Genomic DNA, 112,396 nt, shown 5'->3' on the forward strand with positions numbered 1-112,396 from the left:
GGCGCGCCGCCACGAGGCCGAGGGCAAGAACACCGTCGTCACCGCGCCCAGCAAGGCGTACACGGACCCCCGTGACGTACTGCTGAAGCCGGTCGTGTCGGAGAAGAGCTACGCGCTCCTCGACGAGAACAAGTACACGTTCATCGTCGACCCGAACGCCAACAAGACCCAGATCAAGCAGGCCGTCCAGGCGGTCTTCTCGGTCAAGGTCACCGGGGTCAACACGATCAACCGCCAGGGCAAGCGCAAGCGCACCAAGACCGGTTTCGGTCAGCGTGCCGCCACCAAGCGCGCGATCGTGACCCTTGCCGAGGGCGACCGTATCGACATCTTCGGCGGTCCGACCGCCTGAGGGCGGTCCGGATCGTCCGATATCGGACGAGGACTGAGAAATGGGAATCCGCAAGTACAAGCCGACTACGCCGGGCCGTCGTGGCTCCAGCGTCGCCGACTTCGTCGAGGTCACGCGGTCCACGCCGGAGAAGTCGCTGGTCCGTCCCCTGCACAGCAAGGGCGGCCGTAACAATTCCGGTCGTGTGACCGTTCGCCACCAGGGTGGCGGACACAAGCGCGCCTACCGCGTGATCGACTTCCGTCGTCACGACAAGGACGGCGTGCCGGCGAAGGTCGCGCACATCGAGTACGACCCCAACCGCACCGCGCGCATCGCGCTGCTGCACTACGCCGACGGCGAGAAGCGCTACATCCTCGCCCCGCGCAACCTGCAGCAGGGTGACCGCGTCGAGAACGGTCCCGGGGCCGACATCAAGCCGGGCAACAACCTGGCCCTCCGCAACATCCCGGTCGGTACCACGATCCACGCGATCGAGCTCCGTCCCGGTGGCGGTGCCAAGTTCGCCCGCTCCGCCGGTGCCTCCGTGCAGCTGCTCGCGAAGGAGGGCTCGATGGCCCACCTCCGCATGCCGTCCGGTGAGATCCGCCTGGTCGACCAGCGCTGCCGCGCCACGGTCGGCGAGGTCGGCAACGCCGAGCAGAGCAACATCAACTGGGGCAAGGCCGGCCGCAAGCGCTGGCTGGGCGTCCGCCCGACCGTTCGCGGTGTGGCGATGAACCCGGTCGACCACCCGCACGGTGGTGGTGAGGGCAAGACCTCCGGTGGTCGCCACCCGGTCTCCCCGTGGGGTCAGAAGGAGGGTCGTACTCGTTCGCCGAAGAAGGCTTCGAACAAGTACATCGTCCGCCGCCGCAAGACGAACAAGAAGCGCTAGGAGCGGGTTTAGATGCCGCGCAGTCTCAAGAAGGGGCCCTTCGTCGACGACCACCTGATCAAGAAGGTGGACGCCCAGAACGAAGCCGGTTCCAAGAACGTCATCAAGACCTGGTCCCGTCGCTCGATGATCATTCCCAGCATGCTGGGTCACACGATCGCGGTGCACAACGGCAAGACCCACATTCCGGTGTTTGTCACCGAGTCGATGGTCGGCCACAAGCTCGGCGAGTTCTCGCCGACGCGCACCTTCCGGGGTCACGTCAAGGACGACCGGAAGTCGAAGCGCCGCTAACAGCGGGGTGGAATGACCATGACAGACACTGGAAGGACAACCATGGAAGCCAGGGCCCAGGCGCGGTACATCCGCGTCACGCCCATGAAGGCCCGCCGCGTGGTGGACCTTATCCGTGGCATGGACGCCACGGAGGCTCAGGCGGTCCTGCGTTTCGCCCCGCAGGCCGCGAGCGTGCCGGTCGGCAAGGTGCTGGACAGCGCCATCGCCAACGCCGCGCACAACTACGACCACACTGACGCCGACAGCCTCTACATCTCCGAGGCGTACGTCGACGAGGGTCCGACCCTGAAGCGGTTCCGGCCGCGCGCCCAGGGCCGTGCCTACCGGATCCGCAAGCGGACCAGCCACATCACCGTGGTCGTCAGCAGCAAGGAAGGAACCCGGTAATGGGCCAGAAGGTTAACCCGCATGGGTTCCGGCTCGGTGTCACGACCGACTTCAAGTCGCGTTGGTACGCCGACAAGCTGTACAAGGACTACGTCAAGGAAGACGTCGCCATCCGTCGGATGATGACGTCCGGCATGGAGCGCGCCGGCATCTCGAAGGTGGAGATCGAGCGCACCCGTGACCGCGTGCGGGTGGACATCCACACCGCCCGTCCGGGCATCGTCATCGGCCGCCGCGGCGCCGAGGCCGACCGCATCCGCGGCGACCTCGAGAAGCTCACGGGCAAGCAGGTCCAGCTGAACATCCTCGAGGTCAAGAACCCCGAGGTCGACGCCCAGCTGGTGGCCCAGGCCGTCGCCGAGCAGCTCTCCTCCCGCGTCTCCTTCCGCCGCGCCATGCGTAAGAGCATGCAGTCGGCGATGAAGGCCGGCGCCAAGGGCATCAAGATCCAGTGCGGTGGCCGCCTCGGCGGCGCCGAGATGTCCCGCTCGGAGTTCTACCGCGAGGGCCGCGTGCCCCTGCACACGCTCCGCGCGAACGTGGACTACGGCTTCTTCGAGGCCAAGACGACCTTCGGCCGCATCGGTGTGAAGGTCTGGATCTACAAGGGCGACGTCAAGAACATCGCCGAGGTCCGCGCCGAGAACGCTGCCGCCCGTGCGGGTAACCGCCCGGCCCGCGGTGGCGCCGACCGCCCGGCCCGTGGTGGCCGTGGTGGCGAGCGGCGCGGTCGTAAGCCGCAGCAGCAGGCTCCCGCCGCCGAGGCCCCCCAGGCCGAGGCTGCCGCCGCCGCTCCGGCTGAGAGCACCGGAACGGAGGCCTGACCGACATGCTGATCCCCCGTAGGGTCAAGCACCGCAAGCAGCACCACCCGAAGCGCCGTGGTCAGGCCAAGGGCGGTACGACGGTCGCGTTCGGCGAGTACGGCATTCAGGCCCTCACGCCGGCGTACGTGACCAACCGCCAGATCGAGGCGGCCCGTATCGCGATGACCCGCCACATCAAGCGTGGTGGCAAGGTCTGGATCAACATCTACCCGGACCGCCCGCTGACGAAGAAGCCTGCCGAGACCCGCATGGGTTCCGGTAAGGGTTCTCCGGAGTGGTGGATCGCGAACGTGCACCCGGGCCGGGTCATGTTCGAGCTGTCCTACCCCAACGAGAAGATCGCCCGTGAGGCCCTGACTCGCGCAGCCCACAAGCTGCCGATGAAGTGCCGGATCGTCAAGCGCGAGGCAGGTGAAGCGTGATGTCGGCCGGTACCAAGGCGTCCGAGCTGCGCGAGCTGGGCAACGAGGAGCTGCTGAACAAGCTCCGCGAGGCCAAGGAAGAGCTGTTCAACCTCCGCTTCCAGGCGGCGACGGGTCAGCTCGAGAACCACGGTCGGCTGAAGGCCGTCCGTAAGGACATCGCGCGGATCTACACCCTGATGCGTGAGCGCGAGCTGGGCATCGAGACGGTGGAGAGCGCCTGATGAGTGAGAGCAACGTGACTGAGCAGACTGCAGAGGCCCGCGGCTTCCGCAAGACCCGTGAGGGTCTCGTCGTCAGCGACAAGATGGACAAGACCGTCGTCGTCGCCGTCGAGGACCGCGTCAAGCACGCGCTGTACGGCAAGGTCATCCGCCGTACGAACAAGCTCAAGGCGCACGACGAGCAGAACGCCGCGGGTGTCGGCGACCGTGTCCTCCTCGCGGAGACCCGGCCGCTGTCCGCGACGAAGCGCTGGCGCGTCGTCGAGATCCTCGAGAAGGCCAAGTAAGCAATTCTCCTGCGGGGCATCCCTCGCAGGACAGTTCCGCCAGGCTCCGGGAGCCGCTCCGCTGAGCGGCTCCCGGGGAACCGGCAGACAAACAGGAGATAGACGTGATCCAGCAGGAGTCGCGACTGCGTGTCGCCGACAACACTGGTGCGAAGGAAATCCTTTGCATCCGTGTGCTCGGTGGCTCCGGTCGCCGCTACGCGGGCATCGGTGACGTCATCGTCGCCACCGTCAAGGACGCGATCCCCGGTGGCAACGTGAAGAAGGGTGACGTCGTCAAGGCGGTCATCGTTCGCACCGTCAAGGAGCGCCGCCGTCCGGACGGCTCGTACATCCGCTTCGACGAGAACGCCGCCGTCATTCTGAAGAACGACGGCGACCCTCGCGGCACCCGCATCTTCGGCCCGGTCGGCCGTGAGCTGCGCGAGAAGAAGTTCATGAAGATCATCTCGCTCGCGCCGGAGGTGCTGTAAGCATGAAGATCAAGAAGGGCGACCTGGTCCAGGTCATCACCGGTAAGGACAAGGGCAAGCAGGGCAAGGTCATCGCGGCCTTCCCCCGCGAGGACCGTGTCCTGGTCGAGGGTGTCAACCGGGTCAAGAAGCACACCAAGGCCGGCCCCACCGCCAAGGGTTCCCAGGCCGGTGGCATCGTGACGACCGAGGCCCCCATCCACGTGAGCAACGTTCAGCTCGTCGTGGAGAAGGACGGCAACAAGGTCGTCACTCGTGTCGGTTACCGCTTCGACGACGAAGGCAACAAGATCCGCGTTGCCAAGCGGACGGGTGAGGACATCTGATGGCTACCACCACGACCCCGCGTCTGAAGCAGAAGTACCGCGAGGAGATCGCGGGCAAGCTGCGTGACGAGTTCAAGTACGAGAACGTCATGCAGATCCCCGGCCTCGTCAAGATCGTGGTCAACATGGGTGTGGGCGACGCCGCCCGCGACTCCAAGCTGATCGAGGGCGCCATCCGCGACCTCACCACGATCACCGGTCAGAAGCCGGCCGTCACCAAGGCCCGCAAGTCCATCGCGCAGTTCAAGCTGCGTGAGGGCCAGCCGATCGGTGCCCACGTCACGCTCCGTGGCGACCGCATGTGGGAGTTCCTGGACCGCACCCTGTCGCTCGCGCTGCCGCGCATCCGCGACTTCCGCGGCCTGTCCCCCAAGCAGTTCGACGGCCGTGGCAACTACACCTTCGGTCTCACGGAGCAGGTCATGTTCCACGAGATCGACCAGGACAAGATCGACCGCGTCCGGGGTATGGACATCACCGTGGTCACCACGGCGACCAACGACGCAGAGGGCCGCGCGCTCCTTCGTCACCTCGGCTTCCCCTTCAAGGAGGCGTGAGCGAGATGGCGAAGAAGGCTCTGATCGCGAAGGCTGCTCGCAAGCCCAAGTTCGGCGTGCGTGGCTACACGCGCTGCCAGCGCTGCGGCCGTCCCCACTCCGTGTACCGCAAGTTCGGCCTCTGCCGCGTGTGCCTTCGTGAGATGGCTCACCGTGGCGAGCTGCCGGGCGTGACCAAGAGCTCCTGGTAATCCCCGTATTTAGGGATTCACCGGGCTCTCGGTAAGCATCTGGGTCGGCAGGGGCCCACCTCCGCATGCCTTAGGCTTGTGGGGTTGGGCGTCTGCCGCCCGTACGACTTACTACGCCGTAGGTCCACCGCGCCGCACCCGTCCCGTCTCGGATCGGGGAGAGGGATGGCGCACCAGGAAACCCCGGCGAGAGAGGCCACAGGCCAATTCATGACCATGACTGATCCGATCGCAGACATGCTTACGCGTCTGCGGAACGCGAACTCGGCGTACCACGACTCCGTGACGATGCCGGCGTCGAAGATCAAGTCTCACATCGCGGAGATCCTCCAGCAGGAGGGCTTCATCACGGGCTGGAAGGTCGAGGACGCCGAGGTCGGCAAGAACCTCGTCCTCGAGCTGAAGTTCGGCCCGAACCGTGAGCGCTCCATCGCGGGCATCAAGCGGATTTCGAAGCCCGGCCTCCGGGTGTACGCGAAGTCCACCAACCTGCCGAAGGTGCTCGGCGGCCTGGGCGTGGCGATCATCTCCACGTCGCACGGGCTCCTCACCGACAAGCAGGCCGGCAAGAAGGGCGTGGGTGGGGAAGTCCTCGCCTACGTCTGGTAGCGGAAGGGAACGGAGGAAACAGCTATGTCGCGCATTGGCAAGCTCCCCATCACGGTTCCCGCCGGCGTGGACGTCACCATCGACGGCCAGACGGTCTCGGTCAAGGGTCCCAAGGGCTCGCTGACCCACACCGTCGTCGCGCCGATCGAGATCGCCAAGGGTGAGGACGGCGTTCTGAACGTCACCCGCCCCAACGACGAGCGTCAGAGCAAGGCCCTGCACGGCCTGTCCCGCACGCTGGTGGCGAACATGATCACCGGCGTGACCCAGGGTTACGTGAAGAAGCTCGAGATCAGCGGTGTCGGTTACCGCGTGACGGCCAAGGGTTCGAACCTGGAGTTCGCTCTCGGTTACAGCCACCCGATCACCGTCGAGGCCCCCGAGGGCATCACCTTCAAGGTGGAGACCCCGACCCGCTTCCAGGTCGAGGGCATCGACAAGCAGAAGGTCGGCGAGGTTGCGGCCAACATCCGCAAGCTGCGCAAGCCCGACCCGTACAAGGCCAAGGGCGTCAAGTACGAGGGCGAAGTCATCCGCCGCAAGGTCGGAAAGGCGGGTAAGTAACCCATGGCATACGGGCAGAAGATCCTGAAGGGCGACGCCTACAAGCGCGCCGCGATCAAGCGCCGTCACATCCGGATCCGCAAGCGGATCAACGGTACGGCGGAGCGTCCCCGTCTCGTCGTGACCCGCTCGAACCGCCACATCGTGGCGCAGGTGATCGACGACCTGAAGGGCCACACCGTGGCGTCGGCGTCCACCCTGGACGTGTCGATCCGCGGTGGCGAGGGCGACAAGTCCGCGCAGGCCAAGCAGGTCGGCGCCCTGGTCGCCGAGCGTGCCAAGGCCGCCGGTGTCGAGGCCGTCGTGTTCGACCGTGGTGGTAACCAGTACGCCGGGCGCATCGCCGCCCTGGCGGACGCCGCCCGCGAGGCCGGACTCAAGTTCTGAGTCCTGGTTCCGTAGCTAGCGGAGACAGAGAGAGGTAATTCCAATGGCTGGACCCCAGCGCCGCGGTGGCGGTGCCGGTGGCGGCGAGCGGCGGGACCGGAAGGGCCGTGACGGCGGCGCAGCTGCCGCCGAGAAGACCGCGTACGTTGAGCGCGTCGTCGCGATCAACCGCGTCGCCAAGGTTGTGAAGGGTGGTCGTCGCTTCAGCTTCACCGCGCTGGTCGTGGTGGGCGACGGTGACGGCACCGTGGGTGTCGGTTACGGCAAGGCCAAGGAGGTGCCGGCCGCCATCGCCAAGGGCGTTGAGGAGGCCAAGAAGCACTTCTTCAAGGTCCCCCGCATCCAGGGCACCATCCCGCACCCCATCCAGGGTGAGAAGGCTGCCGGCGTCGTGCTGCTCAAGCCCGCGTCCCCCGGTACCGGCGTTATCGCCGGTGGCCCGGTGCGCGCCGTGCTCGAGTGCGCCGGTATCCACGACGTGCTGTCGAAGTCGCTCGGCTCCGACAACGCGATCAACATCGTGCACGCGACCGTGGAGGCCCTGAAGGGTCTGCAGCGTCCCGAGGAGATCGCGGCCCGCCGCGGTCTGCCGCTCGAGGACGTCGCCCCCGCGGCTCTGCTTCGTGCGCGTGCCGGGGTGGGTGCGTAATCATGGCGCAGCTCAAGATCACGCAGAAGAAGTCCTACATCGGCAGCAAGCAGAACCACCGCGACACCCTGCGTTCCCTGGGCCTCAAGCGCCTGGGTGACGTGGTCGTCAAGGAGGACCGCCCCGAGTTCCGCGGCATGGTGCACACCGTCCGCCACCTCGTGACGGTCGAGGAGGTCGACTGATCATGGCGGAGAACAACCCGCTCAAGATCCACAACCTCCGTCCCGCCCCGGGCGCCAAGACCGCCAAGACCCGTGTCGGTCGTGGTGAGGCGTCGAAGGGTAAGACGGCCGGTCGTGGTACCAAGGGCACGAAGGCCCGCTACCAGGTTCCGGAGCGCTTCGAGGGTGGGCAGATGCCCCTCCACATGCGCCTCCCGAAGCTGAAGGGCTTCAAGAACCCGTTCAAGACCGAGTTCCAGGTCGTGAACCTCGACAAGCTGGCGGCGCTGTACCCGGAGGGTGGCGAGGTCACCGTCGAGGGTCTCGTCGCCAAGGGTGCCGTTCGCAAGAACAGCCTCGTCAAGGTTCTCGGCCAGGGCGAGATCTCCGTGGCGCTCCAGGTGACGGTCGACGCCGTCTCCGGCTCCGCCAAGGAGAAGATCACCGCCGCCGGCGGTACCGTCACCGAGCTCGTCTGAGTGCATCAGGCGTCTCGATGACTTGAGCGATCCCGACCGGGGATACCCCACATATGGGGTATCCCCGGTTGGTCGTTCCTAGGGTGGCCGTGTCGCCGGTAAGGTGACCTGCACTGCCCACTTTCACAAGATGCTTCCCATGGGGCACCTTGAGCGGCAGTGGACCGTTACACCTGTCGTTGTTCTTATTCCTCAAGACCGTCACCCTTGACGCAGATGCGCGGGGGTCGCAGGAGGCACCGTGCTCACCGCGTTCGCCCGGGCGTTCAGGACGCCCGACCTGCGCAAGAAGCTGCTCTTCACGCTCGGCATCATCGTGGTCTACCGGGTCGGCACCCACATCCCGATCCCGGGTGTCGACTACAAGAGTGTCCAGACCTGTGTGGACGAGGCCTCCGGCAACCAGGGCCTCTTCGGTCTGGTCAACATGTTCAGCGGCGGCGCGCTGCTGCAGATCACGGTCTTCGCGCTGGGCATCATGCCGTACATCACGGCGAGCATCATCCTTCAGCTGCTGACCGTGGTCATTCCGCGCCTCGAGGCCCTGAAGAAGGAGGGCCAGGCCGGCACGGCGAAGATCACGCAGTACACCCGTTACCTGACGGTGGCGCTCGCCATCCTCCAGGGCACCGGCCTGGTGGCCACCGCCCGCAGCGGCGCGCTCTTCTCCGGCTGCACCGTCGCGTCGAGCATCGTCCCGGACCGCGCGATCTTCACCACCATCACCATGGTCATCTGCATGACCGCCGGTACGGCCGTCGTGATGTGGCTCGGTGAGCTCATCACCGACCGCGGCATCGGCAACGGCATGTCGATCCTGATGTTCATCTCGATCGCCGCCACCTTCCCCTCCGCGCTGTGGGCCATCAAGAAGCAGGGCACCCTGGCGGACGGCTGGATCGAGTTCGGCACGGTCATCCTGGTCGGCCTGGTCATGGTCGCCCTGGTCGTCTTCGTCGAGCAGGCCCAGCGCCGCATCCCGGTGCAGTACGCCAAGCGGATGATCGGCCGCCGCTCGTACGGTGGGACCTCGACGTACATCCCTCTCAAGGTGAACCAGGCGGGTGTGATCCCGGTCATCTTCGCCTCGTCGCTGCTGTACATCCCGGCGCTGATCGCCCAGTTCTCCAGCGGGGACTCCGGGTGGAAGACGTGGATCGAGGCGCACCTGGTCAGGGGCGACCACCCGATCTACATCAGCTTGTACTTCTTGCTCATCGTTTTCTTCGCGTTCTTCTACGTGGCGATCTCCTTCAACCCCGAGGAAGTCGCCGACAACATGAAGAAGTATGGTGGCTTCATCCCGGGCATCCGGGCTGGCCGACCGACCGCTGAGTACCTGTCCTACGTGCTCAACCGGATCACCTGGCCGGGTTCGCTGTATCTGGGTCTGATCGCTCTCGTACCGACGATGGCGTTGGTTGGCTTCGGGGCAAGCCAGAACTTCCCGTTCGGTGGCACCAGCATCCTGATCATCGTGGGTGTGGGTCTCGAGACGGTGAAGCAGATCGAGAGCCAGCTCCAGCAGCGCAATTACGAAGGGTTCCTCCGCTGATGCGAATCGTCCTCGTCGGGCCGCCGGGCGCCGGAAAGGGAACGCAGGCCACTCGCCTGGCCGAGAAGCTGCGTGTCCCGCACATCTCCACGGGTGACCTGTTCCGCGCCAACATCAGCCAGCAGACGGAGCTCGGGAAACTCGCGAAGTCCTACATGGACAAGGGCGAACTGGTACCTGACGAGGTCACCATCGCCATGGCCAAGGACCGCATGCACCAGGAGGACGCCGTGAACGGCTTCCTGCTGGACGGCTTCCCCCGCAACGTCTCGCAGGCCGAGGCGCTGGACGAGCTCCTCCAGGGCGAGGGCATCAAGCTGGACGCGGTACTGGACCTGGAGGCCCCCGAGGAGGAGGTCGTCAAGCGGATCGCCGGCCGGCGCATCTGCCGCAACGACTCCGCGCACGTCTTCCACGTCACGTACAGCCCGCCGAAGCAGGAGGGTGTCTGCGACGTCTGCGGCGGCGAGCTGTACCAGCGCGACGACGACTCCGAGGACACGGTCCGCACGCGGCTGGAGGTCTACCACACGCAGACCGAGCCGATCATCGACTACTACAAGGCCCAGGGCCTGGTGGTGACCATCGAGGCCATGGGCCCGGTGGACAAGGTCACGCAGCGCGCCCTGGCGGCGCTGAAGCGCGAGGGCGACGACCAGTAGTCGTGCACGTCCGCGCAGCCGCGGTTCCCTTCGGGGGGCCGCGGCTGCTGTGTGGGGGTGGTGCGTCCCCCCGTATCGTTGAAGCGTTCGTTTCCGTCGTGTCGCCGGTCCAAGAAAGGCCGTAGTCCCCATGGTGCAGATCAAGAGCCCCGAGCAGATCGCCAAGATGCGTGCGGCGGGGCTGGTCGTCGCCGCCATCCACGCCGCGACCCGGGAAGCGGCCGTGCCGGGGGCGACGACGAAGGACCTGGACGCGGTCGCCCGCAAGGTGCTCGCCGAGCACGGGGCGAAGTCGAACTTCCTCGGCTACGGCGGTTTCCCCGCGACGATCTGCACCTCCGTGAACGAGGTCGTCGTCCACGGCATCCCCTCCGACGAGGTCGTCCTCAAGGACGGGGACATCATCTCCATCGACTGCGGCGCGATCGTCGACGGCTGGCACGGCGACGCGGCCTACACGGCCTTCGTGGGCTCCGGTCACTCCCCGGAGCTGATCGAGCTCTCCCGGGTCACCGAGGAGTCCATGTGGGCGGGCATCGCGGCGATGAAGCAGGGCAACCGGCTCGTCGACGTCTCCCGCGCCATCGAGACGTACATCCGCCGCCAGCCGAAGCCCGGCGGCGGCCGCTACGGCATCGTCGAGGACTACGGCGGCCACGGCATCGGCACCGAGATGCACATGGACCCGCACCTGCTGAACTACGTCGACCGCCGCAGGGGCAAGGGGCCGAAGCTCGTTCCCGGGTTCTGCCTCGCGATCGAGCCGATGGTGTCGCTCGGCACCCCGAAGACCCAGGTGCTCTCCGACGACTGGACGGTCGTCAGTACGGACGGCACGTGGTCGTCGCACTGGGAGCACTCCGTCGCCCTGACGGAGGAGGGTCCGCTGGTGCTGACGGCTCCCGACGGGGGGCGCGCGAAGCTGGCGGAGCACGGGGTCGAGGCCGCGCCGGATCCGTTGGCTTGAGGTCCCCGGCGGGGGGCCGGCCTCGGTCGGTGTCGCCCCCGCCGCCCCTTCCCTTCCCGTCGCCGGGGGCTGTGCCCCCGGACCCCGCTTTCGGCCTGGACGGCCTCGTCCTCAAAGGCCGGACGGGCTATTGGCGCCGCCCCGAATTCGTCGCATAAGGATCTCCCGCATGGGGCAGGCTTTCCCGATTCGTCTTTCCGGGTGCGCTGACGTAGACTGACTCGTCGGCTCTGGTGCACCCGCATGTCTGCATGCGCCCGCAAGGGACAGCGCAAGAGTCGATCAAGGTAGTCGATTCGAAGGGCGAAGCGTGGCCAAGAAGCAAGGTGCCATCGAGATCGAGGGCACTGTCGTCGAGTCTCTTCCGAACGCCATGTTCAAGGTCGAGCTCCAGAACGGCCACCAGGTCCTGGCACACATCAGCGGCAAGATGCGTATGCACTACATCCGCATCCTCCCTGACGACCGGGTCGTGGTGGAGCTGTCTCCGTACGACCTGACCCGTGGCCGGATCGTCTACCGGTACAAGTAGATCTTGCCCATGCCCCGCGCGTGAGCGCGGGGTGGCCGGCAACTGACCCGGAGAACCTCACATCCCATGAAGGTCAAGCCGAGCGTCAAGAAGATCTGCGACAAGTGCAGGGTGATCCGCCGTCACGGCCGGGTCATGATCATTTGCGACAACCCGCGCCACAAGCAGCGCCAGGGCTGATCGCAACCGATCTCACCCCTCTGCATCACGCAGAATCTTCGCGCGACGCGAGCTGAATATGTTCATACGCAGGGCCCAGGCGGGGGTTTTTCTTGCCTGACACCCCCGGCTCGGAGGCCGGGGACCCAGTTCGTACCTCGTACGGCGGCTGGGAGCCGGTTCTGCGGAAGACCTCCGACAATCACCAGGAGCCATTGAATGGCACGCGTTTCCGGTGTTGACATCCCGCGCGACAAGCGCGTGGAGGTCGCCCTCACCTACGTGTTCGGCATCGGCCGGACCCTCTCGCAGGAGACGCTGGCTGCGACCGGCGTCGACCCGAACACCCGAGTTCGCGACCTCTCCGAGGAGCAGCTCGTCGCGATCCGCGAGTACGTGGACGCCAACATCCGGACCGAGGGTGACCTCCGTCGCGAGATCCAGGCCGACATCCGCCGCAAGGTCGAGATCGGCTGCTACCAGGGTCTGCGTCACCGTCGCGGTCTGCCTGTCCGCGGTCAGCGCACCAGCACGAACGCCCGCACCCGCAAGGGCCCGCGTCGCGCCATCGCCGGCAAGAAGAAGCCGGGCAAGAAGTAGTCCGCAGCGGACTCGCCGTCCAGCGGTCTTCGCTGTAGGACCGACCACCTCCCGTAGGAGTAATAGATGCCCCCCAAGGGTCGTCAGGGCGCTGCCAAGAAGGTGCGCCGCAAGGAAAAGAAGAACGTCGCGCACGGCCAGGCGCACATCAAGAGCACGTTCAACAACACGATCGTGTCCATCACGGACCCGGCCGGCAACGTGATCTCCTGGGCCTCCGCCGGCCACGTCGGCTTCAAGGGCTCCCGCAAGTCCACGCCGTTCGCCGCGCAGATGGCCGCCGAGTCGGCTGCCCGCCGCGCCCAGGAGCACGGCATGCGCAAGGTCGACGTGTTCGTCAAGGGCCCGGGCGCCGGTCGTGAGACCGCCATCCGCTCCCTGCAGGCCACGGGCCTCGAGGTCGGCTCCATCCAGGACGTCACCCCGACCCCGCACAACGGTTGCCGTCCGCCGAAGCGCCGCCGCGTCTGAGGCACGGGCTCATGGCGGCTCGGCGTCCGGCTGGGGGTGTGGGGGTCGTCCCCCACATGTCGCAGTACGGTTGCCGTCCGCCGAAGCGCCGCCGCGTCTGAGGCACGGGCTCATGGCGGCTCGGCGTCCGGCTGGGGGTGTGGGGGTCGTCCCCCACATGTCGCAGTACGGCTGCCGCCCGCCGAAGCGCCGCCGCGTCTGAGGCACCCCCGCTTCGAGGATCCGGGCGGTACGGCACCCTGAAAGGGCCGTGCCGCCCGTACCCTTGCAGTACCCGCACCCCACAGGGTGCGGTCTCCGTCGGGCGTCAAATAGCGGGCGTCCACGAATGAAGGATCTGATCCACACATGCTGATCGCTCAGCGTCCCTCGTTGACCGAAGAGGTCGTCGACGAGTTCCGCTCCCGGTTCGTGATCGAGCCGCTGGAGCCGGGCTTCGGCTACACCCTCGGCAACTCCCTGCGCCGGACCCTCCTCTCCTCGATCCCGGGTGCGGCGGTCACGTCCATCCGCATCGACGGTGTCCTGCACGAGTTCACCACCGTGCCGGGCGTCAAGGAGGACGTCACCGACCTGATCCTCAACATCAAGCAGCTGGTCGTCTCCTCGGAGCACGACGAGCCGGTCGTGATGTACCTGCGCAAGCAGGGCCCGGGTCTGGTCACCGCCGCCGACATCGCGCCCCCGGCCGGTGTCGAGGTGCACAACCCCGACCTCGTCCTCGCCACGCTCAACGGCAAGGGCAAGCTCGAGATGGAGCTGACCGTCGAGCGCGGTCGCGGCTACGTCTCCGCCGTGCAGAACAAGCAGGTCGGTCAGGAGATCGGGCGCATCCCGGTCGACTCGATCTACTCGCCGGTTCTCAAGGTCACGTACAAGGTCGAGGCCACCCGTGTCGAGCAGCGTACCGACTTCGACAAGCTGATCGTCGACGTCGAGACCAAGCAGGCGATGCGTCCGCGTGACGCCATGGCCTCCGCCGGTAAGACGCTGGTCGAGCTGTTCGGGCTCGCCCGCGAGCTCAACATCGACGCCGAGGGCATCGACATGGGCCCGTCCCCCACGGACGCCGCCCTCGCCGCCGACCTGGCGCTGCCGATCGAGGAGCTGGAGCTCACCGTTCGGTCGTACAACTGCCTCAAGCGCGAGGGCATCCACTCCGTGGGTGAGCTCGTGGCCCGCTCCGAGGCCGACCTGCTCGACATCCGCAACTTCGGTGCGAAGTCGATCGACGAGGTCAAGGCGAAGCTGGCCGGCATGGGCCTGGCCCTGAAGGACAGCCCGCCCGGATTCGACCCGACCGCCGCGGCCGACGCCTTCGGCGCGGACGACGACGCGGACGCGGGCTTCGTCGAGACCGAGCAGTACTGATCGCCTCCGGCGGGGCGGCCGCCTTCGGGTGGAGGCCCCGCTGGGTTCGATCGCGGCTGCCGGCCGGCTGTGGCTGGTCGCGCAGTTCCCCGCGCCCCTGGGGCGGCGGACCCTCCGGCGCTGGAGAAGTGCCGGATCTCCGACAGGCGACCGCCTGCTCGGATACTGACCTCGGTACCTGATACGGCCGGGGCAGACACACAGGAGAAGAACCATGCCGAAGCCCACCAAGGGTGCCCGTCTGGGCGGCAGTGCCGCGCACGAGAAGCTGCTCCTCGCGAACCTCGCGAAGGCGCTGTTCGAGCACGGCCGTATCACCACCACCGAGGCGAAGGCGCGCAAGCTGCGCCCCTACGCCGAGCGTCTGGTCACCAAGGCGAAGAAGGGCGACCTTCACAACCGCCGTCAGGTGCTCCAGGTGATCACGGACAAGAGCATCGTGCACACGCTCTTCACCGAGATCGGCCCGCGCTACGAGAACCGTCCGGGTGGCTACACCCGCATCACCAAGATCGGTAACCGCCGTGGCGACAACGCGCCCATGGCCGTCATCGAGCTGGTCGAGGCGCTGACGGTGGCGCAGCAGGCGACCGGTGAGGCCGAGGCCGCCACCAAGCGCGCCGTCAAGGAGGCCGACGAGGCCAAGGCTGCCGAGGAGACCAAGGCCGAGGACGCGGCTCCGGCCGCCGACGAGGCCGCCGAGGCTCCGGCCGAGGAGTCCAAGGACGCCTGAGGCACTGCCTTGTGCTGAGCGGGTCCGCCCTTCGGGGGCGGGCCCGCTCTCGCGTTGCTGAGAGGATCTAGGGGTGAGTGACGAAGTACAGCCCGGGTGCGTACGGGTGCGGCTGGACCTTTCCTACGACGGCACCGAGTTCTCCGGCTGGGCCAAGCAGGCCGGAGGACGGCGGACCGTGCAGGGGGAGATCGAGGACGCCCTGCGGACCGTCACCCGGTCCCGGGAGACGTACGAGCTGACCGTGGCCGGGCGGACCGACGCCGGGGTGCACGCCCGTGGGCAGGTCGCCCATGTGGATCTGCCCCGCGAGGTGTGGGGGGAGCACCACGAGAAGCTGCTGAAGCGGCTCGCCGGGCGGCTGCCGAAGGACGTGCGGGTGTGGGCGCTGCGCGAGGCGCCGAGCGGGTTCAACGCCCGGTTCTCGGCGGTCTGGCGGCGCTACGCGTACCGGGTCACGGACAACCCCGGGGGTGTGGACCCGCTGCTGCGCAACCACGTCCTGTGGCACGACTGGCCGCTGGACGTCGACGCCATGAACGAGGCCGCGCGGCGGCTGCTCGGCGAGCACGACTTCGCCGCCTACTGCAAGAAGCGGGAGGGTGCGACCACGATCCGCACCCTCCAGGAGCTGAGCCTGGAGAAGGGGGCCGACGGGATCGTCACGGCCACCGTCCGGGCCGACGCCTTCTGCCACAACATGGTGCGCTCGCTCATCGGGGCGCTGCTGTTCGTGGGGGACGGGCACCGGGGACCGGAGTGGCCGGGCAAGGTCCTCGCCGCCGGCGTCCGGGACTCGGCCGTGCACGTCGTACGGCCGCACGGGCTGACGCTGGAGGAGGTCGGCTACCCGGCCGACGAGCTGCTCGCCGCCCGCAGCAAGGAGGCGCGGAACAGGCGGACGCTGCCCGGTCCGGCCGCCGGCTGCTGCTGACGACGGGAGCCGGCCGGCCCGGGGGTCATTCGTTCGCCGCGGCCGTCGCCTGGGTCTCGCCGCGGCGGTGGATCTGCTGGAACGTGAACTCGGCGAGGTCGTCACCGGTGGTGAAGACCGCTGTGTCCTTCGTCGTCACGTCCGTGCCGTCGGTGAAGCCGGCGATGGTGAAGTAGGCGTAGCGGCCGTAGGAGTTGGTCGTCGAGCGGCAGACGGCGCCGTTGCAGAACGACTTCACGTCGCCGCCGGTGAGGGCCTTGACGAAGCTCTTGTTGTCGGCCTGCTCCTTGGCCGCGAGGGCCTGGGCCTCGGTGTCGAACACGGCCACGCCGACCGTCACCGCGACGCCGTCCTTGACGTAGGTGACGCGCAGCAGACGGGTGCAGTCGTTGGCGGTGAGGACCTTGGGCAGGGTGCCCTGGACACCGGTGGTGCAGTCGGTGGTGTCCGCCTTGGTCGCCTTCTGGTAGACGTTCGAGCCCATCGTCAGCTGCCGGCCCGGGAAGAGCAGGTCGGGGCCGAGGGGCGCGGTGTCCTTGGCCTTGCTGGAGATGAAGTCCTTCGGGTCCAGCGGTGGGGGCGCGCTGGTCGGGGCGAAGGACACGGTGGAGGACGCGCTCGGCAGATCGGCGGTCGCGGGCAGGGAGGACGTGGGCCGGTTCGCCTCGTCCTCCCCGTTGGCCGACACCACGGCCATGGCCACGGCGGTGCCGATCGCGAGTGTCGCGAGCGCGCCCCCGCCTATGAAGAGCAGCCGTCGGCGCTTGTTGCGGGACTCGGACGCCTCGGCGAGCGCGGCCCAGTCAGGGCTCGCGTCGGCGGCGCCGCTGCTCCACGGCTGCTGGGAGTTCGGTTTCCACGGATCCCACTGGGACTGAGGTCCCCCCTGCCCATAGCTCATGCGCCGCATCTTAGACGCGGCCGGAGGGGTGCTGTTCCGCCTCAACGGAGGCCGGAGCGCCTAGCGTTCCGGGAATGAGTACGGGCAAACACGACATCTCCGGGTGGTTGGTGCGGCGTTCTCCCTGGCCGCTGTGGTGGGGGCTCGCGGCGGTCCTGGGCGCGACGGTCGCGCATGTGGCGCGGACCACCCCCGACGGCGGCATGGACAACGCGATCGTCGTCCGGGCGGCACGGGCCTGGCTGGCGGGCCGGTCCCCGTACGACGATCCGCACTTCCTCTATCTGCCGGGCGCGGTGCTCGCCGCCGTCCCGCAGGCGCTGCTGCCGCAGGCCGTGCTGCGGGTGCTGGTGCCGCCGGCGGTGGCCGTGTGCCTGACGGCCGGCTGGGCGTGTGCGCTGCGGCTGCACCGGGTGCCGTGGGACAGCCGGCTCGCGGTCCTGGGCCTGACCGGGCTGGCGGCCGGGTTCGCGCCGTTCGGGCACCTGGTCCGGCTGGGCAACTGGACGGTGACGGCGGTCCTGGCGCTGCCGGTGGCGTTGCTGCTGGTGAGCCGGGGGAGGTGGACGGCGGCGGGCGCGGTGCTCGGCGCGGCCCTGGCGCTGAAGCCGCTGCTGGCCCCGCTGGCGCTGCTGTTCGTCTTCGCCCGCCGCTGGCGGGCCCTGGCCGTCCTGGCCGGGGTGCCGGCGCTGGTGTCCGCCGCGTCCGCCCTGCTCCTGCCCGACCCGGCGGGCTTCGTCACCCGCACCCTGCCCTTCCTGCTGCGCGGCCAGGACGCCTTCGTACGGCTCTACGAGGCCTCACCGGCCGCGGTGCTGCCCCGGCTGGGGGTGCCGCAGTCCGTCGCCCGGACGCTGGCGCTGGCGGCCTGCGCCGCCGGAGTGGTCTGCGCCCACCGCCGCTGGCGCCGCGCGGACCCCGGCCCGCTGCGGCTCGCCGAGACGGCCGCCGGGCTGATGCTCTCGGCGTTCCTGGTCTCCCGGCCGTCGTACGACCACTACCTGCTGGTCGTGGTGCCGCTGCTGCTGGCCGGACTGCCCCACCCGGGCTCGGTGGCCCGCGGCCCCTGGTTCTGGCTGGCCCTGGTCCCCCAGATCCCCGGCCTGACCTGGCCGTATCTGGAGTCGGTACGGCGGCGGGCGTTCAAGGACGCGGTGACGTTGTGCACCTTGGTGTTCGCGGTGAGCCGTCAGGCCGTCCGGCGATCGAGGACGAGGCCGTCCAGGCCGATGGCGGGGGTCCGGGGGCGACGGCCCCCGGTGACGGTGGCACCTACACTGGGTGCGGAGGACAGCAGGGCCCGGCGCCGGCCGACGTCGTTTTGACCCGGCCACCGCGCCGCAGGTATCCTGCATCTTCGTTGTGTATTGGCTTGCTCATTCTCACGGGACGGGCCCTTACACCGGTCCACCGGGCCGATGACCAGCGACCCCCACGCGGTATGCGTCACCGCAGTGGGGTCAGGGCTGTCGTGATCGCTTCGGTGACCTTGTCAGGACCACTCACTCGAAGCGAAGGCTACGAACCGTGCGTACGTACAGCCCCAAGCCCGGCGATGTGACGCGCCAGTGGCACGTCATCGACGCTCAGGACGTTGTCCTGGGCCGTCTCGCCACCACCGCCGCCACCCTGCTGCGCGGCAAGCACAAGCCGATCTACGCGCCGCACGTCGACGCTGGTGACTTCGTCATCATCATCAACGCCGACAAGGTGCACCTGTCCGGCAACAAGCGGACCCAGAAGATGGCCTACCGCCACTCCGGCTACCCGGGTGGTCTGCGCTCCGTCCGCTACGACGAGCTGCTGGACAAGAACCCGGAGAAGGCCATCGAGAAGGCCGTCAAGGGCATGCTCCCCAAGAACTCGCTGGGCCGTCAGATGCTCTCGAAGCTGAAGGTCTACAAGGGTGACCAGCACCCGCACGGCGCGCAGCAGCCGCAGCCGTTCGAGATCACCCAGGTCGCGCAGTAAGTCCGGCCACACCACCCCAAGCTGAAGAGAATCTGAGGTATCACCGTGGCTGAGACCACTGCCGAGCAGCCGCTCGAAGAGCTTGACATCGACAGCTACACCACCGAGTCCGAGGTCCCCGTCGAGGGCGAGTACACCTCGGAGTCGCTGGCCTCCCGCTTCGGCGAGCCGCAGCCGGCCGCCGGCCTGGGCCGCCGCAAGAACGCCATCGCCCGCGTCCGGATCGTCCCGGGCACCGGCAAGTGGAAGATCAACGGTCGCACCCTCGAGGACTACTTCCCGAACAAGGTGCACCAGCAGGAAGTCAACGAGCCGTTCAAGGTCCTGGAGCTCGAGGGCCGTTACGACGTCGTCGCCCGCATCGCCGGTGGCGGTGTCTCCGGTCAGGCCGGTGCGCTCCGTCTCGGTGTCGCCCGCGCGCTGAACGAGGCGGACGTCGACAACAACCGCGGCCCGCTGAAGAAGGCCGGCTTCCTCAAGCGCGACGACCGTGCGGTCGAGCGCAAGAAGGCCGGTCTCAAGAAGGCCCGCAAGGCTCCGCAGTACAGCAAGCGTTAAGCTTCGCTGCCTGCTCGTACGTATCACGGGCCGGTTCGGCCCGCTCCTACGTACCCCGAACGCCCCGGCGGCACGCCACAGTGCCGTCGGGGCGTTCGTTTTCTCGCAGCTGTGGGCGTATAACGGCACAAGGTGCTCAAAGGCTTGTGTGATCGGATGTTCAGGGCATGCAATGCCTGGGTGCGGGGGCCGCGCCGATCAGCCGGACACCCGCACGGCTACCGAAACTGACGCTTCCTCAGGAGGACAAGTGGGACGACTCTTCGGCACGGACGGCGTGCGCGGTGTGGCCAACGCGGATCTCACGGCCGAGATGGCGCTCGGTCTGTCCGTCGCCGCGGCGCATGTGCTGGCCGAGGCGGGCACCTTCGAGGGCCACCGCCCGGTGGCGGTGGTCGGACGGGACCCGCGTGCGTCCGGGGAGTTCCTGGAGGCGGCCGTGGTGGCCGGCCTGGCCAGTGCCGGTGTGGACGTGCTGCGGGTCGGGGTGCTGCCCACCCCGGCCGTCGCGTACCTGACGGGCGCGCTCGGCGCCGACCTCGGCGTGATGCTCTCCGCGAGCCACAACGCCATGCCCGACAACGGCATCAAGTTCTTCGCCCGCGGTGGCCACAAACTCGCCGACGAACTCGAGGGCCGGATCGAGTCCGTCTACGAGGAGCACCGGCGCGGTGAGCCGTGGGAGCGGCCGACGGGCTCGGGTGTCGGCCGCGTCCGGGAGTACGACGAGGGGTTCGACCGGTACGTCGCCCACCTCATCGCCGTTCTGCCGAACCGGCTCGACGGGCTGAAGGTCGTCCTCGACGAGGCGCACGGCGCCGCCGCCCGGGTCTCGCCCGAGGCGTTCACCCGGGCCGGGGCGGAGATCGTCACCATCGGCGCGTCGCCGGACGGGCTCAACATCAACGACGGGTGCGGCTCCACGCACCTGGACAAGCTCAAGGCCGCCGTCGTCGAACACGGCGCCCACCTCGGCATCGCCCACGACGGGGACGCCGACCGGTGCCTCGCCGTGGACCACACCGGCGAGGAGGTGGACGGGGACCAGATCCTCTCCGTGCTCGCGCTCGCCATGCGGGAGCGCGGGACGCTGCGCGAGGACACCGTCGTCGCGACCGTGATGTCCAACCTCGGCTTCAAGCTGGCCATGGAGCGCGAGGGCATCCGGCTCGTCCAGGCCGCCGTCGGCGACCGGTACGTGCTGGAGGAGATGAAGCAGCACGGGTACGCGCTCGGCGGCGAGCAGTCCGGGCACGTGATCATCCTCGACCACGCGACGACCGGCGACGGCACGCTGACCGGGCTCATGCTCGCGGCGCGGGTCGCCGAGAGCGGCAGGACGCTGCGGGACCTGGCGTCCGTGATGGAGCGGCTGCCGCAGGTGCTGGTCAACGTTCCCGACGTGGACAAGTCCCGGGTGTCCTCCTCCTCCGAGCTCGCCACCGCGGTCGGGGAGGCCGAGCGGGAGCTGGGCTCCACCGGGCGGGTGCTGCTCCGGCCGTCCGGGACCGAGCCGCTGGTGCGGGTGATGGTCGAGGCGGCCGACATCGACCAGGCACGGTCCGTGGCCGGGCGGCTGGCCGACGCGGTGAAGTCGGCGCTGGGCTGAGCGGCACGGGCGGGGAATCTGCGCGATGAGGGCTGCGCGATGAGGGCTGCGGGCCGCGTCGTGGCCGGTCGCGCAGTTCCCCGCGCCCCTAGGTCCGCTGTCGTGACCAGAACCACTTCTGGGCCAGCAACGTCGAGGTGCCCGCCAGGATGATGCCCAGCAGGTTCAACAGGAGCTGTTCCGAGGAGCGCAGGGTCTGGGTGGCGTCGCCGTAGACCAGGGCCACCGCCGCGTTCGCGGCGGCCGGGACCGTGGTCACCGAGATGGCGACACCCACCAGGGCGCCGGACTTCGCGGACGTGAGCGAGAGGGTGCCGGCGGCGCCGGCCAGGACCGCGACCACGAAGGAGAACCAGTCCGGGGCGTAGATGAAGCCCGTGTTCGGACGGTCGGCCTCCAACTGCTCCCGGGTGAACAGGCCGACCGCGTCCATGAAGAGGCTGAAGCCCGCCGTCACGGCCATCGCCACCGCGAAGCCCACCAGCAGGGCGGTCAGTGAGCGCAGTGCCAGGCGCGGGGCACGCTGCACCGTCGCGGTGCAGATGCCGGCCAGCGGGCCGAACTCCGGTCCCACCGCCATCGCGCCCACGATCAGGACCGCGTTGTCGAGCACCACGCCGCAGGCCGCGATCATCGTGGCGAGCGTGATGAAGGCGAGGTAGGTGACGGAGAGCGTCGACTCCTCGTGGGTCGCGTCGCTCAGGTGCTCCCACAGGACCGCGTCCACGCCCTCGCCCGGGGCTTCCTCCTCGGCCTCGTCGGCCCGCCGGGACAGAGACAGGTCGATGTTCTCCACGGCGATTGAGCCGCTCGCCTCGAGGCCCGACTCCTGGAGTTGCGTGAGGAGTCGGTCGCCCGCCTCGCGCGCCACGTCACACAGGACGACGTCGCCCGGCGGGGTGCGGGCGGCGCCGGGCAGCACCACCAGATGGGTGGTGCCCACGGTGCTCTCGATCAGGCGGACCACGTCCTCGGTCCGTTCGGCCGGTGTGATCAGGCGCAGATGCAGCATGCCGCCCTTTATCCCACAGCCACCGGCCTCTACAGCCGGCCACCGGACGCTGAAGCCGGCCACCGGCTCCTACAGCTTGCGGAGACCGAGCCGCTGCACCTTGTGGTCCGGGCCCTTGCGGACGACGAGGGTGGCGCGGCCGCGGGTGGGGGCGATGTTCTCCACCAGGTTCGGCTTGTTGATGGTGCGCCACATCGTGCGGGCGTAGTCGAGGGCCTCCTCCTCGGAGACCTGCGTGTACTTGCGGAAGTAGGAGGACGGGTTCTGGAAGGCCGTCTCGCGCAGCTTGCGGAAGCGGCTCAGGTACCAGTGCTCGATGTCCTCGGTGCGGGCGTCGACGTACACGCTGAAGTCGAAGTAGTCGGCGAGGCCGACGCGGGTGCGGCCGTCCTGGCCCGGGAGGGCGGGCTGGAGGACGTTCAGGCCCTCCACGATCAGGATGTCCGGGCGGCGGACGGTGAGCTTCTGGTCCGGGACGATGTCGTAGATCAGGTGTGAGTAGACGGGGGCCGTGACCTCGTCCTTGCCGGCCTTGATGTCGGCCACGAAGCGGGTCAGGGCGCGGCGGTCGTAGGACTCGGGGAAACCTTTCCTCGACATCAGGCCGCGGGCCTCCAGCTCCTTGGTGGGCAGCAGGAAGCCGTCGGTGGTGACCAGCTCCACGCGAGGGTGCTCCGGCCAGCGGGAGAGGAGGGCCTGGAGGAGGCGGGCGACCGTCGACTTGCCCACCGCGACCGAGCCGGCGACCCCTATGACGAACGGCGTGCCCGCCTGGGAGCCCTGTTCCCCCAGGAAGGTGTTGAGGGCGCCGCGCAGACCGTCGGTGGCGCCGACGTAGAGGTTGAGGAGACGGGACAGCGGGAGGTAGATGTCCCGCACCTCCTCCAGGTCGATGACGTCGCCGAGGCCGCGCAGTCGCTCGACCTCGTCGGCGGTCAGCGGCAGCGGCGTCTTGTCGCGCAGCGCGCTCCACTCGCAGCGGGTGAGGTCGACGTAGGGAGTCGCCTCCGGCCTGTGCCGGTGGGCGCTCCGGGGCATCGGGGAGACCGGAGAGATCACAGTCCATTGTTAACGGAGTCTGAACGGGATGGCGGGTGGGGTCCGTCACGCCGCCGGGCGGCCACGGGACGCCCAGGGCCGATCGAAGCGGTTCGGGGGGTCGTACGGGCGCGGGAATTTCCGGAATCGGGCACGCGAAGGGCTTTTCCGGACGGGGATCGGCCGTAGGCTGCCGCGCATGTGCGGAATCGTGGGATACGTGGGGTCGCAGTCGGCGCTCGATGTCGTGACCGCCGGGCTGAAACGGCTGGAGTACCGGGGGTACGACTCGGCGGGCGTCGCCGTGCCGGCCGACGGGGGGCTCGCCGCCGCCAAGCGGGCGGGCAAGCTCGTCAACCTGGAGAAGGAGCTCAAGGAGCGGCCGCTGCCGGCCGGGTCGACGGGGATCGGGCACACCCGGTGGGCGACGCACGGCGCGCCGACCGACGCCAACGCCCACCCCCATCTCGACAACGCCGGGCGCGTCGCCGTCGTGCACAACGGGATCATCGAGAACTTCGCGGTGCTGCGGGCCGAACTGGCCGAGCGCGGCCACGAGCTGGTCTCCGAGACCGACACCGAGGTCGTGGCCCATCTGCTCGCCGAGGAGTTCTCCGCCACGGCCGACCTCGCGGAGGCCATGCGGCTGGTGTGCCGGCGGCTCGAAGGGGCGTTCACGCTGGTCGCGGTGCACGCCGACGAGCCGGACGTGGTCGTGGGGGCGCGGCGGAACTCGCCGCTCGTGGTGGGCGTCGGCGAGGGCGAGGCCTTCCTCGCCTCGGACGTCGCCGCGTTCATCGACCACACCCGGTCGGCGATCGAGCTGGGCCAGGACCAGGTCGTGGAGCTGCGCCGGGACGGGGTGACGGTGACCGGCTTCGACGGCCGGCCGGCCGACGTGCGCTCGTACCACATCGACTGGGACGCGTCGGCCGCGGAGAAGGGCGGCTACGACTACTTCATGCTCAAGGAGATCGCCGAGCAGCCCAAGGCGGTCGCCGACACGCTGCTGGGGCGCATCGACGCCTCCGGCGCGCTGACCCTCGACGAGCTGCGCATCTCCGCGGCCGAGCTGCGCCAGGCGGACAAGGTCGTCATCGTCGCGTGCGGTACGGCCTTCCACGCGGGGATGATCGCCAAGTACGCCATCGAGCACTGGACGCGGATCCCGTGCGAGGTGGAGCTGGCCAGCGAGTTCCGCTACCGGGATCCCATCCTGGGCCCCCGGTCGCTGGTCATCGCCATCTCGCAGTCCGGCGAGACCATGGACACGCTGATGGCGCTGCGGCACGCCCGCGAGCAGGGCTCCAAGGTGCTGGCGATCTGCAACACCAACGGGTCGACCATCCCGCGCGAGTCGGACGCGGTGCTGTACACGCACGCCGGGCCGGAGGTGGCGGTCGCCTCGACGAAGGCCTTCCTGACGCAGCTGGTGGCCTGCTACCTCGTGGCGCTGTACCTGGGCCAGGTGCGGGGCACCAAGTGGGCGGACGAGATCCGGGACGTCGTCCGCGACCTCGCGCGGATCCCCGGTGACGTCGAGCGGGTGCTGGAGACCATGGAGCCGGTGCGGGAGCTGGCGCGGTCGCTCGCCGCGAAGAACACCGTGCTCTTCCTCGGGCGGCACGTGGGGTATCCGGTGGCGCTGGAGGGCGCGCTCAAGCTGAAGGAACTGGCGTACATGCACGCCGAGGGCTTCGCGGCGGGCGAGCTGAAGCACGGGCCGATCGCGCTGATCGAGGAGGACCTGCCGGTCGTCGTGGTCGTGCCGTCGCCGCGGGGGCGGTCCGTGCTGCACGACAAGATCGTGTCCAACATCCAGGAGATCCGGGCCCGGGGCGCGCGCACCATCGTGATCGCGGAGGAGGGGGACGAGGCGGTCGTCCCCTACGCCGACCATCTCGTACGGGTCCCGGTGACGCCGACGCTGCTGCAACCGCTGGTGGCGACGGTTCCGTTGCAGGTGTTCGCGTGCGAGCTGGCGACGGCTCGGGGGAACGAGGTGGACCAGCCGCGGAACCTGGCCAAGTCGGTCACCGTGGAGTAGGGGGTGCCTCGGGAGGGGCGGGGCTGGGGGCGGGCTCTGGGGCGGGGCGGGGTCGGGGGCTGGTGGCGGGTGCGGGTGGGGTGTGGCTGGTCGCGCAGTTCCCCGCGCCCCCTGAGCGCCCGAGGAAGCGGGGGTGCGGGTGCTGGTCGGGTGTGGCTGGTCGCGCGCTTCCCCGCGCCCCTGAGCGCCTGCGGCGATCCCGGGGCGGCCTCGGATACCGCGGGCGCCCCGGGCGCGGTCATTTTCTGTGGCTGCGGGCCTTGCGCAGTTTCCATGTGATCAGCAGGAGCAGTGTCTCCTGGATCCACATGACGGTGACCGCGTCCCACTCCGGTGCTGGGGCGGCGGCCTCGTCCGAGGTGATCAGCGCGACCAGCAGACCCCACACGGCGGCGAGCAGGCCGACGGTCCACAGGGCCAGGGTCCAGCCCCAGGTGGGACGGCGGGAGGCGGACGAGCCCGGGGCGGGCGTCCGTTCTCGGGGCCGGGGGATGTTCTCCGGTTCGCGGGCCGGCATGCGGACCACCGACTCCGCCGGTACGGCCGCGTCGATCGCCGCGACCCGTTCCGGGGTGACCGACCGGTAGAGGGTCGGCTCGACGTTGACCGAGAAGCCGTCGTGGCCGGTGAGGGCGCGGGCGCCGTCGGGGCGCGCGGTCATCGCGGCACAGGCGTCGTAGCGGACGGTGACCGGGCCCTTGGGAGTCGTCAGGGTCACGCCCTCGGTGCCGATCACCATGGTGATCCGCTCGTCCTCCAGCGACTGGTGCCGGGTGCCGGTGACGGCGCTCGTGGAGTACTGCGGGGCCAGGGTGGCGCCCGCCCAGTCCACCCCGCGGCCGGGCACCTGGAGCAGGGCGGTGCTCCATGCCTCCTGGGCGACCGCGTGCAGGTCGGCGATGGTCACCGCGTTCAGTTCGGCCCGGTGCTGGTCCGGGGAGAGGACGCGGTGCCCCAGCAGCAGGCTCAGGGCGTACGACGGGAGCGAGGCGGCCCCGAGGTCGGGCGTGTCGTACATCTTGAGCAGCTTGCCGCGCACGGAGTCCAGTTCGGACTGTTCGATGCGGCCCGCCCGCAGCCGGGCGAGGGTGTCGACGAAGCCGCCTGTCACCGCGTCCTGCTTCTGCGGGAGGGAGTCGGCGTACGCGGTGAGAGTGGCGAAGTCGGCGTCGCGCGGGGAGTAGTCGGCCTCCGCCGAGTAGGAGTAGCCGCCCTCCTGGCGCAGGTCCTGGAAGAGGGCCCGGCCGAGGACGTCCGCGAAGACGGAGGCCGCCGTGGAGCGGCGCAGCACCGAGGTGAGGACGACGTGGCCGTCGTCGCCGTGGATGTAGGCGGGGGTGACGGGCAGCGCGCAGGTCGCCTCCGGCGCCGGGAAGCGGCGGCCCTCGGGCAGGGAGAGGTCGAGCCCCTCGGGCACCTGTCCGCTGGTGATCCACAGCACCGCGTTGTCCCGGGTGAAGCGGGTCCGCGCCCAGTCGCGCACCTGGTCGGGGGTGAGGCTCCAGGTGCCGAGCTCGTTGTAGCTGGACAGGCCGTAGCCCCGGGCGCCGTACCGCCACAGCGGGAGCTGGGAGTGGGGGCCGCCGTTGCGTCCGGCGGCCTCGGTGCGCAGGATCTCCTTCTCGGTCTCCAGCCGCTCCATCGGCAGGTCCCGCAGCCCCGCGCACACGCTGTTGAGGTGGGAGACGACCTCCTCCTCGCCGCCGGTGACGTGGAAGAGGGTGTAGACGTTCGCCGTCGCGCCGTTGTGGTGCAGGTCGGACAGGCCCAAGCGGTGCAGGGCGAGGTGTTCGACGAGGTGGGTGATGCCGGCGGTGGCCAGGGTCTCGTCGGCGCGGCCCACCCGGAAGAACAGTCCGGCGGTGATCTCGTTGCCGGAGGAGGGGGCGTGGAGAGTGGGGATGCCCTGGACGACGGTGTGGGAGAGCAGTCCGTCGAGGGCCGCGAGGTCGTCGTGGTCGTGCAGTTCGGTGGTCATGTGCCCGTGCCCCCTCAGGCGTTCGTCGCGGACTTGCGGAACTTCAGGAACGAGGCCCTCGGGTCGTTCGTGTACTGCCACGGGAACTCCGACGCGCGATCGCCGAGGAAGGCGAAGTGCGGGGCCGCGTCCGCGAAGTGACCGCCGATGGAGAAGGCGAACGCGAACGCACTGTGCGCCCCGATCGCGTTCCCGTCGGGACGGTACGACGGGTGCAGGACGGAGACTTGGGCGGCGAAGCGCAGGTCGTCGCGGACCGGCACACCCCGCATGTACGCCCCGCCCTCGGTGCCCTCCAGATCCAGCCAGTGCTCGACGTGGGCGAGCGCGACCAGGGCACCGGCGTTCGTCCCGTCGGGGGCGGCGGCCGCGCACTCCCGGGCGAAGCCGTGCGCCGCGTCCCAGGAGCCACCCCACTTGGGGCAGATCTGCTGGAGCAGCTGCGTCTGCGCGGCGTAGTGGTGCGGGTGGTGGGCGGACAGCCGGTCGTAGCGGCGGCGCGCCTCGGCCTGGCCCAGTTCCAGGCCGCGCGCGGTCATCAGCCGGACCGTCCAGGCGGGGGCGTACGCCGGCTGTTCGGCGCACACCTCGATCAGCAGCTGTTCGGCCCGGCGCAGCCAGGCATGGAACCGCTCGAACTGGCTCCGCGAGACGTGCTGTGCGCGGGCGCTGCCGCGGATGTCCCAGCCGAGGGAGACATATCGGTGGGCGAGCAGCGTGCGGGGCAGCGGGTCGCCGGGGGACTCGGCGACGGCCCGCTCCAGGAGTTTCCTGACGCCGGTGATGTCCGCCAGGACCGAGGCGGCGGAGGAGACCTCGTCGACGGAGCGGAATCGCCTGAAGCAGGCCTGGACGGCGGGCCAGTCGCCGGCCCGCGCGGCGTCGCGCAGGGGGACCAGCTCGGGAGCGTTGTCGTACGGATCGAAGGTCGGCCCCGGTAAGCCCGTGGATCTGCCGCTGGTGCTGCTCATTCCCCGCCCCCTGGCGTCGCCCTCCGCGGCGCGCGGGCTGGCCCCGGGTGCGCGGCGGTTGCTTGTGTCATTGCTGTGATGATCGTGCCGAGATCGCCGCAGGCTAGCAGCCACCACCGACAGCCGTGTGGGCGGCGGGGGCGGGCGGGCCCGGCCGTAGGGTGCTCGGCATGAGCATCATCGGGGTCGGCATCGACGTGGCGGAGATCGAGCGGTTCGCGGCGTCCCTGGAGCGGACGCCCGCGCTGGCGCAACGGCTGTTCATCGAGAGCGAGTTGCTGCTGCCGAGCGGGGAGCGCAGGGGGGTCGCCTCGCTGGCGGCGCGGTTCGCGGCGAAGGAGGCGGTGGCCAAGGCGCTGGGGGCACCGGCGGGACTGCTGTGGACCGACGCGGAGGTGTACGTGGAGGACAGCGGGCAGCCACGGCTGCGTGTGCGGGGGAGCGTCGCGGCGCGCGCCGCGGAGCTGGGAGTACGGTCCTGGCATGTGTCGCTCAGCCATGACGCGGGGATCGCCTCGGCGGTGGTGGTGGCGGAGGGGTAGGCGTGTGCTCTGTGGCAGGTGCGTGGGGAGTGGCAGGTGTGCGGCGAGTGGTAGGGCGGTAGAGGTAGGGCCATGCGTACTGCCTACTGCGTGGACACGGTCAGGACCGTCGAACGGGAGCTGATGGCCCGTCTGCCGGAGGGCGCGCTGATGCAGCGGGCCGCCGCCGGACTCGCCGCCGCCTGTGCGGAGTTGCTGGGGCGGGTGTACGGCAGCCGGGTCGTGCTGCTCGTCGGCAGCGGGGACAACGGCGGCGACGCCCTGTACGCGGGTGCCCGGCTGGCCCGGCGCGGCGCCGGGGTGAGCGCCGTGCTGCTCGCGCCGGAGCGGACCCACCCCGGGGGACTGGCGGCCCTGCTGCGGGCGGGCGGCCGGACGGTCCCGGCGAGCGCCGCCGCGGGCCTGCTGCGCCGTGCCGACCTGGTGGTCGACGGGATCGTCGGGATCGGCGGGCGGGGCGGCCTGCGGGAGGACGCGGCTCCGCTCGCCGCGCTGGCCGCCGGGTCGGGGGCCGTCGTCGTCGCCGTCGACCTGCCGAGCGGGGTGGAGGCGGACACCGGGGAGGTGCGGGGCGCCGCCGTCCGGGCCGACCTCACCGTCACCTTCGGCACGCACAAGCCGGGTCTGCTGATCGATCCGGCGCGGGAGTACGCCGGGTCGGTGCGGCTCGTCGACATCGGACTGGAACTGCCCGCCGAGCCCGAGCTGGAGGCTTTGCAGCACGCGGACGTGGCGGCGCTGCTGCCGGTGCCGGGTGCCGAGAGCGACAAGTACCGGCGGGGTGTGGTCGGTGTCGCCGCCGGATCGGCCCGCTACCCGGGGGCCGCCGTGCTGGCCGTGGCCGGCGCGCTGCGCGGCGGGGCGGGTGCCGTGCGGTACGTCGGGCCGGCCGCGGAGGCCGTCATCGCCCGCTTCCCGGAGACGCTCGTCTCCGACCAGGGGCCCGCGCACGCCGGGCGGGTGCAGGCGTGGGTCGTCGGGCCGGGCGTCGGCGACGACGCGGCGACGGTGGCCGAGGTGCTGGCCGCCGACGTGCCGGTGCTGATCGACGCGGACGCGCTGCGGCTGGCGGAGCCGGAGGCGGTCCGGGGCCGTAGGGCGCCGACGCTGATGACCCCGCACGCGGGGGAGGCGGCCGCGCTGCTCGGCGTGGCGCGGGAGGACGTCGAGGCGGGGCGGCTGGCCGCCGTGCGGGAACTGGCGGGGCGCTACCGGGCGACGGTGCTGCTGAAGGGGTCGACGACGCTGGTCGCGGACCCCGGGCGAGGACCCGTACGGGTGAACCCGACCGGGACGTCGTGGCTGGCCACGGCCGGCAGCGGTGACGTGCTGTCGGGGCTGGCGGGGTCGCTGCTGGCGGCGGGGCTGTCGGCGGCGGACGCGGGGAGCGTGGGCGCGTATCTGCACGGGCTGGCGGGGCGGTTCGCGGCCCGCGGGGCACCGGTGGGCGCACACGACGTGGCCGAGGCCGTGGCGCGGGCCTGGCGGGACGTGACGCGGGGGTGAGGGGCCGGGCCGGAGGGCGTCGGTGACGGGGGGGCGGGGGCGGGGGGTCTCGGGTGTGCTCGGTCGGGGCGCGCTGGAGAGGGCTGCGGGGATCGGCCTGGAGGGACGTGACGTGGGAGTGAGGGGCCGGGCTGGTGGGTCGAGGGCGCGCCGGGGAGGGCCGCGGGGCGTGCCGGAGTGGGGGGCGTGGGGCCGTGTTCGGCGGCGAGCGGAGGGTGCGTACCGGGGGCGTACCGGGGGCGGGGCGGGTTCTGAGACGGGCGGTGGGGGCTCTCAGGGGCGTGCGTGCGGGGGAGGCGGGCCGGCGGGGTGGGCGCCCCCGCGCCAGGGTGCGTACGGGTGGGCCGTGGGCGGTGGGCGCCCCTGGAGGGGCGTCGTAGCGCCAGGGGGCGTGCGTGGGGGCCGTGGGCCCGGCTCTTAGGGGCTTTCCGGGCGCTCTGAGACACTGGGCGCGATGAGTGAGACTGCACAGCCGACCCCCGCCCCGCCGCGCGCCCGCGCCGAGATCGACCTGGCCGCGCTGCGGGCCAACGTGCGGACCCTGCGCGCCAAGGCGCCGGGGGCGGCGTTCATGGCCGTGGTGAAGGCCGACGGGTACGGCCACGGCGCGGTGCCGTGCGCCCGGGCCGCCGTGGAGGCCGGGGCCACCTGGATCGGCACCGCCACTCCCGAGGAGGCGCTCGCGCTGCGCGCGGAGGCCGGACTGCCGGCCGGCGTGCGGATCATGTGCTGGCTGTGGACGCCGGGCGGGCCCTGGCGGGAGGCGATCGAGGCCGGCCTCGACGTGTCCGTGAGCGGCCTGTGGGCGCTGCGCGAGGCCGTCGAGGCGGCCCGGCTCGCCGGGCGGACGGCCCGGGTGCAGCTCAAGGCCGACACGGGGCTGGGCCGCAACGGATGCCAGCCCGCCGACTGGCCCGACCTGGTCGCCGAGGCGCTGCGCGCGGAGGGCGACGGACTCGTCCGGGTCACCGGGCTGTGGTCCCACTTCGCCTGCGCCGACGAACCCGGCCACCCTTCCAACGCGGCCCAGCTCTCGCGCTTCCGCGAGATGGTGGCGTACGCCGAGGGGCAGGGCGTACGGCCCGAGGTGCGGCACATCGCCAACTCCCCGGCCACGCTCACCCTTCCCGCGGCCCACTTCGACCTCGTCCGCCCGGGCGTCGCCATGTACGGCCTCTCGCCCAGCCCCGAGGTCGGCTCGGCCGCCGATCTCGGCCTGCGGCCGGTGATGACCCTCGCGGCCTCCCTGGCCCTGGTGAAGCACGTCCCCGGCGGGCACGGCGTCAGCTACGGCCACCACTACACGACCCCGGGCGAGACCACCCTCGGTCTGGTTCCCCTCGGATACGCCGACGGCGTCCCCCGGCACGCGTCCGGCACCGGCCCGGTGCTCGTCGCCGGCAAGTGGCGTACGGCCGCGGGGCGGATCGCGATGGACCAGTTCGTCGTCGACCTCGGCGGCGACGACCCCGGGCCGGGCGCCGAGGCGGTGCTGTTCGGACCCGGTGACCGCGGCGAGCCCACCGCGGAGGACTGGGCGCAGGCCGCGGGGACCATCGGGTACGAGATCGTCACGCGCATCGGAACGAGGGTTCCCCGCGTCTACGTGAACGGGGACCGGGACGGGTAGTCCCCCCGGCGGGGGGACCTTCGGGGGCGACGTCCGCGGCTGGTTCACTCATGTCCCGCGCATGCGTGCCGTACGCATGCCGTGCGCATGCCGTGCGCATGCGTGCGCTTTGTGGGCAACAGCAGTCACAACAGCAGCAACAGCAGTAGCAACAGCAGTAGTGCGGCAACAGCAGCAACACCTGGCGTCGGCCGAGGAGGAGCGGTACGTGAGCGAGAGCAGTGCGGAGGCGGTGGCGAGCGCCGTCTCGGCGGCCGTCGCCGCCTCCGCCCCGGGGGCGGCCGGGAACTGGCGCCGGGCGACCGGCGTCGCCGGCGCCGCGATAGGCGTGATCGCCGCGGGCGCCGCGGCCGGCGTCGCGCTGGAGCGGATGACCGTGGGCCGGGGCATGCGCGCGAAGGCACGGCTCGCCCTCGACGCGGCGGGACCGTACGGCGCCCTGCGCGGCACCCCCGGCAAGGCCTTCGCCGACGACGGCACCGAGTTGTACTACGAGGTCGACGACGTCGAGCCGCAGGGCGGACCGGCGAACCGGCGGCGCCGGCTCTTCGGCCGCAAGGCCCCCCTCCCCGTCACCGTCGTCTTCAGCCACGGCTACTGCCTCACCCAGGACTCCTGGCACTTCCAGCGCGCCGCGCTGCGGGGCGTCGTCCGGACCGTGCACTGGGACCAGCGCAGCCACGGGCGCTCCGCGCGCGGGGCGGCCCAGCTCCACGACGGGGTGCCGGTCACCATCGACCAGCTGGGACGCGATCTGAAGGCCGTCGTCGACGCGGCCGCGCCGGAGGGGCCGATCGTGCTCGTCGGGCACTCCATGGGCGGCATGACGGTGATGGCGCTGGCCGCGCAGTACCCCGAGCTGATCCGTGAGCGGGTCGTCGCCACCGCCTTCGTCGGTACGTCCTCCGGGCGGCTCGGCGAGGTCAACTTCGGACTGCCGGTCGCGGGGGTCAACGCCGTACGGCGGGTCCTGCCCGGGGTGCTGAAGCTGCTGGGGCAGCGGGCCGAGCTGGTGGAGAAGGGGCGGCGGGCCACCGCGGACCTGTTCGCCGGGGTCGTCAAGCGGTACTCGTTCGCGTCCCGGGACGTCGACCCGGCCGTCGCCCGGTTCGCCGAGCGGATGATCGAGGGCACGCCGATCGACGTGGTCGCCGAGTTCTACCCCGCCTTCACCGACCACGACAAGACCGAGGCGCTCGCCCGCTTCACGGACATGCCGGTGCTGGTGCTGGCCGGCATCGGCGACCTCGTCACACCCAGCGAGCACAGCGAGGCCATCGCCGACCTGCTGCCGGACGCCGAGCTGGTGCTCGTCCCGGACGCCGGGCACCTGGTGATGCTGGAACACCCGGAAGCGGTCACCGACCGCCTCGCCGACCTGCTCACCCGCGCGGGCGCCGTGCCCGCAGGGGCTACCGTGGGTGGCTATGGAAGCACCAGCAGCACCGCACAACCCGGCTGAGACCGAGCTGATCGTCAACTCTCCCGAGCAGATGCGCGAGTTGGGCCGCCGCCTGGCCAAGCTGCTGCGCGCCGGCGACCTCGTGATGCTCAGCGGGGAGCTCGGCGCGGGCAAGACGACCCTGACACGCGGTCTCGGCGAAGGGCTCGGCGTGCGCGGGGCGGTCACCTCCCCGACGTTCGTGATCGCCCGCGTCCACCCGTCCCTCGGGGACGGCCCGCCGCTCGTCCACGTCGACGCGTACCGCCTGGGCGGCGGGCTCGACGAGATGGAGGACCTCGACCTCGACGTGTCCCTGCCCGAGTCGGTGGTGGTCGTGGAGTGGGGCGAGGGCAAGGTCGAGGAACTGACCGACGAGCGGCTCCAGGTACGGATCCACCGGGCCGTCGGCGACACGACGGACGAGGTGCGGCAGGTGACGGTCACCGGGCTGGGGGAGCGGTGGGCCTCGGCGGACCTGAGCGTGCTGGCGGCCTGAGCGCGGCCCGGACGGACGTTCCGGGCGGCTGAGGACCGGTCTCCACGGCGGTCTCCACGGCGGTCGCGGATCGCCGTTCGACAGGGCAGGGGTGAGTCCGTCCCCGACGGGCTCACCCCTGCCCTGTCCTTCTGGCGTTCGTATGAAGATTCCGACAAGACGTCGGCATGATGTTGCGTCCGGCGTCCCGCCCGTGGTCACATGGTATCCAGTCCCTAGTTAGGTGTACCTAACCAGGCCCGCCCCGGCCCCCAGGAGGCGTCCATGCCGGCCATCGAGCCCCAGAGGTCCGACGTCCCGTCGCGCCCCTCCGCCCTCGCCGGGGTCTCCATGCGGGATCTGCTGGCGTCCTGCGCGGCCGCCGAGGCGGTGTCCCGCCCGCCGCGCGCACCCGAGTCCGAGCCCGGGCCCGTCACCGGGCCCGTGCGGTCCGCCGTCGCCGAGGCGCGAGTGCGGCACCACCGGGAAGCGGCGTAACGCGTCACCCGGCGGCTTTTTGGCGCCAGCTCCCAGCCACCGGCGCCGTGCCCTCGCCCTCCGCCGACGGGATCGGATCGGCCGTCTCCCGTCACCCCCGTCACCGGATCACGACGACCTGCTCCCCGATCGTCGCGAACGCCCACATCGCCTCGCCGTCCGCGCGCGCCTCGCGGATCCCGCCCGTGCGCATCGCCGGGTCGGGCGCCCGCAGCGAGCCGTCCACGGCCGCGCTGAAGCCGACGACCACCCCGTCCACGGTGCTGAACCGCACCACGTGCTCGACCGGCGTGCCGTCCGTGCCGGTGATGCCCTTCGAGCGGGAGGTGACCGCGTAGGTCCCCGGCAGTGGGTCCACCGTGCCCGGGGTGACCCGGAACGTCCGCTGGACCGCGCCGTCCTCGCCGACCAGCCACACCCGGTCGTCGTCCACCGAGTACACGACCCGCTCACCCGCACCGGAGCCGGACGGGAGCGCGGTGGGGTTGTTCTTGTCCCGGGGGGCCTTCGGCGCCGCGGCGGCCGGGTCCGGAGAGGACCGGTCGAGGGCGTCGGGCACGTTCGCCGACGCCTGGAGGGCGAGGAACCCGACCGTGCAGACGGCCGCCGCGGTGAGCCCGGCCACGACCGTCGCGCTGCTTCCTGCCACCGGCGACCACCTCTTTTATCGTACTTCGTCCCCCGCGGCGACGTTAGCAGCCGGGACGTCCCGCACCGGGACCACTGGACGTCCGACACGGGCCCGAGGAGCCGTAGGCTGTTTGCGTGCTCTTGCTCGCTCTGGATACAGCCACCCCCGCCGTGACCGTCGCCCTGCACGACGGCACGGCCGTCATCGCCTCGTCGAGCCAGGTGGACGCGCGCCGGCACGGCGAGCTGCTGCTGCCGGCCGTCGACCGTCTGCTCGCCGACGCGGGACGCGCGCTCGACGCCGTCACCGGGATCGTCGTCGGCATCGGCCCCGGCCCGTACACCGGGCTGCGCGTCGGTCTGATGACCGCCGACACCTTCGGCCTCGCGCTCGGCGTCCCCGTGCACGGTCTGTGCACCCTCGACGGCCTCGCCTACGCCGCCGACCTGGACGGCCCCTTCGTCGTGGCCACCGACGCCCGCCGCAAGGAGGTCTACTGGGCGCGCTACGCCGACTCCCGCACCCGGGTCACGGAGCCGGCCGTCGACCGCCCGGCCGACATCGCCGACCGGGTGGCCGGGCTGCCCGCCGTCGGCGCGGGCGCGCTGCTCTACCCCGACACCTTCCCCCAGGCGCACGAGCCGGAGCACGTCTCCGCCGCGGCCCTCGCCGCGCTGGCCGCCGAGCGGCTCGCCGCCGGTGCGGAACTTCCGGCGCCGCGCCCGCTGTACCTGCGCCGCCCGGACGCGCAGGTCCCCAAGAACTACAAGGTGGTCACCCCCAAGTGACCGAGTCCGACGTTCCCGAGCCCGACGCCCCCCGGTCCGGCCCGGCCGGTGAACCGGGCGGCAACGAGCCCGGCGCCCCGCAGTCCGGCGCCCCGCAGCCCGGCGCCGTCCAGCCTGGCGCCGTCCAGCCTGGCGCCGCCGAGCCCGGCGCCGCCGAGCCCGGCACCCTCCGGCCCGGTACCGCCGAGTCCGGCACCCCCCGGCCCGGCGCCCCCGCCCTGCGCGAGATGCGCTGGTGGGACATCGACGCCGTACTGGAACTGGAGAAGGACCTCTTCCCCGAGGACGCCTGGTCGCGCGGCATGTTCTGGTCCGAGCTGGCGCACTCCCGGGGCCCCGAGGCGACCCGCCGCTACGTCGTGGCCGAGGCCGAGGGCCGGATCGTCGGCTACGCGGGCCTGGCCTGCTCCGGCGCCGCCTCCGACGGCGGTTCCGACGGCGGTTCCGGCGGTGACGACGGCGGGGGCGGCGCGGGCGCCGACGTGCAGACGATCGCCGTCGCCCGTGACCGCCAGGGCACCGGCCTCGGCGCCCGGCTCCTCACCGAACTGCTGCGCGCCGCGACCGCCTTCGAGGTCGCCGAGGTCCTGCTGGAGTGCAGGGTCGACAACGTCCGCGCCCAGCGGCTCTACGAGCGCTTCGGCTTCGAACCCATCGGCTTCCGGCGCGGCTACTACCAGCCCGGGAACGTGGACGCCCTGGTCATGCGCCTGGTCACAGCATCCGACAGCGGCTCGGCCGACGAACCGACATCAGTACAAGGAACCGAGATCAATGGCTGACGAACCCCTCGTCCTCGGCATCGAGACGTCCTGCGACGAGACCGGCGTCGGCGTCGTCCGCGGCACCACCCTGCTGGCGGACGCCATCGCGTCCAGCGTCGACGAGCACGCCCGCTTCGGCGGGGTCGTGCCGGAGGTGGCCAGCAGGGCCCACCTGGAGGCGATGGTCCCGACCATCGACCGGGCGCTGAAGGAGGCGGGCGTCTCGGCGAAGGACCTGGACGGCGTCGCGGTGACGGCGGGGCCGGGGCTGGCGGGCGCCCTGCTGGTCGGCGTGTCGGCGGCGAAGGCGTACGCCTACGCGCTCGGCAAGCCGCTGTACGGCGTCAACCACCTCGCCTCCCACATCTGCGTGGACCAGCTGGAGCACGGCCCGCTGCCGGAGCCGACGATGGCACTGCTGGTCTCCGGCGGCCACTCCTCCCTGCTGCTCTCCTCGGACATCACCTCCGACGTCCGCCCGATGGGCGCGACCATCGACGACGCGGCGGGCGAGGCCTTCGACAAGATCGCCCGCGTGCTGAACCTGGGCTTCCCGGGCGGCCCGGTCATCGACCGGTACGCGCGCGAGGGCGACCCGGCGGCGATCGCGTTCCCGCGCGGCCTGACCGGCCCGCGCGACCCGGTCTACGACTTCTCCTTCTCCGGCCTGAAGACGGCGGTCGCCCGCTGGATCGAGGCCCGGCGGGCGGCGGGGGAGGAGGTCCCGGTGCGTGACGTGGCGGCGTCCTTCCAGGAGGCGGTCGTCGACGTCCTGACCCGCAAGGCCGTACGGGCCTGCCGCGACGAGGGCGTCGACCACCTGATGATCGGCGGCGGTGTGGCCGCCAACTCCCGGCTGCGCGCCCTGGCCCAGGAGCGCTGTGAGGCGGCCGGCATCCGGCTGCGCGTGCCGCGCCCCAAGCTGTGCACGGACAACGGCGCGATGGTCGCCGCCCTCGGCGCGGAGATGGTCGCCCGTGGCCGGGCCGCGTCCGCCTGGGACCTGTCGGCGGACTCGTCCCTCCCGGTGACCGACCCGCACGTGCCCGGCCGGAACCACGACCACAGCGCAGGCCACGGCCATGGCGCCGGCCACGGACATGGCGCCGGCCACGGTCACGACCACGTCCACGAGGTCGGCGAGACCAACCTCTACTCGTGAGGATCACGTCATGACGGTCGCGTTGATGTGGGAGGCCCGGGCGGCACAGGGCCGCGGGGCGGAGCTGCTGGCGTGGGTGCGCGGGCAGCGGCTCTCGCCCGCACCCCTGCGCCGCGAGGTCCTCCGCGCCCCGCAGGACCGGGTGCTGGTCATCACGTGGTGGGACGCGGAGTACGACGCCGACGTGCCCGAACTGCCCGAGCCGGACGGGGAGCTGGTGAGCCGGTCGGTGCACCGCTGGCGGTTCGAGGCGGTGGAGGAGTAGGACCTCCGGCCCGGAGCGCCCCTCCATCCCCGAGGCACCCCCCGAGGCCCCCCGAGGCGCCCCCGAAGGCACCCCTTGGAGCGGCCCCCGAGGGGCCCCCGGAGGGCGCGCCCCCGAGGCCCCCGGAGCGCCCCCGAGGCACCCCCCGGAGCGCCCCCGAGGCACCCCCCGGAGCGCCCCCGAGGCACCCCCCGGAGCGCCTCAGGCGCGCTCCGGGGGCGCCTCCGCCGCCTCCGCCTCCACCTGAGTCTCCGCCTCCGTCCCCACTACCGACTCCGCTCCCGCATCCACCTCCACCCCCACCTCGCACCGCAGCCTCCGCCCCGCTCCCGCCTCCCGTACCGGCCCGGTCAGGGTCAGACGGGCCGTGTGGCGCACGTCCGCGCTGGACGCCCCCAGCCGCAGTTCCAGCGCCCCGGGTTCGACCACCCGCCGGCCCGCGCGGTCGGTGAACGCCGACAGGTCGGTGTGGAAGCGGAAGGTCACGCGGGCCGACCCGCCGGGTTCCAGCGCGACCCGCTGGTAGCCGACGAGCCGTACGTCGGGCCGGGTCACGCTCGCCACCGGGTCGTGCAGATAGAGCTGGACGACCTCGGCGCCCGGCCGGTCGCCGGTGTTGCGGACGGTCACGGACAGGTCGTACAAGCCGTCGGTGCCGATCTCCGCGTCCGGGGTCTCGGCGTCCTCCCACGCGAACGTCGTGTACGACCTCCCGTACCCGAACGGGTACAGCGGCGTCGGGTCCAGGCTGCTGACCTCGTCGGCCAGGCCCAGGGGCGGCTGGAGGTACGTCCACGGCTGGCCGCCCACCACGCGGGGCACGCTCACGGGCAGCCGGCCCGAGGGGTTGACGCGGCCCGACAGCACCCCCGCGACCGCCGGGCCCCCCTCCTCGCCGGGGAAGAAGGCCTGGACGACGGCGCCCAGCCGGCCGTGCCAGCGGCCGAGGGCGTAGGGGCGGCCGGTGAGGAGGACCAGGACCACCGGGACGCCCGTCGCCACGAGGGCGTCCAGCAGCTCACCCTGGACGCCCGGCAGGCGCAGGTCGGCCACGTCGCAGCCCTCGCCCGAGGTGCCCCGGCCGAACAGGCCCGCCCGGTCGCCCAGGACGGCCACGCACACGTCCGCCTCGGAGGCCCTCGCCACCGCCTCCTCGAAGCCCGACCGGTCCGGGTCGGAGACCGGGCAGCCCTCCGCGAACGTCACCTTGGCGTCGGGCAGCTCGGTGCGCAGCGACTCCAGCAGAGTCGGGATGTCGATGCCGAGCTCCACCTCGGGGTGGTGGGTGAGGACGTGGGAGGGGAAGGAGTAGCAGCCGAGCATCGCGAGCGCGTCCGCCGCCCGGGGGCCGACGACGGCGACCCGGCTGTCCGGGGACAGCGGCAGCAGGCCGTCCGGGTTGTCCAGAAGCACCACCGACTCCTCCGCCAGCCGGCGGGCCACCGCCCGGTTGGCGGGGGAGTCGAGCCGGGCCGGCACCGGCTCGGCCGGCTCCGGCCGCCAGTCCGCGTCCAGCAGGCCCAGCTCGCACTTCTGGAGCAGGACGCGGCGGGCGGCCCGGTCGACCAGGTCCTGCGGGACCTGCCCGTCCCGTACGGCCGCCACGAGGGCCTCGCCGTAGTACTTCACCGTCGGCAGCTCCACGTCGACGCCGGCCTCCAGGGCCAGCCGGGCCGCCTCCGCGGGGGTGCCCGCCACGCGGTGCAGGGTCTGGAGGAAGCCGATGCCGAAGTAGTCGGCGACCACCGTGCCGGTGAAGCCCCACTCCTCGCGCAGGAGAGCGGTCAGCAGCTCCGGGTCGGCGGAGGCCGGGACGCCGTCGCGTTCCGTGTAGGCGGCCATCACCGAGCGGGCCCCGCCCTCGCGCAGCGCCATCTCGAACGGCGGCAGCGTCACGTCCGCGAACTCGCGGGTGCCCGCCCGGACGGGCGCCAGGTTGCGGGCGCCCGCCGAGGAGGCGTACCCGGCGAAGTGCTTGAGCGTGGCGACGACACCGGCCGACTCCAGGCCGCGCACATAGGCCGCGCCGACCGTGCCCACCAGGTACGGGTCCTCGCCGATCGTCTCCTCGACCCGCCCCCAGCGCGGATCCCGTACGACGTCCAGGACGGGCGCGAGGCCCTGGTGGACGCCGACGGCGCGCAGGTCGCGGCCGATCTGCCGGGCCATCTCCTCCACCAGCGGCGGGTCGAAGGCGGCGCCCCAGGCGAGCGGGACCGGGTAGGCGGTGGCCCGCCAGGCGGTGAAGCCGGCCAGGCACTCCTCGTGCGCGACGGCGGGGATGCCGAAGCGGCCCGCCTCGGTGATCCTGCGCTGGGCCAGGGCCAGGGCGCGGGCACCGACCGCCGGGTCCACGGGGGCCGTGCCGAAGGAGCGGGTGAGCTGGCCGAGCCCGTGGGTGATCAGTTCGGCCCAGTCGTAGTCGGCGGTCATGTCGTGCTGGTGCGGGGCGACTCCGTCGCCGTCCGTCGCGGCGCCGACCCACACGCCGTACAGCTGGGCGGTCTTCTCCTCGAGGGTCATCCGGGAGAGGAGGTCGTCGACACGGGCGGCGGCGGGCAGGGCGGGGTCACGCCAGGGGGCGGTGGTCATGAAACTCCTGTCAGAGGTCGGTGAGCCACCGGTCGGGGACCGATCGTGCGAATGTTTCGATATACACTTCGAATGTTCCGGGAACCTAAGGCCCGGCGAGGGGTTCGTCAAGAGGTCGTGCGGGGATACGATCGCCGCCATGACACCCTCGGAGCCCGCGCAGACGCGGACGGAAGACCGGCCGACACGGCGTTCGGCGGGGCAGACCGCGACCCTCGCGGAGATCGCCCGAGAGGCCGGCGTCTCGGCACCGACTGTTTCGAAGGTCCTCAACGGCCGTGCCGATGTCGCGCCCGCGACCCGCGCCCGCGTGGAGGAGCTGCTGCGCGCCCACGGCTACCGGCGCCGGCGCGCCGAGGCGACCCGCTCGCCGTTGATCGACCTGGTCTTCCACGAGCTGGAGAGCGCCTGGGCGATGGAGGTCATCCGGGGCGTCGAGAACGTCGCGCGGGACGCCGGGCTGAGCGTCGTGCTGAGCGAGAGCGCGGGACGGCTCACGCCGGGGCGGACCTGGGCCGACCAGGTCGCCGCCCGCCGCCCGCACGGCGTGGTGCTCGTGCTGTCCGGGCTCGACGAGTCCCAGCGCGCGCTGCTGACCAGCCGTTCCATCCCGTTCGTGGTGATGGACCCGGCGGGCGACCCGGGGGCGGACGTGCCCTCGATCGGCGCCACCAACTGGCAGGGCGGGCTCGCCGCCACCCGGCACCTGGTCGAGCTGGGACACCGGCGGATCGGGGCGATCAGCGGACCCGCGCAGATGATGTGCAGCCGGGCCCGCGTCGACGGCTACCGCGCGGCCCTGGAGACGGCCGGGCTGCCGGTCGACCCGGGGCTGATCATGACCGGTGACTTCCACCACGAGACCGGCTACCGGCTCGGGCGTGAGCTGCTCGCCCGCCCCGACCGGCCCACCGCCGTCTTCGCCGGCAACGACCTCCAGGCCCTCGGCTGCTACGAGGCCGCCCGTGAGCTGGGCCTGCGCATCCCCGAGGACGTCAGCGTGGTCGGCTTCGACGACCTGCCGGTGGCCCGCTGGGTGGGCCCGCCCCTGACGACCGTGCGGCAGCCGCTGACCGAGATGGCCGAGGCGGCCGCCCGGCTGGTGCTGGAGCTGGGGCGCGCGGAGGAGGCGCCGGCGGCGACCCGGGTGGAGCTGGCGACCAGTCTGGTGGTGCGGACGAGCACGGCGGCGCCGCCGGTGGCCTGAAGGTGACGTATTGACGGGTGGGGAGGACGCCTCCACACTCCTCCGAAGTCAATCGGTTGCACGACCGAAACTTTCGGAGGCCTGTCATGAGATCCTCCGCACCATCCTTACGGCGCCGTCTGGCGGCCCTGTGCGCCGGCGCCGCGGCCGTCGGCGCCCTGCTCACCGCCGGTTCCACGACCGCCCACGCGGCCGACGAACCGCTGCGCGACCTCGCCGCCGCCCAGGGCAAGGTCATGGGCACGGCCGTCACCGGCTCCAAGCTCACCGGCACCTACGGTGACATCGCGGGAGGGGAGTTCAACTGGCTCACCCCCGGAAACGCCATGAAGTGGGGCTCGGTCGAGCCGACCCAGGGGACCTTCAACTGGGCCGAGGCCGACCAGATCGTGGACTTCGCCGAGGCCCACGACCAGGAGGTGCGCGGCCACACCCTCGTCTGGCACAGCCAGAACCCGAGCTGGCTGACCAACGGCAGCTGGACCTCCGCCCAGCTCGCCACCCTGCTCCAGGACCACATCACCACCGAGGTCGACCGCTACGAGGGCCGCGTCGCCGCCTGGGACGTCGTCAACGAGCCCTTCAACGAGGACGGCACCTACCGCTCCACCCTCTGGTACCAGGGCCTCGGCGCCGACTACATCGCCGACGCCCTGACCTGGGCGCGGGCCGCCGACCCGGCCGCGAAGCTCTACATCAACGACTACAACGTCGAGGGCGTGAACGCGAAGTCCACCGCCCTGTACGACCTGGTCAAGTCGCTGAAGGAGCAGGGCGTCCCGATCGACGGCGTCGGCCTCCAGGCCCATCTGATCCTCGGCCAGGTGCCGTCCACCCTCCAGCAGAACATCCAGCGCTTCGCCGACCTCGGCGTCGACGTGGCGATCACCGAGCTGGACATCCGGATGACGTTGCCGTCCGACAGCGCCAAGCTCACCCAGCAGGCCGCCGACTACAAGGCGGTCATGAACGCCTGCCTGGCGGTGACCCGGTGCACCGGCGTCACGGTGTGGGGCTTCACCGACTCCGACTCCTGGATCCCGAGCACCTTCCCGGGGCAGGGCGCGGCGACGCCGTACGACGAGAACTTCGCGCCGAAACCGGCGTACTACGCGATCGTCGAGGCGCTCGGGGGCACCGTGACGCCGCCGACGGGCGCGTGCACGGCGGTGTACAGCGTGACCAGCCAGTGGAACACCGGCTTCACGGGGCAGGTGCGGATCGCCTGCTCGGGGGCGGCGCTGTCGTCGTGGACGGTGAACTGGACGTACGGGGCCGGGCAGCAGATCACGCAGGCCTGGAACGCGAACTGCACCCAGTCGGGGGCGGCGGTCACCTGTTCCAACGCCTCGTACAACGCGACGGTTCCCGACGGCGGTTCGGTGACGTTCGGCTTCAACGCGTCGTGGAGCGGGAGCAATCCGGTGCCGACGGTGACGCTGGGGTGAGGGGGCGCCGGGGACTCGGGCCGCCCGGGCTCCGGGAAGTCTGAGAGACTCCGAATCAATCCCTCACAGTCCGCTCATAATCCAAACTTATGTTCCTCCCGTGACGGGACACGACGCGAACGCACACGCGAACGCACACGCGCACGGACAGCGGGGCCGGCGGTCCAGAACGCTCAGGGCCGTCGGCCTCACCCTCGCCGTCACCCTCGTCCTGGGCGCCGCCGCGGCGGGCTGGGTGTACTGGCACCTCAACGACAACATCACGGGCGTCGACCTCGACAACGCGCTCGGCGACGACCGTCCGGCGCGCGCGGTGACCACCCCGTCCCCGTCCGGTACGGCCTCCGCCGCCCCGCTGCCCACCGGGGCCCTCAACATCCTGGTCCTCGGCTCCGACTCGCGCAGCGGAGCCGAGAACCGGGAGCTCGGCGGCGGCGACAGCACGGGCGCGCGCTCCGACACGGCGATGGTCGTCCACCTCGACGCCGGCCGCACCGGCGCCACCGTCGTCAGCATCCCGCGCGACACCCTCGTCACCCGCCCGTCCTGCCCGCTGCCGTCCGGCGGTTCGACGGCGGAGGCGTACGGCGTGATGTTCAACACCGCCTACGCGGTGGGCGGCCCGGTCTGCGCGGTCAAGACCGTGGAGTCGATGACGAACGTCCGCATGGACCACTTCGTCGAGGTCGACTTCTCGGGGTTCGCGAAGCTCGTGGACGCGCTCGGCGGCGTGACCGTGACCACCGAGGAGGACATCGACGACGAGGACAGCCACCTGCGCCTCGCGGCCGGGACCCACCGTCTCGACGGCACGCAGGCCCTCGCCCTGGCCCGCACCCGGCACGGCATCGGCGACGGCAGCGACCTCGGCCGCATAGGCCTCCAGCAGACCCTGGTGAAGGCCCTGCTGGAGCAGATCTCCGCCACCGACCTGCTCACCAGCCCCACCCGGCTCTACTCCGTCGCCGACGCGGCCACCGGCGGACTCACCACCGACACCGGCCTGGACTCCCTCGCCGAGCTGACGGAACTCGCCCAGAGCCTGAAGGGCCTGTCGTCGGCCCACGTCACGACCGTCACCCTGCCCGTGGTGACCGCACCGACGGACCCCAACCGCGTGGTCCCCCAGGAACCAGCGGCGACCGACCTGTGGACATCACTCACCCAGGGGTGACACCGGCAGACACTGTCACGCCGGTCAGGCGACCGGCGTAAAGGGGCGCGGGGAACTGCGCGACCAGCCACCCACCCGCCGCGGCCCGCAACGCACAGCCCCCCTGCCCGCAATCAGGGGGCTCCCACTGGCCGCCCGGTCAGCTGCCCTGCGTAAAGGGGCGCGGGGAACTGCGCGACCAGCCACCCCGCCGCCGCGGCCCGAAGCGCACGGGACCACGCACCCCGTGCCCGGATCCGGCGTCCCCGGCCCGGGCGGGGGCACGTCACCGCCTTCGGTGACCGACCGGCCGGCGCGGTCAGGAGCCGGAACCGCCCCCGGCGGTACCGGCGCCCCCGACCGGCCCCCCGATCAGCATCGTCGGCGCCCCCGCGACCCGCGTCAGGAACACCGTCGCCGCGTTCGGCCCCTGCGGCTTCACCTTCTTCCGCAGTTCCTCCGGCTCCACCGCCGACCCGCGCTTCTTCACCGTCAGGATCCCCACCTCCCGCTCCCGCAGCAGCGCCTTCAGCTTCTTGACGTTGAAGGGCAGCCGGTCGGTGATCTCGTAGGCGGTGGCGTACGGCGTGGGCCGCGCCTCGTCGGCGGTGACGTAGGCGATGGTCTCGTCGATCAGGCCGCCGTCCACCTCCCGGGCCACCTCGGCCACCAGGTGCGCCCGGATGACGGCGCCGTCGGGCTCGTAGAGGAAGCGGCCGACGGGGCGGACGCCGGGGTCGGGCAGCCCGGTGCCGAGGAGCGTGCGCGGGCCGGGCAGCAGGGTGGCGCGGACGGCGCCCGGTGTGGTCCCGAACCACAGCACCGCCTCCTTCACGTCCCCGCCGTCCGAGATCCACTCGGCCTCCGCCCCGTCGGGCACCGCCTCGTGCGGGATGCCGGGGGCGACCTTCAGCGCGGCGTGCGGGGCCCGCAGGGCGGCCGAGACGGCCCAGGACAGGGGCGGTGAGTACGCCTCGGGGTCGAAGACGCGCCCGCGCCCCCCGCGTCGGGCCGGGTCCACGAACACGGCGTCGTACCCGGCCGTGTCGACGTCCGTGACGTCGGCCTCCCGCACCTCGATCAGATCGCTCAGCCCCAGGGCCGCGGCGTTCTCCCGGGCGACCGCCGCGGTCAGCGGGTCGCGGTCCACGGCGAGGACCCGGATGCCGGCGCGGGCGAGCGCGACGGCGTCGCCGCCGATCCCGCAGCACAGGTCGGCGACGGAGGTGACGCCCAGTTCGCGCAGGCGCCCCGCGCGGTGGGCGGCGACCGAGGCGCGGGTGGACTGCTCGACCCCGTTCGGCGTGAAGAACATCCGCTCGGCGTCCCGCGCCCCGAACTTCGCCACCGCCCGCTGCCGCAGCCGCGCCTGCCCGAGGGCGGCCGAGACGAGTGCGGCGGGGTGGTCGCGGCGCAGCCGGGTGGCGACGGCGAGTTCGTCCGCGGGGGCGGTGTCGCGTACGGCGTCGAGGAGGGCGCGGCCCTCGGGGGTGAGGAGCGGGGCGAGGTCGTTCACCGGCTCATTGTGGGCCAGTCGGTGGACGGTGCGCGTCCGCCCGCGGTGCCGGGCGGGGTGTCGGGCGGGGTTCGCGGGCCGCGACTGCGAGGATCCGGCGCCATGGGATCAGTCGTACAAAACGATAAAAAGGCGGTGCGGCGCATGAGGATCCGGGGCGGCATCGCCGTCCTCGCCCTGACCGCCATCGCCTCGGGCTGCGCTCAGGGCGGCTCGGGCACCGCCGGTAGCCGTCCCGCCGCCGGCCAGGAGGCCGGTCAGGCACCGCCGGAGCGCGCCCTGCACTCCTACGCCGACAAGCTGCGCGCCGACCACGCGGCCCGGACCGCCGCGGCGGAGCGCTGGGGCCTGCGCGAGGTCCCCCTGGCCGCGCCCGCGCCCCCCGCCCGCAAGCCGCACATCACCACCCGCGACGGCTTCGAGGTCAGGGACCACGAGGACCTCGGGCTGCCGCCGGTCTTCACCCGCGTCCCCACCAGGGACAAGGTCGTCTTCCTCACCCTCGACGACGGCGCCGAGAAGGACCCGGCGTTCCTGCGCATGATGGCCGAGCTCCGGATCCCGTACACCGCCTTCCTCAGCGACTACCTGGTCAAGGACGACTACGCCTACTTCGAAAGGATGAAGGCCGCGGGGGTCGGCCTGAACAACCACACCCTCCACCACCGCTACCTGCCGAGCCTGTCGTACCAGCGCCAGAAGCAGGAGATCTGCGGCATGCAGGACGTGATCGAGGAGCACTACGGCGAGCGCCCGGCCCTCTTCCGGCCGCCGTTCGGGAACTACAACCGGGCCACCCTGCGCGCCGCGAAGACCTGCGGCGTGCGGTACGTACCACTCTGGAGCGAGGAGGTCTTCGTCGACCGCTGGGAGTACCGCGAGTGGGACCACGACCTCCACCCCGGCGACATCGTCCTGAGCCACTTCCGCGGCCGGGACGACTGGAAGGGCACCATGCCCGACATGATCCGCCGGTTCCTGAACAAGGTCACGGAGAAGGGATACGCGGTGGCACGCCTGGAGGACTACCTGTGAGAGCGCGGGGGCCGCTGGCCGTACTGCTGATCCTGGCGACCCTGACCGGCTGCGCCCAGTCCGTCGACCCGATCGAACGGCTGGGCAAGAAGGCGGCGGAACGGGTCCACCCGCACGGTCCGGACGCCGGCCCGCCCCACCGCCGCTGGGGCCTGACGGCCCCCCTGGCCCCCGCGCCCACCCGCCCGTCCCGCCCCTCCGGGCCCCTGTCCGGCAGCCCCGGCGGTACGGCCCTCCCGCCGGTCGTCGACCACGTCCCGACCCGCGACAGGGTCGTCTTCCTCACCTACGACGACGGCGCCGAACGCGACCCCCGCTTCGTCGACATGGTCCGCGACCTGCGCCTCCCGGTCACCATGTTCCTCACGGACAGCGTGGTCGGCCCCGGCTACGGGCACTTCGCCCGCCTCCGCGCCGTCGGCGCGACCCTTCAGAACCACACCCTCGACCACGCCGCCCTGCGCGGCCTGCCGTACACCGGCCAGCGCGCCGAGATCTGCGGCCAGCAGGAGAAGCTCCACGCCCGCTTCGGCGTCCGCCCCCGCCTCTTCCGCCCGCCCTACGGCAGGTACGACACCACGACCCTGCGCGCCGCCGCGGACTGCGGCATCACGGCGGTCGTCCTCTGGCGCGCCGCCATGGGCCCCGCCGACCTCACCTACACCCGCGGCACCCACAGCCTCCGTCCCGGCGACATCATCGCCGTGGACCCGGACGAGTCCCTGGGCCCGACGCTGCGCGAACGCACGACCCGCCTGCTGCGCCGGATCCAGGAACAGGGTCTGACGGTGGCGCGGCTGGAGGACTACGTGTGACGCCGGGGGAGTTCAGCGGGCCCACACCTGCACGGCGAGCACCAGCAACACCGCTCCCGTCACCGCCTGCGCCGCCCCGGTGACGGGATACCCCTTCCGGTACAGCACGACGGCGCTGCCGAGCGCGGCCACCCCGGCCACGCCGAGGTAGACCAGCAGCGCCGTCGGACGCCCGCTCATCACCAGGATCACGGCGATCAGATACCCGCAGGCGACCTCCACCGGCACGAGGAGCCCCGCCAGGCAGCAGCCGGCGGAGACTGCGGAGACGGAGGAACGGGAACTCATGGCGGAACGCTACGAGATGCGGCCCGCCCGGCGATCGGCAATCGGGAACGAGGCCGTTCAGGCCGGCAGCGGGGCCCGGCACCGACCGGCAGCGGCGGTCCGGCACCGGAAGGCAGTGCGGTCCGGCCCCCGAAGGCAGCGGCGGTCCGGCACCGGAAGGCAGCGGCGCTCGGCACCCGAAGGCCTCGGGGTCCCGCCCCCGAAGGCCGCGGCGGTCCGGTACCGGAAGGCAGCGGCGCTCGGCACCCGAAGGCAGCGGCGCTCGGCACCCGAAGGCAGCGGCGCTCGGCACCGGCCGCCGGGGGCGCTCACGCCGGCGAAAGTCGCGCCGCGCCCCGCCGGATTGGCACTCCGCTTGACCGAGTGCTAATCGCGGTCATAGTCTCAGCTCTGGCACTCCCCCCAGGAGAGTGCCAACACAGCGACGGGCAGGTCCGGCACCCGCGACGACGGATCGACCTGGTCGCCACCTCAGACAGTTAACCCCGTGAGATCTCCGAAGGGGGAGGTCGGATCGTGACGACCGCCAGCTCCAAGGTTGCCATCAAGCCGCTCGAGGACCGCATCGTGGTCCAGCCGCTCGACGCCGAGCAGACCACGGCCTCTGGCCTGGTCATCCCGGACACCGCGAAGGAGAAGCCCCAGGAGGGCGCCGTCCTCGCCGTGGGCCCGGGCCGCTTCGAGAACGGCGAGCGCCTGCCGCTCGACGTCCAGGTCGGCGACGTCGTCCTGTACAGCAAGTACGGCGGCACCGAGGTGAAGTACAACGGCGAGGAGTACCTCGTCCTCTCGGCTCGCGACGTCCTCGCGATCATCGAGAAGTAGTTCACCCGAGCACATTTGTTGCTTGAAGCTGCGCCCCTGGCCCCCGCGACCACATAAGAAGCCGGGCGCCCGGGGCGCAGTTTCTTTCTCACCCACAGATTTCCGAGAGGGCTCCCGCTGTCATGGCGAAGATCCTGAAGTTCGACGAGGACGCCCGTCGCGCCCTCGAGCGCGGCGTCAACAAGCTGGCCGACACGGTCAAGGTGACGATCGGCCCCAAGGGCCGCAACGTCGTCATCGACAAGAAGTTCGGTGCCCCCACCATCACCAACGACGGTGTCACGATCGCCCGCGAGGTCGAGATCGAGGACCCGTACGAGAACCTCGGCGCGCAGCTGGTGAAGGAGGTGGCGACCAAGACCAACGACATCGCGGGTGACGGTACGACCACCGCCACCGTGCTCGCCCAGGCGCTGGTGCGCGAGGGCCTGAAGAACGTCGCCGCCGGCGCCTCCCCCGCGCTGCTGAAGAAGGGCATCGACGCCGCGGTCAAGGCCGTCTCCGACGACCTGCTCGCCTCGGCCCGCCCGATCGACGAGAAGTCCGACATCGCCGCCGTGGCCGCGCTGTCCGCCCAGGACCAGCAGGTCGGCGAGCTCATCGCCGAGGCCATGGACAAGGTCGGCAAGGACGGTGTCATCACCGTCGAGGAGTCCAACACCTTCGGTCTGGAGCTGGACTTCACCGAGGGCATGGCCTTCGACAAGGGCTACCTGTCGCCGTACTTCGTGACGGACCAGGAGCGCATGGAGGCCGTCCTGGAGGACCCGTACATCCTCATCAACCAGGGCAAGATCTCCTCCATCGCCGACCTGCTGCCGCTGCTGGAGAAGGTCATCCAGACCAACTCCTCCCGCCCGCTGCTGATCATCGCCGAGGACGTCGAGGGCGAGGCCCTGTCGACCCTGGTCGTGAACAAGATCCGCGGCACCTTCAACGCGGTCGCGGTCAAGGCCCCGGGCTTCGGTGACCGCCGCAAGGCGATGCTCCAGGACCTGGCCGTCCTCACCGGCGCCACCGTCATCTCCGAGGAGGTCGGCCTCAAGCTCGACCAGGTCGGCGTCGACGTGCTCGGCTCCGCCCGCCGCGTCACCGTCACCAAGGACGACACCACGGTCGTCGACGGTGCCGGCAACGCCGAGGACGTCACGGGCCGCGTCGCCCAGATCAAGGCCGAGATCGAGAACACGGACTCCGACTGGGACCGCGAGAAGCTCCAGGAGCGCCTCGCGAAGCTGGCCGGCGGCGTGTGCGTGATCAAGGTCGGCGCCGCCACCGAGGTGGAGCTGAAGGAGAAGAAGCACCGTCTGGAGGACGCCATCTCCGCGACCCGCGCCGCGGTCGAGGAGGGCATCGTCTCCGGTGGCGGCTCCGCGCTGGTCCACGCCGTCAAGGTCCTCGAGGGCAACCTCGACAAGACCGGCGACGAGGCCACCGGCGTCTCCGTCGTCCGCCGCGCCGCCGTCGAGCCGCTGCGCTGGATCGCCGAGAACGCCGGCCTCGAGGGCTACGTCATCGTCTCCAAGGTCGCCGAGCTCGAGAAGGGCAACGGCTACAACGCCGCCACCGGCGAGTACGGCGACCTGGTCAAGGCCGGCGTCATCGACCCGGTCAAGGTCACCCGCTCCGCCCTGGAGAACGCCGCCTCCATCGCCTCCCTCCTCCTCACGACCGAGACCCTGGTCGTCGAGAAGAAGGAAGAGGAAGAGCCGGCCGCCGCGGGCCACGGCCACGGCCACTCCCACTGACACACGTCAGCACTGACACACGTCAGCACTGACACACGTCAGCACCGAGGCCCGGCGTCCCTCTCGGGGACGCCGGGCCTTCGCGTCGCCGCCACGCCCTTCAGCTCGGGAAGCAACCGGCCGAACACCTGTTCAGCCGTCCATGCGACGCGGCCGAGGGCTCCGTCCCCGGTCAGCCGGGGTACGGAGCCCCGGTGGAACCTCGCGGGCTACCGCCCGAGTACCCCCAACTGCTCCAGCAGACCCGCCCGGTCGTACTGCCACCACGCCTCGCAGATCATCCCGCCCCGGAAGCGGTGCCAGGTCATACCGGTCATGGCGACCTCCTGCCGGGTGGCCGGGATGCCCAGGAAGTCGCCCTTGTGGCGGCCGGTGAACGTCCAGCGCGTGCACACCGTGTCGTCCTCGGCCGTCTGGGCGTCGACCCGCATCGAGAAGTCGAAGGCCCGCCGCCAGCCGAGGACCTCCTCGCGCGCCGCCCGCAGCCCGGTGTCCCGCGGATTGGCGGGGTCGTGATCGACGTAGTCGTCCGTGAGCCGTTCCAGCAGGCGGTCGACGGGGGTCCGGCCGAGGTCCTCGAAGTACTCCCGCGCGACCTTCCGGTTGAGCTGCTCGTCCCGCACCACCTCGAGATCGGTGAAGGTGGGCATCTCGTCGCACAGGGCCACCATGTCCTGGAAGATCCGGTCGGTCTCCGGGAGGTTCGAGTTCCGCATCGCCTCCTCGTACGACGGGAACTCCACGATCTCGATGAGGTGCGACGCGTCCGAGCGGTCCTTGGCGACCAGCGCGTGCGTCGCGGTCCGCTTCCCCTTGGTCTGTTCGACCCATGTGTCCAGCAGCCGGTTCATCTCGTCGAACCGGCTCGTCTTGCAGTCGATGAGCTGTACGAACGTCATGACGCCGCCTCCGGCCCCCCTGGGTCCGGTTGTGTCACGCCCATTTTCCCACCGGAGCGCCGACGCCACCCGGCCGCCCGCCACCGGCGGCCGGCCCCGCTCCCTACTGGGGGCCGTACTTGCGCCCGGTCCGCGAGCTGACCCCGCCGAGCAGGCCCCTCGGGACCACCTTCACCAAGCCCATCAGCGCCTTGTACCGCGGGTCCGGGATCGACACCGACTTGCCGCGCGCCAGGTCGTGCAGCGCCGCCGTCACCAGCTTGTCCGCGTCCAGCCACATCCAGTTCGGGATGTTGTCCGTCCCCATCCCGGCACGCTCGTGGAACTCGGTCCGTACGAAGCCCGGGCACAGCGCCATGAGCCGCACCCCGCTGCCCGCCAGGTCCTTGGCGGCACCCTGCGTGAACTGCACGACCCACGCCTTGGACGCGCCGTACGTGCCGCGGGGGAGGAAGGCGGCCACCGAGGCGACGTTGACGACGCCCCCGCGCCCGCGCTCCCGCATCGCCGTGGTCGCCGCCGAGGTCAGCCGCAGCACCGCCTCGCAGTGCACCTTGAGCATCCTCAGCTCGTCGGCCATCGGTACGTCGAGATAGCGGCCCTTGTTGCCGAAGCCCGCGTTGTTGACGAGCAGGTCGACGGGGTTCCTGCGGTCGCCGAGCCGGTCGGCCACCACCTCGATGCCCTTGTCCTCGGCCAGGTCGGCGGTGAGCACCTCCGCCTCGATGCCGTGCCGGTCGTGCAACTCGGTCGCCTGCTCGCGCAGCCGCCCGGTGTCCCGGGCGACGAGCACGAGGTCGTGCCCGTCCGCCGCCAGCCGCCGCGCGAACGCGGCGCCGATGCCCGCGGTCGAACCTGTGATCAGAGCCGTTGTCATGGCAGAAGGGTAGTGACCCGGACCGGCACACTCCGCTCTCTGCACGGCGCCTCCCGAAGGTGAAGGCCGCGTGCGCACGCCCCCTCCCGGCGCCCCGTGCGCGCACCCCGCCGACGACCCCGTGCGCGCGCCCGGGTGACACCCGTGCCCCTCCCCGACGACGCCCGTGCCCCCTCCCCGGTGAATCCCGTGCGTCCGCCGGGTGACGCCCGTGCGCAGACCGGGTGGCGCCCGCACGTACGTCCGGTGGCGGCCGCCCGTACGTCCGGTGGCGGGCCGCCCGTAGACCGGGCGGCGGCGGTCCGTACGCCCGGCGGCGGCGGCCCATAGGCCGGGCGGCGGCGGCCCATAGGCCGGGCGGCGGCGGCCCATAGGCCGGGCGGCGGCGGCCCATAGGCCGGGCGGCGGCGGCCCGTAGGCCGGGCGGCGCCCGCACCGTACCCCGGCGTGGCGACGGCACGTAGGCCGAGGGACGACAGCACCTGGACCACCCGGTGCCGACAGCACCTGGACCACCCGGTGCCGACGCACGTGGTCCAGCTGCCGACGGCACATGGGCCAGGTGACGCCCGCGCGTACGTCCGGCGGCGACGGCTCAGGCGCCGTGTTCGGCGACGTACTTCCGGGCCGCCGCCAGGGTCTCGGAGTGCAGCGCCTCGCCCGCGGCCAGCAGGCGTGGCAGCAGCTCCCGGTGCGTGGTGACGGCCTGGAACTGCATGCGGGCCGTCACCTCGTGCTCCGGCAGGTGGACGATCTCGACGGGGTCCCCCGCGCGGATCTCGCCCGGCGTGATCACCCGCAGGTACGCGCCCGTCGCGGCCTTCTGCGTGAACCGCCTCACCCAGCGCTGCTCACCCACGTGACCCTGGAAGGTGCGGCAGGGAACGCGTCCGGCCGTCACCTCCAGCACCACATCGGCGCCGACGCGCCAGCGCTCGCCGATCCGCGCGCCGGAGACGTCCAGGCCGGTGAGGGTGAGGTTCTCGCCGAACACGCCGTTGGACAGCGTGCGCCCCAGCTCGCGCTCCCAGTCGTCGAGGTCCTCGCGGGCGAAGGCGTACACCGCCTGGTCGTCGCCGCCGTGGTGCCGCAGGTCGCACACCGCGTCCCCGGCGAGGCCACTGCCCGCCGTGCCGCTCGGCCCGGGCGCCGACACCCGCACCGGCCCGTCCGTCGGCCGCTTGTCGATGCCGGTGACGCCTTCCGGATGATGCGTGAACGGCGAGTTTTTCGGGCGGCCGAGATTCACAGACAGAAGCCTCATGGCCGCACGGTAAGCGAGCCACGGTCAAAGTGTCGACGCGTTACCCGCCGCGAGACCCAAGGCACCCTTATGTGCGCGGGTATCCTCGAAGGGTGATCGAGGCCCGTCACCTCCGTGTGCTGCGCGCCGTGGCCGCCACCGGCTCCTTCTCCGCGGCGGGACGCGAGCTGGGCTGCACCCAGCCCGCCGTCAGCCAGCAGATGAAGGCCCTGGAGGCGTCCGTCGGCACGCCCCTGCTGGTGCGCAGCGGCCGTGAGATGCGTCTCACCCAGGCAGGTCAGGCTCTCGTACGGCACGCCGCCGGCATCCTCGCGGGGCTGACCGCCGCCGAGGAGGAGGTCGCCGCCATCGCCGGACTGCGGGCCGGCCGGGTACGTCTCGTCTCCTTCCCCAGCGGCAGCTCCACCCTCGTCCCGACCGCGCTGGCCGCCCTGCGTGCCGCGCACCCCGGCACCCGCGTCTCGCTGGAGGAGGCCGAGCCGCCCGAGTCCGTCGACAAGCTGCGCGCCGGCGACTGCGACATCGCCCTCGCCTTCCGCTACGAGGACGCGCCGGGCGCCGAGGAGTGGGCGGACCTGGTCGTCCGCCCACTGCTGACGGACCGGCTCGTCGCCCTCCTCCCGGAACGCCACCCGCTCGCGGACGCCCGCTCCCTCGACATCGGCGAACTCGCCGGGGAGCCGTGGATCGCCGGCTGCCCGCGCTGCCGGGGCCAGCTGGTGGAGGTCTGCGAGGGGGCCGGCTTCACTCCCCGTATCGACTTCGCCACGGACGACTACCCGGCGGTGGCCGGTCTGGTGGGCGCGGGCCTCGGCGTCGCCGTCCTGCCACAGCTCGCGATCGAGTCCGTACGGCCCCGTGGGGCGCGCGCGGTGACGCTGGAACCGGCGGTGCGGCGGGAGATCGTCGCCCTCACGCTCCCCGATCTGGCGCAGGTGCCGGCGGTGGCGGCGACGCTGGAGCAGTTGGGCCGGGCGGCCGCGAGGGGCCAGGAGCGGTAGCGGTCTCGGAGCGGCAGCGGTCCCAAGGGCGGTGGCGCTCACAGGGGGCGGCGGCTCACAGGAGGGTGGCGGCTCACAGGGGGCGGCAGCGGTCAGAGAGACGGGAGACGGTCCCCACGGCCCCCCTGGCGCGGAGGTGACCTCAGGCGCGGGAGCGGTCGGGAGCGGTCTCGGGTGCCGCCGACGGCGGTGGGACAAACGGGTGCGGGACAACGGATGCAGGCACGCGTGGACCCAGCCCCCCGACGCGTGCAGAAACGTTCCTTCAGTTGTTCTGGGCGGTGTCGGCACCCGTCGACGCCGACACCAGGCGGTGGCGCGCCCGGCCCATGAGCTCCTCGCGTTCGTCCTCGGTCAGCCCGCCCCACACGCCGTACGGCTCTCTCACCGCCAGGGCGTGTGCCGCGCACTGGGCGCGGACCGGGCACCTCATGCAGACCTCCTTGGCCGAGTTCTCGCGAGCGCTCCGCGCCGCCCCGCGTTCGCCCTCCGGATGGAAGAAGAGCGAACTGTCCACCCCGCGGCAGGCAGCCAGGAGCTGCCAGTCCCACAGGTCCGCGTTCGGTCCGGGAAGGCGGGAGAAATCTGCCATTGTGTGACCCCTTGTAGCCGTTTCGAGCGGATACGGTGCCCACGACCGTACAACTACGATCTAAGGAGATGAAAATATGACTCATTGCGAATCTAGCCTCAGACACCAGTAAATGGGAAGAAATAGGGCTAAACGGGGCATCGGTTGTGATGAAACCTTGAGGGTCCGCGCGGCTGCCTCCGCCGTGTCCGCCCCCTCACGTAGAGTGCCGAAGAGTGCACGCAGCCCCGTAACTCTTTCGAGTGACCGTCGTTGAGAGTGCGGAGGCGGTTGAAAACCCAAACGCTCGGGCAGGCGTCCGAGACGGTCGACCGCACAGGTGACGATTCGTACCAGCCTGGAGGCACAAGGTGACGCGCATCAGCTGCGGAGGGCGGCCATGACTTCCGTCCTCGTCTGCGACGACTCCCCGCTTGCCCGAGAGGCGCTCCGCCGCGCGGTCGCGACCGTGCCCGGCGTCGAGCGCGTGACGACGGCGGCCAACGGCGAGGAAGTCCTCCGCCGCTGGGGCGCCGACCGCTCGGACCTGATTCTGATGGACGTGCGCATGCCCGGACTGGGAGGCGTGGAGACCGTACGGCGGCTGCTGTCCGCCGACCCCGGCGCGCGCATCATCATGCTGACCGTCGCCGAAGACCTCGACGGCGTCGCGCTCGCGGTCGCCGCCGGCGCCCGCGGCTACCTGCACAAGGACGCCTCGCGCGCCGAACTGCGCGCGACCGTCACCCAGGCCCTCGCCGACCCGACCTGGCGGCTCGCCCCGCGCCGGCTGCGCTCCGCCGAGATGGGTGCCGCGCCCACGCTCACGGCGCGCGAGATCCAGGTGCTGGAGGGCATGAGCCACGGCCGCTCCAACGCCGAGATCGGCCGTGAGCTGTTCCTCTCCGAGGACACCGTCAAGACCCACGCCCGTCGGCTGTTCAAGAAGCTCGGTGCCTCCGACCGCGCGCACGCCGTGGCGCTCGGCTTCCGCTGGGGACTGGTCCGCTGACCCGGCCGGCCCCCTCCGGAGCCGGTCGGCGCCGCCGCCGACGACGACGGGCGCGGGGCAACGCCGATGCCCCCGCGCGAATCCGTTCGACGTGAACCCGTTCGAGTGGAGGGGGCGTGCAGAGACGGACGAGTCCGGGCCGACTGGGGCGGCCGTAGTGACCGGGGCGGCCGTAGTGACCGGGGCGGCCGTAGTGACCGGGGCGGCCGTAGTGACCGGGACGGCCGTGGTGACCGGGACGCTTTCAGTGGCCAGGGCTGCCGGAGCGACCTCGGCGGCCAGGGTGACTGAAGCGCCGACGCGACGGGCGCGCTCCACCTCCCCGGCACGACCCGCCGCACCGCCCCGGGCGCTGCCCCCATGGCCATGCGCCGCCGACACGGGCGGACGGCCCCCGGACGCGGACCGCCGACCGCGTGCCCACGCCGTCGACACCGCCCGTGGCGCCTCCGTCCGCCACGCTCCCGCAGGCAGCACGTCCGCAGATCGCACGTCCGCAGGTCGCACGTCCGCAGGTCGCACGTCCGTCCGTCGCACTTCCGTACGTGGCGCCTCCGGCCGCGGCGCGCGGGACACCCCCGCCCGTCGGACGGTGGCCGATCCTGCGCGCGGACCGGCGGCGGAGGACCGGGCGCGCGGACCAGCGGCGGAGGACCGGGCGCGCGGACCAGCGGTGGAGGACCGGGCGCGCGGACCAGCGGTGGAGGACCGGGCGCGCGGACCGGCGGGAGAGCCGGTACGCGGAGCGGCGGACAAGCCGGTGGACGGGCGTCGCACAGCGCTTCGCCGGGTGCCCGCTGCTCGTTTCGCCGCGGATGCCGCATCCTTGAGGTGTGGAGTTCCTCGGGGACGAGTCGGTCGAGCGGAAGGGGAGGGCGCAAGGGATGAGTTCCGGCGCACCTGCTCATAACGCTTCGGTGCACAACGACGGACGTGGTGCCGCGGACCGTACGGCCGCAGGGCACCATGGACCGATGCGCGATGACGAGGCGGTCCGTGCCCAAGGGGCGATCGGCGCTCTCGTGCATCGCGCCGTCGACGGAGACGGGCAGGCCACCCACGACCTGCTCGCCCACGTCCACCCCTTGGCGCTGCGCTACTGCCGCACCCGGCTGTCCCGTCTGCCCGGTGACGCGCGCCACTTCGTGGAGGACCTCGCCCAGGAGGTCTGCGTGGCCGTCCTGCTGGCCCTGCCGCGCTACAAGGACACCGGCCGTCCCTTCGAGGCCTTCGTCTTCGCCATCGCCGCCCACAAGGTCGCCGACCTCCAGCGCGCGGCGATGCGCCACCCGGGCTCGACGGCGGTCCCGTCCGACGAGATGCCCGAGCGGCCGGACGACTCCCTGGGGCCGGAGGAGCGGGCCCTGCTCAGCAGCGACGCCGAATGGGCCAAGAAACTGCTGGCCAACCTGCCGGAGAACCAGCGGGAGCTGCTCCTGCTGCGCATCGCGGTGGGCCTCACCGCCGAGGAGACCGGCCAGATGTTGGGAATGTCACCCGGGGCCGTCCGGGTGGCCCAGCACCGCGCGCTCAGCAGACTGCGGGCGCTCGCGGAGCAGTAGTCCCCCGGCCGAGGGCACAGCGGAACTCCCCTGGCCAGGGGCGCCTCGGAACACCAGGCGCCACGACGGCGTCGTACGAACATACGAAGCTCGGGGCCGTCGTAGGCCGTGGAATCGTGGAATGCGGGAGGTGCGCTTCCCGTTAGCATGGACATCCGCACCGAGCAAGGCCATTTGGGGAAGGTGTCATGACTGCCAACGTCGACGGAGTGCCCGACAAATTCGCGACACTCGGGCTGACCTACGACGACGTGCTGCTGCTGCCGGGCCCGTCGGACATGGCTCCCGACGAGATCGACACCGCCTCGTACGTCTCCAAGAACGTGCGGGTCAACATCCCGCTCCTGTCCGCCGCCATGGACAAGGTCACCGAGTCGCGCATGGCGATCGCGATGGCCCGCCAGGGTGGCGTCGGTGTTCTGCACCGCAACCTCTCCATCGAGGACCAGGCCAACCAGGTCGACCTCGTCAAGCGCTCCGAGTCCGGCATGGTGGCCAACCCGATCACCATCCACCCGGACGCCACGCTCGCCGAGGCCGACGCGCTGTGCGCCAAGTTCCGCATCAGCGGCGTCCCCGTCACCGACGGCGCCGGCAAGCTCCTCGGCATCGTCACCAACCGCGACATGGCCTTCGAGAACGACCGCACGCGCCGGGTGCGCGAGGTCATGACGCCGATGCCGCTGGTCACCGGCAAGGTCGGCATCTCCGGCACGGACGCCATGGAGCTGCTGCGCAAGCACAAGATCGAGAAGCTTCCGCTGGTCGACGACGAGGGCGTCCTCAAGGGCCTGATCACGGTCAAGGACTTCGTCAAGGCCGAGAAGTACCCGCGCGCCGCCAAGGACGCCGAGGGCCGCCTCCTGGTCGGTGCCGCGGTCGGCGTGGCCGGTGACGCCTTCGAACGCGCCCAGGCGCTGATCGAGGCGGGCGTCGACTTCATCGTCGTCGACACCGCGCACGGCCACTCCCGCCTGGTCGGCGACATGATCGCCAAGATCAAGTCGAACTCCTCCGGCGTCGACGTCATCGGCGGCAACATCGCCACCCGTGACGGCGCCAAGGCCCTCGTCGACGCGGGCGCCGACGGCATCAAGGTCGGCGTCGGCCCCGGCTCCATCTGTACGACCCGGGTGGTCGCCGGCATCGGCGTCCCCCAGGTCACCGCCATCTACGAGGCCTCGCTCGCCGCCAAGGAGGCCGGTATCCCGGTCATCGGCGACGGCGGCCTGCAGTACTCCGGTGACATCGCCAAGGCCCTCGTCGCGGGCGCCGACACCGTGATGCTGGGCTCGCTCCTCGCGGGCTGCGAGGAGTCCCCCGGCGAGCTGCTCTTCATCAACGGCAAGCAGTTCAAGTCGTACCGCGGCATGGGCTCCCTCGGCGCCATGCAGACCCGCGGCGACCGCCGGTCGTTCTCCAAGGACCGCTACTTCCAGGAGGGCGTCGCCTCCGACGAGCAGCTGATCCCCGAGGGCATCGAGGGCCAGGTGCCCTACCGCGGCCCGCTGTCCTCCGTCGTCCACCAGCTGGTCGGCGGCCTGCGCCAGTCGATGTTCTACGTCGGCGGCCGGACCGTGCCGGATCTCCAGGCGAACGGCCGGTTCGTCCGCATCACGTCGGCGGGCCTGAAGGAGAGCCACCCGCACGACATCCAGATGACCGTCGAGGCGCCGAACTACAGCGCCAAGCGGTGACCGAAGTGGCCCCCACGCGCGCGTGAGGACCCGTACAGGGGCGGCTCCGGAACTCCGGGGCCGCCCTCGTCGTGCCCGTCGGCGATACTGGACAACGCTGAAACGCATCAGGGAAAGGCCACAGACGTGACTGAGATCGAGATCGGGCGCGGCAAGCGCGGCCGCCGGGCGTACGCCTTCGACGACATCGCCGTCGTCCCCAGCCGCCGTACGCGGGACCCGAAGGAGGTCTCGATCGCCTGGCAGATCGACGCCTACCGCTTCGAGCTGCCGTTCCTGGCCGCTCCCATGGACTCGGTCGTCTCCCCGGCCACCGCGATCCGCATCGGTGAGCTCGGCGGCCTCGGCGTACTGAACCTCGAAGGCCTGTGGACGCGGTACGAGGACCCGCGGCCGCTGCTGGACGAGATCGTCGGACTGGACGCGGAGACCGCGACCCGCCGGCTCCAGGAGATCTACGCCGCTCCCATCCAGGAGGAGCTGATCGGCCGGCGCATCAAGGAGGTGCGCGACTCGGGCGTGGTCACCGCGGCCGCGCTGTCCCCGCAGCGCACGGCGCAGTTCTCCAAGGCGGTCGTGGACGCCGGCGTGGACATCTTCGTCATCCGCGGCACGACCGTGTCGGCGGAGCACGTGTCGGGGGCGCACGAGCCGCTGAACCTGAAGCAGTTCATCTACGAGCTCGACGTCCCGGTGATCGTCGGCGGCTGCGCCACCTACACGGCGGCCCTGCACCTCATGCGCACCGGCGCGGCCGGTGTCCTCGTCGGTTTCGGCGGCGGCGCCGCGCACACCACGCGCAACGTCCTCGGCATCCAGGTGCCCATGGCCACCGCCGTGGCGGACGTGGCGGCCGCCCGCCGCGACTACATGGACGAGTCCGGCGGCCGGTACGTGCACGTGATCGCGGACGGCGGCGTCGGCTGGTCCGGCGACCTGCCCAAGGCGATCGCCTGCGGCGCGGACGCGGTGATGATGGGCTCCCCGCTCGCCCGCGCGACCGACGCGCCGGGCCGCGGCCACCACTGGGGCATGGAGGCCGTCAACGAGGAACTGCCGCGCGGCAAGAAGGTCGACCTCGGCACGGTCGGCACCGTCGAGGAGGTCCTCACCGGCCCCTCCCACACCCCCGACGGCTCCATGAACCTCTTCGGCGCCCTGCGCCGCGCGATGGCCACCACCGGCTACAGCGAGCTCAAGGAGTTCCAGCGGGTCGAGGTCACGGTGGCGGACTCGCAGCACCGGAGGTAAGCCGAAGTCCCGGAACACGACGAGGGGCCGGCCGCTCACCAAGTGAGCGGCCGGCCCCTCGTCGTATGTCGTGTGTCTCCTGCCGTGTGTCCGGCGTGCGGGGGGCGCGTGGCGTGGTGCGGGGGCGCGCGGTTGCCTTCGGCGGTGGAATCGGCTGGTCAGGGGGTTCGCGGACGGTAGCGTCCTGATCGGCGCCCCAGTTGTGTGGGGTGCCCCCTTCCAAGGACATGGTCCGGACCTCGCCCTCGGGGCCCGGCCCGATTCCGTACGTGTCGTCCACCGGGCCACTGGGCGGCGTCGTGGAAGGGGGCGCCCATGGGACGCCACCGCAAGCCCACCCGCTGGGACCGACTCCGTCTGTGGACGGTGAAGTGCCGGAGGAGGTGGATTTTGCGGATCTTCGGATGGTGAGCGGCCGCCCCCACACCAACTAGGGGCGGACACTCCGTGATCCATCCAGGAGCCTGCCGCAGTGGCCGCTGCGGTGGGCTCCACCTGTTTTCGGATGGTGAGCGGCCGCCCCCACACACACCAGGGGCGGACACTCCGTGATCCATCCAGGAGCCTGCCGCAGTGCCCTCTGCGGTGGGCTCCACCCGCTTCGTACGGTACCGGCGTGCCCCGGCCCACGCCACCAACCCCGGAGTCAGCCGACGTCCCGTGCGCCCCGCTTCACAACCGGTGCGCCGCCCCCGTGGGCGTCGCCCCCCGCGTGTCCAGCAGCAGCTGGGCCTTCACCGACAGGCCCTGGAGGTCGTAGGTGCGGTGCTGCTGGAGCAGGATCGTCAGGTCGGCGTCGGCGGCGGCCTCGTAGAGGGATTCGGCGCGGGGGACCGGGCGGTCCAGGACGCTCCAGGACGGTACGTGGGGGTCGTGGTAGCTGACCGCGGCGCCGAGCTTCGTGAGGCGGAGCGCGATCTCGCGCGCGGGGGTGCCCTGGAGGTCGGCGAGGTCGGGCTTGTAGGTGACGCCGAGGAGGAGGATCCGGGCGCCGCGGGCGGACTTGCCGTGCTCGTTGAGGAGGGCGGCGGCGCGCTGGACGACGTAGCGGGGCATGCGGTTGTTGACCTGCTGGGCGAGTTCGACCATGCGCAGGGTGCCGCCGTCGGGGTGGCCGGTGCGGTCGAGGGGGACGGAGTGGCCGCCGACGCCCGGGCCGGGGCGGAAGGCCTGGAAGCCGAAGGGCTTGGTCTCGGCGCAGCGGATGACGTCCCACAGGTCGACGCCGAGGTCGTGACAGAGGACGGCCATCTCGTTGACGAGGGCCATGTTGACATGGCGGAAGTTGGTCTCCAGCAGGTGCACGGTCTCGGCCTCCCGCAGGCCGCGCGCGCGGACCACCTTCTCCGTGAGGCGGCCGTAGAAGGCGGCGGCCGACTCCGTGCAGGCGGGGGTGAGGCCGCCGATGACCTTCGGTGTGGTGGCGGGGGTGAAGTCGCGGCTGCCGGGGTCGACCCGGCTGGGGGAGTACGCCAGGTGGAAGTCACGTCCGGCGCGCAGACCGGACGTCTCCTCCAGGAGCGGGCGCAGGAATTCCTCGGTGGTCCCGGGGTACACGGCCGACTCCAGGATCACGGTGGTGTGCGGACGCAGGTGCCCGGCGAGGGTGCGGGCGGCCGCCTCCACCTGGCTCAGGTCGAGTCCGCCGTCCGCGTCGCGGGGGGTGGGCGCGCAGATGACGGCGGTGCGCACCCGGCCCAGCTCGGCGGGGTTGGTGGCGGGCCGGAAACCCCCCGAGAGCATCCGGCGCAGCTCGGCGGGGCTGAGTGAGCCCGCCTCGGGGCCCGTGCGGTAGCCGAGCGTGGGAATGCCGGCGGCCACGGCGGCCTGGGCCAGGGGCAGGCCGAGCGGTCCGAGTCCGATGACGGCGAGATCTGCGGGCATGGCGTGGGCGTCCTTCCCAATAACCGAAGCGGGACAGGCGCGCAAGCCCTGTGGACAGGACAGGCGAGCTCAATGTCACACTAGGAGTAAATATGACCGTTATGCTGGATTGATCGGCTGTGTTGATCCATCGAGTTGTCCCGCGCGTCCGCACGGGTTCCCCGAGAGTTGTCCACAGGCTGGGGGCGAGTGGTGGCTGGAGTGGCGCAACACGGTCAGAATTTGGGCAGGGGGGTACGGACCGGGCCCTGCCCTGAGCGGTGCGGCCGACGTGACCGACAGTGGGAGGCAGCGGTGAGGACAGCGGCACTGGGGCCGGTACAGCGGGCCGAGTCACTGGCGGCCATGGCCGAGCGCGAACTGGACGTCCTGGTCGTCGGAGGCGGCGTGGTCGGTGCGGGCACCGCGCTGGACGCCGTCACGCGCGGCCTGTCGACGGGCCTCGTCGAAGCCCGCGACTGGGCGTCGGGTACGTCGAGCCGGTCCAGCAAACTGATACACGGCGGCCTGCGCTACCTGGAGATGCTCGATTTCGCCCTCGTCCGCGAGGCGCTGAAGGAGCGCGGCCTGCTGCTGGAGCGGCTGGCCCCGCACCTGGTCAAGCCGGTTCCCTTCCTGTACCCGCTCCAGCACAAGGGCTGGGAGCGGCTGTACGCCGGGTCGGGTGTCGCGCTCTACGACGCGATGTCCCTGGCCCGAGGGCACGGCCGGGGCCTGCCCGCGCACCGTCACCTGACCCGACGTCACGCCCTGCGCGTCGCCCCGGCCCTGAAGAGGGACGCGCTGGTGGGCGCGTTGCAGTACTACGACGCCCAGATGGACGACGCCCGTTTCGTCGCCGTGCTGGTGCGCACGGCGGCGGCGTACGGCGCGAAGGCGGCCAACCGCGCGCGTGTGACGGGATTCCTGCGCGAGGGCGAACGGGTCGTGGGCGCCCGGGTGCGGGACGTCGAAGGCGGCGGGGAGTACGAGATCCGCGCCCGGCAGGTCGTCAACGCCACGGGCGTGTGGACCGACGACACCCAGGCGATGGTCGGGGAGCGGGGGCAGTTCCACGTCCGCGCCTCCAAGGGCATCCACCTCGTCGTGCCCAAGGACCGCATCCACTCCTCGACCGGGCTGATCCTGCGCACCGAGAAGTCCGTGCTGTTCGTCATCCCCTGGGGACGGCACTGGATCGTCGGCACCACCGACACCGACTGGGACCTCGACAAGGCCCACCCGGCCGCCTCCAGCGCGGACATCGACTACCTGCTGGAGCACGTGAACTCCGTCCTCGCGGTGCCGCTGACCCGTGACGACGTCGAGGGTGTCTACGCCGGTCTGCGACCGCTGCTCGCGGGCGAGTCGGACGCCACCAGCAAGCTGTCCCGCGAGCACACCGTCGCCCACCCGGTGCCGGGGCTCGTCGTCGTGGCCGGCGGCAAGTACACGACGTACCGGGTGATGGCCAAGGACGCCGTCGACGAGGCCGTGCACGGGCTCGACCTGCGCGTCGCCGAATGCGTCACCGAGGACGTGCCGCTGCTGGGCGCGGAGGGCTACCGGGCGCTGTGGAACGCGCGGGCGCGCATCGCCGAGCGGACCGGCCTGCACGTGGTGCGGGTCGAGCACCTGCTGAACCGGTACGGCACGCTGGCGGAGGAACTCCTCGACCTCATCGCCGGGGACCCCTCCCTGGGCGATCCGCTCCAGGCCGCCGACGACTACCTGCGTGCCGAGATCGTCTACGCGGCCTCGCACGAAGGGGCGCGGCACCTGGACGACGTGCTGACCCGGCGCACCCGGATCTCCATCGAGACCTTCGACCGGGGCACGCTCAGCGCCCGTGAGACGGCCGAACTGATGGCGCCGGTCCTCGGCTGGGACAAGGACCAGATCGAGCGCGAGGTCCAGCACTACGAGAAGCGGGTGGAGGCCGAACGCGAGTCCCAGCGGCAGCCCGACGACCTGACGGCGGACGCGGCGCGGCTGGGGGCGCCGGACATCGTGCCGTTGTAGGCCTCGGTCCGGTCAGGGGACGCCCGTTCTGGCCGGGCCTGGTCAGGCGGACTGGACCTGGTCAGACCGGCCGGGCCTGGTCAGACCGGCCGGGCCGGGTCAGGCCTGATCACGTCTGAACAGGCCTCCCCGGCTGGATCCCCCGGCTGGATCCCCCGGCTGGATCCCCCGGCCGGATCCCCCGGGCGGAACCCCCTGGCCGGGCCCCCGGGTGCGGAGTCGTCCGGCCGTTTCACTCGAACGGGTGTCGTGGATCGGGATCCTTGTTCGGAACCGGCTCGTTCTACGGGGTGCGAGGGCAGAACTCGGCCGCGAGAAGGGCCGGTTCGAGGTCGGGGTCCGCCAGCGCCGTCGTGTTCACGCGGAAGGTGAGGACATGCCGGCCGTCGACGGTGGCCGCGGTGCGCACGTAGCTGCCGGATATACGGCCGTTGTGCCCCCACACGGTCACGCCGCACGGAAGCGTCGCGGGGAACAGGCCCATGCCGTACGAGCCGTGTGCGGTGCGGGTGTCGAGCATCTCGCGCAGCCAGCGCGGGGTGAGCAGGTCGCCGCCCAGCAGGGCCGCGTAGAAGCGGTCCAGGTCGGTGAGGGTCGTCACCAGCTCGCCCGCGGCTCCGGCCGTCCGCGGGTCGAGTTCGGTGACGTCGGTCCCGTCCGTGTCGTAGGCGCGGCCGTGCGGGGAGGGCAGTGAGGTGCGGGAACCGGGGAAGGAGGTGCCGTCGAGATCCAGCGGGCCGATGATGCGCCGCTCGGCCTCCGCGGCGTACGAACGGCCGGTGACCTGTTCGACGACCAGGCCGAGCAGGACGTAGTTGGTGTTGGAGTAGGCGAAGCGGCCGCGGTCGGCCGGAGGGTGGGTGAGGGCGATACGGACGGCTTGGACAGCGGTGACGGGGACGGCGGCCTCGGTGTCCCGGACGTAGTCGTACAGGCCGCTGGTGTGGGTGAGCAGGGAACGCAGGGTCAGCGCGCGCCCGTCGTTGCCGGCTCCCCGCACCAGGCCGGGCAGGTACCGCTCCACCGGGTCGGACAGCGACAGCCGGTCCTCGGACGCCAGTTGGAGGACGACGGTGGCGATGAACGTCTTGGTGATGCTGCCGGCCCGGAAGTGGTCGGAGCGGGCGATGCCGGGGCCGGCCTCGGCGTAGCGGGTGCCGGCGCCCTCGAGGGCCAGCAGGGCCGCGGCCGGAACCCTGCCCCGGGTCAGCAGCTGAGGGAGGAGGGGATCCGTGGGCGGAGGAGCGGAGGCGAGGGAACCGGCCGTGGTCAGGGCGAAGAGCACCAGGGCCAGGGGCAGGGCCGGCAGACGCCGCAGCGGAGGTGTCACGGGGGCCTCGTCCTCCTTCGGCGCGCTTCACAGCCCTTGCTCGCGCCCATCATCCAGGGCTCCCGGGCGGACACCTCACCGGGTCCCCGGCATTCGGAGCGGGCGCGTCCGGCCTCCCGTCCGGCCGGGCCGGGCCCGCACCGGCCGGTGTCCGGGGCGGACCGCCGGCAGGCGTGTTCGGGGGCCTGGCCGGAGTGTGTCGCACCTTCTGGCCGGAATGTGCCGGTCTCTCGGCGCGGTGAGGGGCCCCCTGGGCGTCGGGCACTTGTCGGGTGAGGGACAATGGAGGCTCTGTCAGGGCGGGTTGCATGAGGGGACGCATGTCGGAGGCGGAGCGGGCGGGGACATCCCGTCAGGACAAGAGCGCACGTCTCCTCGCCGGGCGGTACCGGCTGGGAGACGTACTCGGCCGCGGCGGCATGGGTACGGTGTGGCGCGCGGAGGACGAGACCCTCGGACGCACGGTCGCCGTCAAGGAGCTGCGGTTCCCGTCGAACATCGACGAGGAGGAGAAGCGCCGGCTGATCACGCGGACGCTGCGCGAGGCCAAGGCCATCGCGCGGATCCGCAACAACAGCGCGGTGACGGTCTTCGACGTGGTCGACGAGGACGACCGGCCGTGGATCGTGATGGAGCTCGTCGAGGGCAAGTCGCTCGCCGAGGTCATCCGCGAGGACGGCGTGCTCGAACCGAAGCGGGCGGCGGAGGTCGGGCTCGCGATCCTCGACGTGCTGCGGTCGGCCCACCGCGAGGGGATCCTGCACCGTGACGTGAAGCCGTCGAACGTGCTGATCGCCGAGGACGGCCGGGTCGTGCTCACGGACTTCGGCATCGCCCAGGTCGAGGGCGACCCGTCCATCACCTCCACCGGCATGCTCGTCGGCGCGCCCTCCTACATCTCCCCGGAGCGGGCCCGCGGTCACAAGCCGGGCCCGGCGGCCGACCTGTGGTCGCTCGGTGGTCTGCTGTACGCGGCCGTCGAGGGCACGCCCCCGTACGACAAGGGTTCCGCGATCGCGACGCTCACCGCGGTGATGACCGAGTCGCTGGAGGAGCCGAAGAACGCGGGTCCGCTGAAGGACGTCATCTACGGCCTGCTCACCAAGGATCCCGAGCGGCGGCTCGACGACGCCGGCGCGCGCCGGATGCTCAACGCGGTGATCCGCGCGTCCGAGCCCGGGGAGGCCGAGCCGGCGGACGCGACGAAGCTCGTCCCGCTGCCGGTCCCGCCGGACGGTGGTACCGGAGCCGGGGAAGCGGCCGACAAGCTGCGCGGGGCTCTGCGGTCCGTGCGCAGGGCCGCCGTCGCGGCGGGCGCCGCCACTTCGGCCGCCGCCCGCACCAAGCCGGCGAACGGCACGGCCGCTTCGCGACCCGTGGGTACGGGGGAGGCGGTGAAGGGCGGTGTCGGCGCCGGTGCCCCCGCGGCCGCCTCGTCCGCGGCCCCGGCGACGGCGAGGAGCACCACGGCGGCGTCCGCGTCCGTCCCGGTGTCCGGCGCCGCGGCCGGGGTGAACGGCAGCCGGGCGGCGAGTGCTCAGGGCGCTCGCGGCGCCGACGCCGGGCCGGGCGGCCGGAGTTCGGGCTGGCCGGTGATGACCCCGCCGGATCTGCCGCCGCGGCCGGTGCCCAGGGCGCCGCTCACCGACGTGGTGCCCAAGCGGACGCTGGTGATCATCGCCGTCGTGGTGGTGCTCGCGGTGCTCGGCACGGTGCTGGCGCTCACGCTCGGCGGGGACGACGACAAGGCCGACGGCGCGCAGGGCGGCGGTACGACGACCGTCGCCAGTGAGAGCGCGAGCGCGGACACCAAGGACGACGAGTCCGGCGGGACCCGTACCGACGGGAGCGCGTCGGAGTCCGCGCCGTCCGGCTCCGGCTCCGCGTCCGGCAGCGGCACCACGCCGGGTGCCGCCGCCTCCACCGCCGTCGGCTCCGGGTCCGACGTCTCGGCCACCGAGAGCAGCACGGCGGCGACGACGTACTCGGGGAAGCAGGGGTACTCCATCGGGCTGCCCACCGGCTGGAAGTACCGGACCTCGGACTCCGCCGGGGACCGGTTCAACGGGCCCGACGGCCAGAAGCTCCTCGTCGCCTGGACGACCACGCCCAAGGACGACCCCGTCGCGGACTGGGAGAACCAGGAGAAGTCCATGACGCGCTCCCAGTACAAGAAGATCCGAATAGAGAAGGTGAGCTACCGCGGCTGGAACACGGCCGACTGGGAGTTCACCTCGGTGGACAGCGGGACCACCTACCGCACCATCGACCGCGGATTCGTCGTGAACGACAGCCAGGGGTATGCCCTGATGTACACGGCGAAGGCCGCCGCGTGGGACGGCGACCTGCGGGAGAGCACGTGGAAGACGCTGACGGAGACGTTCGAGCCGAAGAAGTAGGTACGGCGGTCCTCCGGGCGGGCCGTACGGGCGGGGTCCCCGGACCCGCGGGTTCGGGCCGTGAGATCTCGCATCCTCTCTCTGCCGGTCGGCTCCGGCACGTATCGTGAATGCTTGCGAACCGTACGCATCCAGCTGTCCGGCCGGAAATGACCGGCACTGCGCGTAACGGACCGCTGAGCGTACGGAATCGACCGACCGGGTGGCCGGGGGAGGCAACGTGGACGACTATGCGGGGCGAGTGCTCGCCGACCGCTACCGCCTGCCGCTGCCCCCCTCCGACGAGTACGAACTCACCGAGACCCGGGCCTTCGACAGCTACAGCGGGCAGGAAGTCCTGGTCCGGCAGGTGCCGTTGCCGGAGGTCGTCGAGGCGGAGGTGCTCGACGCGGAGGGGCTGCCCGAGGGCTTCACGGCGCGCGAGCGCGGCCCCCGGCGTCCCACGGGCCGCATGGGCGCCGGCACCCGGCGGCCCGCCGATCCGGTCGTACGGCGGGCGGTGGAGGCGGCGCAGGCCGCGGCGAGCATTCCCGATCACCCCCGGCTGGACCAGGTCTTCGACGTGTTCGCCGAGGGCGGTTCGCTCTGGGTCGTCAGCGAGCTGGTACCCGCCCGGCCGCTGGCGGCACTGCTCGCCGAGCAGCCGCTCACCCCGTACCGGGCGGCGGAGGTCGCCTCCGACGTGCTCACGGCGCTGCGGGTGCTGCACGCGCACGGCTGGGTGCACCGGAACATCACCGCGCGCACGGTCCTCGTCTGCGACGACGGCCGGGTCATGCTGACCGGGCTGGCCGTCGGGGCGGCGGAAGAGGCGTTGTGCGGGTACGACCCGGTGCCGGCCGAGGAGGACGAGGAACCGCACGGGCCGCAGGGCCCTCCTGCCCTGCGGAGCCCGGGGCCGGGCGAACCGGCGGCGGGCCAGGCCGCCCTCGGGTTCGGCGGCGGCACGTTCGGCGGTGTCCCCGGTCCCGGGGGCGGTGGTCCGGCCGGCCGGCCGGGGCCCGGGGGGATCGAGGCCGCAGGCGGCTCCGAGGCGGATCCGGAGGCGGCGCGACGGGCGGCGATCGAGGCGCGGGCGGCCGGAGGACTGCCGACGGCGGCCGCCGAGCCGGCGAACGGGGCCTCCGGCGCGGTGGCCCGCAGAACCGTGGAGACCGGCGGGGACATCCGTGCCGCGCGCGCCGGGGCGATCGCCGCGTACCGGGCGGGAGCACGGGCGGCGGCCCGTGTGCAGGAGGCCCAGAACGGCCGTGCGGCACTGCCGGGTGCCCGTACCCCGGCCGGCGGTGACACCGCCGCCGGTGGCGCGCCCGGCGTCGGGGGCGCGGCGACACCGCCGTACGCCCTGGGCACCGGACGGGAACACGGGCCGGGGGACATGCGGGGCACGCCCCCGGGGCAGATCGCCGACCCCTACGGCGTGCGGGGGGCACCGGCGCCGAGGAGCGGGCCGGCGGGCCCGGCGGGACACGTCTCCGTGCCGCCGCAAGGCCTCCAGCCGGGCGTGGCGCCGCCCGCTCAGGGCGCGGCGGGCGACTTCCTGCCCGCGCAGAGCACACCGGCCGGCGCTCCCGTGCCCGGACAGGGCGTTGGGGCCGCGGGTGACGCCCGGGCGGGTGCCCGATGGGACGAGGCGGCGGCCGGGGCCGGGGCGCGGCGCGGACCCGCCACCGCGCTGGCCGCCGAGCGGGCGCGGCAGGCCCGCATGGCCGTCGTCGGGCCCGTCACCGAACGGTGGGCGCCGGAGCAGGCCGGCCCCGTGCACGAGAACTGGCAGCTGGCCGCGCCCATCGGGCCCGCCACCGACCTGTGGGCGCTCGGCGCGCTGCTCTTCCGGGCCGTCCAGGGCCACGCGCCGTATCCGGAGGAGTCGACGGCGGAGCTCGTGCAGATGGTCTGCGCCGAGCCGCCGGCCTTCGCCGAGGAGTGCGGGCCGCTGCGGCCGGTCGTGGAGTCGCTGCTGCGTCAGGACCCCACCGACCGCCTCGACTTCGAGGAACTGCGCGGCTGGCTGCGCTCCCTGGTGCGGTCGGCACCGGAGCCGGAGGCGGGCACGCATGTCGTCGCCGCGCCACCGACCGATCCGCGCCGGCTGCCGATCGTGCGCCGCAAGGGCGAGCTGGTGCGCAGACGGCGCGCCGGGCTGCCCGCGACCAGCGGACGGCACAAGCGGGCCCGGCAGGAGACGAGGCGTTCGCCGCGCAGCCTGGGCCGCACCCTGCTCGTGCTGGTCCTGCTCGCGCTGGCCGCGGCGGTCGCGTACGCCGTGCTGTTCATGCCCAAGGCCGGCGAGGAAGGCACGGGCGACACCCCGGGCGCCGGGCGGACCGGGGCCGCCGGCCAGAGCGGGCAGGCGCCCACGGCCAGCAGCGAGCCCCGGCCCGACGACCAGGGCTCGACGGCACCCGACGGCAGCGCCTCCGCGTCCTCGGCCTCCTCCGGATCGTCCGGCTCCACCGAGACGCAGTCCGGGGCCGACGTCCCCGACGGCTTCACCGTGCGCAAGGACGCCGAGGGCTTCAGCATCGCCGTCGCCGACGGATGGGACCGCACCCCGAAGAACGGCAGCGGGCAAGTGGTCTACTCGCACGGCGACTTCGAGCTGATCGTCGTACCCGGCCGGGACTCCGCGTCCACGTACGGCAACGACCCCATGGCCTACCAGCGGGAGAAGGAGAGCGAGCTGCAGCCCTACCGCGACTCCACCTGGGCCACGGCCTCCGGGCTGCGGACCATCCAGGTGGGCGGACGGACCATGGCCGAGGGCCAGTTCACCTGGACGGCCGCCGACGGCCGGGAGCTGTTCGTGCGCAATCTCGCCGTCCTCCTCGACGGCCGCTACCACGTCGTCCAGTTGCGTGGCCCGGAGGCCGAACGGGACGAGGTGACACGGCTGTTCGAGCAGGCGTCGGCCACGTACACGTACACGGGCTGAGCTGCTCGTTCGTCGGTCGCTCCGGCCGGTTGTGCGGGATCTCCGGCCGGTCGCACGGGGCCTTCAGCCGGATGTACGGGCTTCCGGCCGGATGCACCGGACCTCCGGCCGGATGCACCGGACCTCCGGCAGGCGGCTCGGGGCGCCCGGCCGACGCCGCGGGGGGCACGTCCGGTTCCCGGTCCGGCCCGGAAGCGACAACCGTCACAGTGCGGTCTCCGTGGGCGCGTGCCGGTTCCCCGGACGGTGGCCGATCCCTAGGGTTGATCTGTCAAGACCATTGCGGGGCAACGTGAATCAGATGCAGGGCCTGCTCGTCGCGGGCCGCTACCGGCTCGCCGACACGATCGGCAGCGGCGGCATGGGGCGCGTGTGGCGCGCGCACGACGAACTGCTGCACCGGGCCGTCGCCGTCAAGGAACTGACCGCCGCCCACTACGTCTCCGAGAGCGACCGGGAACGCCTCCTCGCCCGCACCCGGGCGGAGGCCCGCGCGGCCGCGCGGATCAACCACTCCGCCGTGGTCACCGTGCACGACGTGCTCGAACACGACGGCCGTCCCTGGATCGTGATGGAGCTCGTCGAGGGTCGTTCGCTCGCCGACGCGATCAAGGAGGACGGGCGCGTCGAGCCGACCGAGGCCGCCCGGATCGGCCTGTGGGTGCTGCGCGCCCTGCGCGCCGCGCACGCGGCCGGCGTCCTGCACCGCGACGTCAAGCCCGGCAACGTCCTCCTGGCCCACGACGGCCGCGTCCTGCTCACCGACTTCGGCATCGCCCAGATCGAGGGCGACACCACCATCACCCGCACCGGCGAGGTCGTCGGCTCCGTCGACTACCTCGCCCCCGAGCGCGTCCGCGGCCAGGACCCCGGCCCGTTCTGCGACCTGTGGGCGCTCGGCGCGACGCTGTACACCGCGGTGGAGGGCCGTTCGGCGTTCCGCCGCACCTCGCCGCTGAGCACCATGCAGGCGGTCGTCGAGGAGGAGGCCCCCGAGCCGCGGTACGCCGGCCCGCTCGAACCGGTGATCACCGCCCTGCTCCGCAAGGACCCGGCGACCCGCCCCACCACGGCCGACGCCGAGCACCTGCTCGCGGAGGCGGCGGAGGGCCGACGTCCGGCCGCCGCACAGGCGTACGTACCGACGCAGTACGCCGGGCCGGGCCGGGCGGGGGAGGACCGGGCGAGGGAGGGCACGTCCCCGCCCCCGTACTCCGTGACCGGACCCACGACCTTCGACCCCACCACCCCCACCGCCCCCACCATCCCCACGGCCCCCACCACCGTCACGCCCACCACCTTCGGCCCTCCCGCCCCCACCCCTGCACCGGCGCGGCCCCCGGCCCCGCCCCGGCCGCCGTCCCGGCACCGTCGGCTGCGCCTGCTGGCGCTCGTGGTCGTCGTCGCCGCGCTCGTCGGGGGCGGTACGGCGGTGGCGTTGCTGAAGTGGGACTCGGACCGGCGGCCGAGCGCCGGATCGGCCTCCTCGCCGAGCGCCACGGCACCCGAGACGCCCACGGCCGCCACGACTCCCACCTCCCCCACCGCGACCGGCACCGGCGAGGCGGCGGAGCAGAGCACCGTCCCCGGCACCTGGCAACAGGTCACCGACCCGTTCGGCTTCGGTCTCTCCCTCCCCGAGGGCTGGGAACGGCAGGTCTACCAGGACGACGGCGACCTGAGGCAGGTCGACTACACGCCCGACGCCGGCGAGCACTTCGTCCGCATCGCCATCGACACCTCCCCGGACTTCGACGACCCCTACGCCCACCAGACGGACCTCGAACAGCAGCTCCAGCGGCTCGTCGACTACGAGCGGGTCACCCTGGAGCGGAACGTCTACCGCGACCGCGAGGGCGCCGAGTGGGAGTACACCTGGACCGCGCTGGCCAAGGACACCGACTTCCCCGGGCCGCGGCGCGCGATCGAGGAGGCGTACATCGCCCGCGACGGCACCGAGTACGTGATCTACATGTCGTCGCCCGCCGAGGACTGGGCGACGACCGTCGAGCAGTTCCGGGCCGTGCTGCAGAGCTGGCGGGAGCCGCAGAGCACCTCGTGACGCGGCCGCCGGACACCCGTTCGGCCTGGCCGACTTGGCCGATCGGCGCCCCGGAAGCGGGCGGTCCGGTGCGGCATGATGGGGCGCATGGGGACCGAGGGGGAGGGTGGCGGCCGGGTCGTCGCGGACCGCTACCGGCTCGAGGCGCGGCTCGGACGCGGTGGCATGGGCGTCGTGTGGCGGGCCACCGACCTGCTGCTGGGGCGGCAGGTGGCCGTCAAGGAACTGGTTCCCGACGACACCCTCACCGCCGAGGAGGCGCGCGGCCGCCGCGACCGGACGCTGCGGGAGGCCCGTGCGGTCGCCCAGTTGAGCCACCCGCACATCGTCGTCGTGCACGACGTCGTGGAGGAGGACGAACGCCCCTACATCGTCATGGAGCTGATCGAGGGGGGCTCGCTGGCCGACCGGATCGCCGGGCACGGTCCCGTCGAGGCCCGCGAGGCGGCCCGGATCGGCGCCGACCTGCTGGGCGCCCTGCGGGCCGCGCACGCGGCCGGCGTCCTGCACCGGGACATCAAGCCCGCGAACGTCCTCGTCGACTCCGCCACCGGGCGCGCCGTCCTCACCGACTTCGGCATCGCCCAGGTCGCGGGCGCGACCACGCTCACCGAGACCGGCGCGTTCGTCGGCTCGCCCGAGTACACCGCGCCGGAGCGCATGTCCGGGGAGCGGACCGGCCCCGCCTCCGACCTGTGGTCGCTGGGTGCGCTGCTGTGCACCGCGCTGAGCGGCGCATCCCCCTTCCGCCGCGACTCGCTGGGCGGCATCCTGCACGCCGTCGTCTCCGCGGAGATCCGTACGCCCCCGCAGGCCGTGCCGCTGCTGCCCGTCGTCCAGGGGCTCCTGGAGCGGGATCCGCGACGGCGGCTGGACGCGGCGGAGGCGGAGCGGATGCTGCGCGCCTTCCTGGAGACCGGGCACACGCCTGCGGTGGCGCCGGAGGGCTTTACGACCGGCCGTACCGATCCGGTGACGGCCGGCCCGGCGCCCCGCACCGGCCGGTTCCGGATCCGGTCCGCCCCGCCGGCGGACGTGCCGGGACAGGCCGGGCGGGAGCGGCCCACGCGGGGTGTGCTGGTGGCGGCGCTGCTGGTCGCCGCCATGGCGGGCGCGGGCGTGTCCGCGGCGGCGCTGCTGGTGGACCGCGGCGGTGACGGGGGAGGTCCGCTGACGCGGCCCGGACCCACGGCGAGCGGCACCGCGTCCGGCTCGGCCTCCGGCTCGGCCTCCGGCGCGATCTCCGGCACGGCGTCCGGCACCGCTCCCGAACGCCCGAGCGCGCCCTCGGGGTACCGCGTCGTCGACGACCCGGCCGGGTTCGCGCTCGCCGTGCCGGACGGGTTCACCCGTGTCCTGGAGGACGAGCGGATCTTCTACATGTCGCCCGGCCGGACCTTCCGCCTCGGCGTCAAGATCAGCACCGCCGCGCCGGACGGTCCCCTGGGGGTGCTGCGGCGGGCGGCCGCGCAAGGGCCGGAGACCTACCCCGGCTACCGCGACGGCAGGGTCACCGAGACCACCCGCGGGGGAGGCCCCGCCGCCCTCTGGGAGTTCACCTGGAACGGCTTCACCGCGGCGGAGGGCCCCCGGCACACCTACGACCTGTGCTGGGAGGACGGCGCGTGGCTGTACGACGTGTGGGTGTCGGCGCCGCTCGGGAAGGCGCGGGAGGCGCGTGAGTACTTCGACGTGGCCGTCGACACGTTCGTACCGGGATGAAGTCGACACACTCGTGACAAGCCTCGTAACGGGACTCGTAACGGGATGAAGAGGAGATAAGGCGTGGCCCGGGTCACGGGTCTGTGACCGGTGGCGGCCGCCGGTGGAATCCGGTCCGACCGGCACGATATGGATGGACGTATGAGTCACGACGGGGGAACCGGCCAGGGGGCCGACGACACGACGAGTTTTGTTCTGCAACCGCCGCAAGCGCCGCAACCGCGACAGTCGCCCGCACCCCAGCCGCAGCACCAGCCGCTGTCGTCGTCGCCGCCCGGGTCCCCGTCGCCGCCCCACGCGCCGTCCCAGCAGTCGGCGCAGTCGGCGCAGTCGCCCCAGCCGCCCCGACCGTTCGAGTCGGCCGCCGTGTCTCCGCAGGCGGCGCCCGAGTCTCCGCAGGCGGTGCCCGAGTCTCCGCAGGCGGCGCCCGTTTCCGCGCAGGCGGCGTCCGGGCCGTCGGAGTCGGGCGCCGAGCGGCTCATAGCGGGGCGCTACCGGCTCGTCGCCAAGCTCGGGCACGGCGGCATGGGCACGGTGTGGCGGGCGAAGGACGAGACGGTGGACCGCGAGGTCGCCGTCAAGGAACCCCGGGTGCCGGACCACCTTCCCGAGCGTGAACGCGCCAACGCCTTCGAGCGGATGCGGCGCGAGGCGCGGGCCGCGGCCCGGCTGGACCACCCGGCGGTGGTGAACGTCCACGACGTCGCCGTCGTCGACGGCAAGCCGTGGATCGTCATGGAACTGGTCCACGGGCGCTCCCTCGGCAGCGCCCTGGGCGAGGGCACGCTCAGCGTGCGTGAGGCGGCCCGGATCGGTCTGGAGGTCCTCGGCGCGCTGGAGGCCGCGCACGCGGCCGGCATCCTGCACCGGGACGTGAAACCCGACAACGTGCTGCTCGGCCGGTACGACCGGGTCGTCCTCACCGACTTCGGCATCGCCCAGATCGAGGGCGAGACGAACCTGACCGACACCGGTGGTTTCGTCGGCTCCCCCGAGTACATCGCCCCCGAGCGGGTGCTCGGCCAGCGCCCCGGACCGGCGTCCGACCTGTGGTCCCTCGGCGTCGTGCTGTACGCGGCGACGGAGGGCGTCTCGCCGTTCCGCCGCAGCAACACCCCGGCCACCCTCCAGTCCGTGCTCAACGCCGTGCCCGCGCCGCCCGCCGCCGCGCGGGGCCCGCTCGCCGAGGCCATCAACGGCCTGCTGGAGAAGGACCCGGCGCGCCGCCCCGGCCCCGCCCGGGTGCGCGCCCTGCTGGAGGCCGCCGCGAACCCTCCCGCGCCCCAGCCCGCACCGGCCACCGAGGCCGTGCACCACGCCGACGTGCCCGCACGGCGGCGCCGGTGGGGGCGCACGACGTGGATCGGGCTCGGTGCCGCGGTCGTCGCGGCGGCGGTGACGGCGTATCTGGTGCTCGCCGACCCGTTCGCGGGACCGCTGCCGGACGGCTGGAAGAAGCGCCATGAGAAGGACGTCACCGCGACGCTCGCGGTGCCCGCCGGCTATGTGCGCAGCGTGCCCGAGGAGGACGACAGGGAGGAGGACCACTGGGTCAGCTACACCGACCCCAGTGGCGCGATCTCGGTGGTCCTGCTGGTGATCCGCAAGGCGGAGGACACCGGCGGCGAGATCAAGGCCTCCGCGAACGCCGAGATGTACGCCGACGACGGGGACTTCAGGGAGTCCGGCAGCTACGAGCTCGACATGCCGAAGGGGCCGCGGACCAGACCGGACAACGACGCGAAGTACCAGGGCAGGGACGCCGCGGAGAACACGGTCGTCTACACCACCGACGACAGCCAGGACCCCAGCCCGCGCGAGCTGCGGATCCTGTACTACAGGTCCTCCGCCGGCGACATGTACAAGCTCATGATCGGCTACCCGGGCAAGGGCGACTTCACCGAGCGCGGCCGCGAGGTCGCCCGCACGGCGATCGCGAACCTCGCCCTCGACAAGCTCTAGGTGCGCCGTCCGGGGACGGGACGGGACGATGAGGGAACGGTTCGCCCCGGGACGCCGGGACGCCGGCCGGGACGCCGGGACGCTGGGACCCCGGGACCCCGGGACGGACCGACGGCCGTGCCGTTCGGTGGCGGCGCGGTCCGTTCGTGGTAGGCATGGGACATGAGGGATGCCGGGGAACCCTGGGGCGACAACGACCGTACGGTCGGCGGCCGTTACCGGTTGCTCGAACGCATCGGGTCGGGCGGCACGGGCACCGTCTGGCGGGCCCGCGACGAGGTCGCGGAGCGCGAAGTCGCCGTCAGACGGCCCCGGTTGCCCGGCGACCCCGCTGTCTCCGCTGCCCCCACTGTCCCCGGCGTCTTCGCCGACCCCGCTGACCTTACTGACCCCGGCGTGTCCGATGCCGCCGTAGTGTCCGGCGTCTCCGGCGTCTCCGGTGCCACCGGTGTCTCCGGCGTCTCCGGCGTCTCCGGTGTCTCCGGTGGCGCCGAGGACGAGTCCCGTCGCCGGGCCGCCCACCGCCTCCAGCACGAGGCCCGGGCCGCCGCCCGCGTCGACCATCCCTGCGCGGTCCGCATCCATGACGTGGTCGTGGAGCAGGACGAGGGGGCCGGTCCGGACGGCGTCCCCTGGATCGTCATGGAGCTGGTCCGCGGCGAGTCCCTGCACGAGGTGCTGCGGCGCGGGCCCCTGACACCGGCCGAGGCCGCCCGCATCGGCCTAGGCGTCCTCGGCGCGCTGCGCGCCGCCCACGCGGTCGGCATCGTCCACCGGGACGTCAGACCCGCCAACGTGCTGCTCGGCCCGCACGGCCGCGTCGTCCTCACCGACTTCGGCATCGCGCCCGCCCCGGACGAGGAGTCCCTCACCGGCACCGGAGCGCCGGCCGATTCCCTGGAGTTCCTCGCCCCCGAACGCACGTCCGGCCGCGGCGCCGGCCCCGCCTCCGACCTGTGGTCCCTCGGCGTCCTGCTCTACGCCGCCGTCGAGGGCCGGTCCCCGTTCCGCCGTACGACCCCGGAGGCGACGCTCGGCGCGATCCTCGGCGCGGACCTGCCCGGACCCGACCGCGCCGGCCCCCTGGGCCCGCTCCTCTCACGGCTCCTGCTCCGGGACCCCGACCGGCGCCCGGGCGCGGCGGAGGTCGCCGAGGCGCTGGAGGCGGTGACGGAGGGCCGGCCGACCCACCCGCCCACGGCGGCGGACGGGCCGACGGAGGAAACGGATCACGCCCCCGGCCCTGATCAAGTCCCCCGCCCCCACCCCTGACCGAGTCGTCGGGCCGGCGCGCGACCGTCCGCCGGCCGGAACGCCGTAGCACGCGCGGCACCGCCGGATGTCACCGGACAACGCCCTGATCAGGAGGTTTGTTGCCAGTGACCACTGGCGCCGTGTGAGCGGTCGGTGAATGCCGTTACCGACGGGTACCAAAAGGCTTCCCCACGTCATACCCTGCGCGTCATGACGGACTCGCAGGCCCCGGAAAAGACCGGTACCACGACGGCTGCCGGCACCAACCCCCTCGCCCCCGCCCCCGTCGGCGTGCGCACCGCCGCCGACGTGGTCACCCCTCAGCTCGTCGCCCAGCTGACCAAGGGCGTCGTGGGCTCCGGGCGCACGGCCAACCACTCCCCGTTCACCGGCGAGAAGCTCGCCGACCTGCCGGAGTCCACCCCCGAGGACGTGGAGAAGGCGTTCGTGGCGGCCCGGGCCGCCCAGCGGGTGTGGGCGCAGGTGCCGGTGCGTGAGCGTGCGGCGGTCCTGCTCCGCTTCCACGACCTGGTGCTGGAGCGCCAGGGCGAGGTCCTCGACCTGATCCAGCTGGAGACCGGCAAGGCCCGCCTCCACGCGCACGAGGAGGTGCAGGCGGTCGCGGTCGCCGCCCGCCACTACGGCCGCCGGGCCGCGGCCTATCTGCGGCCCAGACGGCACGCGGGCGCCATGCCGACCCTCACCCGGGTCACCGAGCTGCGCCACCCGCGCGGTGTCGTCGGTCAGATCGCCCCCTGGAACTACCCGCTGGAACTCTCCGTCGGCGACGCGCTCCCCGCGTTCGTCGCGGGCAACGCGGTCGTGATGAAGCCCGACACGGAGACCTGCCTCACCGCCCTGTGGGCCCGTGACCTGCTCGTCGAGGCCGGACTGCCCGCCGAGGTCTTCCAGGTCGTCCTCGGTGACGGCCCGGTCGTCGGCCCGGAGGTCGTCCGGCACGCCGACTACGTCTCCTTCACCGGCTCCACCCGCACCGGCCGCGAGGTCGCCCAGGGCGCCGCCGCCCGCCTGGTCGGCGTCTCCCTCGAACTCGGCGGCAAGAACGCCATGCTGGTCCTGGAGGACGCCGACATCGACAAGGCCGCGGCCGGCGCCGTCCGCGCCTGCTTCTCCTCCGCCGGCCAGCTCTGCATCTCCATCGAGCGGCTGTACGTCCACGAGTCCGTGGCGGACGCCTTCCTGGAGCGCTTCGCCGCCCGCACCCGGGCCATGCGGCTCGGCAACTCCCTCGCCTACGGCGCCGACATGGGCTCCCTCGTCGGCGAACGCCAGCTGGAGACGGTGCGACGGCACGTGGAGGAGGCCGTCGCGAAGGGCGCGAAGGTGGTGACCGGCGGTGTAGCCCGCCCCGACATCGGCCCGTACTTCTACGAGCCGACGATCCTCGACGGCGTGACCGAGCCGATGTCCGTCTGCACGGAGGAGACCTTCGGCCCGGTCGTCTCCCTCTACCGCTTCACGACCGACGACGAGGCGGTCGACCTCACCAACGCCACCCCGTACGGCCTGAACGCGGCGGTGTGGACGAGGGACGGACGCCGTGGCCGCGCGGTCGCCGCCCGCCTGCGCACCGGCACGGTGAACGTCAACGAGGGCTACGCCTCCGCCTACGGCAGCGTCCAGTCCCCCATGGGCGGCATGAAGGACTCCGGCCTGGGCCGCCGCCACGGCTCCGAGGGCATCCTCAAGTACACCGAGGCCCAGACGGTGGCCCAGCAGCGGCTGCTCCCGATGGCGCCCTCGCTGGGCATGGACGACGAGACGTACGCGCGGTTCATGAGCACGAGCCTGCGGCTGATGAAGGCGTTCCGCTTCCGCTAGCCGGCACCCGTGTCCACCCGGCACACGGCACCCGAACCCGCACCCGTACCCCCATCGCACCCGAACCGCACCGCACCCGCACCCGTTCTCGACGAGGAGAGCACGTGTCACAGGACAACTTTGCCCAGACCCGGGACGAGGACGGGTACGACTACGACGTCCTCGTGGTGGGCTCCGGCTTCGGCGGTTCCGTCACGGCCCTGCGCCTGACGGAGAAGGGCTACCGGGTCGGCGTCCTCGAAGCCGGCCGCCGCTTCACCCGCGCCACCCTCCCCAGGAACTCCTGGGACCTGAAGAACTACCTCTGGGCCCCCAGGCTCGGCCTGTACGGCATCCAGCGCATCCATCTGCTGGGCAACGTCATGGTCCTGGCCGGCGCGGGCGTCGGCGGCGGCTCCCTCAACTACGCCAACACCCTCTACGTACCGCCGAAGGCGTTCTTCGAGGACCCGCAGTGGCGGGACATCACCGACTGGCAGGAGGAGCTGCGGCCGTACTACGACCAGGCGCGCCGCATGCTCGGGGTCCGGCTCAACCCGACGACGACCCCGTCCGACGTGCACCTGAAGGCGGCGGCGGAACGGATGGGTGTCGGTGACACCTTCCACATGGCGCCGGTCGGCGTTTTCTTCGGCGACGGACAGGACGCCGACGGGTCGGCGCGGGGCCGGCCGGGGGAGGAGGTGCCGGACCCCTACTTCGGCGGCGCGGGACCCTCCCGCCGGGCCTGCGCCGAATGCGGCGAGTGCATGACCGGCTGCCGCCACGGCGCGAAGAACACCCTCAACGAGAACTACCTCTACCTCGCCGAGAAGGCCGGCGCGGTCGTCCACCCGCTGACGACGGCGGTGTCGGTCACGGACGACTCGCGGGGCGGCTTCGCCGTGGCCACCCTGCCCACCGACCGGCGGGCCAAGGGCGAGGGACGCACCTTCACGGCACGCCGCGTCGTGCTCGCCGCGGGCACCTACGGCACCCAGACGCTGCTGCACCGGATGAAGGCGAACGGCCAACTGCCGCACCTCTCGGACCGGCTGGGCGAACTGACCCGCACCAACTCCGAGGCGCTGGTCGGCGCCCAGACCGACGACCGCCGCTACCGCAAGGCGACCGGTCGACCGAAGGTCGACTTCACGCGCGGCGTCGCCATCACCTCGTCCGTCCACCCGGACGCCCACACCCACATCGAGCCGGTCCGCTACGGCAAGGGCTCCAACTCCATGGGCAGTCTGTCGATCCTCCAGGTGCCGTACGCGGAGGGCTCGTCGAGGGTGGCCGCCTGGCTGGCGAACGTCGCCCGCCACCCCTTGCTCGTCCTGCGGTCCCTGTCCAACCGCCGCTGGTCGGAGCGGACCATCATCGGCCTGGTCATGCAGTCGCTGGACAACTCCCTGACGACGTACCTGAAACCGACGGGACCGGGCAAGGGCCTGCTCACCGCCCGCCAGGGCCACGGCAGCCCCAACCCCAAGCAGATCAGGGCCGCCTCCGAGGCCGCGTCGGCGATCGCCGACGACATCAACGGTTTCCCCGGCTCCAACGTCGGTGAGCTGATGGGCACCCCGCTCACCGCCCACTTCCTGGGCGGCTGCCCGATCGGCTCCTCCCGCGAGACCGGCGTCATCGACCCCTACCACCGCCTGTACGGCCACCCCGGCATCTCGGTCGTGGACGGCGCCGCCGTCTCGGCGAACCTGGGCGTGAACCCGTCCCTGACGATCACCGCCCAGGCCGAGCGCGCGATGTCGTACTGGCCGAACAAGGGCGAGGCGGACCCGCGCCCGGCGCAGGGCACGGCCTACGAGCGGCTGAAGGCGGTGGAACCGAAGGCGCCGACGGTCCCGGCGCAGGCCTTCGCCGCACTGCGACTGCCGTTCCTGGGGATGCCGACGGTGCCGCCGAAGGAGTGAACCGGTCAGGCAGGCGAAAGGGACCTGCGCCCCCCTCCGAGCGCAGGTCCCTTTCGCTGGTTCAGCCGGTCTTCGGGTGTTAGGCGTGCGCTCCGGTCTTGCGGCGACGGGCCACGAACACCGCACCCGCGCCGGCGACGACGGCGGCGCCGCCGACCAGGCCGATCATCGGGAGCGCGGAGTCGGATCCGGTCGAGGCGAGGCTGCCGCTGATCGGCTTGGCGCTGCCCTGGGGCTTGATGTCGTCGCTGGGCTTGTCGCCGTTCGGCTCGGCGTCGTCGACGTCACCCGTGTCGCTGCCCGCGGCGAGGATCTGGACGTCGTAGTAGTCACCGGTGAGGTGGCAGTCGCCCTCGTCGCCCACGTAGACGGCCTCGCTCAGCGCGACCGAGGAGCCGGCCGGGGCCGACGCCTTGACCTTCACCCGGAGGTCGAGGGTGGCGGACTCGTCCTTCGCCAGCTCGTCGAGCAGGGCCACGAAGGAACCGGTGACGTTGACGGTCTTGCCGTCCTCGTCCTCGTAGGACTCCTGGTAGGCGTCGGTCCACTTGCCGTCCTCCTTGACCTGGAGCACGGCGAGGCCCTCGGACAGCCAGACGTCCTCGTTGTCCTCGTCGTCGTACTCGAGGTACGAGGCCAGGTAGACGTTCTTGAGGTCGGCGCCGGTGTTGTTCTCCACCTCGTAGGTGAAGTCGTGCCAGCCGGAACCGGCGACGATCTTGCTGGGCAGACCGCTGATCGTGGCCGAGAGGTTCTCGTCCAGGTCGATGGACTCGCAGTCCGTGAACGGGTCGAACGAGTCGTCGTCCTCGCCGACCGACGCGCTGGAGGAGGACGACGACGAGGAGGACGACGAGGAGGACGAGGAGGAGGACTGCGACGAGGAGTCGGACGGAGAGCTGGTGGAGCTCTGGGACTCCGAGTCCGACGCCGACGGGGACGTGGTGTCGGACTCGGAGGCGGACGCCTCCGTGGTCTCCGACTCGGACGGGGAGGCGGTTGTGTCCTGCGACTCCGACGAGCTCGCGGACGGCGCCCCGGTCTCCTCCGCGAACGCGCTGGGCGCGGACAGCAGTGCGAGCGGAACGATCGCGGCCGTCGCGGCGGCGGTGACCAGAGTGCGGCGAAGCTTCATGAAGACCTCGGGAGATCGGATCGGGGAGGCCTTCCGCGGATGTGGGGGCGGGAGTGGCCCATATTTCGACAGGTGTGACCGGCGAAGCCTGTGAAGAGTTGCCCTCGATTCACAGGATCTTTATGTGGCTCGCGTCACATCGGGTCCGATGTCCGTCCGGGTCCGGTGTCCGTCCGGACCCGCTGTCCGCTGGGTTCTGCTGTCCGCTGGGTTCCGCTGTCCGTTCGGATCCGCTGTCCGTCGGGGCCTGGTGTTCGTGTTCCTCGGCATGACGAAGGGCCCCGCGGGACGGAACCGCGGGGCCCTTCCTTATCGTCAGCACCGGCGTCAGGGCAGCGCCGGTGCCTGGGAGCGGCGCCGGGGGGTCGCGCCGCTGGTCCGTCGAGCGCCCTGGTCCGCGCCGGGTCGCCGCTGGAGCGCGCGGGGGGCGCGCGACCGGACTGGACCTCTGACGGTGAGTCGGGACAGAGCGGACAGCGCGGTTCATTCGTTGCAGTGGGGTGCAATGCGGCTGTCCGCGACGGGACTTGGGCCTTTTACGCATCGTGCTGGATGAACGCGGCGCCCGCAACCGTTTGACCCAGCCCTTGTGCATTTTTGCAATTCCCGCCGGTCGACCCCGGGCGTCCCCGGGGCCGACCGTTCTCTTGGGTGACCGGGCTGCTGTCCCCTGCCGTCCGGTCACGACCCTGGAGCGAGGTCCCACGACGCACACACGATCCGTACGTCTCATCGCTCCAGTGAGCCACGCGTGGTTCTTCCGGGCCCGCACCTGGCTGGAACGGACACCGGGACCAACGAACCCGTCCGGGACCCGGTCACGCGCCGTACGGGTGAGACGGAGTCCGAACTCAGATGCGACCGCGGCACAGTTCCAGCAGCGTCATCGCGAGGGCCGTGCCCGGCTTGCCGAGCGCGTCGCTGTAGTGGCCGAGGACCTCCATCTCGCGGGAGAGGTTCACCCGGCGGCCGCCGGAGGTGATCCGGGCCTCCTGGATGACGGCCGAGACGGCCACCCGTTCCTGGATCAGACCGATGATCCGGTCGTCGAGCGCGTCGATGCGTTCGCGGGCTCCGGTGATCACGTCGGCGGCCTCGGAGGTGCGGGCGCCGGTCACGTCGAGGGCGGTCATGGGGGCTCCTGTGAGGTGAGGGTGCCCCGGAACGGCAGGACCCGGAGAACGACAGGCGCCCCGGGCCTTGTCGGCCCGGGGCGCCTGGGAAGTCGCTTGGCGGTCAGCTCAAGCAGCACGACCATGGCAGCCGGCGGGCCGGGTGCCATAGGTAAAGAGGAAGGTCGAGTGCGCGAGCATGCGGCCAGTATGCCACGGACTCCGCGCGCCCCGGGCTCCCCGGCAGTCGTTCCGGTGCCGGCCCCCGGGCGTCCCCCACCTCCGTCTTCTCCTCAGTCTCCTCCGCCCCGTCCGTTTCATCGGTCCCTTCCACCCCGCCTGGCTCGTCCGCCCCGTCTTCGGGAGGCGGGGGCGCGTGGGCTCCGGGCCGCGGCGGGGGGCCGGGGACGGCGGCTCCGGCGGGCGGGACGTCAACCGTGCCCCTCTCGGTAGAATCGGCCGTACACAGTGACCCTGCCCCACCGCCGGAAGGCACCCCGTGTCATCAGCGACTCCCGCTGCCGCCGCCCCCGACACCGTCCTGGTCGTCGACTTCGGCGCGCAGTACGCCCAGCTCATCGCCCGTCGAGTCCGCGAGGCCCGGGTCTACAGCGAGATCGTGCCGAGCACCATGCCGGTCGCGGAGATGCTCGCCAAGAACCCGGCGGCGATCATCCTCTCGGGCGGCCCCTCGTCCGTGTACGAGGAGGGCGCCCCCCGCCTCGACCGCGCGATCTTCGAGGCCGGCGTTCCCGTCTTCGGCATGTGCTACGGCTTCCAGCTGATGGCGCAGACCCTCGGCGGCACCGTCGACAACACCGGCGCCCGTGAGTACGGCCGCACCGGTCTGCACGTCTCCCGTTCCTCCTCCACCCTCTTCGAGGGCACCCCGGCCGAGCAGGCCGTGTGGATGTCGCACGGCGACGCCTGCTCCGCCGCCCCCGAGGGCTTCTCCGTCACCGCGTCCACGGACGTCGTCCCGGTCGCCGCCTTCGAGAACGACGAGAAGAAGCTCTACGGCGTCCAGTACCACCCGGAGGTCATGCACTCCACGTACGGTCAGCAGGTCCTGGAGCACTTCCTGTACCGCGGCGCGGGCCTGGAGCCGAACTGGACCACGGGCAACGTCATCGAGGAGCAGGTCGCCGCCATCCGCGAACTGGTCGGTGACCGGCGCGCCATCTGCGGCCTGTCCGGCGGAGTTGACTCCGCGGTGGCCGCCGCGCTCGTCCAGAAGGCCATCGGTTCCCAGCTGACCTGCGTGTACGTCGACCACGGCCTGATGCGCCAGGGCGAGACCGAGCAGGTCGAGAAGGACTTCGTGGCGGCGACCGGCGTGCAGCTGAAGGTCGTGGACGCGGAGGAGCGGTTCCTCACGGCGCTCGCCGGGGTCTCCGACCCCGAGGAGAAGCGCAAGATCATCGGCCGGGAGTTCATCCGGGTCTTCGAGCAGGCGCAGGCGGAGATCATCGCGGACGAGGGGCCCGCGGTCGAGTTCCTCGTGCAGGGCACCCTCTACCCGGACGTCGTCGAGTCCGGCGGCGGCACCGGCACCGCGAACATCAAGTCCCACCACAACGTCGGCGGTCTGCCGGAGGACCTCGAGTTCCAGCTCATCGAGCCCCTCCGCAAGCTGTTCAAGGACGAGGTCCGCATGGTCGGCCAGGAGCTCGGCCTGCCGGACGAGATCGTCCACCGCCAGCCGTTCCCGGGCCCGGGCCTGGGCATCCGGATCGTCGGAGAGGTCACCAAGGAGCGCCTGGACCTGCTGCGAGAGGCCGACGCCATCGCCCGCGAGGAGCTGACGGCGGCCGGCCTGGACCGGGACATCTGGCAGTGCCCCGTGGTCCTGCTCGCCGACGTCCGCAGCGTCGGCGTCCAGGGCGACGGCCGTACCTACGGCCACCCGATCGTCCTGCGTCCGGTCTCCTCCGAGGACGCCATGACGGCCGACTGGTCGCGCCTTCCGTACGACGTCCTCGCGAAGATCTCGACGCGGATCACCAACGAGGTGCGGGACGTCAACCGGGTCGTGCTCGACGTGACCTCGAAGCCGCCGGGCACGATCGAGTGGGAGTAGGTCCCCACCCGGGGGACCTCGCAGGTCAGGTCCGTCTGAGAGTCCGCACCGGCTCTCCGGGCTTCCACACCTGGGCGACCAGGTACGTGTCGTCCTCGACGTAGGTCCTGACGACCTCCGTCAGCTCGGTGCGAAAGAGGTGGAACGGCTCCGGCGGTTCCACCTCTTTCACGTATCCGGCCCTGCTCTCCCCGTCCCCGACCTCGACGGCCCGTCCGCCGATCCGGACGTCGCCACCGCCCATGCCCGTGCCCTCCCCCGGGTTGGCCTGGAGGCAGAAACGGGGGTCGCGACGCAGATCGAGCGCCTTGAACGAGCCCGGCATCATGCCGAGCCACAGCTCACCGTCCAGGAAACGCACCTCCAGTCCGCTGGTCCGGGGGGAGCCGTCCCGGCGCAGGGTCGCGAGAACGTGGTGGGTGAAGGCACCGAAGCGGTCCTCGACGATGCGCGCGAGGCCGGGTTCGGCCGCCACGAAGGCCGCCCAGCGCACCGCCACCGCGGGGCGATTGGAGGCGGGGCGGACGGCGCCGGCGCTTCTGCCATGAGTGCTCATACGGCGAGTGTGGCGCCGATACCCGACAGCCACCGTCCGGTATTCATGCCGGTCGCCGGTCGCCGTTCCCGTCCTGGCATGCAGCCGGCGGCGGTCAGGTGGTGGGCGAACTTCGCTCAGCCGAGGTGGCCGTCGGCGAGGGTCACGTCGTGCTCCATGTGTGACGGGAATCATCATTTTTGCATAATGCCTCTGCCCTTTTTCACCCGCCGGCGGTACCTTCCGCCCCGTGAACCAACCCAGTGCTGGAGGACCGATGCACGGGCCGACGCCGCCCGCCCCGCTGCCCACCGACCGGCTGCGGTTCGCCATGCCGCCCCTGCACGAGTCGGCCGAGGACGAGCGCCGGCACCGCAAGGAACGACTGGCGGGCGCCGTGCGGATCTTCGGCCGGTTCGGCTTCGAGGACGGTGTCTCCGGGCACATCACGGCGCGCGACCCCGAGTACAGCGACTGCTTCTGGGTCAATCCGTTCGGAATGCCGTTCAAGCACGTCACCGTCAGCGACCTCGTGCTGGTCAACCGGGACGGGCAGGTCGTCGAGGGCCGCTCCCACGTCAACCAGGCCGCCTTCACCGTGCACTCCCAGGTCCACGCGGCGCGGCCCGACGTCGTCGCCGTCGCCCACTGCCACTCGGTGCACGGCCGCGCCCTCGCTGCCCTCGGCGAACTGCTGGACCCGATCACTCAGGAGAGCTGCGCCTTCTACGAGGACCACGGCCTGTACGACAGGTATTCCGGCGTGACCGTCGATGCCGGGGAAGGCCGACGCATCGCGGCCGCCCTCGGCACCCACAAGGCACTCGTGCTGCGCAACCACGGCCTGCTGACCGTCGGCGACTCGGTGGACGCGGCGGCCTGGTGGTTCCTGTCGATGGAGCGCTCCTGCCAGGTCCAGCTCACCGCCCGCGCCGCCGGCCGCCCGGTACTGATCGACCACCGGGCGGCGGTCGCGACCCGTGAGCAGCTCGGCGGCGACCTGGTGGCGTGGATCAACTACCAGCCGCTGTGGCAGGACGTCAGCCGCAGCGAACCGGACCTGCTGAGCTGAGCCGGAAAGCCGCGCGTTCCCGCAGCCAGGTCAACACGGCGGACCCCGCATCACCCGCGCTGACCACACCTGCCGATGACGGAGGGTGTGCCGTAGGGCACAATTCGCTGTCATCACAGGGGAGTTGTTCGCGGGGCGGCGGCCCGGTCCTCCAAGGGCCGCCGACCGTGAAAGCCGCGGGGAAGGCGGGCGTCGGACGTGGCGGTGCAGGAAGCGAGACAGGGACCGGAAACGGGCACGCACGAGGGCGGCTGCACCTGCGGGGACTGCCCGCACGGGGCCCGCGAGGGGCACCGGCGGGCGGTCGCCGCGTTCCTGCTGAAACGCGACGAGTTCGCTGCCGGGCAGGGACTGCCGGCCGCCGTCGCCCATTCGGTGTCGGCGTCCCGCCAGTGGGTCTCGGAGGAACTGACCCAGTCCGCCGAACTGGTCGCCGAACGCGGTCGCGCCGAGGGCGAGGCCTGGCTGGCGCGCCTGTGGGTCCGCACGGCGGGCACGGTATGGGCCCTGGTGGTGCTCCTGCTGCTCGTGCAGTCCCTCACCGCGATCGGCGCGGGCTGGAGCACGGCCCGCACCGCCGGGCTGCTCGCCGCGTTCGTCGCCGCCGGCGCGCTGACCACCTCCTCCTGGTTCCACCGGTCCCGCGGCGGCGTACTGGCTCCCGTCATCGGTGAGGACAACCGGCTCTCCACCTCCCGCGCGGTCGCCGCCGCCTGGGTCCTGTTCGTCGCGTACGCCGTCCTGGTCCTGGTGGGCCGGCTGGCCGCCGCCTCCGGCCCCGCCGAACGCGACGCGCTGATCTCCGGGCTCGACCTCGCCCGCGGCGCCGGTGCGGTGACCGTCCTCGCCGTGGTCTGCGCGATCGCCGTGCTGGTGCGCAGGGTCGTCGGGCTCCGTGTCCTGGCCCAGCGGCTGCAGAAGGTCCGCGCCCACCGGCCCCGGGCCGCCGACCTGCTGACCGACGACGCGGGCCGCGGCACCTTCGCCGACATCCAGTACGTCGTGATCAGCGCCGTCGCCCTGGCCTTCGCCGCCGTACGCCTCGCCCGCCGCCCCGACCAACTGCCCGACCTGCCCTGGGGGCTGGCCGTGGTGGTGCTGGTCTCGGCCGCGACCTACCTCGCCGGCAAGTACGCGGAGGGCGGCCGCCCGGTCATCCTCTCCGTCGTCCGCTCCCGCGAGGCCGGAGACCTGGACGCCCCGATCCGCACCGGCGACGACGTCGAGATCCGCGGCGCCGGTTTCGTCCCGCCCGGCGCACAGGCCGCCGACCGCCTCTCCCGCATGGTCGTCCGCATCGGCACGGTCCACGTCCACGTGCCCCTCGTTCCCGTCACGGGCGGCTTCAGCAACCCCACCGACGCGGTCCTCACCGTCCCCGTACCGGCGGAGGTGGAACCCGGCCGGGTGGAGGTGCAGGTGGTGACGGCAGCGGGCGTCGAGACCAACCGCTACGCGATCGACGTGACGGAGTAGAGGACGGAGAAGGAGCAGCGGGATGAGCAGGGGGAGACGGAGCAGACCCGACAGGTGGACAGCGTGCGGCACGCCGGGGGACTTTCCCGGGCGGGTCCGGTCGACCATTGAGCACACCTCCCATTTCGTACGTATGGTCTGTTGAGGGGTTCCACCACGTCGGGCGAGAGGCGACCACGGGCGATGACTCACAGCTTGAGAACGGACACCCACTCCTCCTACCTCAACAGCGACGGCGACCGGCGGGACACCGCCGCCCGGTACGCCCTCCTTCCACTCCGCGTCTTCCTCGGTGTCACCTTCATCTACGCCGGCCTCGACAAACTCACCGACGGCGCCTTCCTCAAGGACAGCGGCGCCGGCTCGATCGGCGACACCATGCGCGCCGTCCGTGATTCCTCGGCCATCCCCGCCCTCGTCGACCTCGCCCTGAGGAGCCCCACCGGCTTCGGTTACGCCATGGCCTTCGGTGAACTCGCCGTCGGTATCGGCACGCTCCTGGGCCTCCTGGCCCGCCTCGCGGCACTCGGCGGCGCCCTGATCTCCCTCAGCCTGTGGCTGACGGTGAGTTGGGCCTCGGACCCCTACTACTACGGCAACGACCTCGCCTACCTCATGGCCTGGCTTCCCCTGGTCCTCGCCGGCGCACCCTTCCTCTCCCTCGACGCGGCATGGCGGAAGAGCAGGCGACAGGGGGCGGGCGGCTTCTAGGCAGGTCCGCCGACTGGGGTCCGGGAGCGGGGCACGCTGGGCGTCGCGTCGGCGTGCCGTGCGCCGTGCGACGGCTCGTCCTGGTGGCAAGCGGCCTCGGCGGGGTGACGCCCCGGCGTGGCGCCCCGCTGGACCGGTGCCCCCGGCCGGTCAGGCCGCCCTACCCCCGCCCGCCCCGGCGGGAGCCCCCCGACGCGGGCCCCGCCGTCTGCGTATGGCCCGGGTCAGCACTCCTGTCGCTCCCGCCAGGCAGAGGCCGCCCACCACCATCGGGATCACGGCGAACCACGGTGTCTCCCAGAGACCGCCCGCGTCGCCCGCGTAGGTGACGCCCGCAAGGGTGAAGGCTGCCCCGGCCACCAGCCGGCCCGGACGGAACTCATGACGCAGCACGGGTCACCTCCGCCTGTCCCGCCCCGACCTGCAGATCGAGGTCGATCGTCCCAGCGCCCTTGCCGCCCGACACCGGCGACAGGGTCACCTCCTTGTGCTTGCCCGGCTGCACGTCCACGTCCTCCTGGCCTTCGCCCGGCAACTGAATGTCGCCCAGGCCCACATCGATGGTCACGTTCACCGTCACGTCCGCCGGCACGATCACCCGCAGCCGCCCGAACCCCACCTCGGCGTCGGTGCTCACGGTCTGCCCCTCGGCCGGCGCCAGCCGGGAGAGATCCAGCGTTGCGTCGCCGGTGCCGAGGTCATAGCCTTCGCGGACGTCCGCGACGGTTGCGGGCCGCCAGGTCGTGTCCACCCAACTCGTGCCGATGTCCTTGGGCAGGAGGGCTGACCCGGTCAGCAGGCCCGCCGTGAGGACCGCCAGGAACACCGATCCCGCGCCCGTGCGCCCCAGGAACGAGCTGACCGCGATGCCCAGGCCCAGGACGGCGAGCGCGGTGGCCAGTCCGGCCTGGAGGCTGGTGCCCAGCGGGTGCTCGTCCCAGGCCGCGCGGGTGGCGAGCCCGCCCGCGAGGACCGCGAGCAGGAACAGCCAGCCGCCGATCCAGCGGGGACCGCGAGGCCGTGGGGACCGGCCGGGCGGGGTCCGTATGCCGGCGCGCGCGCTCGTGTGGCCCGTGAGACGTACGTCGACGATCGAGCTGAGGTCCGGTCTACGGGCGTCCCGGGGCCCCCACAGATAGCCCGTGCCACCGTAGTGGGTGCCGTCCTTGACGATGGGGTCGCGCCACCAGGAGGGGTAGGCGGACGGGACCGGCGGTGCCTGGGCCTCCGGCGGGGCGTCGGCGACGGCCTGGGCGGCGAGCGGGTCGGCGTCGGGGGCGTCCCGGTGTCTCGACCAGTATCCGGCGCCGGCCAGGAGCAGGGAGAGGACGACGGCGAAGGTGAGCACCTCGCCGTTGTTCAGCATCGTCAGGAACACCCCGCAGCCGACCAGCGCGAACAGCAGGGCCACGAGGGCCTGTCCGTCGACGCGGCCGGTGAGCAGCTTGCGCACCTCGTTCTCGTCGCCGGTGTAGGGGACGAAGAGCCAGGCGAAGCCGTAGAAGATGAGGCCGATGCCGCCGGTCGCGGAGAGCACGGCGAGAGTGATCCGGAAGATCACCGGATCCATGTCGCACTGCCGCCCGAGGCCCGCGCAGACGCCGGCGAGCACCTTGTGCTCACGATCGCGGCGGAACCGGTGCGGGGAGTCGGCGGTGGTGTCGGTGCTTTCGCCGGGGCCCGTGTCGGCCGTCGCTGTCTCCTCGTTCACATCTGCCCTTCCGGCCTCGCCCGCCCCTTCGGGCGCACCCTGTTCTCCGCGTGCGCCCGCCCGCTCGTGCACGCCCGCCCGCTCGTGCGCGCGCGGTTCCTCACCTGCGGCGCCGGGGGCGCCGGTGGACGGGGTGGCCGCGTCGGGTGCGGTGCCCCCGTCGGGCACGGCGTCCGCGGCGTGCTGGTGATCTGCCATGGGTCCATGGTGGCGGGCGAGGCGGCTCGACGGCAGTCGGTATGACCCTGGCCGGACCCTGATATCGGCCCTGATCCGGCGCCCGGGAGGCGTTCGACCCGCGAACGCGTCGGAGATCAGGGGCGTCTCGGGGGCGAACCCTGATGTCCGGGACCGGCGGGCCGTGTGACCATCAGTGGCATGCCGGAAGCCGCAGCAGCGCCACTCGTCGAACCGCGGCCGCCGCGCAAGCTCTACCGCAGCAGTGACGGACGCTGGCTGGGTGGCGTGGCGCGGGGGCTCGCCGGACATCTCGGGCTGCCCGTCATCTGGGTACGGCTCGTCTTCGCCGGCCTGTTCCTGGCCAACGGCCTCGGCGCCCTGCTCTACGCGGCCTTCTGGTTCTTCGTGCCGCTCGGTGTCGGCGGAGTCGGAGACCAGAAGCCCCCGTCCCTCGTCGCCACCGAGACCGCGCCCGACGGCCGGCGCCGACTCGTCGCCCGTAAACCGGACCGGGGCCAGATCGTCGCCCTGCTCCTCATGGTCGTCGTCGCCATGGTCTTCGTGGGCAGCGTCGACCTCGGTAGCGGCGCCAAGGCGTACCTGCTGCCCGCGGTTCTCGTCGGTGCGGGTGTCGCCCTCGTATGGCGCCAGGCGGACAACGCCCGCAGGGCCCGCTGGGTCGAGGTCGGCCGCAGACGCCGTACGCTCACACTGCTGCGCGCGGGCGCCGGAGTGCTGCTGGTCACCGCCGGTGTCTCCGGCACGTTCGTGCTCCAGGGTTCCGCCGCCCACCTGGACTCGGTCCTGCAGGCCGCCCTCGCCGTCCTCGTCGGCATCACGCTGCTCGCCGGACCGTATCTCGTCCGCATGACGCAGGACCTGTCCGAGGAACGCCTGATGCGCATCCGTGCCCAGGAGCGGGCGGAGGTCGCCGCCCACGTCCACGACTCGGTGCTGCACACGCTCACCCTGATCCAGCGCAACGCGGAGAACGCGGGCGAGGTACGCCGCCTCGCCCGTGCTCAGGAGCGCGACCTGCGCACCTGGCTGTACAAGCCGGAGGGCACCGGCAAGGACGAGGCCGACGAACCGGTCACCCTCGCCGACGCGGTGCGGCGCAACGCCGCGGAGGTCGAGGACAAGCACGGCGTCCCCATCGAGGTCGTGGTCGTCGGCGACTGCCCGCTCGACGAGCGGACCACCGCGCAGATGCAGGCCGCGCGCGAGGCCATGGTGAACGCCGCCAAGTACGGTGGCGAGGGCGGCGCCGTGCAGGTCTACGCCGAAGTCGAGGGAAGGACGGTCTTCGTGTCGGTCCGGGACCGCGGTCCCGGTTTCGACCTCGACTCGATACCCGCCGACCGCATGGGTGTCAGAGAATCGATCATCGGCCGTATGGAGCGCAACGGCGGCACGGCGCGTCTGCGCGCAGTGCCGGGCGGTGGCACGGAGGTCGAGCTGGAGATGGAGAGGGCGGAGAAGACGTCATGAGTGACCCGACCGAGGCGAACGGAACGGCCGGAGCGGCCGAGGCGGCCGAGCCGGCGACGGCAGCCGGTGACGGTACGGGCGGGCGCCAAGTGCGGGTGGTGCTCGTCGACGACCACCGCATGTTCCGTACCGGCGTCCAGGCCGAGATCGGGCGCACCGAGGAGACCGGTGTCGAGGTCGTGGGCGAGGCCGCGGACGTCGACCAGGCGGTCACGGTCATCAACGCGACCCGGCCGGAGGTCGTCCTGCTCGATGTGCACCTGCCGGGCGGGGGCGGTGTCGAGGTGCTGCGGCGCTGTGCCGCGCTGATGGCCGACTCCGAACGGCCCGTGCGTTTCCTCGCCCTGTCGGTGTCGGACGCGGCGGAGGACGTGATCGGGGTGATCCGCGGCGGTGCCCGGGGCTACGTCACCAAGACGATCACCGGCACCGACCTGGTCGACTCCGTCTTCCGGGTGCAGGAGGGCGACGCGGTCTTCTCACCCCGCCTCGCCGGGTTCGTCCTCGACGCCTTCGCCTCGACCGACGCTCCGCCGGTCGACGAGGACCTCGACCGTCTCACCCAGCGCGAGCGCGAGGTGCTGCGGCTCATCGCCCGCGGTTACGCCTACAAGGAGATCGCCAAGCAGCTCTTCATCTCCGTGAAGACGGTCGAGTCCCATGTCTCGGCGGTGCTGCGGAAGCTCCAGCTGTCCAACCGGCACGAGCTGACGCGGTGGGCGACGGCACGGCGACTGGTGTGACGCGGGGGGGCATCCGGTCAGGACCGGGTGCGGGCGCGCTGAACACCGCCGGGCGGCCGGCGGAGTTCGGCGGCGGAACTCCGGCGGGTCACCGTCGTCCCGTACTCCGACGGGTCACCGGTGTCGTACTCCGACGGGTCATTGGTGTCGTACTCCGAAGGGTCACCGCTGTCCCGTCGGTGTCGGTCCCAGCACCCGCAGGGCCCACCGGTAGTGCTGTACCGCCTTCACCACGCCGATCAGGCCGGTCAGCCACAGGATGGTGCCGGTGCCCATGCCGAGGGCGATGTCGGCGTAGGCCGACGGGCCCGGTCGGGCACCGACGGCGGAGACGAAGGACGCCCACAGGCCGATCGCGGCGACCGTCAGGGAGGACAGCAGCCAGAAGAGACTGAGGCCGGGGGAGCGCAGGCGGGCGTCGGACAGGGGATGGCTGTCCAGCGCGAGCCACGCCTCGAGGAGTTGCCGTGTCCGGTGGTCACGGCGGATGGCGAGGACGACGGCGGCGACGGACGGGGTGAGGGCGGCGGCGCCGATGAGCGCGAAGACCGGGCCGAGGAGGGAACCGGTCGGGTCCTTCTCCTCGAACTGCTGCACCGGCAGGACCAGCAGCGACCATCCGATGATCGCCGCGAGTGCCAGCAGCCACAGCAGCAGCACGCGGTGCACGCCGAGGCTGCACCGGTGCAGCACGTCCAGGGCCCGCTCCCGGTCGGCCAGCAGCGCCGACCGGTCCGGCCAGGCGCCGAGGTGGGACGGGGGAGGAGGTGGGGGCAGCGAGGCGGGGGACATCGGGGGTTCTTTCGGCCGAGGGGAGCGGAGCGCGGCGACGGCGGCGGGGAACCGATCGTCATGGCGCGCGCTGAACCTACCGCGTCAACGGGCCCGGGAAATGGTCCGGTTGGCCCGACAGTGTGCCCCATACGCCGTCACACCACGCGGGTGGCCCCCGCGTACGGCATCTCGTCGAGGGGTGCCACGCGGACCGGGGCGGACGGGTTCGGTGCGTGGATCATCCGGCCGCCGCCTACATAGATGCCCACGTGGGTGATGCCGGAGTAGAAGAACACCAGGTCTCCGGGGAGGAGTTCGGAGCGGGAGACGCGGCGCCCGGCGTCGATCTGGGCGTAGGTCGTGCGGGGCAGGGAGACGCCCGCGGAGCGGTACGCGGCCAGGACGAGCCCCGAGCAGTCGAAGGCGTTCGGGCCGGTCGCGCCCCACACGTACGGACTGCCGAGCTTGGCGTAGGCGTAGGAGACGGCGGCCGCCGCACGGGAGGTGGGGGCGGCGGTGGTCGCGGAGCCGGGGGACTGGAGGGTGTCGCGGGTGCCGGCCGAGCTCCGTGAGGTGCGGGTGCCGGCTACGCCGTCCGTGTCCGTCAGCATCCGGGCGCGTTCCGCCGCCGTCAGCCGGGACAGCAGACGGCGGGCCGCGTCCAGCTTGCCGGTGATCGTCTCCTTGTGCCGTCTCAGTTCCGTCCGGCGTGTCTTGAGGGAGGTGAGTTCCACGCGGGCGGCACCGCGCAACTGTTCGATCTCCCGCAGTTGCTTGTGGACGCCGTTGACGGCCGCGGACTGGCGGTCGCCGGCGCGTTCGACGAAGGCGGCGCCGTCGAGGTACCGGTCGGGGTCGTCGGAGAGTGCCAACTGCACCGCCGGGTCCAGCCCGCCGCTGCGGTACTGCGCCGCCGCCACCGTGCCCAGCGCCTCCCGCGCCGTGTTGAGCCGTGCTTCCTTCCGGGCGGCCTCGTCCTGGAGAGCCGTCAGCCGTCCCTCGGCCGCCGTCGCCTCCTCCTGCGCGCCGTTGTACTTCTCGGTGGCGGCCTCCGCCTCCTGGTACAGCTTGTCCACCTTGGCCTTCACCTCCGCCGGTGTGGGGTCCGGCTCGGCGTGCCCGGTTCCGTCGAAGGCCGTCGCGCCCGCCGCTCCGGCGAGGGCGAGCGTGGCCGCCGTGCGGAGGGTATGGCCGCCGAGTGAGCGTGGACGGGGCTTGCGGTGCGCTGCCACGTGGGACTGCACGTCCTTTCGTACGACCGCCTCGTCGGTACGGCCGTCAGGCGGGCCGGGGCGTGGGGCCCGTGCCCGCCGGGGGAGCGGACGGACGTACGGCCGCGGGGTGCGGCTGACGCGCCCGGCGGCGGCCCGCACGGGGGAGCGGGACCGCCGCCGGACTCTCGGCGGTGGTGCCCGGCTGCCGTCCCTGGCCGGGGCGGCGGTGGGGAGCCGGTCACCTGGGGCAGGACGCTAGGCCCGTCGGTGTCGGTCAGGTAACGCGATGTGCGGAAGTGACCCGAGCGGACAGCCTGGAGACCGGACGTGCCCGGTGACCCGGTCCGAAGGAATCGACTTCGTGCGGCGCGCTGACCGATGCGGCGAAATCGGATCACATCCGGGCGACGGGCTGCTATGGGACGCATATATGCAAGTGTCGCGACCGGGATGGGCGGGGGTGGTGTCGAGCGCTGTCCGGGCGGCTGGTTAGCATCCGGCTCCATGGACCTACTCATCCATCTTTTCGTCGGCCTCCACATCATCGGCATCGCCGCGCTGCTCGGCGGCTTCCTCACGCAGATGAAGGCGATGGGCCGGGGCACGGCCCGTTTCGTCCCCGCGATGCTGCACGGCGCGGCGACGATGCTGGTCACGGGCGTGGTGCTGGTCGGGCTCAACCAGGCCGACGACCAGCAGGTCAACAACATCAAGATCGGCGTGAAGCTGGCCCTGCTGATCGTGATCCTCGGTCTCGTCTATGTGAAGCGCGACGACGAGAAGGTGGAGAAGCCCCTGTTCGGACTGGTCGGCCTGCTGACCGTCGCCAACATCTTCATCGCCGTCCTGTGGACCTGACGGAGGCACGGCCGGTCATGAGCGCCCCCGTGGCGACGGCCAGCCAGGCCGCCACCGCGATCCACAGCAGCACCTGACCGGGACCCTCCAGCGACGGGGCGTCGACCGCGTCGGCGACGGACAGCGCGGCGACCGCCGTCATGCCCATCGGGAACACCGTCGACCAGCGGCGCATGTCGTAGCGGGGGCGCGGCCACCACAGCTCGGCGACGAGCAGCACGGCGTACCAGAGCAGAGCCAGGACGAGCAGGGCGACGGTCATGGTGCGCAGGACGCCGGCGTCGTCCACGTTCCACAGGTACAGCCCGCCACTCTCGGCCAGCAGGAGCTTCGCACCCGCCAGCGCGGAGATGGCGAGCGCGCCGCCCGCCACCCACTGGTCCCCGGCGCCCTCGGCCACCTGCCGCAGGCTGAACCGGGCCAGCGTCACGACATAGACGGCCAGGCCGAGCCAGAACAGGACGAGCGCGGCGCGGGCGAGCCAGGCCTCCGCCTCGGCCCGTGCGAGCGTCGCGGCCAGTACGGCCAGCCCTTGTGTGGCCACACAACACAGGAACACCGCCCCGGGCATGCGCCGCTCCCAATGCCTCATGACCTCCACCAGCAACACGGGCCACAGCACCGCCGCCAGCGCCAGCAGCGCCTCGGCGAGCGGCTGCCAGCCGAGCGAGGAGATCCGGGCGCCGAGCACGGTGGTCGCCGCGACGGCCGTCAGACCCGCAGGCGTCCCCGCCTCGGCCCGCCACCGCTCGCGCTCCCGCAGCAGCCGTACGGCGAAGTCCACCGCCAGGGCCACCCAGCCGACCCCCGCCAGCGCCAGGGCGGTCAGGGACAGCACGTCGTGCCCCGTCAGGTTCAGGCCGATCGACAGAATGCCGGTCGCCATCACAGCGGCCCCGGCCGCCGGCGGACGCTGCGCCCACCAGGCGCGGAGGGGGGAAGAGCGGGGCATGCGGCCGATGGTAAGGAGCGCCGGGCGGCGCGCGCGGGGGCACGCGCGCAGGAGCGGGGAATTACGCGCGGGCGCAGGACAAGGAGCGGCCTCCCCCACCCCCGCCGACGGTGGGGGAGGGAAGGTCCTGGCAGCCCGTCCGTCAGTAACCCGGACCGCCCGCCGCCCGCCGCCCGCAGTCCGAGTGCCCGCTGCCCGCCGCCCGAGCGCCCCGCGCCCGGTCAGGCCGGTCGCACCACGCTGTGGATCGACGACTCCCCGTCGTAGTACACCGACTCCTCCCGCACGTACGCGCCCGGCTTCGGAGCGTGGATCATCATGCCGTTGCCGATGTAGATCCCGACGTGGCTGACGTCGTCGTAGAAGAAGATCAGGTCGCCCGGCAGGGCATCGGCGAGGGAGACGGTGGTGCCCGCGTCGACCTGGTCGTAGGTGGTGCGCGGAAGGGTGACGCCGGCGGCCTTCCAGGCGGCCTGGGTGAGGCCGGAGCAGTCGTAGGACTCGGGGCCCGTGGCGCCCCAGACGTACGGCTTGCCGATCTGGGCGCGGGCGAAGGCCAGGGCCTTCTCGGCCTTGGTGGTGTACGAGGCGTCCGTGGCCGCGGAGGACGACGAGGAGGTGCCCGACGAGGCGCTCGTGTCCGAGGAGCCGCCGCTCTCCTGCTGTGCGGCCGCGGCCTCCGCCGCCTGCTGCTCGGCCAGTTCCGCCGCCTTGCGGGCGGCCTCCTGCTGCTTCTTCCGCTCGATCGCGGCGAGCCGCTCCTTCTCCTCCGCCGTCAGCTGCGACAGCAGGGAGCGCGCGGTGCCGAGCTTCTTCTGGACGGTGGCCTTGGCCGTCTTGAGGTCGTTCTGCGAGTCGGTGAGCGTCTCGAGGCTCTGCGTGGCCTCCTGACGCTTCTTCATGGTCTCCGACTGCTCGGTGACGTAGTCGTCGACCGCGTCCTTCTGGCGTTCGGTCAGCCGGCCCATCAGCTGGGTCTGGTCGAAGTAGTCCTGCGGGGAGTCCGCGAGGAGGAGGGTCGCCGTGTCGGGTGCGGAGGCGCCGGTGCGGTACTGGGCGGCGGCGAAGGAACCGAGCTGCTCCCGTGCTTCGTTGAGCTTCTGGGTGCGCTGGGCCACGTCGTCGAGGAGGGTGTCGACGCGCTTGCGCTGCTTGGTCGTCTTCTCCTTGGCGGCGTTGTACTTCTCGGTGGCCGACTCCGCCTGGCGGTAGAGGTCGTCGACCTTCTTCTCGACCTCCTCCAGGCTCGGCTTGCCGTCGGTGGAGGGCGCGGCGTTGGCCGTCTGGGAGAGCAGGGCCACCGAGGTGAGGGCGGCGGTGGCGAGGGCGGGTGTGCGTATGCCTGCTACGCGCGTGCCCGAGAGGCGCGGCTTGCGGTGCTGCGACGCCAAGGGAGGCGACTCCTTCCATGTTCCGCCTACCGGGTTAGCTGTCGGGTTCGGGCGGACGGTCGGAAGGGTTGCCCTACGGCCTCGTCCCCGCAGGGAGTCAGGCCGATTCACCCCGGGATCTCGGTGGGTCCCCGGCTCCGGCTGCCCCGTGGGGGCGCGCAGGATTCGGCGGAGGCCGTGCGGCCCGGCGAGGTTCGCCGGTGGGGGTCGTACGGCCTGCCCGGCACGGTAGCCAACTCGTGTGGTGCCTGTGAAGGTTGCTGGGTGATATGCCCGATACATTTTCGTGACCTTCGGCAGGGCGGAGCCGAACCCGGGCAAGAGTGGAGCGATAGATAATGGTTTGCCCCGATTTATGGCAGTGGAGAACGGTCGGATACGAACAGTGACGCTCCCGATCCGGTCGGTGGGTGCCGCCTCGCCCCTGCCGCCCTCGGCGGATCGGGCGGCGGGGGGAAGCGGGATGTTCTCGGGACGGCGGCCGGTTGTCGGTGGGGCACCCTAGACTCGGAGAGCGATGAGCAGCCTCTTTGACGACAGCTTCCTGGCGGACCTCCAGGCCCCGCGCGGCCACGAGGAGGAACCTCCGCCACCGCCCGAGGACGAGCACGCTCCGGAGTCGTTCCCGGACGATCTGTTCGGCGGGAAGTTCGACGTGCCCCCGGACCGGGACGCCCACTACCGCGACGGCGCCCCGCGCCCGGTGATCGACGCGGCCACGCTGCTGGAGGGCCTCAACGACAACCAGCGCGCCGCCGTCGTCCACTCCGGCACCCCGCTGCTCATCGTCGCCGGCGCCGGCTCCGGCAAGACGCGCGTGCTCACCCACCGCATCGCCCACCTCCTCGCCGAGCGGCACGTCCACCCCGGCGAGATCCTCGCGATCACCTTCACCAACAAGGCCGCGGGCGAGATGAAGGAGCGCGTCGAGCAGCTCGTCGGCCCCCGGGCGAACGCGATGTGGGTGATGACCTTCCACAGCGCGTGCGTGCGCATCCTGCGCCGCGAGAGCAAGAAGCTCGGCTTCACGTCCTCGTTCTCGATCTACGACGCCGCCGACTCCAAGCGCCTGATGGCCCTGGTCTGCCGTGATCTGGACCTCGACCCCAAGCGCTACCCGCCGAAGTCCTTCAGCGCGAAGATCAGCAACCTGAAGAACGAGCTGATCGACGAGGAGGACTTCGCCGCCCAGGCCGCCGACGGTTTCGAGAAGACCCTCGCCCAGGCCTACGCCCTCTACCAGTCGCGGCTGCGCGAGGCGAACGCCCTCGACTTCGACGACCTGATCATGACGACGGTCAACCTGCTGCGCGCCTTCCCCGACGTCGCCGAGCACTACCGCCGCCGCTTCCGCCATGTCCTGGTCGACGAGTACCAGGACACCAACCACGCCCAGTACACCCTCGTCCGCGAGCTCGTGGGCACCGGCGAGCACCCCGTCGACGTACCGCCCACCGAGGGCGACGTACCGCCCGCCGAACTGTGCGTCGTGGGCGACGCCGACCAGTCGATCTACGCCTTCCGCGGCGCGACGATCCGCAACATCCTCCAGTTCGAGGAGGACTACCCGGACGCGACGACGATCCTGCTGGAGCAGAACTACCGCTCCACGCAGACCATCCTCTCCGCGGCCAACGCGGTCATCGAGCGCAACGAGTCCCGCCGCCCCAAGAACCTGTGGACCAACGCGGGCACGGGCGCGCGCATCACCGGCTATGTCGCCGACACCGAGCACGACGAGGCGCAGTTCGTCGCCGACGAGATAGACCGCCTCACGGACGCCGCCGAGGCGAAGGCGGGCGACGTCGCCGTCTTCTACCGCACCAACGCCCAGTCCCGTGTCTTCGAAGAGGTCTTCATCCGAGTCGGCCTGCCCTACAAGGTCGTCGGCGGTGTCCGCTTCTACGAGCGCAAGGAGGTCCGGGACGTCCTCGCCTACCTGCGGGTCCTCGCCAACCCGGAGGACGCCGTCCCGCTGCGCCGCATCCTCAACGTGCCCAAGCGCGGTATCGGCGAGCGCGCCGAGGCCATGATCGACGCCCTCTCCCAGCGCGAGAAGATCAGCTTCCCGCAGGCGCTGAAGCGCGTCGACGAGGCGTACGGCATGGCCGCGCGCTCGACGAACGCCGTGAAGCGGTTCAACGCCCTGATGGAGGAGCTCCGCACGATCGTCGAATCGGGCGCCGGCCCGGCGACTGTCCTCGAAGCGGTCCTCGAACGTACCGGCTACCTCGCCGAGTTGCAGGCCTCCACCGACCCGCAGGACGAGACCCGGATCGAGAATCTCCAGGAACTCGCCGCCGTGGCCCTGGAGTTCGAGCAGGAACGCGGCGAGGACAACGCCGGCACCCTGGCCGAATTCCTGGAGAAGGTCGCGCTGGTCGCCGACTCCGACCAGATCCCCGACGAGGACGAGGACGGTTCCGGGGTCATCACCCTGATGACCCTGCACACCGCCAAGGGCCTGGAGTTCCCCGTCGTGTTCCTGACCGGCATGGAGGACGGCGTCTTCCCGCACATGCGCGCCCTCGGCCAGACCAAGGAGCTGGAGGAGGAACGCCGCCTGGCCTACGTCGGGATCACCCGCGCTCGGGAGCGGCTCTACCTGACCCGGTCGGCGATGCGCAGCGCCTGGGGGCAGCCGTCGTACAACCCGCCCTCCCGCTTCCTGGAGGAGATCCCGGCCACCCACGTCGACTGGAAGCGGACGGGCGCGGCCCCGCGCGGGTCCTCCGGTCCGGTGTCCGGGGTGGCGGCCTCGCTGTCCTCGTCCCGCTCGCGTTCCTCGGCGTCCGGCGCGTCCGGCTTCGCCACGCGGCGGACCGCGGAGAAGCCGGTGGTCTCACTGGCCGTCGGCGACCGCGTCACACACGACCAGTTCGGGCTCGGTACGGTCGTCGGAGTGAAGGGCACGGGCGCCAACGCGGAGGCGACGATCGACTTCGGCGACACCAAGCCGAAGCGGCTGCTGCTGCGGTACGCACCGGTGGAAAAGCTGTAGGAGCGGCTCGGGCCGGGCCCCGCGCCCGCGCCTGAAGGCCGTGCACTGCACGTGCACGGAAGGAGCCCCCGCTCGTACGGCGGGGGCTCGGAAGCCGTACGGGTTCCCGAAAGCCTGTGGGGCGGGAGCTGCCGGCCGGAGCCGGGTTACGTCGGGTCGAGGCCGTGGCTGCGCAGCCACGACAGCGGGTCGATCGCCGAGCCGCCGCTCGGCCGGACCTCGAAGTGCAGGTGCGGACCGGTCGAGTTGCCTGAACTCCCGGAGTACGCGATCGGGTCGCCGGCCTTCACGGTCGTCCCGGAGGCGACGCGGTAGCTGGAGAGATGGCAGTACCAGGTCTCCGTCCCGTCCTTCGCCGTCACGATCATCATGTTGCCGTAGGCGCTGTTCCACTGCGTGCGGACGGTGCCGTCGGTCGCGGCCATGACCGTGGTGCCGTAGGAGACCGGGAAGTCGATGCCGGTGTGCTGGGACATCCAGTTGACGCCGGCCTGGCCGTAGTAGGCGCTGAGTCCGTGCTGGCTGACCGGGAGGGCGTACTTGGGGCGCAGCCGCTCCTTGCGGGCCGCCTCGGCCGCCGCCTTCTTCTTCTCGGCCTCCTGCTGCGCCTTGAGGTCGATACGTTCCTGCGTCCGGCTGGCCCGGTCGGCGAAGTCGTCGGCCTCGGCGGTGAGGGTCTCGAGCTGGGTGTCGAGCTTGTTGTTGGCGGCGGACGGTTTCACCGACTGCGCGTCCGACGCGGCCGCCGACGTCTCCTTGTCGTCGCCGGTCAGGGTGCCGACGGAAGCGGCCGCGATACCGGCGACGCCCATGACACAGGCCGAGGGCACGGCCACCGTCAGCAACGCGGAACGCTTCGGGGGCGTACGACGCCGGGAGCGGCCGGAGTTGCGGGCGGCCGCGCGGGAGGCGGGGGCCGGGGCGACGTCCTCCTGGTCGTCGAGGAGGGGGAGCTCGGAGATGGCGGGCAGCTCGCCCGTGGCGGTCAACTCGCCTTCACCCGAAGGGCGTTCGTCGTAAGCGGCCGACTCGTCGTAGGCGCCGTGCTCGAAGTCGGTCCGTTCGAAGTCGGGCTGCCGGTAGTCGCCCTGCTCGAAGGTGGTGGCGCCCTGCTGGTCGAAGGGCGGCTCGGCGGACTGCTCGAAGGCATCGGCGTCCGGGGCGTCGGCGCCGTCGGAGTTCCACTGAGTGGCGTCGTAGGCACCGGTGTCGAAGGGCTGCGTGCCCCATTCCCACTGCTGGTTCCGGTCGGCGGCGGGCCCGCTGGAACCGTCGGGCTGGAGCCAGGCGCTCGCGTCCCACTGCCCGCTGGTGTCGGCCGCCGTCGCCTGGTGCGGGATGGCCGACAGCGGCTGCTGGTCCGCCATCTGCTGGTGGCCCGTGGTCCACGTGGTGGTGTCGTACGCGCCCGTGTCGTAGGCGGCGTGGTGCTGGGCCGCGTACGGGTCGTAGTTCAGGGTCTGGTGGCTGCCCGTCGACCACTGCCCGGTGTCGTACGCACCCGTGGAGGCGCCGTCACCGGGAAGGTTGCCGAAGAGGGGGTCGGCCGCGAAGTGGCCGGTGGGGTGCGCGCCGGTGTCGTACGCGTCATGGCTGGTGAAATCGCCGTACTGGGCTTCCGTGGAGTTGTACGACGCGTAGTGCGCCGCGTCTGCGTCGGAAGCCGGAGCCGGGGTGGTCAGGGTCCCCGACGGGTGACGATCGTTCACCAACTTCTCTCTCGCCTCGACGACAGGGGCTGCCAGAGCAGTGCGGCGACTGTACCCGGCGGTACGCGGGCACGACAATCTTCGTCAGGTTTCGTGCTCGCGGGAAAGGGGCAATCGGCCCTGTTTCGGGGGAGGGTGGACGCGACCTTGGCCCTATGTTCGAAGAATGTTCGATCAGGCGAGGACGGAAAGGGGACGGAAAGAGGGCGGAAAAGGAGCCGACCGCTGTGCGGCCGGTGCGGGTGGGAGTCCTAGGCCACCGTCAGGCCGTCGGCGTGCCCGGCCGTCGGGCTGAGCGTGGTGCGTCCCGTCCCCTCGTCGTCGAGGGCCTGCCGTATGCCGGTCGCGACGGCCGGGTGCACGGTCAGGGCGAGATGGCCGATGCCGCTCACCCGCACGTTCTCGGTCAGCAGGTCGGGGTGGTCGATCCGGGCCGTCTCCAACGGGTCCATCAGGTGGTCGAGGTCGCTCCAGAAGCTGACGAAGCGTGTACGGCAGCCGGGGGCGGGCCGGGACAACTCCTCGATGACCGCCGAGCCGGGGCGCATCTGGCGCACGATGGGGTGCGCGTTCGCTAGGCGGGCCACCCGGGTGCCCGAGTGCGGGGTGCCGAGGGTGACCAGGGTGCGTACGCGCGCGTCACCGCCGAGCCGCTGCGCGTAGTAGCGGGCGATCAGACCGCCGAGGCTGTGCCCGACGACGTCGACCCGGTCGCTGCCGGTGCGTTCGCAGATCTCCTCTATGTGCCGGCCCAGCAGCTCCGCCGCGATGCGGATGTCACAGGTCAGCGGGGAGTAGTTGAGTGACTCGACCCGATGCCTGCCGTGCTGGGCGAGGCTGCGGCGCAGCAGGACGAAGACGGAACGGTTGTCGATGAAGCCGTGCAGCAGGACGACCGGGGGCAGCGGCCGGGCCGGCAGCCGGGCCGGATCCTCGGCGCCGCCCGTCGCGGGCAGTGCGGGGGCGGCTTCACCACGGCGTTCCGGGGTGATGCCGGAGGGGTAGAGGAGCAGATGCCCGGCGAGGATGGCGATGTCCAGCGCGGTCGCCTTCAGCAGAGTCACGGACAGCGCCGGCGGCCTGTCCGGCAGGAGACGCCGACACAACGGTAGTAAGGGCTGCACCAACCGCGTGACCTGCATGGCCGACCTCCTGTCGGCACGCCGAGGACGCCTCTGTCCCCCGTGTGCCCTAGGGGAAGTCGCGGCGGAGCGGGTCGGCGTCCGTCGCCGATGCGCCGCACCGCCATGGCGCGCGGCCTGCGACGCGGCGGTGCGGAAACCCCGTTGCGGCTCCCGTTGTACGCGGTTTCTCCTCGGGTTCCCCCTTCGGGTGAAAAAGAACCGCGTGCGGTGAACGTGTCCCACTGTGTGATTTCCCCCTCGCCGCGTGCCGCGAAACTGCCGGTTACGGGAAGCTGGAGATAACGTTCGTTCACTTTCCTCGGTCGCAGGGGTGGTACCGCTCGGGTCGCAGGGAAGGGATACGGATGGATGGAGTCGCTTCATGGAGGCAGTGATGGGTGTGGCAGCCGGTCCGATCCGCGTGGTGGTGGCCAAGCCGGGACTCGACGGCCACGACCGTGGCGCCAAGGTGATCGCGCGGGCGCTGCGCGACGCCGGCATGGAGGTCATCTACACCGGGCTCCACCAGACTCCCGAGCAGATCGTCGACACCGCGATCCAGGAGGACGCCGACGCGATCGGTCTGTCCATCCTCTCCGGAGCCCACAACACCCTCTTCGCCGCCGTGATCGAACTCCTCGAGGAGCGGGACGCGGCCGACATCCTCGTCTTCGGCGGGGGCATCATCCCCGAGGCGGACATTCCGCCGCTGAAGGAGAAGGGCGTCGCGGAGATCTTCACGCCCGGGGCGACGACGGCTTCGATCGTGGAGTGGGTGCGGGCGAACGCCCGGCAGCCGGCCGCCTCCGGCGGGTGAGCCGACGCCCGTCCGACGCGCCCTGCCGACGCGACGGTGGGGCGCTGGGCCTGGGCGCGCACGGGACGGCGCCGGCGGTGCGGACGCGTGCCTCTGGCGTGGAGGGAAGGGCGCCGGCGGTGCCGACGCGTGCCTCTGGCGTGGAGGGAAGGGCGCCGGCGACGGAGCCGGGTGTGCGTGGCGGGGCGTCGGCGGCCGGGGCGCGGACGCAACGGCGCCGTCACAGAGCCAGCTCCTCCGCCATCACCGCGCGCAGCCGCAACGTCGTCCTCAGCCGCTGGAACGCCTCCGCCCAGTAGCCGCCCGCCCCGGGTGACGCGTCCTCCGACTCGTCCGGCACCGCCAGCAGGCCGTCGAGACGGCCGGCCTCCGCGGGGTCGAGACAGCGTTCGGCCAGGCCCATCACCCCACTGAAACTCCACGGGTAGCTCCCCGCGTCGCGTGCGATGTTCAGCGCGTCGACCACGGCGCGGCCGAGCGGCGGCGCCCAGGGCACCGCGCACACCCCGAGCAGCTGGAACGCCTCGGACAGCCCGTGCGCGGCGATGAACCCGGCCACCCACTCCGCCCGCTCGCCCGTCGGCAGGGTGCCGAGCAGCTTGGCCCGCTCCGCGAGGGACACCGCGCCCGGCCCGCCGGCCTCGGGAGCCGACGGCACCCCGAGCAGGGCCCGCGCCCAGCCGGCGTCCCGTTGCCGCACGGCGGCCCGGCACCACGCAGCGTGCAGCTCACCCGTCCAGCCGTCGGCCACCGGCAGCGCGACGATCTCCGCCGGAGCACGGCCGCCCAGGCGCGCCGACCAGGCGGTCAGCGGGGTCGCCTCCACCAGCTGGCCCAGCCACCAGGACCGTTCCCCCCGGCCGGGCGGAGCCTTGGGTATCACGCCGTCGCGTTCCATGGCCGCGTCGCACTCGTGCGGCGCCTCCACGACGATCGTCGGCGTGTCCCGCGTGCGGTCGACGGCCACGCACGCGACGGCCCGCACCGCCATCCGCGCGGCGAGCGCCGAGCCCGGCAGCGCCGACAGCAGTTCGGCGGCCGTGGCCCGGACGTTGCGGCTGCGGTCGGCCAGGGCCTGCTCCAGGAACGGCTCGTCCCGCGGGCCGAGGCCGGCGCGCAGCGAGTCCAGGAACATCAGCCGGTCCTCCGCACGCTCCGTCGGCCAGGTGGCCGTGAGCAGCGCGCGGCCGGCGTCGGGGTCGTGGGCGCGTACCGACGCGAGGAGCGCGACCCGCTCGGCGAACAGACCCTCCTGCCAGAGCCGGTCGACACGGTCGGTCTCCGCCGGGCCCGGCAGGGACGCGCCGGCGCCCGGGGCCGCCCGCAGGGCGAACCGCCAGTCCGGCTTGAACCGGGCCAGCCACAGGGCTCTCGGGCCCGCGAACTCCAGCGCCGCCGGGCGCAGGTCCGTCCGGCCCCGGGCCGCGTCGAGCAGTGCGGGCAGGGCCTCGGCCGGTGCGGCGAACCCCCGGGCGTTCGCCACCGCCAGCCACTGGGGGAGCAGCTCCATCAGATCGGGCGCGGTACCCCTGCGGCCGCCTCCGCCGGTGCCGGGCCGGTCGGCCAGCAGCAGGGAGAGCCTGCGGGCCGCGGGGGCGGGCAGCGCCGGACGCGGGTCCTCGGGTGCCGGATCCGGCCGGGGCGCGGCCCGCCCCGGCCGCAGACCGGCCCGACGCCGTACGGTCTCGGCGGCCGCCGCGTCCAGCAGGGCGGCCGGCGCGTTCCGCCCGGACGCCGCTCCCGGGGGCGTACGCCGGTCCGTGCCGAGGAGGGCCGCGGTGACCAGGTCCTCCCAGGCGGTCGGTGGGGAGGTGAGGGCAGCCGGGGTGCCGTTCATGACGTTCCCTTCCGTCCCGAGGGGGTGTGCGTGGCCGCCGGAGGAGCGGCCGGGGTCATGTGCGCTCAGCACAGGCGTACCGCCTCTCCGTGATCCGCCGGCCAGGCCGTGAGGGGAGTGAAGCCGCGGTGGCCGCACTCGCCGAACACCGTGACCGGGTGGCCGCCGGAGAGGGCGACCAGGCGCCACAGACCGGGGCGGGACACGGCTGCCGGCGTGAGCGGAAGGGCGGTGTCCCCGTCGGTGTCCGCCAGCTGCCAGGAGGTGCCGTCGGGAGTGGGGACGACGCCGCCGAGGGTGACGGGGACGGAGTCCAGCCAGGGGTCGTCGCGCAGGGCGGCGCCGTAGCGGGCCGCGGCCTCGGCCGTCGTCACGCCGGGCGGCCGGACGCCGGTGGGGGCGGGCGGGGCGAACCGCTCGCCCAGGGACGCCCTCCGCTGCCCCGAGCCCGGGTAGGCGGACACCTCCGCGTCCACGGCCAGGCCGACCGGCAGCGCCAGCTCGGGTGCGCGGCCGGCGGCGCCGTAGGAGAGGAGGAGGACGGTACGGCCGGAAGCGGCGCCGTGGAGCCAGACGCGGCGGGTCGTCAGTTTCGCGTCCCCCGTGTCGTACTGGGCGAGGACGAGCCAGTCGTCCCGCAGCGGCGGTCCGTCCGGCGAGGCGGGCAGGCCGACACGGGTGCGGACCGTCGCGGCCAGCGGGTCCGGCAGGCGGTCGCGGTGCAGCCAGCCCCGGTCGAGCAGGTGGAGCAGCGCGCACTCCTCCAGCAGGCGCACCGGCCAGCCGGGGCCGGAGGCCGGGATCGCCCCCAACTCCCGCACCCGAGCGGCGAGCCCGGGCGCCTGGGCGTCGACCATACGGGCCGCGGTCTCCTCCCACGGCCCGTATCCCGCCTGCTCGGCCGTGGCCAGACCGGAGCGCAGCAGGTCGGCCAGCCGCTGCTCCAGCTCCGTCGCCCCCGCGGTGATCCGCTCGGCGCGGCGCTCCGCTCTCCGGCGGGCCGCCTCCGGATCGGCCGAGGCGGCCGTGGAACCCCGCGCCCCCGCTTCCCGTTTCTCCCCGGTACGCCCGCGCCGTGCCGTGATCCACTCCTCGGCCCAGTCCGGTGCCGCCTGTCCCGCGGGCACCGCGGCTTCCCCGCCGGACCACAGCAACAGCAGCCCGAGCGCGTGCTTGCAGGGGAACTTACGGCTCGGACAACTGCACGTGTACGCCGGTCCCGCGGCGTCCGCGACGTCGACGACCGTCCGGTACGGCTTGCTGCCGCTGCCCTTGCACAGCCCCCACACCATCCCCTCGTCGGAACTCCCCGTCCCGGACCACGGACCCGCCGCGCCGAGCCTGCTTCCCGCCTTGCGCGACGCGACGTCAGGCGCCAGTGCCAGCACCTGGTCCGCCGTCCAGCGCACCCCCTGCTGAGTCATGTCCTCGAAGGTAGATCCACCCACTGACAATCGCGTCGACAGCCGGCCCCACCGCTGGTCCGACGGCTGGCCCCGGACGGCGTTTCCGCAGGTCGGAACGGATTGTCAGTGCCGTGGTGCACGGTGGACACCAGATCCGAACCGGCCGAGCTGGAGGGGGCCTCAGCCATGTCTCTGCCCGTCGACCCGACGACGTCCATCGACCCGACGACGTCCGTCGACCCGTTGCCGGCGGAACCACGTCAGAAGCAGCCGAGGGAGGAACAGCCGGGGAGCGAGGAGCAGCGGGGCGATGTGCTGCGACCGCACGCCGAGGACGCCTTCGCCGGCGAACTCGCCGCCCTGGCCGCGCAGGACGACCGACCGCGCCCGGCCCGCTGGAGGCTGTCTCCGTGGGCGGTCGCCACGTACCTCCTCGGCGGCACCCTGCCGGACGGCACGGTGATCTCCCCGAAGTACGTCGGACCGCGCCGGATCGTCGAGGTCGCCGTCAGCACGCTGGCGACCGACCGGGCCCTGCTCCTGCTCGGTGTGCCCGGCACCGCCAAGACCTGGGTCTCCGAGCACCTCGCCGCGGCCGTCAGCGGGGACTCCACCCTGCTGGTCCAGGGCACCGCGGGCACCCCCGAGGAGGCGATCCGCTACGGCTGGAACTACGCGCGGCTGCTGGCGCACGGCCCGAGCCGGGACGCCCTCGTGCCCAGCCCGGTCATGCGGGCCATGGCGGAGGGGATGACGGCGCGGGTCGAGGAGCTGACCCGCATCCCGGCCGACGTGCAGGACACCCTCATCACCGTCCTGTCGGAGAAGACGCTGCCGATACCGGAGCTGGGGCAGGAGGTCCAGGCCGTCCGCGGATTCAACCTGATCGCCACGGCCAACGACCGCGACCGCGGGGTCAACGAGCTCTCCAGCGCCCTGCGCCGCCGGTTCAACACGGTGGTGCTGCCGCTGCCGGCGAGCGTCGAGGCCGAGGTCGACATCGTTGCGCGGCGCGTCGAGCAGATGGGCCGCTCCCTGGAGCTGCCGGCCGGGCCCGACGGCCTCGACGAGATCCGCCGGGTGGTGACCGTCTTCCGCGAGCTGCGCGACGGGATCACCTCCGACGGGCGTACGAAGGTGAAGTCGCCGAGCGGCACCCTGTCGACGGCGGAGGCGATCTCCGTCGTCACCAACGGACTCTCCCTGGCCGCGCACTTCGGCGACGGCGTGCTGCGGCCGGGCGACGTCGCCGCGGGCATCCTCGGCGCGGTCGTCCGTGACCCGGCCGCCGACCGGGTGGTGTGGCAGGAGTACCTGGAGGCGGTGGTCCGGGAGCGGGACGGCTGGACGGACTTCTACCGGGCCTGCCGGGAGGTGAGTGCGTGAGCGGCATCGACGGCGACCGGGGGCGGGACGTGAGGGGTGCGGTGGTCCGCGGGGTTGCGCGGCCGGCGCGGCCGGGGGACGACGACACGACGTGGACCCGCAGCCGGAGGGGGACGGGATGACGGGCCGGGGGACGGCCGTGGACGCGGACGTCGGCCGGCCGGTGGCGGGGGACGCCGTCCCGGGCTCCCCGGCCGGCCGGGGAGCCGGCGAGGGGCGGGCGGGCGGCGGGAGGGCCGGTGCGGGGGAGGCCCTGTTGCTCGGGGTGCGGCATCACGGGCCGGGGTCGGCCCGGGCCGTCCGGGCGGCGCTGGAGGCGGCGCGGCCCCGGATCGTCCTGATCGAGGGGCCACCGGAGGCCGACGCGCTGATCCCGCTGGCGGCCGACGAGGACATGCGGCCACCGGTGGCGCTCCTCGCCCACGCCGTGGACGAGCCCGGGAGGTCGGCGTTCTGGCCGATGGCCGAGTTCTCGCCGGAGTGGGTCGCGCTCCGGTGGGCCCTGGAACAGGGGGTCCCGGCCCGTTTCATCGACCTGCCGGCCACCCACACGCTGGCCTGGGACGACGGAGCTGACGGAGACGAAGGAGAGGAAGGAGGCACCGGGGACGAGGGGGAAGCGGGCGAAGCGGGGAACGCGCACGGCGGGAAGGCGGGCGAGGGAGCCCACGAGGGCGGGAGGAGCCCCTCGGGGGTGGACGGGCTCCGCGGCGATCCGCTCGCCGTGCTGGCCGACGCCGCCGGCTACGACGACCCCGAACGCTGGTGGGAGGACGTCGTCGAGCACCGGGGCGCGGGGGAGCGGGACCCGTTCGCGCCGTTCACCGTGCTGGAGGAGGCGATGGGGGCGCTGCGGGAGACGCACGGCGACGCGGGGAACGGCCGGGACGCCGTACGGGAGGCGTACATGCGGCTCCGGGTGCGGGCGGCGCAGCGGGAGTTCGGCGACGGGGGCGTGGCCGTGGTCTGCGGGGCCTGGCACGTGCCCGCGCTGCGGCGCAGGACCGGCGTCGGCGCCGACCGGGCGCTGCTCAAGGGGCTGCCCAGGGTCAAGACCGACCTGACGTGGGTGCCGTGGACGAACCGCAGACTCGCGCGGGCCGGGGGATACGGCGCCGGTATCGAGTCGCCGGGCTGGTACGGGCATCTGTTCGCCGTGCCGGACCGGCCGGTCGAGCGGTGGCTGACCAAGGTGGCGGGCCTGCTGCGCGAGGAGGACCGGATCGTGTCCTCGGCGCACGTCATCGAGGCGGTACGGCTGGCCGAGACGCTCGCCGTGCTGCGCGGCAGGCCGCTGCCCGGCCTGAGCGAGACGACGGACGCGGTGCGGGCGGTGCTGAGCGAGGGGTCGGAGGTGCCGCTGGCGCTCGTGCACGACCGGCTCGTCGTCGGGGACGTCCTGGGCGAGGTGCCGCGCTCCGCGCCCGCGGTGCCGTTGCAGCGCGACCTCGACCGGATACAGCGCAGGCTCCGGCTCAGACCGGAGGCGGCGGAGCGGGAGGCGGAGCTCGACCTGCGCAAGGAGAACGACGCCGAGCGCAGCGCACTCCTGCACCGGCTGCGGCTGCTGCGCGTCCCCTGGGGCGAGCCGGTGGCCTCGCGGGGCAGCACGGGCACCTTCCGGGAGACGTGGCGGCTGCGCTGGGAGCCGGAGCTGTCCGTGCGGGTGGCCGAGGCCGGGGTGTGGGGGACGACCGTGCTCGCCGCCGCGACGGCCAAGGCGGAGGCGGACGCCGTGGGCGCGCGCACCCTCGCCGAGACGACCGCGCTCGC

General features: G+C 72.3%; 102 protein-coding genes, 2 pseudogenes and 1 riboswitch (2 of these 105 running past the window's edge). Of the genes and pseudogenes, 76 read left to right on the top strand and 28 right to left on the bottom strand.

Going from position 1 to position 112,396, the window contains the following annotated elements; translation table 11 throughout:
* From rplW to truA, 28 genes are all read left to right on the top strand, one after another.
* Window positions 1-352: the 3' portion of a 50S ribosomal protein L23 gene (rplW, locus tag ACFYWQ_RS06170; RefSeq protein WP_385066698.1), read on the top strand. 68 nt of this gene lie to the left of the window's left edge; only the last 352 of its 420 coding nucleotides appear in the window; the start codon falls outside the window, past its left edge; its stop codon occupies window positions 350-352.
* Window positions 353-392: 40 nt separating this feature from the next.
* Window positions 393-1,229, top strand: coding sequence for a 50S ribosomal protein L2 (gene rplB, locus ACFYWQ_RS06175; protein ID WP_030788280.1), 837 nt, complete (start codon window positions 393-395; stop codon window positions 1,227-1,229).
* Window positions 1,230-1,241: 12 nt separating this feature from the next.
* Window positions 1,242-1,523 (top strand): 30S ribosomal protein S19, encoded by a 282-nt coding sequence (rpsS, locus tag ACFYWQ_RS06180; RefSeq protein ID WP_384829932.1) that lies wholly within the window; start codon window positions 1,242-1,244, stop codon window positions 1,521-1,523.
* Between the two features lie 42 nt (window positions 1,524-1,565).
* Window positions 1,566-1,913 carry a 50S ribosomal protein L22 gene (rplV, locus tag ACFYWQ_RS06185; protein WP_019329637.1) on the top strand — a complete coding sequence of 116 codons (348 nt, stop codon included), beginning with the start codon at window positions 1,566-1,568 and terminating at the stop codon, window positions 1,911-1,913.
* Window positions 1,913-2,737: a 30S ribosomal protein S3 gene (gene rpsC / locus ACFYWQ_RS06190; protein WP_389513308.1), complete on the top strand. Its 825-nt coding sequence runs from the start codon at window positions 1,913-1,915 to the stop codon at window positions 2,735-2,737. Before rplV ends, rpsC begins: the two co-directional genes overlap by 1 nt.
* 5 nt (window positions 2,738-2,742) lie before the next feature.
* The gene (gene rplP / locus ACFYWQ_RS06195; protein WP_004927269.1) at window positions 2,743-3,162 is read left to right on the top strand and encodes a 50S ribosomal protein L16; all 420 of its coding nucleotides are present in this window, start codon (window positions 2,743-2,745) and stop codon (window positions 3,160-3,162) included.
* Complete coding sequence (rpmC, locus tag ACFYWQ_RS06200; protein ID WP_010036720.1) at window positions 3,162-3,386, top strand: 50S ribosomal protein L29; 225 nt, start codon at window positions 3,162-3,164, stop codon at window positions 3,384-3,386. Before rplP ends, rpmC begins: the two co-directional genes overlap by 1 nt.
* The gene (gene rpsQ / locus ACFYWQ_RS06205; protein WP_007384073.1) at window positions 3,386-3,673 is read left to right on the top strand and encodes a 30S ribosomal protein S17; all 288 of its coding nucleotides are present in this window, start codon (window positions 3,386-3,388) and stop codon (window positions 3,671-3,673) included. Before rpmC ends, rpsQ begins: the two co-directional genes overlap by 1 nt.
* Window positions 3,674-3,777: 104 nt before the next feature.
* Window positions 3,778-4,146 (top strand): 50S ribosomal protein L14, encoded by a 369-nt coding sequence (gene rplN / locus ACFYWQ_RS06210; RefSeq protein ID WP_003998823.1) that lies wholly within the window; start codon window positions 3,778-3,780, stop codon window positions 4,144-4,146.
* 2 nt (window positions 4,147-4,148) lie between these two features.
* Window positions 4,149-4,472, top strand: a complete 324-nt coding sequence (rplX, locus tag ACFYWQ_RS06215) for a 50S ribosomal protein L24 (protein ID WP_030039760.1) — start codon at window positions 4,149-4,151, stop codon at window positions 4,470-4,472.
* Window positions 4,472-5,029 carry a 50S ribosomal protein L5 gene (gene rplE / locus ACFYWQ_RS06220; RefSeq protein WP_016434630.1) on the top strand — a complete coding sequence of 186 codons (558 nt, stop codon included), beginning with the start codon at window positions 4,472-4,474 and terminating at the stop codon, window positions 5,027-5,029. Before rplX ends, rplE begins: the two co-directional genes overlap by 1 nt.
* A gap of 5 nt (window positions 5,030-5,034) precedes the next feature.
* Window positions 5,035-5,220 (top strand): type Z 30S ribosomal protein S14, encoded by a 186-nt coding sequence (locus ACFYWQ_RS06225; RefSeq protein ID WP_003948630.1) that lies wholly within the window; start codon window positions 5,035-5,037, stop codon window positions 5,218-5,220.
* Window positions 5,221-5,430: 210 nt separating this feature from the next.
* Window positions 5,431-5,829: a 30S ribosomal protein S8 gene (gene rpsH / locus ACFYWQ_RS06230; RefSeq protein WP_007384075.1), complete on the top strand. Its 399-nt coding sequence runs from the start codon at window positions 5,431-5,433 to the stop codon at window positions 5,827-5,829.
* 24 nt (window positions 5,830-5,853) lie between these two features.
* Entirely contained in the window at window positions 5,854-6,393 is a 540-nt protein-coding gene (gene rplF, locus ACFYWQ_RS06235) for a 50S ribosomal protein L6 (protein ID WP_099969705.1), read from the top strand.
* A 3-nt stretch (window positions 6,394-6,396) separates the two neighbouring features.
* Window positions 6,397-6,780 carry a 50S ribosomal protein L18 gene (gene rplR / locus ACFYWQ_RS06240; protein ID WP_389513310.1) on the top strand — a complete coding sequence of 128 codons (384 nt, stop codon included), beginning with the start codon at window positions 6,397-6,399 and terminating at the stop codon, window positions 6,778-6,780.
* 43 nt (window positions 6,781-6,823) lie between these two features.
* On the top strand, window positions 6,824-7,429 hold the full coding sequence (gene rpsE, locus ACFYWQ_RS06245) for a 30S ribosomal protein S5 (protein WP_003998815.1): 606 nt from the start codon (window positions 6,824-6,826) through the stop codon (window positions 7,427-7,429).
* A 2-nt stretch (window positions 7,430-7,431) separates the two neighbouring features.
* Window positions 7,432-7,614, top strand: coding sequence for a 50S ribosomal protein L30 (gene rpmD / locus ACFYWQ_RS06250; protein ID WP_361381371.1), 183 nt, complete (start codon window positions 7,432-7,434; stop codon window positions 7,612-7,614).
* Window positions 7,615-7,616: 2 nt separating this feature from the next.
* Window positions 7,617-8,072 carry a 50S ribosomal protein L15 gene (gene rplO / locus ACFYWQ_RS06255; RefSeq protein WP_003974249.1) on the top strand — a complete coding sequence of 152 codons (456 nt, stop codon included), beginning with the start codon at window positions 7,617-7,619 and terminating at the stop codon, window positions 8,070-8,072.
* A 241-nt stretch (window positions 8,073-8,313) separates the two neighbouring features.
* Window positions 8,314-9,627, top strand: coding sequence for a preprotein translocase subunit SecY (secY, locus tag ACFYWQ_RS06260; protein WP_389513311.1), 1,314 nt, complete (start codon window positions 8,314-8,316; stop codon window positions 9,625-9,627).
* Window positions 9,627-10,289: an adenylate kinase gene (locus tag ACFYWQ_RS06265; protein WP_389513313.1), complete on the top strand. Its 663-nt coding sequence runs from the start codon at window positions 9,627-9,629 to the stop codon at window positions 10,287-10,289. The genes secY and ACFYWQ_RS06265 overlap by 1 nt, the downstream gene beginning before the upstream one ends.
* 130 nt (window positions 10,290-10,419) lie before the next feature.
* Entirely contained in the window at window positions 10,420-11,256 is an 837-nt protein-coding gene (gene map, locus ACFYWQ_RS06270; RefSeq protein WP_389513315.1) for a type I methionyl aminopeptidase, read from the top strand.
* A 310-nt stretch (window positions 11,257-11,566) separates the two neighbouring features.
* Window positions 11,567-11,788, top strand: coding sequence for a translation initiation factor IF-1 (infA, locus tag ACFYWQ_RS06275; protein ID WP_003948620.1), 222 nt, complete (start codon window positions 11,567-11,569; stop codon window positions 11,786-11,788).
* A gap of 66 nt (window positions 11,789-11,854) precedes the next feature.
* Window positions 11,855-11,968 carry a 50S ribosomal protein L36 gene (rpmJ, locus tag ACFYWQ_RS06280; RefSeq protein ID WP_003948619.1) on the top strand — a complete coding sequence of 38 codons (114 nt, stop codon included), beginning with the start codon at window positions 11,855-11,857 and terminating at the stop codon, window positions 11,966-11,968.
* Window positions 11,969-12,166: 198 nt separating this feature from the next.
* On the top strand, window positions 12,167-12,547 hold the full coding sequence (gene rpsM, locus ACFYWQ_RS06285) for a 30S ribosomal protein S13 (protein WP_385066718.1): 381 nt from the start codon (window positions 12,167-12,169) through the stop codon (window positions 12,545-12,547).
* A 66-nt stretch (window positions 12,548-12,613) separates the two neighbouring features.
* On the top strand, window positions 12,614-13,018 hold the full coding sequence (rpsK, locus tag ACFYWQ_RS06290) for a 30S ribosomal protein S11 (protein ID WP_010354218.1): 405 nt from the start codon (window positions 12,614-12,616) through the stop codon (window positions 13,016-13,018).
* 348 nt (window positions 13,019-13,366) lie between these two features.
* Window positions 13,367-14,389, top strand: a complete 1,023-nt coding sequence (locus tag ACFYWQ_RS06295) for a DNA-directed RNA polymerase subunit alpha (protein WP_003966937.1) — start codon at window positions 13,367-13,369, stop codon at window positions 14,387-14,389.
* A 214-nt stretch (window positions 14,390-14,603) separates the two neighbouring features.
* Window positions 14,604-15,122 carry a 50S ribosomal protein L17 gene (gene rplQ / locus ACFYWQ_RS06300; RefSeq protein ID WP_389513317.1) on the top strand — a complete coding sequence of 173 codons (519 nt, stop codon included), beginning with the start codon at window positions 14,604-14,606 and terminating at the stop codon, window positions 15,120-15,122.
* Between the two features lie 73 nt (window positions 15,123-15,195).
* Window positions 15,196-16,056, top strand: a complete 861-nt coding sequence (gene truA / locus ACFYWQ_RS06305; protein WP_389513319.1) for a tRNA pseudouridine(38-40) synthase TruA — start codon at window positions 15,196-15,198, stop codon at window positions 16,054-16,056.
* A 25-nt stretch (window positions 16,057-16,081) separates the two neighbouring features.
* Here truA and ACFYWQ_RS06310 read toward each other — a convergent pair whose 3' ends face one another.
* Window positions 16,082-16,957, bottom strand: a complete 876-nt coding sequence (locus ACFYWQ_RS06310) for a hypothetical protein (RefSeq protein WP_389513321.1) — start codon at window positions 16,955-16,957, stop codon at window positions 16,082-16,084.
* A gap of 74 nt (window positions 16,958-17,031) precedes the next feature.
* Between ACFYWQ_RS06310 and ACFYWQ_RS06315 the strand changes: the two genes are divergently transcribed.
* From ACFYWQ_RS06315 to glmM, 4 genes are all read left to right on the top strand, one after another.
* Complete coding sequence (locus ACFYWQ_RS06315; RefSeq protein ID WP_389513323.1) at window positions 17,032-18,282, top strand: glycosyltransferase 87 family protein; 1,251 nt, start codon at window positions 17,032-17,034, stop codon at window positions 18,280-18,282.
* A gap of 202 nt (window positions 18,283-18,484) precedes the next feature.
* On the top strand, window positions 18,485-18,928 hold the full coding sequence (gene rplM / locus ACFYWQ_RS06320) for a 50S ribosomal protein L13 (protein WP_019329618.1): 444 nt from the start codon (window positions 18,485-18,487) through the stop codon (window positions 18,926-18,928).
* Window positions 18,929-18,973: 45 nt separating this feature from the next.
* Window positions 18,974-19,486 carry a 30S ribosomal protein S9 gene (rpsI, locus tag ACFYWQ_RS06325; protein ID WP_019754544.1) on the top strand — a complete coding sequence of 171 codons (513 nt, stop codon included), beginning with the start codon at window positions 18,974-18,976 and terminating at the stop codon, window positions 19,484-19,486.
* Window positions 19,487-19,736: 250 nt separating this feature from the next.
* Window positions 19,737-21,095, top strand: a complete 1,359-nt coding sequence (glmM, locus tag ACFYWQ_RS06330) for a phosphoglucosamine mutase (protein ID WP_389513326.1) — start codon at window positions 19,737-19,739, stop codon at window positions 21,093-21,095.
* A gap of 88 nt (window positions 21,096-21,183) precedes the next feature.
* Here glmM and ACFYWQ_RS06335 read toward each other — a convergent pair whose 3' ends face one another.
* The gene (locus ACFYWQ_RS06335; protein WP_389513328.1) at window positions 21,184-22,107 is read right to left on the bottom strand and encodes a DUF389 domain-containing protein; all 924 of its coding nucleotides are present in this window, start codon (window positions 22,105-22,107) and stop codon (window positions 21,184-21,186) included.
* A 69-nt stretch (window positions 22,108-22,176) separates the two neighbouring features.
* On the bottom strand, window positions 22,177-23,145 hold the full coding sequence (gene coaA, locus ACFYWQ_RS06340) for a type I pantothenate kinase (RefSeq protein WP_389513330.1): 969 nt from the start codon (window positions 23,143-23,145) through the stop codon (window positions 22,177-22,179).
* Between the two features lie 199 nt (window positions 23,146-23,344).
* On the opposite strand from coaA, the gene glmS reads away from it, so the two are divergent.
* Entirely contained in the window at window positions 23,345-25,192 is a 1,848-nt protein-coding gene (glmS, locus tag ACFYWQ_RS06345; protein ID WP_389513332.1) for a glutamine--fructose-6-phosphate transaminase (isomerizing), read from the top strand.
* Window positions 25,193-25,430: 238 nt separating this feature from the next.
* On the opposite strand, the gene ACFYWQ_RS06350 is transcribed toward glmS, so the two are convergent.
* Together ACFYWQ_RS06350 and ACFYWQ_RS06355 are read right to left on the bottom strand one after the other, a co-directional pair.
* Entirely contained in the window at window positions 25,431-27,170 is a 1,740-nt protein-coding gene (locus ACFYWQ_RS06350; RefSeq protein ID WP_389513334.1) for a M16 family metallopeptidase, read from the bottom strand.
* A gap of 14 nt (window positions 27,171-27,184) precedes the next feature.
* The gene (locus tag ACFYWQ_RS06355; RefSeq protein ID WP_389513336.1) at window positions 27,185-28,141 is read right to left on the bottom strand and encodes a hypothetical protein; all 957 of its coding nucleotides are present in this window, start codon (window positions 28,139-28,141) and stop codon (window positions 27,185-27,187) included.
* Between the two features lie 170 nt (window positions 28,142-28,311).
* Here ACFYWQ_RS06355 and ACFYWQ_RS06360 point away from each other — a divergent pair, with 170 nt between their 5' ends.
* The 6 genes from ACFYWQ_RS06360 to ACFYWQ_RS06385 all read left to right on the top strand — a co-directional run bounded on the left by ACFYWQ_RS06360 (window position 28,312) and on the right by ACFYWQ_RS06385 (window position 34,236).
* A complete protein-coding gene (locus ACFYWQ_RS06360; protein ID WP_389513338.1) occupies window positions 28,312-28,683 on the top strand; it encodes a holo-ACP synthase in 372 nt (123 codons plus the stop codon).
* A gap of 72 nt (window positions 28,684-28,755) precedes the next feature.
* Window positions 28,756-30,189, top strand: a complete 1,434-nt coding sequence (locus ACFYWQ_RS06365) for an NAD(P)H-hydrate dehydratase (protein ID WP_389513340.1) — start codon at window positions 28,756-28,758, stop codon at window positions 30,187-30,189.
* A gap of 454 nt (window positions 30,190-30,643) precedes the next feature.
* Window positions 30,644-31,819 (top strand): alanine racemase, encoded by a 1,176-nt coding sequence (gene alr, locus ACFYWQ_RS06370; RefSeq protein WP_389513342.1) that lies wholly within the window; start codon window positions 30,644-30,646, stop codon window positions 31,817-31,819.
* Window positions 31,820-32,027: 208 nt separating this feature from the next.
* Window positions 32,028-33,281 carry an alpha/beta fold hydrolase gene (locus ACFYWQ_RS06375; RefSeq protein ID WP_389513343.1) on the top strand — a complete coding sequence of 418 codons (1,254 nt, stop codon included), beginning with the start codon at window positions 32,028-32,030 and terminating at the stop codon, window positions 33,279-33,281.
* The gene (tsaE, locus tag ACFYWQ_RS06380) at window positions 33,247-33,759 is read left to right on the top strand and encodes a tRNA (adenosine(37)-N6)-threonylcarbamoyltransferase complex ATPase subunit type 1 TsaE (RefSeq protein ID WP_389513344.1); all 513 of its coding nucleotides are present in this window, start codon (window positions 33,247-33,249) and stop codon (window positions 33,757-33,759) included. The genes ACFYWQ_RS06375 and tsaE overlap by 35 nt, the downstream gene beginning before the upstream one ends.
* Window positions 33,760-34,023: 264 nt before the next feature.
* The gene (locus ACFYWQ_RS06385) at window positions 34,024-34,236 is read left to right on the top strand and encodes a hypothetical protein (RefSeq protein WP_389513345.1); all 213 of its coding nucleotides are present in this window, start codon (window positions 34,024-34,026) and stop codon (window positions 34,234-34,236) included.
* A 100-nt stretch (window positions 34,237-34,336) separates the two neighbouring features.
* On the opposite strand, the gene ACFYWQ_RS06390 is transcribed toward ACFYWQ_RS06385, so the two are convergent.
* Entirely contained in the window at window positions 34,337-34,885 is a 549-nt protein-coding gene (locus ACFYWQ_RS06390) for a hypothetical protein (protein WP_389513347.1), read from the bottom strand.
* Between the two features lie 116 nt (window positions 34,886-35,001).
* Here ACFYWQ_RS06390 and tsaB point away from each other — a divergent pair, with 116 nt between their 5' ends.
* The 4 genes from tsaB to ACFYWQ_RS06410 all read left to right on the top strand — a co-directional run bounded on the left by tsaB (window position 35,002) and on the right by ACFYWQ_RS06410 (window position 37,846).
* Entirely contained in the window at window positions 35,002-35,655 is a 654-nt protein-coding gene (gene tsaB, locus ACFYWQ_RS06395) for a tRNA (adenosine(37)-N6)-threonylcarbamoyltransferase complex dimerization subunit type 1 TsaB (RefSeq protein ID WP_389513349.1), read from the top strand.
* Between the two features lie 227 nt (window positions 35,656-35,882).
* Window positions 35,883-36,437, top strand: a complete 555-nt coding sequence (locus ACFYWQ_RS06400; RefSeq protein WP_389514356.1) for a GNAT family N-acetyltransferase — start codon at window positions 35,883-35,885, stop codon at window positions 36,435-36,437.
* Window positions 36,430-37,581, top strand: coding sequence for a tRNA (adenosine(37)-N6)-threonylcarbamoyltransferase complex transferase subunit TsaD (tsaD, locus tag ACFYWQ_RS06405; RefSeq protein ID WP_389513352.1), 1,152 nt, complete (start codon window positions 36,430-36,432; stop codon window positions 37,579-37,581). Before ACFYWQ_RS06400 ends, tsaD begins: the two co-directional genes overlap by 8 nt.
* Window positions 37,582-37,591: 10 nt before the next feature.
* Window positions 37,592-37,846, top strand: a complete 255-nt coding sequence (locus tag ACFYWQ_RS06410) for a hypothetical protein (RefSeq protein WP_389513354.1) — start codon at window positions 37,592-37,594, stop codon at window positions 37,844-37,846.
* Between the two features lie 201 nt (window positions 37,847-38,047).
* Here ACFYWQ_RS06410 and ACFYWQ_RS06415 read toward each other — a convergent pair whose 3' ends face one another.
* Window positions 38,048-40,438, bottom strand: coding sequence for a glycoside hydrolase family 3 N-terminal domain-containing protein (locus ACFYWQ_RS06415; RefSeq protein WP_389513356.1), 2,391 nt, complete (start codon window positions 40,436-40,438; stop codon window positions 38,048-38,050).
* Window positions 40,439-40,577: 139 nt separating this feature from the next.
* On the opposite strand from ACFYWQ_RS06415, the gene ACFYWQ_RS06420 reads away from it, so the two are divergent.
* The 3 genes from ACFYWQ_RS06420 to ACFYWQ_RS06430 all read left to right on the top strand — a co-directional run bounded on the left by ACFYWQ_RS06420 (window position 40,578) and on the right by ACFYWQ_RS06430 (window position 44,267).
* Window positions 40,578-41,645: a LacI family DNA-binding transcriptional regulator gene (locus ACFYWQ_RS06420; protein WP_389513358.1), complete on the top strand. Its 1,068-nt coding sequence runs from the start codon at window positions 40,578-40,580 to the stop codon at window positions 41,643-41,645.
* Between the two features lie 86 nt (window positions 41,646-41,731).
* Window positions 41,732-43,093, top strand: a complete 1,362-nt coding sequence (locus tag ACFYWQ_RS06425) for an endo-1,4-beta-xylanase (protein ID WP_389513360.1) — start codon at window positions 41,732-41,734, stop codon at window positions 43,091-43,093.
* A 100-nt stretch (window positions 43,094-43,193) separates the two neighbouring features.
* Complete coding sequence (locus tag ACFYWQ_RS06430) at window positions 43,194-44,267, top strand: LCP family protein (RefSeq protein WP_389513362.1); 1,074 nt, start codon at window positions 43,194-43,196, stop codon at window positions 44,265-44,267.
* Between the two features lie 298 nt (window positions 44,268-44,565).
* On the opposite strand, the gene ACFYWQ_RS06435 is transcribed toward ACFYWQ_RS06430, so the two are convergent.
* Window positions 44,566-45,762 (bottom strand): methyltransferase domain-containing protein, encoded by a 1,197-nt coding sequence (locus ACFYWQ_RS06435; protein ID WP_389513364.1) that lies wholly within the window; start codon window positions 45,760-45,762, stop codon window positions 44,566-44,568.
* A 102-nt stretch (window positions 45,763-45,864) separates the two neighbouring features.
* Between ACFYWQ_RS06435 and ACFYWQ_RS06440 the strand changes: the two genes are divergently transcribed.
* Complete coding sequence (locus ACFYWQ_RS06440) at window positions 45,865-46,797, top strand: polysaccharide deacetylase family protein (RefSeq protein ID WP_389513366.1); 933 nt, start codon at window positions 45,865-45,867, stop codon at window positions 46,795-46,797.
* Window positions 46,794-47,612 carry a polysaccharide deacetylase family protein gene (locus tag ACFYWQ_RS06445; protein ID WP_389513368.1) on the top strand — a complete coding sequence of 273 codons (819 nt, stop codon included), beginning with the start codon at window positions 46,794-46,796 and terminating at the stop codon, window positions 47,610-47,612. The genes ACFYWQ_RS06440 and ACFYWQ_RS06445 overlap by 4 nt, the downstream gene beginning before the upstream one ends.
* A gap of 12 nt (window positions 47,613-47,624) precedes the next feature.
* Here the strand turns inward: ACFYWQ_RS06445 and ACFYWQ_RS06450 are convergent, their stop codons facing one another.
* On the bottom strand, window positions 47,625-47,900 hold the full coding sequence (locus tag ACFYWQ_RS06450) for a hypothetical protein (RefSeq protein ID WP_389513370.1): 276 nt from the start codon (window positions 47,898-47,900) through the stop codon (window positions 47,625-47,627).
* Window positions 47,901-48,416: 516 nt separating this feature from the next.
* Between ACFYWQ_RS06450 and groES the strand changes: the two genes are divergently transcribed.
* Both groES and groL read left to right on the top strand, forming a co-directional pair.
* Window positions 48,417-48,725: a co-chaperone GroES gene (gene groES, locus ACFYWQ_RS06455; protein WP_385066786.1), complete on the top strand. Its 309-nt coding sequence runs from the start codon at window positions 48,417-48,419 to the stop codon at window positions 48,723-48,725.
* A gap of 122 nt (window positions 48,726-48,847) precedes the next feature.
* Complete coding sequence (groL, locus tag ACFYWQ_RS06460) at window positions 48,848-50,473, top strand: chaperonin GroEL (protein ID WP_389513373.1); 1,626 nt, start codon at window positions 48,848-48,850, stop codon at window positions 50,471-50,473.
* Window positions 50,474-50,682: 209 nt separating this feature from the next.
* Here groL and ACFYWQ_RS06465 read toward each other — a convergent pair whose 3' ends face one another.
* From ACFYWQ_RS06465 to ACFYWQ_RS06475, 3 genes are all read right to left on the bottom strand, one after another.
* The gene (locus ACFYWQ_RS06465; RefSeq protein WP_389513375.1) at window positions 50,683-51,372 is read right to left on the bottom strand and encodes an ester cyclase; all 690 of its coding nucleotides are present in this window, start codon (window positions 51,370-51,372) and stop codon (window positions 50,683-50,685) included.
* Between the two features lie 103 nt (window positions 51,373-51,475).
* A complete protein-coding gene (locus ACFYWQ_RS06470) occupies window positions 51,476-52,249 on the bottom strand; it encodes an SDR family NAD(P)-dependent oxidoreductase (protein WP_389513377.1) in 774 nt (257 codons plus the stop codon).
* Window positions 52,250-52,844: 595 nt separating this feature from the next.
* Window positions 52,845-53,513, bottom strand: a complete 669-nt coding sequence (locus ACFYWQ_RS06475; protein ID WP_389513379.1) for an MOSC domain-containing protein — start codon at window positions 53,511-53,513, stop codon at window positions 52,845-52,847.
* 92 nt (window positions 53,514-53,605) lie between these two features.
* Here ACFYWQ_RS06475 and ACFYWQ_RS06480 point away from each other — a divergent pair, with 92 nt between their 5' ends.
* Window positions 53,606-54,514 (top strand): LysR family transcriptional regulator, encoded by a 909-nt coding sequence (locus ACFYWQ_RS06480; protein WP_389513381.1) that lies wholly within the window; start codon window positions 53,606-53,608, stop codon window positions 54,512-54,514.
* 265 nt (window positions 54,515-54,779) lie between these two features.
* Here ACFYWQ_RS06480 and ACFYWQ_RS06485 read toward each other — a convergent pair whose 3' ends face one another.
* Window positions 54,780-55,106 carry a WhiB family transcriptional regulator gene (locus tag ACFYWQ_RS06485; RefSeq protein WP_389513383.1) on the bottom strand — a complete coding sequence of 109 codons (327 nt, stop codon included), beginning with the start codon at window positions 55,104-55,106 and terminating at the stop codon, window positions 54,780-54,782.
* 379 nt (window positions 55,107-55,485) lie between these two features.
* Between ACFYWQ_RS06485 and ACFYWQ_RS06490 the strand changes: the two genes are divergently transcribed.
* From ACFYWQ_RS06490 to ACFYWQ_RS06505, 4 genes are all read left to right on the top strand, one after another.
* Complete coding sequence (locus ACFYWQ_RS06490; protein ID WP_003948568.1) at window positions 55,486-56,097, top strand: response regulator transcription factor; 612 nt, start codon at window positions 55,486-55,488, stop codon at window positions 56,095-56,097.
* A 974-nt stretch (window positions 56,098-57,071) separates the two neighbouring features.
* Complete coding sequence (locus ACFYWQ_RS06495) at window positions 57,072-57,659, top strand: sigma-70 family RNA polymerase sigma factor (RefSeq protein ID WP_389513386.1); 588 nt, start codon at window positions 57,072-57,074, stop codon at window positions 57,657-57,659.
* 188 nt (window positions 57,660-57,847) lie between these two features.
* Window positions 57,848-59,356, top strand: coding sequence for an IMP dehydrogenase (gene guaB / locus ACFYWQ_RS06500; RefSeq protein ID WP_389513388.1), 1,509 nt, complete (start codon window positions 57,848-57,850; stop codon window positions 59,354-59,356).
* 126 nt (window positions 59,357-59,482) lie between these two features.
* Complete coding sequence (locus ACFYWQ_RS06505; RefSeq protein ID WP_389513390.1) at window positions 59,483-60,607, top strand: GuaB3 family IMP dehydrogenase-related protein; 1,125 nt, start codon at window positions 59,483-59,485, stop codon at window positions 60,605-60,607.
* A 672-nt stretch (window positions 60,608-61,279) separates the two neighbouring features.
* On the opposite strand, the gene ACFYWQ_RS06510 is transcribed toward ACFYWQ_RS06505, so the two are convergent.
* Entirely contained in the window at window positions 61,280-62,491 is a 1,212-nt protein-coding gene (locus ACFYWQ_RS06510; protein WP_389513392.1) for a nucleotide sugar dehydrogenase, read from the bottom strand.
* A gap of 294 nt (window positions 62,492-62,785) precedes the next feature.
* Between ACFYWQ_RS06510 and ACFYWQ_RS06515 the strand changes: the two genes are divergently transcribed.
* Complete coding sequence (locus ACFYWQ_RS06515) at window positions 62,786-64,492, top strand: glycerol-3-phosphate dehydrogenase/oxidase (RefSeq protein WP_389513394.1); 1,707 nt, start codon at window positions 62,786-62,788, stop codon at window positions 64,490-64,492.
* Between the two features lie 283 nt (window positions 64,493-64,775).
* Here the strand turns inward: ACFYWQ_RS06515 and ACFYWQ_RS06520 are convergent, their stop codons facing one another.
* A complete protein-coding gene (locus ACFYWQ_RS06520; protein WP_389513396.1) occupies window positions 64,776-65,822 on the bottom strand; it encodes a serine hydrolase domain-containing protein in 1,047 nt (348 codons plus the stop codon).
* A gap of 320 nt (window positions 65,823-66,142) precedes the next feature.
* Here ACFYWQ_RS06520 and ACFYWQ_RS06525 point away from each other — a divergent pair, with 320 nt between their 5' ends.
* From ACFYWQ_RS06525 to ACFYWQ_RS06565, 9 genes and pseudogenes are all read left to right on the top strand, one after another.
* The gene (locus ACFYWQ_RS06525) at window positions 66,143-68,221 is read left to right on the top strand and encodes a serine/threonine-protein kinase (protein ID WP_389513398.1); all 2,079 of its coding nucleotides are present in this window, start codon (window positions 66,143-66,145) and stop codon (window positions 68,219-68,221) included.
* Window positions 68,222-68,441: 220 nt separating this feature from the next.
* Entirely contained in the window at window positions 68,442-71,156 is a 2,715-nt protein-coding gene (locus tag ACFYWQ_RS06530) for a protein kinase (protein WP_389513400.1), read from the top strand.
* A gap of 301 nt (window positions 71,157-71,457) precedes the next feature.
* Window positions 71,458-73,218, top strand: a complete 1,761-nt coding sequence (locus ACFYWQ_RS06535; RefSeq protein WP_389514358.1) for a serine/threonine-protein kinase — start codon at window positions 71,458-71,460, stop codon at window positions 73,216-73,218.
* Between the two features lie 87 nt (window positions 73,219-73,305).
* Window positions 73,306-74,940 (top strand): serine/threonine-protein kinase, encoded by a 1,635-nt coding sequence (locus ACFYWQ_RS06540; protein WP_389513402.1) that lies wholly within the window; start codon window positions 73,306-73,308, stop codon window positions 74,938-74,940.
* A gap of 141 nt (window positions 74,941-75,081) precedes the next feature.
* Entirely contained in the window at window positions 75,082-76,902 is a 1,821-nt protein-coding gene (locus ACFYWQ_RS06545) for a serine/threonine-protein kinase (RefSeq protein ID WP_389513404.1), read from the top strand.
* Between the two features lie 162 nt (window positions 76,903-77,064).
* Window positions 77,065-77,232 (top strand): annotated as a pseudogene (locus ACFYWQ_RS06550) (serine/threonine protein kinase); the annotation flags it as partial.
* Between the two features lie 162 nt (window positions 77,233-77,394).
* A pseudogene (locus tag ACFYWQ_RS06555) lies at window positions 77,395-78,087 on the top strand (serine/threonine-protein kinase); the annotation flags it as partial.
* Window positions 78,088-78,366: 279 nt separating this feature from the next.
* Entirely contained in the window at window positions 78,367-79,998 is a 1,632-nt protein-coding gene (locus tag ACFYWQ_RS06560; protein ID WP_389513405.1) for a succinic semialdehyde dehydrogenase, read from the top strand.
* Between the two features lie 104 nt (window positions 79,999-80,102).
* The gene (locus tag ACFYWQ_RS06565; RefSeq protein ID WP_389513406.1) at window positions 80,103-81,908 is read left to right on the top strand and encodes a GMC oxidoreductase; all 1,806 of its coding nucleotides are present in this window, start codon (window positions 80,103-80,105) and stop codon (window positions 81,906-81,908) included.
* A gap of 79 nt (window positions 81,909-81,987) precedes the next feature.
* Here ACFYWQ_RS06565 and ACFYWQ_RS06570 read toward each other — a convergent pair whose 3' ends face one another.
* Window positions 81,988-83,043, bottom strand: coding sequence for an LPXTG cell wall anchor domain-containing protein (locus tag ACFYWQ_RS06570; protein WP_389513407.1), 1,056 nt, complete (start codon window positions 83,041-83,043; stop codon window positions 81,988-81,990).
* Between the two features lie 851 nt (window positions 83,044-83,894).
* Window positions 83,895-84,176: a chorismate mutase gene (locus tag ACFYWQ_RS06575; RefSeq protein WP_389513409.1), complete on the bottom strand. Its 282-nt coding sequence runs from the start codon at window positions 84,174-84,176 to the stop codon at window positions 83,895-83,897.
* A 478-nt stretch (window positions 84,177-84,654) separates the two neighbouring features.
* Between ACFYWQ_RS06575 and guaA the strand changes: the two genes are divergently transcribed.
* Window positions 84,655-86,235: a glutamine-hydrolyzing GMP synthase gene (gene guaA, locus ACFYWQ_RS06580; protein WP_389513410.1), complete on the top strand. Its 1,581-nt coding sequence runs from the start codon at window positions 84,655-84,657 to the stop codon at window positions 86,233-86,235.
* Window positions 86,236-86,260: 25 nt separating this feature from the next.
* Here guaA and ACFYWQ_RS06585 read toward each other — a convergent pair whose 3' ends face one another.
* The gene (locus ACFYWQ_RS06585; protein ID WP_389514360.1) at window positions 86,261-86,734 is read right to left on the bottom strand and encodes a pyridoxamine 5'-phosphate oxidase family protein; all 474 of its coding nucleotides are present in this window, start codon (window positions 86,732-86,734) and stop codon (window positions 86,261-86,263) included.
* 313 nt (window positions 86,735-87,047) lie between these two features.
* Here ACFYWQ_RS06585 and ACFYWQ_RS06590 point away from each other — a divergent pair, with 313 nt between their 5' ends.
* From ACFYWQ_RS06590 to ACFYWQ_RS06600, 3 genes are all read left to right on the top strand, one after another.
* Entirely contained in the window at window positions 87,048-87,842 is a 795-nt protein-coding gene (locus ACFYWQ_RS06590; protein WP_389513411.1) for a class II aldolase/adducin family protein, read from the top strand.
* Between the two features lie 198 nt (window positions 87,843-88,040).
* Window positions 88,041-89,318 carry a hypothetical protein gene (locus tag ACFYWQ_RS06595; protein ID WP_389513412.1) on the top strand — a complete coding sequence of 426 codons (1,278 nt, stop codon included), beginning with the start codon at window positions 88,041-88,043 and terminating at the stop codon, window positions 89,316-89,318.
* 183 nt (window positions 89,319-89,501) lie between these two features.
* Window positions 89,502-90,029 carry a DoxX family membrane protein gene (locus ACFYWQ_RS06600; protein ID WP_389513413.1) on the top strand — a complete coding sequence of 176 codons (528 nt, stop codon included), beginning with the start codon at window positions 89,502-89,504 and terminating at the stop codon, window positions 90,027-90,029.
* 150 nt (window positions 90,030-90,179) lie between these two features.
* Here ACFYWQ_RS06600 and ACFYWQ_RS06605 read toward each other — a convergent pair whose 3' ends face one another.
* Entirely contained in the window at window positions 90,180-90,422 is a 243-nt protein-coding gene (locus tag ACFYWQ_RS06605) for a hypothetical protein (RefSeq protein ID WP_389513414.1), read from the bottom strand.
* Window positions 90,409-91,938 carry a PspC domain-containing protein gene (locus tag ACFYWQ_RS06610; protein ID WP_389513415.1) on the bottom strand — a complete coding sequence of 510 codons (1,530 nt, stop codon included), beginning with the start codon at window positions 91,936-91,938 and terminating at the stop codon, window positions 90,409-90,411. Before ACFYWQ_RS06610 ends, ACFYWQ_RS06605 begins: the two co-directional genes overlap by 14 nt.
* 180 nt (window positions 91,939-92,118) lie before the next feature.
* Between ACFYWQ_RS06610 and ACFYWQ_RS06615 the strand changes: the two genes are divergently transcribed.
* On the top strand, window positions 92,119-93,411 hold the full coding sequence (locus ACFYWQ_RS06615; protein ID WP_389513416.1) for a PspC domain-containing protein: 1,293 nt from the start codon (window positions 92,119-92,121) through the stop codon (window positions 93,409-93,411).
* The gene (locus ACFYWQ_RS06620) at window positions 93,408-94,154 is read left to right on the top strand and encodes a LuxR C-terminal-related transcriptional regulator (RefSeq protein WP_389513418.1); all 747 of its coding nucleotides are present in this window, start codon (window positions 93,408-93,410) and stop codon (window positions 94,152-94,154) included. Before ACFYWQ_RS06615 ends, ACFYWQ_RS06620 begins: the two co-directional genes overlap by 4 nt.
* A 162-nt stretch (window positions 94,155-94,316) precedes the next feature.
* On the opposite strand, the gene ACFYWQ_RS06625 is transcribed toward ACFYWQ_RS06620, so the two are convergent.
* Together ACFYWQ_RS06625 and ACFYWQ_RS06630 are read right to left on the bottom strand one after the other, a co-directional pair.
* On the bottom strand, window positions 94,317-94,946 hold the full coding sequence (locus ACFYWQ_RS06625) for a hypothetical protein (protein WP_389513420.1): 630 nt from the start codon (window positions 94,944-94,946) through the stop codon (window positions 94,317-94,319).
* Window positions 94,947-95,083: 137 nt separating this feature from the next.
* Window positions 95,084-96,160 (bottom strand): NlpC/P60 family protein, encoded by a 1,077-nt coding sequence (locus tag ACFYWQ_RS06630; protein ID WP_389513422.1) that lies wholly within the window; start codon window positions 96,158-96,160, stop codon window positions 95,084-95,086.
* Window positions 96,161-96,646: 486 nt separating this feature from the next.
* On the opposite strand from ACFYWQ_RS06630, the gene ACFYWQ_RS06635 reads away from it, so the two are divergent.
* A complete protein-coding gene (locus tag ACFYWQ_RS06635; protein ID WP_389513425.1) occupies window positions 96,647-97,000 on the top strand; it encodes a hypothetical protein in 354 nt (117 codons plus the stop codon).
* Here the strand turns inward: ACFYWQ_RS06635 and ACFYWQ_RS06640 are convergent.
* Window positions 96,978-97,952 carry a tellurite resistance/C4-dicarboxylate transporter family protein gene (locus ACFYWQ_RS06640; RefSeq protein ID WP_389513426.1) on the bottom strand — a complete coding sequence of 325 codons (975 nt, stop codon included), beginning with the start codon at window positions 97,950-97,952 and terminating at the stop codon, window positions 96,978-96,980. The two genes, ACFYWQ_RS06635 and ACFYWQ_RS06640, sit on opposite strands and share 23 nt — an antisense overlap.
* Before the next feature lie 221 nt (window positions 97,953-98,173).
* Entirely contained in the window at window positions 98,174-99,343 is a 1,170-nt protein-coding gene (locus tag ACFYWQ_RS06645; RefSeq protein WP_389513427.1) for an NlpC/P60 family protein, read from the bottom strand.
* Window positions 99,344-99,351: 8 nt separating this feature from the next.
* Window positions 99,352-99,524, bottom strand: a riboswitch (cyclic di-AMP (ydaO/yuaA leader).
* A gap of 336 nt (window positions 99,525-99,860) precedes the next feature.
* On the opposite strand from ACFYWQ_RS06645, the gene pcrA reads away from it, so the two are divergent.
* Window positions 99,861-102,344 carry a DNA helicase PcrA gene (gene pcrA, locus ACFYWQ_RS06650; RefSeq protein ID WP_389513429.1) on the top strand — a complete coding sequence of 828 codons (2,484 nt, stop codon included), beginning with the start codon at window positions 99,861-99,863 and terminating at the stop codon, window positions 102,342-102,344.
* Window positions 102,345-102,490: 146 nt separating this feature from the next.
* Here the strand turns inward: pcrA and ACFYWQ_RS06655 are convergent, their stop codons facing one another.
* Together ACFYWQ_RS06655 and ACFYWQ_RS06660 are read right to left on the bottom strand one after the other, a co-directional pair.
* Window positions 102,491-104,053 (bottom strand): M23 family metallopeptidase, encoded by a 1,563-nt coding sequence (locus ACFYWQ_RS06655; RefSeq protein ID WP_389513431.1) that lies wholly within the window; start codon window positions 104,051-104,053, stop codon window positions 102,491-102,493.
* A 251-nt stretch (window positions 104,054-104,304) separates the two neighbouring features.
* Window positions 104,305-105,195 carry an esterase/lipase family protein gene (locus ACFYWQ_RS06660; protein ID WP_389513433.1) on the bottom strand — a complete coding sequence of 297 codons (891 nt, stop codon included), beginning with the start codon at window positions 105,193-105,195 and terminating at the stop codon, window positions 104,305-104,307.
* Between the two features lie 376 nt (window positions 105,196-105,571).
* Here ACFYWQ_RS06660 and ACFYWQ_RS06665 point away from each other — a divergent pair, with 376 nt between their 5' ends.
* A complete protein-coding gene (locus tag ACFYWQ_RS06665; RefSeq protein WP_389513434.1) occupies window positions 105,572-105,994 on the top strand; it encodes a cobalamin B12-binding domain-containing protein in 423 nt (140 codons plus the stop codon).
* A 220-nt stretch (window positions 105,995-106,214) separates the two neighbouring features.
* Here the strand turns inward: ACFYWQ_RS06665 and ACFYWQ_RS06670 are convergent, their stop codons facing one another.
* Window positions 106,215-107,831, bottom strand: coding sequence for a DUF5691 domain-containing protein (locus ACFYWQ_RS06670; protein ID WP_389513435.1), 1,617 nt, complete (start codon window positions 107,829-107,831; stop codon window positions 106,215-106,217).
* Window positions 107,832-107,896: 65 nt separating this feature from the next.
* Complete coding sequence (locus ACFYWQ_RS06675; RefSeq protein WP_389513437.1) at window positions 107,897-109,255, bottom strand: SWIM zinc finger family protein; 1,359 nt, start codon at window positions 109,253-109,255, stop codon at window positions 107,897-107,899.
* 168 nt (window positions 109,256-109,423) lie between these two features.
* Between ACFYWQ_RS06675 and ACFYWQ_RS06680 the strand changes: the two genes are divergently transcribed.
* Window positions 109,424-110,623, top strand: a complete 1,200-nt coding sequence (locus tag ACFYWQ_RS06680; RefSeq protein WP_389513439.1) for an AAA family ATPase — start codon at window positions 109,424-109,426, stop codon at window positions 110,621-110,623.
* Window positions 110,624-110,741: 118 nt separating this feature from the next.
* Window positions 110,742-112,396, top strand: the 5' portion of a protein-coding gene (locus ACFYWQ_RS06685; protein WP_389514362.1) for a DUF5682 family protein. 925 nt of this gene lie beyond the right edge of the window; 1,655 of the gene's 2,580 nt are visible here — the first part of the coding sequence; it begins with the start codon at window positions 110,742-110,744; its stop codon lies off the right edge, out of view.

It is taken from the genome of Streptomyces sp. NPDC003247 (genome assembly GCF_042888135.1).
In the GTDB taxonomy this organism is placed as follows: Bacteria; Actinomycetota; Actinomycetes; order Streptomycetales; family Streptomycetaceae; genus Streptomyces.

Bases quoted from the DNA above. Each gene is read 5' to 3' on its own strand.
- rplB (WP_030788280.1), top strand. From the start codon at position 393: ATGGGAATCCGCAAGTACAAGCCGACTACGCCGGGCCGTCGTGGCTCC.
- rpsS (WP_384829932.1), top strand. From the start codon at position 1,242: ATGCCGCGCAGTCTCAAGAAGGGGCCCTTCGTCGACGACCACCTGATC.
- rplV (WP_019329637.1), top strand. From the start codon at position 1,566: ATGGAAGCCAGGGCCCAGGCGCGGTACATCCGCGTCACGCCCATGAAG.
- rpsC (WP_389513308.1), top strand. From the start codon at position 1,913: ATGGGCCAGAAGGTTAACCCGCATGGGTTCCGGCTCGGTGTCACGACC.
- rplP (WP_004927269.1), top strand. From the start codon at position 2,743: ATGCTGATCCCCCGTAGGGTCAAGCACCGCAAGCAGCACCACCCGAAG.
- rpmC (WP_010036720.1), top strand. From the start codon at position 3,162: ATGTCGGCCGGTACCAAGGCGTCCGAGCTGCGCGAGCTGGGCAACGAG.
- rpsQ (WP_007384073.1), top strand. From the start codon at position 3,386: ATGAGTGAGAGCAACGTGACTGAGCAGACTGCAGAGGCCCGCGGCTTC.
- rplX (WP_030039760.1), top strand. From the start codon at position 4,149: ATGAAGATCAAGAAGGGCGACCTGGTCCAGGTCATCACCGGTAAGGAC.
- rplE (WP_016434630.1), top strand. From the start codon at position 4,472: ATGGCTACCACCACGACCCCGCGTCTGAAGCAGAAGTACCGCGAGGAG.
- ACFYWQ_RS06225 (WP_003948630.1), top strand. From the start codon at position 5,035: ATGGCGAAGAAGGCTCTGATCGCGAAGGCTGCTCGCAAGCCCAAGTTC.
- rpsH (WP_007384075.1), top strand. From the start codon at position 5,431: ATGACCATGACTGATCCGATCGCAGACATGCTTACGCGTCTGCGGAAC.
- rplF (WP_099969705.1), top strand. From the start codon at position 5,854: ATGTCGCGCATTGGCAAGCTCCCCATCACGGTTCCCGCCGGCGTGGAC.
- rplR (WP_389513310.1), top strand. From the start codon at position 6,397: ATGGCATACGGGCAGAAGATCCTGAAGGGCGACGCCTACAAGCGCGCC.
- rpsE (WP_003998815.1), top strand. From the start codon at position 6,824: ATGGCTGGACCCCAGCGCCGCGGTGGCGGTGCCGGTGGCGGCGAGCGG.
- rpmD (WP_361381371.1), top strand. From the start codon at position 7,432: ATGGCGCAGCTCAAGATCACGCAGAAGAAGTCCTACATCGGCAGCAAG.
- rplO (WP_003974249.1), top strand. From the start codon at position 7,617: ATGGCGGAGAACAACCCGCTCAAGATCCACAACCTCCGTCCCGCCCCG.
- ACFYWQ_RS06265 (WP_389513313.1), top strand. From the start codon at position 9,627: ATGCGAATCGTCCTCGTCGGGCCGCCGGGCGCCGGAAAGGGAACGCAG.
- map (WP_389513315.1), top strand. From the start codon at position 10,420: ATGGTGCAGATCAAGAGCCCCGAGCAGATCGCCAAGATGCGTGCGGCG.
- rpmJ (WP_003948619.1), top strand. From the start codon at position 11,855: ATGAAGGTCAAGCCGAGCGTCAAGAAGATCTGCGACAAGTGCAGGGTG.
- rpsM (WP_385066718.1), top strand. From the start codon at position 12,167: ATGGCACGCGTTTCCGGTGTTGACATCCCGCGCGACAAGCGCGTGGAG.
- rpsK (WP_010354218.1), top strand. From the start codon at position 12,614: ATGCCCCCCAAGGGTCGTCAGGGCGCTGCCAAGAAGGTGCGCCGCAAG.
- ACFYWQ_RS06295 (WP_003966937.1), top strand. From the start codon at position 13,367: ATGCTGATCGCTCAGCGTCCCTCGTTGACCGAAGAGGTCGTCGACGAG.
- rplQ (WP_389513317.1), top strand. From the start codon at position 14,604: ATGCCGAAGCCCACCAAGGGTGCCCGTCTGGGCGGCAGTGCCGCGCAC.
- ACFYWQ_RS06310 (WP_389513321.1), bottom strand. From the start codon at position 16,957: ATGAGCTATGGGCAGGGGGGACCTCAGTCCCAGTGGGATCCGTGGAAA.
- ACFYWQ_RS06315 (WP_389513323.1), top strand. From the start codon at position 17,032: ATGAGTACGGGCAAACACGACATCTCCGGGTGGTTGGTGCGGCGTTCT.
- ACFYWQ_RS06335 (WP_389513328.1), bottom strand. From the start codon at position 22,107: ATGCTGCATCTGCGCCTGATCACACCGGCCGAACGGACCGAGGACGTG.
- coaA (WP_389513330.1), bottom strand. From the start codon at position 23,145: ATGCCCCGGAGCGCCCACCGGCACAGGCCGGAGGCGACTCCCTACGTC.
- glmS (WP_389513332.1), top strand. From the start codon at position 23,345: ATGTGCGGAATCGTGGGATACGTGGGGTCGCAGTCGGCGCTCGATGTC.
- ACFYWQ_RS06350 (WP_389513334.1), bottom strand. From the start codon at position 27,170: ATGACCACCGAACTGCACGACCACGACGACCTCGCGGCCCTCGACGGA.
- ACFYWQ_RS06355 (WP_389513336.1), bottom strand. From the start codon at position 28,141: ATGAGCAGCACCAGCGGCAGATCCACGGGCTTACCGGGGCCGACCTTC.
- ACFYWQ_RS06360 (WP_389513338.1), top strand. From the start codon at position 28,312: ATGAGCATCATCGGGGTCGGCATCGACGTGGCGGAGATCGAGCGGTTC.
- ACFYWQ_RS06365 (WP_389513340.1), top strand. From the start codon at position 28,756: ATGCGTACTGCCTACTGCGTGGACACGGTCAGGACCGTCGAACGGGAG.
- alr (WP_389513342.1), top strand. From the start codon at position 30,644: ATGAGTGAGACTGCACAGCCGACCCCCGCCCCGCCGCGCGCCCGCGCC.
- tsaE (WP_389513344.1), top strand. From the start codon at position 33,247: ATGGAAGCACCAGCAGCACCGCACAACCCGGCTGAGACCGAGCTGATC.
- ACFYWQ_RS06385 (WP_389513345.1), top strand. From the start codon at position 34,024: ATGCCGGCCATCGAGCCCCAGAGGTCCGACGTCCCGTCGCGCCCCTCC.
- ACFYWQ_RS06400 (WP_389514356.1), top strand. From the start codon at position 35,883: ATGCGCTGGTGGGACATCGACGCCGTACTGGAACTGGAGAAGGACCTC.
- tsaD (WP_389513352.1), top strand. From the start codon at position 36,430: ATGGCTGACGAACCCCTCGTCCTCGGCATCGAGACGTCCTGCGACGAG.
- ACFYWQ_RS06410 (WP_389513354.1), top strand. From the start codon at position 37,592: ATGACGGTCGCGTTGATGTGGGAGGCCCGGGCGGCACAGGGCCGCGGG.
- ACFYWQ_RS06415 (WP_389513356.1), bottom strand. From the start codon at position 40,438: ATGACCACCGCCCCCTGGCGTGACCCCGCCCTGCCCGCCGCCGCCCGT.
- ACFYWQ_RS06420 (WP_389513358.1), top strand. From the start codon at position 40,578: ATGACACCCTCGGAGCCCGCGCAGACGCGGACGGAAGACCGGCCGACA.
- ACFYWQ_RS06425 (WP_389513360.1), top strand. From the start codon at position 41,732: ATGAGATCCTCCGCACCATCCTTACGGCGCCGTCTGGCGGCCCTGTGC.
- ACFYWQ_RS06440 (WP_389513366.1), top strand. From the start codon at position 45,865: ATGGGATCAGTCGTACAAAACGATAAAAAGGCGGTGCGGCGCATGAGG.
- ACFYWQ_RS06450 (WP_389513370.1), bottom strand. From the start codon at position 47,900: ATGAGTTCCCGTTCCTCCGTCTCCGCAGTCTCCGCCGGCTGCTGCCTG.
- groL (WP_389513373.1), top strand. From the start codon at position 48,848: ATGGCGAAGATCCTGAAGTTCGACGAGGACGCCCGTCGCGCCCTCGAG.
- ACFYWQ_RS06465 (WP_389513375.1), bottom strand. From the start codon at position 51,372: ATGACGTTCGTACAGCTCATCGACTGCAAGACGAGCCGGTTCGACGAG.
- ACFYWQ_RS06470 (WP_389513377.1), bottom strand. From the start codon at position 52,249: ATGACAACGGCTCTGATCACAGGTTCGACCGCGGGCATCGGCGCCGCG.
- ACFYWQ_RS06475 (WP_389513379.1), bottom strand. From the start codon at position 53,513: ATGAGGCTTCTGTCTGTGAATCTCGGCCGCCCGAAAAACTCGCCGTTC.
- ACFYWQ_RS06485 (WP_389513383.1), bottom strand. From the start codon at position 55,106: ATGGCAGATTTCTCCCGCCTTCCCGGACCGAACGCGGACCTGTGGGAC.
- ACFYWQ_RS06490 (WP_003948568.1), top strand. From the start codon at position 55,486: ATGACTTCCGTCCTCGTCTGCGACGACTCCCCGCTTGCCCGAGAGGCG.
- ACFYWQ_RS06495 (WP_389513386.1), top strand. From the start codon at position 57,072: ATGCGCGATGACGAGGCGGTCCGTGCCCAAGGGGCGATCGGCGCTCTC.
- guaB (WP_389513388.1), top strand. From the start codon at position 57,848: ATGACTGCCAACGTCGACGGAGTGCCCGACAAATTCGCGACACTCGGG.
- ACFYWQ_RS06510 (WP_389513392.1), bottom strand. From the start codon at position 62,491: ATGCCCGCAGATCTCGCCGTCATCGGACTCGGACCGCTCGGCCTGCCC.
- ACFYWQ_RS06525 (WP_389513398.1), top strand. From the start codon at position 66,143: ATGTCGGAGGCGGAGCGGGCGGGGACATCCCGTCAGGACAAGAGCGCA.
- ACFYWQ_RS06535 (WP_389514358.1), top strand. From the start codon at position 71,458: ATGCAGGGCCTGCTCGTCGCGGGCCGCTACCGGCTCGCCGACACGATC.
- ACFYWQ_RS06540 (WP_389513402.1), top strand. From the start codon at position 73,306: ATGGGGACCGAGGGGGAGGGTGGCGGCCGGGTCGTCGCGGACCGCTAC.
- ACFYWQ_RS06545 (WP_389513404.1), top strand. From the start codon at position 75,082: ATGAGTCACGACGGGGGAACCGGCCAGGGGGCCGACGACACGACGAGT.
- ACFYWQ_RS06560 (WP_389513405.1), top strand. From the start codon at position 78,367: ATGACGGACTCGCAGGCCCCGGAAAAGACCGGTACCACGACGGCTGCC.
- ACFYWQ_RS06570 (WP_389513407.1), bottom strand. From the start codon at position 83,043: ATGAAGCTTCGCCGCACTCTGGTCACCGCCGCCGCGACGGCCGCGATC.
- ACFYWQ_RS06575 (WP_389513409.1), bottom strand. From the start codon at position 84,176: ATGACCGCCCTCGACGTGACCGGCGCCCGCACCTCCGAGGCCGCCGAC.
- ACFYWQ_RS06590 (WP_389513411.1), top strand. From the start codon at position 87,048: ATGCACGGGCCGACGCCGCCCGCCCCGCTGCCCACCGACCGGCTGCGG.
- ACFYWQ_RS06600 (WP_389513413.1), top strand. From the start codon at position 89,502: ATGACTCACAGCTTGAGAACGGACACCCACTCCTCCTACCTCAACAGC.
- ACFYWQ_RS06610 (WP_389513415.1), bottom strand. From the start codon at position 91,938: ATGGCAGATCACCAGCACGCCGCGGACGCCGTGCCCGACGGGGGCACC.
- ACFYWQ_RS06615 (WP_389513416.1), top strand. From the start codon at position 92,119: ATGCCGGAAGCCGCAGCAGCGCCACTCGTCGAACCGCGGCCGCCGCGC.
- ACFYWQ_RS06620 (WP_389513418.1), top strand. From the start codon at position 93,408: ATGAGTGACCCGACCGAGGCGAACGGAACGGCCGGAGCGGCCGAGGCG.
- ACFYWQ_RS06625 (WP_389513420.1), bottom strand. From the start codon at position 94,946: ATGTCCCCCGCCTCGCTGCCCCCACCTCCTCCCCCGTCCCACCTCGGC.
- ACFYWQ_RS06635 (WP_389513425.1), top strand. From the start codon at position 96,647: ATGGACCTACTCATCCATCTTTTCGTCGGCCTCCACATCATCGGCATC.
- ACFYWQ_RS06640 (WP_389513426.1), bottom strand. From the start codon at position 97,952: ATGCCCCGCTCTTCCCCCCTCCGCGCCTGGTGGGCGCAGCGTCCGCCG.
- pcrA (WP_389513429.1), top strand. From the start codon at position 99,861: ATGAGCAGCCTCTTTGACGACAGCTTCCTGGCGGACCTCCAGGCCCCG.
- ACFYWQ_RS06660 (WP_389513433.1), bottom strand. From the start codon at position 105,195: ATGCAGGTCACGCGGTTGGTGCAGCCCTTACTACCGTTGTGTCGGCGT.
- ACFYWQ_RS06665 (WP_389513434.1), top strand. From the start codon at position 105,572: ATGGGTGTGGCAGCCGGTCCGATCCGCGTGGTGGTGGCCAAGCCGGGA.
- ACFYWQ_RS06670 (WP_389513435.1), bottom strand. From the start codon at position 107,831: ATGAACGGCACCCCGGCTGCCCTCACCTCCCCACCGACCGCCTGGGAG.
- ACFYWQ_RS06675 (WP_389513437.1), bottom strand. From the start codon at position 109,255: ATGACTCAGCAGGGGGTGCGCTGGACGGCGGACCAGGTGCTGGCACTG.
- ACFYWQ_RS06680 (WP_389513439.1), top strand. From the start codon at position 109,424: ATGTCTCTGCCCGTCGACCCGACGACGTCCATCGACCCGACGACGTCC.